Origin of the sequence: Sphingomonas sp. (assembly GCF_030145815.1) — a bacterium.
GTDB lineage: Bacteria > Pseudomonadota > Alphaproteobacteria > Sphingomonadales > Sphingomonadaceae > Sphingomonas.
Window position 1 is genome coordinate 1 of the sequence record NZ_JAIXHL010000001.1, and the last position, 112,523, is coordinate 112,523.

Below are 112,523 nucleotides of genomic sequence, written 5' to 3' on the forward strand. Positions count from 1 at the left end.
TGATGACCGCCGATCTGAAGCGGGTCCATCGCTTCCTCCAGAACACGATCGCCGACCCGCTGACCGCGCCCGAAGCGGCGCGCATGGCGGAGTCGATCCGCGCCGTCTTCAACACCAATGCGCAGGTTCTGCGCTTCCTTCCCGACACGGGCGAGCCGTTCTCGATCCGGGACTGGATCACCGGCGAGAAGCAGCCCGGGTCGATCCTCTTCATCACCTCCAACTACGTCGATCTGCCGATGAACCGGGCGCTGCTGACGCTTTGGATGGACCTCGCCATCAACCGCCTCATGACAATGCCGCGCACGCGCGAGTTGCGGACCTGGTTCATGTTCGACGAGCTCGGCGCGCTGCACAAGCTGCCGGCAATCGAGAACGGCCTCCAGACCGCGCGCGCGTTCGGCGGCGCCATGATCCTAGGCATCCACAGCTTCGAGAAACTGATCGAGGTTTATGGCGAGCAAGGCGCCCGCAATCTCGCCTCTCGATCGCAACGGGCTAGCGAGAGCTGCGGCGCAAACTCCACGTATTGCCGACAGCGTAGCGGTGACGGCGGTGCGTTCGGGCGGACGGCAGCAAACGGCGTGGTTCGGCGAGACTATAGTAGTATGAACGGCGAAATGTATTCGTTATGTTTGTCCAGCGTGGGGCGCCGGTTGATGGGAGCGAACCGAGCCCTGTTTGTCCTGGGCTCAAGATATGTCGGCTGTGCTCTTTGCATGCCGAAACCTGCTAGTCCGCAAACGGCCAGACTTGCTCGTCTAACGGCGTTGCGTGCCACAGATCGCGAACGTCGGGTTCGATCGGAAGCTGCCGTTTGGCCCCCGCTACCTGAATGACCGCAAGGTCCCAATGTCGGTCGCTCTTTAAATTACCGGTGGCGATAGCCTGAGGGGCAGCCACCCCCAGGCACGCTTCGCCGTTTGGGTTTGCTACACGCGCCTGGGGGCGGCTGCCCCTCAGGCGCGAAGCGCGTGGTGAGAGAGCTTGATTGTCCACATAACGGAGTTCACCGATCCGCAGCCGGGGCAAAAGCGCAAGACCAAGTGGCTGTTCACGCTGAACGACCATGAGTGGTTCTGCATCGCCGGCATTTGGCGCTCGCATCCCCAGGCTGGTGAAGCCTTCACCATGCTGACGATGGAGCCGGGCGAGGACGTGAAGCCCTATCACCATCGCCAGATCATTCCCCTGACGCGCGACCGATGGGCAGATTGGCTGGACCCGACGGTGCCGGCCGCGAATGTGTTGACCGCGCTGCCCAAAGGCAGCCTGACCGTCACCCGCGTCTTCCCGCCAGCCGAGCCGGCACTGCTCTGACGATGCCGGACGCGACCTCGCTCGACCGCTTCGTGGAAGCTCAGATGCTCACCTATCCTGGCGCGCTCGCCGAGATCCGTCGCGGCGGCAAGCGCACGCATTGGATGTGGTACGTTTTTCCGCAGATCGCCGGGCTCGGTCGCAGCGCGACCGCCCAGCATTTCGCGATCCGGTCGGCTGACGAGGCGCAAGCCTATCTCGATCATCCGGTGCTCGGACCGCGCTATCTCGAGTGCGTAGCTGCGCTGCAGGATTTGCCGATCAGCGACCCCGTTGCGGTGTTCGGCGAGACCGATGCCATGAAGCTGTGCTCCTCGCTGACGCTGTTCGAGGCGGTGCGCCCTTCGGCATTGCTCGGGGCGGCGCTCGATCGCTGGTTCGGCGGAAAGCGTGATATCGCGACGTTGCGGCTGCTCGGCACCGACTAGGCCGGGCTGTCCACCATTCGCACGACGACCTTGCCCTTGGCGTGGCCTGCCTCGAGATAAGCGAAGGCGTCAGCGATCTCGTCGAGGGAAAACACCCGGTCGATGACAGGCTCCAGCTTCCCGTCGTCGATGAGCTGCGCCAGCTCCGTGAGTTCGGCGCCGCTCGGGTGCATGAACAGGTAGCGATAGCTGACCCGATGCTTCCGGGCTTCCACCCGCGAGCCATAGCTCGCGAACCAGAACAGCGTCCTCAGAAACGCGCCGCGACCAAGGTCTTTGCGGGCAGTTTCCGGTTCGGGCAGGCCGGCGATCGACACGACCTTGCCGCCAGGCTTCATCACCCCGAACGACTTCTTGAGCGTGTCGCCGCCGAGCAGGTCGAACACGCCGTCCATGTCGCGGACCTCGTTCTCGAATGCCTGCGTCGTATAGTCGATCACGACATCGGCGCCGAGGCGCTCGACCAGCGCCTTGCCGCGCGGCGAGGCCGTGGTCGTTACCTCCGCACCGAGCCATTTGGCGATCTGGATGGCGAACGTGCCGACGCCGCCCGCGCCGCCCGGGATGAAGACGCGGCTTCCCGGCTTCAGGCCCAGCTCGTCGCGCAGCGCTTGCAGCGCCGTAAGCCCGGCGAGCGGGACGCCTGCCGCTGTCTCGAAATCGAGCGTGGCGGGCATGGTGGCGAGAAGACTTTCGGGGATGGTCGCATAATCGGCGAAGGCCCCGAGCGTGTCCTTCGCGACCCGCGCGAATACGCGATCCCCGACCGAGAAGCGCGTCACGCCATCGCCGATGGCTTCGACCACGCCGGCGAGCTCGTTGCCCATGACAGTGGGCAGCTTGTAGCGCTGGACGACCTTCAACATGCCCTGGCGCGTCTTGAAATCGACCGGATTGAGGCCGGCCGCATGCACGCGGACCAGACACGCGCGGTCTCCAGCCAGGTCAAACCGAAGCGTGACGACGCGGCACGAGGAGTCCGCGCAACTGGTCATGCGATTGCAGGACCCGATCGCGCACGTCTGATTGTCCAGCTGATCGAGGCGCCGCGCATCGTCGCCGCGACGCTCTTCCCAAGATGCGGCTCAAGCAACTCGCGCCATGGCACAAGCGTGAAATCCTGCGCCCGCTCGATGAGGGCATAGCGCCCGCTCACCAGGTCGAGCCGCCGCGTGTATACGCCGGAAGCGGCCGATGATCAGTCGTTCCTGACCGTGGTCGAGATGGCTTTGGATCTTGCTGAACGCAGTCCGCAGGCTGCAAATGCGAGGAGCTTGAAATGATCAAATGGGCAGGCCGTCTCATCGTGTTCTATGGCGCCGCGCATCTCCTGGGCGCGCTGACGTTCGAACGCGCCGCCAAGCATGCCCCAGCCTGGTTCAGCGGTGACCTGTGGTCGGACGACTTCTCCAGCATGAGCCATGCGAACAGCGCGCTATGGTTTAGTCTGGACAGCTTCAGCATCCCTCTCATCGTGGTGGGCATGCTCGTGCTTTGGTTGGATCGGCGCGGAATTACGCCGCCAGCGTTCGTCGCATGGATATTGGGGGCGTGGACGTTGATCGATGCGATCATCCTGCTGTTCACGCCCTGGATAATTTTGCTGACCGCGACAATCCTGTTGCTGACGGGCATCAATCGGGCGAAGCGCCTTAAAGCCGATAGCAGCGCCTAACACCCTTGGATCTCAAGGCGAATTGAGGCTCAACTCCTACAAGCCGGTGCAGCGGAGATTACGCCTCTTCGCGAATTCGCAGTTGCCGTAGCGCCGCCGCGCCCTTGATTGCGAGGTGCATCGTAAACCATCCGCATATCGAGCAGACCATCGCCATGATCGCGATCGATTTGAATAGCATCTGCTCATCTTCAAAGACGCGATCGGTCAGCAGCGCGATAAATAACGGACCGCCTCCCAATCCTACGACGTTCGCGACGAGCAGCATCAAGGCGGTCATCCGACCCCGGAATTGCGCCGGGACGAGCTCGGAGAGAATCGTATAAGTCGACGCCGCATTCAGGGCGATTGCTAGTAGGAATAATCCATATGCGATCATTGAGCCGACAAGGCCGGGAGTCACGATAATCACCGCGAATATGGCGAACTGAGCGAAGAACCAGAGTTGGAATAGTCTCAGGCGTCCATTCGCTGGATCGCGCTCGGCAAAACGGTCGCTCAGCGCGCCGCCCGCGATACCGCCGACCAAGCCGGTCACCAGCGTCATGCAGCCGACGATCAAACCGAGCTTCCCCGGCTCGATCCCGTATACCCGGCGAAAGGCGGTGGGCAACCACGCTGACCCACCATAGGCGGTCATGAACTTGAAGGCGAAACTCGCCAGTATTAGCGTGAACAAAAACCAGTAGGTTGCCAAATATCGTCCAAAACGGTCGTCAAAGACTGTATCGGTCGCACGACCCGCCCCGGCGTCGCGCCGTTGCGGCTCCCTCACGGTCGCCATCCACAGCGCCATCGGCAAGCCTGCCCCGCCGATGATGAGAAAGGTCAGCTGCCAACCACTGGTAGGCCCCAGGAGGGGGACAAGAACCATATCGTTGCCGACGAGCTGCAGGATGAAGCCGCTCACGAGTACCGACAACGCAGCACCAATATTTGCTCCCGCTAGCAACACACCCATCATTCGGCCGCGGCGTTCCGGCCCGAATATGTCCCCGACCAGCGAAACCGATCCGGGGGCGAGGCACGCCTCGCCAATTCCAACGCCCATGCGGGCGATCAGCAACCCTTCGAAGCTGGTGACAAGCCCGGACGCCAAAGTCATTAGGCTCCAAACGAAGATGCCGATGACGATGATTGTTCGACGGTTCTTGCTGTCCACCAGCCGACCCGCGAACAGTCCGGCGACACCGAAGAACACGGAAAATGACAGGCCTTGCAGTAAGCTGATCTGAATATCCGATAATACCAGATCGGCTTTGATCTCCGACGCCATAAGACCGAGGATCTGGCGATCCAAATAGGCAAATATCCACGCAACGAACAAAACGGAGAGGGCGTAGAGGGGTCGCCGGTACTCGTCATTTCCGACCTTGATCATTTACCCCTCCGATAAAGCAGAGCGACAACGACGGCGCTCCGTATCGTCGTGACCGATTCCGACACGTGGCTCCGCCTCATCGCGGGTCGCTAGCTGCGTCGTGATGAATAAAGCCGCATCGGACTTTGGTCCGTCTAGCCCGTCAAGGCGGGCTAGAACGCGTATTTTAGCCCCAGGCCGATCTCGCGCGGACGCTCGTAATAGGTGTAGCTCCCCGCCGTATTGTCTCGGATGGCGGAGTAAATCTCAGCATCCGTGATGTTGCGCGCGAAGAGCGTGACCGTGACCCGGTCGCCGGCCGATGCCCAACCTGCTTGCGCAGACGCGAGCATGTATGCCGGCTGATATTCGGTGTTCAAAAAGTCATAATAGACGCGGGCGCTCTGCTGGACGTTGCCGCCGAAGAAGATGGAGCCGTTTCCGATCGGCGTTCGATAATCGAATGCCGCGGTGACCGTATACCGGGGAGCCTTCACCATATCCTTTCCGGAAGCATCGGCAGCGATGATCGCATTGCCGCCCGACGGAAGCGGGGTAGCTGCTTGCGCTCCGAAGAACTCGGCATATTTGGCATCATTGTACGACGCCCCGATCGTCAGCGTCAGCTCGCTGGTCGGCTTGATGATCGCTTGTAGTTCAACGCCGCGAATTTTCGCTTTTGCCGCGTTTTGCAGGACATAGCTTCCATTGGCGGCGCGGGCGATGACCTGCAGATCATCGTACCAGTAATTGTAGCCGGCGAGATTCAGTCGGAGCCAGCTGAAAGGATCGGATTTGACGCCCACCTCGAGCGCTTTGATCTTCTCCGGATTCACAGGCGCACTTAGCGCCGCGACGGCATTGTAGACGCCGCTCTTGAAACCTGTGCTGTACGTCGCATAGATGTTCGCGCGGTCCGATACCTCGTAGCGAAGAGACGCATTGTACGAGAGGTTGTTGAACTTCTTTTGGACCCTACCGAACACGTCGACGCCATTGAGAATTTGTTGAAAGCGCCGGGTTTCGGTTGTGTAGCGCGCGCCCAGAGTGAGATGGACGTCTTTTCCGAACTGATATGTTCCCTGGCCGAAGGCGGCGTACGAATCCGTCGAAAGTCTCGGAGCATAGCTGGTCAGGCGAGTTGTACCGCCCGTCACACTTCCGGTCGTGAACGGCATGGTGCCGTCGAGATGGAAGGCGTAGATGCCTGCTGTCCAGTTGAACGGCTCGGCATTGTTGGAAACCAGCCGGAACTCCTGATTATAGACCGTCGTCCTGGCATTTCCGATCTCGCTGAAAGACAGAGAGATGTTGGTAGCGTCCGTGTCGACGCGCTGCGTTACGTGCGATCGCACATATGCTGAGTTGGACTCGAGCGTGACGCCGCCCAGGTCGAACTTGGCCTGAACCGCCGCTTCGAAGCGATCCATGTTCGAAACCGGTTGATAATCGAGAGCGCCCGTATTCGGTTTCGTCGCGAGGATCACACCCGGGGTGTTCCGCGCCAGCGCCCGGCCCATATAGGGCTGGCTCGGGATCGCGGCGTTGAGATCGGTATAAGCGAGGATCAGCTTGATTTCGGTGCCTTCGCCCACCTCGAAGAGAAATTTCGATCGAGCGGACGCGACCCGAACGCCGTCGAAGCTTCCGCCTTTCACCAGGTCGCGAACGTATCCTGTGTCCCCGCGAACGAGAAGCGAAAGGTTCGCGGCCACGCGCGAGGACAGCGGACCGGTGACATATCCACGGACGTCGAAGCCCGTGGCGTCATTTTTCATCCGACTTCCGCTCAACGAGATGTTCCCGCGCGGCGTGAAGCTCGGATCGGCGGTCAGTACGTTGATCAGTCCCCCCGTGGCATTGCGCCCGAACACGGTCCCTTGCGGCCCTTTCAGGACTTCCACGCGCTCGATCTCGACCAAGTCAACTTGTGTCGAATAGGCATCGGCGAGATAGATGCCGTCAATGTAGGTCGTGATATTGCTTTCATCGCCCACCGAATTTCCGAGCGAGCCGACCCCTCGTATTGTAGGCTGCATCACGCTCACCGCCCGGCCGCCATTATACCCCGGCACGAGCTGAGTCAGGCTTCGGATGTCGGCTACACCCGAGCGATCCAAGGCGCTCGAATCCACGGCGGTCACGGAAAGCGGGACATCTTGCAGGCGCTCGGCACGGCGGGTCGCGGTCACAACGATGTCCTCAACGCCGGTCGTGGTCGTGTCCAGCTGAGGTTCGGCGGCGTTCACACCGCTTGCAACTTCCGGAGAGGCCTCACCGGTTGACTGCGCCACGGGCTTTGGTTCTTGATCCTGAGCGTAAGCCGACGGGCAGAACGCTGAGAGCGGCAGCGCCGCTGCGATGACGACGTTCCGCCGCAAAACAAGGTTCGTCCGTTTCATTTTGTCATCCTCCCGATGGTCGGGTCTCAGCCCGATTTTGTTTTCAGTCGTATCCCGTCCGTTTCTTCGTGGTGTTGCGTTCCTGCTCACCGATCCAAGGGCATATGTCGGACATCCGGCGGTAATTGCCGTCCATCACCTGGACTGGCTGGCGAACGCCTCGCGCCGCAGCGTTCATCCGCATTCTCCGGGCTTCCTCCCGGTCGCTTTCGGGCAGCCAGCTGCGTTCATGGCCCCATAGGCTGGGACCATCCATGACCTCGAAAGACTGCCACGTAGCCGGATCGATCTCCCGGCCTCCCCACCCGCATTCGATGAATAGGGACGAGGGCGTGCGGGCATAGAAGGACGTCATGAAATCATTCGTGTGACGTCCCAGCGTGACGCTCACACAGTCGCCCGACTGCGCGAGATCAAGCGCCTGACCGACATCATCAAGCGAGTTCATCTCCAGCATTAGGTGATGAAATCCCGCCGAGGCCGCCTCGATCAGGGCGAAGCTGTGATGCCGACGATTGATGTGAAAAAACACGGCTTTGAACGGCGTTGAGACGAAGTCCGAAACGGAAAAGCCGAGAACATCGACATAGAAGGGCAACAGGCTCTCGATGTCCGGCGCCGTTACTACCGCATGCCCAAGTCCCAGTGCGCCAGTCCTGAAACCGGACATGGCGCGCCCAGGCTGAAACACCTCCGCTGACTTGTGCAAGCCCCAGCCAATCTCATGGCGGTTGCCGATCGGGTCCTTGAACGAGATCAGTTCAGCGACGAAGCGCGAATCCGCGACATGCGCCGGCTCGCGGTGAACTCGAACTTGAGCTTGCTCGAGCCTTGCCGCCATCCGCTGCAATTCGGCGGGTCCCGCCACTTCCCATCCGAGGATGGTTTCGCCCTCGGGCACCTCGCCATCGATGAAGATTCGCTGCTTCCGGTCGTCCATGCGGAAGCTGATTTTGGTGCTCGTCAGGTCGATGCACTGAAGGCCCACGACCGTGCAACCGAGTTGCCGCCAACCCGCCAAGTCCCGCGATCCGACACCGACATATGCGAGCGACTGCAAGGCCATTCATCCGTCTCCGTTGATATAGTGATATTCTCGTATTATGAGAATGTCAACGTACAGATCATCATCATGCAATGCTATGGACATTGAAATCTCATTATGTGAAAATCTATGCGTGCTTGCCGGACGGGTTCCTGCTGGAGATCCCCTCACGGGCAACGTGACTGCGACCCTCCAGCGAGGTCAGATTGCGAGGATCAAATGAGCGTGCCCGCTGGAGAGACGGTGATTGTCGGCGGAGGCCAGGCGGGCGCACGGCTCTTTGCGCTGCTGCGCACTGCTCAGCCATCGATGGCGCTGAAAATTCTGTGTGACGAAGCGACTGCGCCATACGAGCGCCCGCCACTTTCGAAAACAATCCTCGAAGAAGGGACGCTGACGCCTCAATGGGTCAACGACGTCTCGATCTATAGGCCGGAACAGTCGCTCTGCCTCGGACGAGCCGTGCGTCGCATCGACCGTCAAAATAGGCTCGTCGTGGATCGCAGCGGCAACGAGCATCGCTACGACACGCTGATCATTGCTACTGGAGCTGGAGCGCGCCGACTGCCGGAGCCGCCGGCGATCCCGCACCATTACCTACGCGACTATTCGGACGCGGCGGCGCTGCGCGAAACCCTCGGCTCGGCTCGATCGGTCCTAGTCCTCGGCGGAGGGGCGATCGGCACGGAGATCGCTGCGATTGCAGTGCGCCGCGGCTTGGCGGCGACCATCGTCGAAGCACAGGGGCAACTGCTTAGTCGAAGCCTCCACCCCGCGCTGAGCGAACGGATCCTCTCGACGCACGTGAAGAATGGCGTGCAGGTTTACCTCAATCGCACCATCGCCGAATATGTCCCGTCGGGCGTTGTGCTCAGCGACGGCACTCTGGTTGAGGCCGACGCGATGGTGGTCTCAATTGGTGTCCAGCCGAACGACGCTATCGCGCGCGAGGCGGGGCTCGAGACGCGCAATGGCATTCTCACCGGTCCAGGCTTCGTTACCAGTGATCCAGCGATCTACGCGATCGGCGATGTGGCGAATTATTTTGAGCCCTTTCTCGGCGACTGGCATCGGTCGGAATCTTGGGACGCTGCGAATCTGCAAGCGGAAGTGGCTGCGGCTGCAATCCTCAATCGGCCCTTGCCAGCGTGGAGGCCTCCGAAATTCTGGACCGAGCAGTTTGACGACCATTACCAATTTTGCGGCGACTTAAGCAGAGGCGCTGTCCTGTTCGAATCTGATAATTCGACAAGCTTCGTCGCGAAAATCGTACATGAGGACCGATTGGTCGGCATATGCACGCGTAACGCTCCGCGTGATTTTCGCCGGATGTGTGCTGACGTAGAGATGCCGAGGTCCCGGCAATCGACCGAGCATGGGGAGCAAGAGCGGTGAACATGGCCGTCGATCCGAAATATTCAGGCAGATGGGTCGTCATCTGCCGCGATGACGAACCCAATGACGAGTTGGGTACGAAGGTCGAGCTTGAGGGCGGGCCGACCGTGACCGCATTCAGGGTCGCCGGACGATACTATGTTATCGATGACCTCTGCACGCACGGCTCGGCCTCGCTTTCAGAAGGATATGTCGATGGCGTGGTCATCGAATGCCCGTTTCACGGCGGCAAGTTCAGCATGGAAACCGGGGAAGCCGTCGCGTTTCCCTGCACGGCGCCGCTCAAGGTATACGAGACGATGATCGAAGGCGGGAATCTGCTCGCTTATATCCCGGCTGACCTGCGGGCGGGGTAGGTGCGGCGGTGACCTGCCTGGCATTGCGGATCCGCCACGAGTGCGAGGCTAGATTTGCCGGAGCATGCTCCGAGATTGAGCGAGCGGGGTGAAGATGAGCACGGCCATCATTGGGTACGGACATACCGCCTTTTCGCGCGAACCCGGGCCGACGACGGTCGCGCTGGCCACCCAGGCGGTCGAGCGGGCGATTGAAGATGCGGGGCTCAGCGCCCGCGACATTGACGGCGTGATATTGGGCCAAAGCGAGACGCTCAGTCGCGCGGAGCTCACGCTGGCATTTCGGCACACGTTAGACTTGGGAAATCTAAGCCACTTCTCGCTGACAGAAGGGAAGGGCACCACGGTATTGCAAATGATCCAGCACGCCGCTCTCGCCGTCGGCGCGGGGCTCGCGAAGCGCATCGTTTGCGTGTTCGCAGATACACCGATCAAGGCTGGCGTAACCGGCGGCGCAGCCTTTGCACGCGCGTCCAACGTCATGAATATCGATGGTTGGGAAGCGGCGCATGGATGCTTCGGCGCGATTGGCCCCTATGCGCTTGCGGCTTCGGCATATCTGCATCGCCGCGGCGCGGATGAACGCGCGCTGGGCCATTACGCCATCGCCTGCAGAAGGTGGGCGGCCTCCAATCCGCTCGCGTTCTTTCGCCAAGGCCTCGATCTCGAGGGCTACCTCGATGCGAGATTGATCGTCGAGCCATTCCGGATCCTCGACTGCGCCCTCCCCGTCAATGGGGCCGCGGCGTTCATCGTCGCACAGTCCGCCGACGCAGCGACTGCGGTCTGCCACATCGTCGGCATGGGGCAGGGTCACGGCAGATACTCGATGGTAACGGGGGCCGCCCAGGGCGAGCCGACCGGAGCCCGGCATGCTGCCGATATGGCATTGCGAATGGCACGGGCAGAGCACCGCGATGTATCCTCCTGCCAGCTCTACGACGCGTTCTCCTTTTCTGGCCTGGCCGCGCTGGAAGAGTTCGGATTTTGCGCGCCGGGCTCCGCGCCTGAGTTTGTTGGTGGCGGAGAAACCGGTCCGGGCGGAGCTCTACCCGTCAATACCGGCGGCGGGCACCTGTCCGGCTTCTACCTGCAAGGCGTGACCCCATTGCTCGAGGCTTTGATCCAGATTCGCGGGGAGGGCGGAGCTCGCCAGGTCGCGAACGACCTTGTGTTCGTGTCGAACTCGGGCGGCTGCCTTGAATATCACGCCACCTTGGCGATCTCGCCGCACAGGAGACTTGGATGAGGGCTGCCCCTATTCCGTCGCAGCTTGGGACCGCGCCGAGCCGGTTTCGGGACCACGTCGAGGCAGGGCAACTGACGATCGCCGTCGACGCCTCGACGCGCGACGTGATCCCGTACTGGCGATTGGCCGCCTACGATGCCGATCAAGTTAGCTTTGTGAAGAGCAAAGGTCGCGCAACCCTATTGGCCGTCGCCGTCTACCACCGGCAATTCAGTCCCGACTTTCCGGTGCCCTATTCGGTCGGGCTCATCGAGCTGGACGAAGGGGTCCAAATCATCTCCCTGCTCGATAGCAGCGAGGCACCCTATCGACCCGGCGAGCGGCTTTCCGCCTCTTGTGTGGACGGACTCCTAGTTTGCAGAAGAGCCTCCGGCTGAAGCGGCTCAGCTCAGGGCAACCGGTCGCGCACAAGGTTGGGCGTCGGAGCGGAACCTACGTCCGGCTTAAGCTAGTTCGGCCGCTCGCCGGTCTTATCGGCAGCCGACGCGCGAGCACTGACACTCTTCAGCATCCCGCCCGCAGAAAAGTTGTCGGGCGTAACCTCGTTGATAAAGATCCGCACTTCGGCCTTGGGACTGCCAAGCGTGGCGTGGACCGCATCGGTGAGTGCGCTCGCGAGAAGCTGCTTTTGACCTTCGTCGCGCCCGGCCATGATAGTGATGTTCAATACCGGCATCTTGGTTCCTCGTATTTGGATATAACGAAACGGTCGTGGAGCGCGGCTCCCGCTGAGCGATAACCAGAGGGGTCCGAGCGGTTTACGCCACCGCGGTTTTCTCCAGATGCTTCTCGATGAGCTGGCTGATTTCCTGCGCTGCGTTTTGGCATATCCGGCCGACCACATCCTCGCTGGTCAGTTTGAACCGCTTTTCGCTGAAGATCAGACTGACGCTGCCGGGCAGGTTGGTGCGCGGATCGAAGGAAATAGGCGCGGCGACTGCTGCATTGCCTTGGTCGAGTTCGCCGATGGACGTGACGTATCCCGCTTTCTTGAATCCGCTCAGCGACGCGCGGAATTCCTTCCAGGAGCCGCCAAGACCGTATTCCCGGATCTCGGCGTCATAGCTTTCGTACAATCGCTTCTGGCGCGAAGCTGGAAGCGCAGCGAGAATGGCTTTCGAGGCGGCGCCTTTGAACAGAGGCATGCGTCTTCCCCGGCCGTAGCTCACGGCAAGATTCTCGTCGCGTCGCTGATGGTAGCGAACGACGATCCGGTCGTCGAAATAGTCCGCCAACAGCACATCGCATTCGCATTGTTCGCTCAATGCCCGCAGAACAGGCTGAACGACATGCATGTCGAGATCGCTCTGGCGGATGAAATAGTCGAGCTCGATGATGCGGGGGCCCAGGAACAGAAGGCCGTTCATTCGCACGAGAAAACCTGAGGCCGTCAGTTCGGCGACATAGCGATACGCTGTACCCCGGCTGGTGCCGAGGTGCTCCATGATCTCCTCGGTGCTGAGCGCCGGCCTTTCGATCGAAAACAAGTCGAAGACGGTCAGCATTCTGCGCAGGCTCGACATCGATCACGTCACTCCACGGTCTCTAGAGGATAGATGCGTCGCCTCGTCCACCGTCGCTATGCAACGTGCCACGGGAGGCAGGATCCGCATGAATGCGAGCCACGCCGGTTGTAGCAATGTGGCAAGGCAAAGGAAGGTCGATATTTTTCCACCTGCATAGGCCCCAGTCTCGCGCGTCTAGGCCTGTCGGCCCGCAACGCCTCGCGGTCAATCGCAGCACGTCACCATAGCGCAATGCCGCTGAATCTAGCGATATTGGATATAGTGCAAGAAACACGATTGACAACGACTATTTTTACGCTGATATCTCATATTATGCAAATCGCGCTGTATTCCTGATTATGCGCCGATCATGTGGTCGGCCCATCACCTCGGCGGCGTGACATTGCTCAACGATGATAAGTCCGCTGTAAGCAGCAGCAGGCCAAGGAGGGACAATGGCCCAGATCGAAAGCCTTATCCGCGAAGGTGGCGTTCACGCGAGGCTGTACACGAATGAGTCGATCTTCGATCACGAGATGGCTGCGATATTCGGCTCGACCTGGATCTATGTCGGTCACGAATCCGAGATACCTGCCCGTGGCGACTATCTCCGCCGGACGATGGGAAAAGAACCAGTAATTCTTACCCGTAGTGCTACCGGCGTGTCAGTCCTGTCCAATCGCTGCAGCCATCGCGGAAATTTGCTCTGTCAATTGGAGCGCGGCAAAAAGCGCGCGTTCGCCTGCCAATATCATGGCTGGGTCTTCTCGCCAGGCGGAGAGCTGCTCGAAGTCCCCTTCGCGATCGAGGGCGAGGTAGACCGTAGCAAACGAGGACTCCGCAAGGCGCGGGTGGCAACCTACCGCGGCTTCATCTTTGCGACGTTCAACGAAGAGGCAGGTACGCTCGAAGAGCATCTGGGCAATGCAGCCTACGCACTGGACCGCGCCTGCGACCTCTCGCCGCAGGGCGAGATCATGCTGCGGCCCACATGGGTGCGCCATCTATTCCAGGCCAACTGGAAGATGCTCTCGGAGAACGAGGCCGACGGATATCATGTGAACTTCGTGCACGACTCGTTCGCCAAGGGCGTCAGCACGAGAGGAAAGTACGGCAACATCCTCCAAGAGGACGATGAGAAGGTGGTGGCCGTGTCGCGGTACCTGGGCAACGGTCACACCGAAGCCGACTATGGGCCGACTTACAGTGCGCCGATGACGTGGCTGGGTGTGCAGCCGGACCGCTACCCGGAATACACAAGAGCGATGCATGAAGCGTACGGCGCAGCAGTCGCCGACGAACGAATGCGAGCCGGCCCGCCGCATACCTTCATCTTCCCCAATCTGTTTCTCGCCGAAACCAGCCTGGTGATGATCCAGCCTATATCGGTGAACGAAACCATAAACTGGCACACCCCGATGTATCTCAAGGGGGCGCCGGAGGAGTTGAACCGGCGCATCTTGCGGCAAGGGGAAGTCGCACTTGGTCCGTCTGCGTTTCTCACGGCCGATGACGCGATCATCGCCGAGCGGCAGTGGCTGGCGATCTCCGGCTCGCCGGCATGGCTCGACATCGGACGCGGCAAGACCCGCGAGCGTCGCGACGACCGCGGTGTCATCACGTCGCACTATACCGATGAATCGGCGAGCCGGGGATTCTGGGAACATTACAAGGGGCTTGTCGGCGACAAAGCCTACACTGAAGGAGCGTAGGACATGGCTGTGAACTCCCTCGTTCCGGAAGGCTTTTCGGAGGCAGAACGCCGCGAAATCGAAGCGTTCTTGTTTCTCGAAGCCCAGCTGGCAGACGAGTCTCGCTGGGAGGAATGGGAAGAGATCCTCGATGACGACATGCACTATTGGGTGCCGGCCGGCGATGGTGAAGGCGATCCGAACCTCGATGTCTCCATCATCAACGACAATTTTTCTCGACTGAAGACGCGGCTGCGGCAGCTTCGAACGGGAACGCGGCACAGCCAGGCGCCAAAGTCAGTCATGCGGCGCATGCTGTCGAACATCGTTCTGCAGCGTCTCAGCGAAACGACCGTGCAGGCCGAAGCAAATTTCGTACTCTACGAATATCAAAATCAGTCGACGATGAAGATGAACGTCTGGCCTGGCCGCACCTGCTATCGGATTCGACGTCACGGGGACCGGTACAAGCTTTATCACAAGAAGGTGAGCCTCGTCATGGCGAGCGGCAACGTGCCCACCATGTCGTTCATCATTTAAGATGACCACGCGGACAGCATCTCGGGGCGCGATTGGTCTGAAACAACCGGAAACGCCGCCTGCCCTCGACGATCATTGGACCCAATTGGAGCATCGGCATCATGACTGAAGCGAGCGGGTCTCTCGATGGCCTCAAGGTCATCGACATCAGCCGCGTCCTCGCGGGACCATATTGCAGCATGATGCTGGCCGATCATGGCGCGGACGTAATCAAGGTCGAACCCCCTGCCGGCGACGAGACGCGTCAGTGGGGTCCGCCATTCGACGATCATGAGGATGCGAGGGGCGACGCTAGCTATTTCATTGGCATCAATCGCAACAAGCGGAGCATCGCGCTCGACCTCTCCACAGAGGCGGGCCGGGACGTGCTGATGGGTCTGCTGGCAGACGCCGACGTCCTGATCGAGAACTTCAAGCCGGGCACCATGCAGAAATGGGGCATCGGCTATGAGCAGCTCAGCGAGCGGTTTCCAGGATTGATCTACTGCCGAATCTCCGGCTTTGGAGCGGAAGGCGCCTTTGGCGGGCTGCCAGGCTATGACGCCGTTCTGCAGGCTATGACCGGTCTCATGAGCATCAACGGCACGGCCAGCACCGGCGCGACGCGGCTGGCCACACCAATGGTCGACATCGCCACAGGTCTGTTCTCGGCGATCGCGATCCTGATGGCGCTGGTGGAGCGCTATCGGTCTGGAAGCGGACAGCTCATCGACATGGCGCTCTACGATTGCGGCATGGCCCTGCTTCACCCTCAGGGCGCGAACTATTTGCTCAACGGGATCCGCCCCAAACCTTTGGGCAACACGCATCCCAATCTCGCCCCTTGCGACAAGTTCAGGACCCGCACGAGCGAGGTGTTTATCGCGATCGGCAACGATCGGCAGTTCGCCAGACTATGCGATACGCTCGGCGTGCCGGAAATGGCGAAGGATCCACGGTTCAGCAGAAACGCTGATCGAATGAAGAATCGCGTCGCGATGACAGCCCAGCTCGAGTCCGCTTTCGCACCGACCGACGGCAAGGAACTCGCACGGAAGCTGCTCGAGGCGGGTGTTCCGGCTGGCCCGATCCTCCAGATCGATGAGGCATTGGCCGCGCCGCACACCCATGATCGGGGCATGCTGATCGATCGGCCCGGCTATCGCGGCATCGGCTCGCCCCTGAAACTTTCCAGGACCCCAAGCCGGGTTCGACGAAATCCGCCGCGCCTTGGCGAGCACGCCGCCGAGATCCTCTCGGAACATGGCCTCTCCGCGGCGGACCCCAAGATCACCTAGACTTGGAGCCCATGCAGGGCGGCGAACAGTGAAAGGACCAAGTGATGCACCACGTCGATTGGGCAAAGATGGAATGGAAGAATGTTCGCAAGGGAGTGGATCGTAAGGCGTTCACAGGCGAGCTAGCGACGATCGCGCTTCACCGCCTTCATCCCGGCGAGCATGAGCCGTTTCCGCACGCGCACGAGAATGAGCAGATCCTTTACATCATAGAGGGGACCGTTGATTGCATCATCGGCGACGAGTGCACGCGGCTTGGACCGGGTGGTATCGCGGTGGTTCCCCCGAACATCGTCCATTCGCTCAAGATCATCGGCAATGAGACGGTGCTCAACCTCGATATATTCGCTCCAGCACGTCCGGAATACGCCGAGTAAGAGGCGGTGACGGCCAGGAGGCGCGGCGATCATGCAAATCGAAATTTCCAGGAAACTGCGCGCGCAGCTGGCTGAGCCCGCTCCCTTGTATACCGGCTGGATGAGCATCAACGAGAGCTACATCGTCGAAATCCTGCTTGCCGAAGCGTTCGATGGCGCCATCGTCGATATGCAGCATGGCGCGGTCGATGCGACGGTCGCGATACGTGCGATCGGGTCGGCTGCCGGGTCGGGAAAGCCCGTCCTGGTTCGCATTCCGATCGGTGATTTCGCGTGCGCGGCCAAATTGCTCGATTGGGGTGCATCCGCGATTATCGCACCGATGATCAACTGCGCTGCTGACGCGCAGCTGCTTGTGTCATTCTGCAGATACCCCCCTGTCGGCGCCCGCAGTTGGGGCCCACAACGCGCGCTTGCTCACGGGGCGGCAAGCCCTGGAGACTATTTGCGGCAGGCCAATGACGGTCCGCTACTCATCGCCATGATCGAAACCTCGGAGGCTATGGATCATGCTGACGCGATTCTCGACGTCGATGGCATCGACGGCGTATTCATCGGTCCTGCCGACCTTTCGCTGTCGCTGACCAACGGCCGCGAAATCAACCCGGTCAGCAACCAGATTTTGGACAGTGTCGAGTCTTTGGCGACCAAGGCGCGGGCGCGCGGGAAACATCTCCTCGCCTTTTGCGGCGACGGCGCGACGGCAGCGGCGTTTGCTCACGCCGGGTGCGATCTGATCTCGATATCGACCGACGCGGCCATGATCCGCCTGGCTGCGCGCCAGGAGCTCGCCACCGCAAGACGCACGCCTAGTTGAGCCGGCGTACCGCGCCCGGCTGACGGAATTTGTACTGGAGCCACTAGAATGTCGAAGATCATCGTAACCTGTGCTGTCACGGGCGCCATTCACACGCCCACCATGTCCGACGCGCTCCCGTTCACGCCGGAAGACATTGCCAACCAGGCCGTGGCCGCAGCTGATGCCGGTGCGGCAATCCTGCATCTTCATGCGCGGAACCCTCGCGATGGCAGCGTGTCGATCAACCCCGACGATTTCGTCGCGACCCTGTCCGCCATCCGGCAGAGGACCGACGCAATTATCAATATCTCCACGGGCGGTTCGTTGCTGAACTCGATCGACGAACGGATCGCGCCGGCACTGCGCTTTTCACCAGAGATGTGTTCGCTCAATATGGGGTCGATCAACTTCTCGTTTCATCCGCTCGCCAAACGGTACAGCGAGTGGAAGTATGAGTGGGAACGCAGCTATGTCGAGAACTCCGACAGCTACATATTCAGGAACACCTTCAGGGATATCGTTTACGCCGCCACTCAGCTCGGCGATCACAACATCCGCTTCGAGCACGAATGCTATGATCTGGGACATCTGTACAATTTGAAGTTCCTGTACGACGCGGGGGTCTTCAAAGCGCCGCTATTCATCCAGTTCATCTTCGGGATCCTGGGCGGAATGGGAGCCGATATCGAAAACCTGCAGTTCATAAAGCATACGGCGGACAAGCTGTTCGGATCGGACTACCGTTGGTCGGTCCTTGGCGCCGGCGTATCGCAGATGGCTTTTGCGGCACAGGCAAGCCGAATGGGTGGTCATGTCCGGGTCGGCCTCGAGGACTCGCTGTTTATCGAAAAAGGCGTCCTCGCCCGTTCGAATGCCGAGCAGGTCGATAAGGTTCGATCCATTCTCAAAGGAAACGGCCATCAACTGGCCTCACCTGCCGAAGCCCGAGAAATTCTGGCGTTGAAGGGGGCCGAACAAACGAGCTTCTGAATACCGTGGCATCGAGCTTCGGCCTTTGTCTACAACCTGTCGATTCGAGTGGGCAAGCAGCCCAAGGGCGCAGCTGACCGAGGGCAATTTTATTCAAGCGGATTCTTGAATGAAATACCCCCGGCTGCTAGTTGCAGCCGGTGCAGCGGACCACATCTCCAGACTTGATCTATGCTGACCTTGCCGAGATCGCGAGAGCGCTTGGAAGCGGCCCGCGACTCCTCCTGCTGGAACATATTGCGCAGGGCGAACGGCCGGTCGAAAGACTAGCAGAGCTGACCGGACTTTCGCTCGCGAATGCCTCGCAGCATCTCCAAGTGCTGCGTCGTGCGGGGTTCGTCCAAACCCGGCGCGATGGAAAGAATGTACTCTACCGTGTCGGATCGGGTCCGGTCATCGAGCTCGTGTCCGCGCTGCGGCGATATCTGGAGCACAGCAGATCCGAAATGCGGCAATTGATCTCCGACGATCAGGCTGGCCAAGAAGGGTCATCACCGATGTCGCGCGATGAGTTGTTGCAACGCATGGAGGGGGGCAGCGTCCTACTTCTCGACGTTCGGCCTTCCGACGAGTTCCGGCTTGGCCATCTGCCCGGCGCAATGAACATGCCGCTGAGCGAGCTCGAACGTCAGCTTGCCGACCTTCCCAAGGACCACGAAATCGTGGCCTATTGCCGCGGCCCTTATTGCGTACTGTCACGCGATGCGCTCACCCTCCTGCACGCCAACGGTTATCGTGCGCGCGGACTGGAGGATGGCTTTCCGGAATGGCGAGCAGCCGGGCTGGAGGTGGAAGCGGGCTAATTCCGGGAGTGCCCACCACCCCTCATCGAGATGCGCCACTGCCCTTTGCAAGCGCTGTGACGCCAATCGCCGCGGCGACGTAAGCAATCGCGGCAGCGCCGAAGGCGAGAGCAAAGCCATCGACCTGGATCGCCTGAGTGCCGGCGATCGCCATGAGCAGGGTGAAGCCAACCGTGGGCCCCAACTCCATCGCCGTGTTCATCACGCCGCCAGCCAGCCCCATTCGTCCCAGGGGAACGTCCGCGGTGGCAAGCACCGCAGAACCCGAGAAGATCAGGGCCATGCCTATGGCGAGCAGCACCTGCGCAGGAAGTATGAGCAGCAGATAGTCCGTATGAGTGTTGAGCACGGCAAGGAGGCCCAGACCGACGGCGCCTACGACATAGCCCGCTGCCATCGCCCTTGCTGCGCCAAGCTTCGATACGATGGATGCAGCCGCCGTGTTCGTGGCGATCAGGGCGACGGCGAAGGGCGCAAAGGAGAGCGCAGTGTCGAAAGGCGTCCAGCCGCGATCCTGCTGAAGGTGAACGAGCAGCGCGAACTCGGTCAGCATCGATCCCGCCGCCGCAAGCAGCATTCCGATCCACCCGATCGCACGCGCCCGGCTCATCAGAAAATCGGGCGGCAGCAATGGGGTTCGTATACGGCGCTCCGCCGCGAGGAAACCCCCGACGAGCGCCAGTCCAAGGGCAACCGGCATATAGACCTGAGATGTGGTCCAGGGCGCTTCATGACTGGCGACCAGACCATAGCTCAACGATATGATCCCAAGCGCGGCGAGGGTCGCGCCGAGCGGATCGAGGCCCAGCGTGCGATCCGAGACAGCGACCTTGGGGAAGAGCTGAATGTTCGCCACGAACCCCAGGCTCGAGACCGCGATAGGTGCTGCGAACATCCATCGCCAGTCAACCACGCTCGCCACCATGCCAGACGAGATGAATCCAACCACCGCGCCGAGCACCGAGACCCCGCCCCAGGTTGCCATTGCGCGGCCGAACTGCGCTTCTGTCGAGTAGAGTGTCCGGACGACACTCAGCGAAGCTGGCGCGATCAACGCCCCGCTGAACCCTTGCGCAAAGCGCATCGCCAGCAGCAGATCATATCGGTCTGAAAGCGCTGCGGCGAGGGAAGCCAGACCGAAAGCGACAAGGCCGGCTCCGAGCACAGCCCGGCCGCCGATGCGATCCGTGAGGCGGCCGCCGAACAAGAGCAGTCCGCTGAACGGCAAACCATAAGCGATCTGCAGCAACAGAATTTGCGCGTCGGACAATTCGAACTCGGCTGCGATCTGGGGCAGCGGGATCATGATCAGCGCGATTGTGAAGATGAGCGTCGCCTGGATCGTCGCAAGGATCGTGAACGCCAGGCGCGTCTGCGGAGCGGTGTACGACTCTGCACTGGACGCATCGCTTGCTCGCCGGCTGGCCATCGCCATCACTCCCCAATCAAAGAATCACTCAATTATTCGCTTGATTGTTAGAATGACGATAGGGCATGTCAACCCGGCCACATCGAGCCCAGCAAAACGTCCATCAACCGGAGTTTTCGCAGCTTGACTTCAAGTCAGCTTGAAGTGGCAACGTGCACGGAAATCGCGCTGTGCCGCCTCGCGCATGGCGCTCGGAACGGAGGATCGAATGGCCGTTTGGGGATGGATTTTCGCTGTTGGGATCGGAGCCACGCTCGTCATGGATGCCTGGGCTATCCTACTGCGACGCGTCTACGGGATAGCCTCGCTGGATTACGCGCTGGTCGGCCGTTGGCTAGGTCACATGACGAGGCGGACTTTTGTGCACGAGCGGATTGTCGCCGCATCGCCCGTGGCAGGCGAAAGCCTCCTTGGCTGGATCGCCCATTATGCGATCGGGATCGCCTTTGCCGGCATCCTGCTTCTGGTCGCGGGACCGGAATGGGCGCGCCGACCAACGCCATGGCTCGCGCTCGCCGTCGGTATTGTGTCGATCGTCGCCCCATTTTTCATCATGCAGCCGAGCTTCGGCATGGGCATTGCGGCTTCCAACCTTCCCGATCCGAACGTCGCAAGATTGCGCGCTTTGGTCACACACACCGTTTTCGGCGCCGGACTATTTCTCTCCGCGTGGCTCGTCGCCCGGCTGAGCCAGGGGTGAGGTAACGACGAGGGCCCGTCAGCGAGATCTAGGTCACGTCGGCATGTCGCTCGGCCAACGATCTCGCTGTGCGTCACCAGTATGCAGGTCAGATACGCGCCAGCATCCAAGCCCTTACGACATTCACGTGCTTGAAGGACTTTTGCTTGAGATTCCGGGTCCGGGGTAATCCCAATGCAGCAAGTGCGTTGACTAAGCGTAGCGCCAAGCACCATGTGGAGCATAACGCAGCTTCGCCATCAGGTCGCCCTTATCGCTCCTCGCAAAGAAGTCCGAGGCGCGTAGTGTTCCGCGACATCTCTTAGAATACGCCCGCGCGTTGGACGGCAACATGTGGGCCGACGCACGAACCCGCTGCGCGGGATCGCGGAGTGTTCGGTAGAGGCGATGGCGTGATCGCCTGACCGGATTGAGTGACGCCAGCTGCAGGCAGACCATTGCGGCTCCTTCAACCAAGGAGTCGAACGATGAACGAGCTTGTTCCTGTTGCCGTCCCAGTCAGCCCCCTGCGCCAGCGTTTGATCGACGATATGTCGATGCGGCACTTCTCGCGCGAGACGCAGCGCAACTATATCCGCGATGTCGGGCGGTTCGCGACCTTCCTGGGACGTCCTCCCGATACAGCGACCGCTGACGATCTACGCAGCTTCCAGATCGATCAGCGTGATAATGGCGTGCCGGTGCCGACCATGAACAGCATCGTCGCGGCACTGCGCTTCTTCTTCAACCACACGCTCGACCGGCCGGACCTCGCGCGGCGGCTGGTGCGGATCAAGCAGATGCGCAAGCTGCCGGTAGTGCTGAGCCGCGACGAGATCGCCCGGCTGCTGGGCGCCACGACCTGCCTCAAGCACCAGGCCGCGCTGTCGGTCGCCTATGGTGCTGGCCTACGCGTTGCCGAGGTCTCGATGCTCAAGGTGCGCGACGTGGATAGTGAGCGGATGCTGCTGCGGGTCGAGCGGGGTAAAGGCGGCCAGTACCGTAATGCCATGCTCGCGGCCGATCTGCTCACCTTGCTGCGGCAGTGGGCCGTCTCGTCTTTGACGAGCATGTTGTTCAGCTCTTCACCAAGCTCGGCCTCGATCGCGCCGAGGACCTGCCCGCGAGCGACATCGCGAAATCGGCCTTCTCCGGCCGTAGCGTCGACCTCAGCCGCCCCTTCCCGATGACGATCAAGCGCGCGCTCGTGAACGGATCGCCGCGCATCGAGCTGGTGGGCGCGCCTGCCCAGCAGATCGCGTGGCTGAAGTCGATCGGCTGCTTCACCGAGGTGATCCAGTACCGCACGCGGGTGTTCCTGCCGGTGCCCGCCGCCGCGGAGGTGCTCGAGCGCATCCTGGCCGGCAGCGGCTGACGCACCGGACTCTGCCCGGGGCCGCCGGGACGTCTCGGGAAAGGGGAGGGGGAGCGGGGGTGGTGTCCGGGAGATGCCGGACGCCACCAGGAGTTCCCCCGATGATCCAGACCGTCAAACTGAACAAGCTGCGCCTGTCGCCGATCAACGTGCGCACCGCGCCCGACGAGCAGCTCCAGATCGAGCCCATGGCCGCGAGCATCGAAGCCAAGGGCGTTCTCCAGAACCTGCTCGTCACGCCGGCCAAGAAGCCCAGGGGCACCTATGAGGTATTCGACGGTGGACGTCGCTGGCGCGCGCTCCGCCTCCTCGCCGATCGCGGGTCGATCAGCGATGCCGACTTCGACGTGCCCGTCATGGTGCTGACCGGCGACGACGCCGAGCTTTCCGAGACCTCGACCGCAACGAACTTCCACCAGCTCAAGATGACGCCGGCGGAAGAATGCCGCGCATTCCAGCATTTCATCGGCACGACCGGCGACATCGACGCGGTCGCCAAGCGCTTCGGCGTCACCCGGCGCTTCGTCGAAGGCCGCCTGCGCCTTGCCTCGCTCGCGGAGCCGATCTTCGAAGCGCTGAGCAAGGGCGAGATCACGCTCGATATCGCAAAGGCCTACGCCTCCACCGAAAGCCAGGACAAGCAGCTCCTCGTCTGGAGCAGCTATCAGCATAGCCACGTCACGGCCGACACGATCCGGCGCGTGATCGCCAACGAAACGCTCAAGGCGAGCGATCCGATCGCCATGCTCGTAGGGGAGGCGCGCTACCGCCACGCCGGCGGCAAGATCGACGGCGACCTTTTCACCGATGGGAACGATCGCTGGATCAACCCTGAGCTCGCGCATCGGCTTGCCGGCGAGATCATGGAAGCCGAGGCGAAGCGCATCGGTGAAGAAACCGGACTTGCCTGGATCCGGCCGATCGCCAGCAACTACGCGCACAACGCCGCCCACGGCCTTTACCGCGCCATTCTCCAGCCACCTCCCCTCAGCGACGATCAGAAAGCGCGCCTCGTCGAGATCGAGGAGCGTCGCGGCGTCCTCGAGGTGGCGATGCAGGACGAGCAGCTCACCGAAGAGGCGTTCAAGCTGCTCGACCAGGAAGATGACCGGCTCATCGCCGAGGCGGAAGCGATCGAGAACCGCGCGCCGGTGCTTCCCGACGAGCTGCGGCCTCATGTCGGCGCCTTCCTGCTGCTGACGCCCCAGGGCGAGATGCGTCTCGACACGCAGTATTACAGCGAGCAGGAAATCCTCATCGAGCGGCCGGACGACAGCGGCGGCGATGTCGGGGAAGGGGATGAACCGGAGCAGCCGTCCGGCAGCTTCCGCGTCGGCGGCGGCGCTCCGGCCGAACCGACCTACCGGCGCGAGGCGGTCGCGCCCGGCGGCAAGCCGCTCAGCGCCCGCCTCTATGATGAGCTCGCGGTCCAGCGCCGCGACATTCTCGCCTCCTGCCTCCTGGCGCAGCCGGCGCTGGCGCTCGACTATGCTCTGTTCGTGATGGTCGACGCCCGGACCAATCCGTCGGGCGGTCTCGCCAGTAGCTCGACCAAGTACGGCACGACGATCCGTGCCATGGGTCCGCAGGATCCTGCGACCGGCGACATGCCGGCGTCTCGCGCGCGCGAATATCTCGCTGAAGCCCATGACGGTCTCGACGCGGGCTGGACCGAGTTCGACAGCGAGGTCAACCGGTTCGAGGCGTTCCGAGCGCTCGACGATGACAGCAAGGCGAACTGGCTTGCCTACATCGTCGCGATGTCGCTCGAAGCCAAGCCGGGCCTCTCGAACGAGCAGATCCCGCTGCACAATCGAATGGCCTCGATCCTCGACATCGATGTGGCGAGCTGGTGGCGCCCGACGTCGGCGAACTTCTTCGATCGAGTGAACAAGGGCAGCATCATGAGCCTCCTTCATGACGTCGGCGGTCCGGCGCTCTCCGCCCGCCACGCCTCGCTCAAGAAGACGGAGATCTCGGAAAGCTGCCAGAAGCTGTTCGCGGGCGAGTCGATCGTCGAACCCGAGGTCAAGGCGGCCGCGCTCGCCTGGGTGCCCAACGCGATGCGCTTCCTCGATGCCCACCCCGGTTCGGCATCCAGTCCCGCGACCGAAGATGCGTTCGACATCGGCGATGGCTTCGCTGACGGCGGCGAGCCGGGCGTGCCCGAAGGTTCAGCCGCCGGAGAGCTCGAAGGCGCTGACGCCTGACTCAGCCGGCCGCTGGGCGCCGGCGATAAACCGGCTTCAGCGTCGACCATCGCCTCCTCAGCAACCTGCCGCCGGCGCCTTGTGCGTCGGCGGTGCTTCCTTGCCACTTGGAGCCCACTGCCATGTCCGCAAAATCCAGGTCGAGCCGCGACGTCGCGGCGGAGATCACCGGTCTTATCATCCGCAAGCTCGAGGAAGGCGTCGCGCCGTGGAGCCGACCCTGGCGCGTCGGCGGCGCCGGCGGACGCCCGCTGCGCCATTGCGGCACGCCCTACACGGGCATCAACACCGTCTATCTGTGGGCCATCGCCGATGCGAACGGCTACCGGTCGCGCTACTGGATGACCTATCGTCAGGCAGAAGCGCTGGGGGGGCATGTTCGCCGGGGCGAGACCGGCTCGTTGTCGGTCTATTATTCGAGCTTCAAGAAGACAGAGGCCAATCCGGTCACGGGCGCCGAGAGCGAGCGCAACATTCGCTTCCTGCGTCACTACATCGTCTTCAACGCTGACCAGATCGATGGCCTGCCAGCCTATTTCTATCCTGCCGAAGACGACATCGCCCCCGTCGATCCGTCGGTTCGGCAGAGCGCTATCGACGGCTTCTTCGGTGCCATTCCGGCCGAGGTTCGCCACGGCGGCGACCGCGCCTTCTTCCATCCAACTTTCGACTACATCCAGATGCCGCACCAGCGCTCGTTCAGGACGATGGATCATTATGCCTCGGTCCGTGCGCACGAGACGACCCATTGGTCGGGCGGCACCAGCCGTCTCGCCAGGACCTTCGGCAAGCGTTTCGGGGATCAGGCCTATAGCTTCGAGGAACTCGTCGCGGAGATCGGCAGCGGCCTGGTGTGCGCACATCTCGGGCTCGCCCGCTGCTTAACACGAGCCTCGAGTCCGACCAGAGCGATTTCCAGGCGACCGGTTACCCTTGGCGGGCGGTGTTGCTTGGCGGTGGCGCTCGACCGTGGCGAAGAAGCGCAGCGTCTCGACGGCACCAATTTCGTCGTCGAGGAAACTCGCCGCCGGGCGCCAGTCGACGGCTGGATCGGCCAGAATGCGCGCGAGATACGGCAGTGCCTGGTCATGTGTGCAATGCGCGATCCAGCGCTGGCGGTTGCTGTCGGTCCGGACCACGTAGCCGGTGCCTTTGCGAAACATGCCGATGGAGAGAACAGCGTCCGCGCTCGAGGCACCGAGGCGACCGTCATCCAGTGCGCACCAAGTTTCCTCCAGCTTGTAGAAGGGGCGCCTGCCCGGCGGTGGCCGGTGAAGCGGCCGGAAAGGCGACCAGGCGAGCTCGTCGTCCATCAATCGTCGGACCGACGACGCTTCCGAGCCTGCTCCTCCACCCTCATGACTTCCCATGCCTGGTTTGCAGCGCCGTTGATAAGCGCGAAGCCCGCCCGGTCGATAGCGTGCGCAGTGGCGACGAGCTCCGGCGAGCGGATCCACTGGCCGGCCGCCGCGGTGACTAGCAGAACGGCCAGGCTGGGTCGCTGCCAGGCGCGCGCGAGTATGGCGAGATGGCTCATCGCACCGCCACGCAGACCAGCCGCTGCATGGCCTTGTCGTCAATCAGGCCGAACGTATGGAGCTTTTCCAAGTGATACAGCTGCAGCGGCACCGTGTGGTGGTTCGCCAGGCTCACAGCCTCAAGCACCTGACGGCCGTCGAACGTCCACATCTCGCCGCCCTCGTCGTCGCTGAGCAGCAGGATGCCTTCGAGGCGCCCGCCCGACAGCTCGACAATTCTCTTCACCACCAGCACTTTCCTTCTCCACTGCGATTGCAAGGAGATCACTTCACCTCACTGGCCATCGACGAAGCGGATGAGGCCGATGTGCGCGCGCGAGATGCAGCGCCCCGGCAGCTCGATCACGCGGCGCTTGGAGCCGTCTTCGCGGTCGCGAACAGCAGTGAAATACAGCTGCGCGCATAGTCGCTGCGGCGCGCGAGTTCGGACTGGCTAATGCTGTGCTCCGACATGCAGTGACGGATGCGGCGGAGCAGCTCGGCTGCTCCATGCCCTGCGGGCTGTCGGCATAGCTGTCGTCTCCTCCTGATCGTCACCTCGGCCGATGTCCGGCGCGATGCGAGCAGCCAGTCGGTCAGCGTCTGCGTCTCAATCAGCTGCGCTCAGGCGTATAGCCTAGGAAACAGCGTCTCCAGCGTATTGCTGGGAAAGCGCAGTGATACCGGCCCTTTGGGCGTGTCCGAACCGAGCAGGCCCTGATCGGTGAGGTGCTTGAGGACACGGCGCGCGGATCGTTCGGGCAATTGCGTGATCCGCTCGGCCTCACCGCGGTCGAATTCGCCGCGGATCAGCGCCTCCTGCAGCAGCCGCGTGCTTTCGCTCGGCAAGGTCTCGCTCAGAGCGACGTGCCGTTCTAGGCGCTTGGATAAGGCCTCGATCTCGAACAGCCCAGCCATATAGTCCAGCTGGTCGAGGCACACGCGCAGGAACCAGGTGGCGAATAGCTCGAGCCCTTTGAGGGATAGATGCCCGCGTCCGTCGCGGTCACCCTGTCGGACCTCATCAGCCCACGCCATGTGCTGCTTATATTCCTGACGCCCTTCCAGCCCCGGCTGCAAACCGCGTGCAAGGCCCCGCGAGATCGACCACAGGCCGTGCGCGCCGATGCCCGCCTTATGGGCCATCGCATGGCTCATCAGCCGACTCACCCGGCCATTGCCGTCCGGAAACGGGTGGATCCAGTTGAAGCGATGATGCGCGGTGGCCATCGCCAGGATGCGCTTCGCCTTGCCCGGCCCCACACCGTGCATCACGCGCCCGGGTGCCGGCTCGAAAGCGAAGCGGAGGTGAAAATAGTCCATGAAAGCATCCATCTGCGCGCTGGGCGGCGGCAGGTGATTGCCGATCTCGACATCCTCTTCCGCTCGTGAGCGCCACTGACCGGGCGTCATCTGAAACGACCGTCCCCTGTGCCGGATGGTCAACATTTCCTCGGACGCGCCATGGTAGAAATCGCGATGCAGCGCGCGCAGGAAGTCGGGATCTGCAGGATCGGGAAGCTCGCCCTCTGCGGCCTGACCGTCGATCCGTTCCTGGAGGCGGTAGTGCGCGACCGCTTCTTGCTGAAGGTCGCGCTGGCCCTCGTCCCGAGCGCCGGCAAGCGCGCGTTCGATATCTCGCGGTCGGGTGTTATGGCCCTCGATCAGATTGCTGTAATAGGTGTTCATCAGCCGGACCAAGTCGGCAAGATTGGCGGCGGTTCGCGGATGCAGCGAACGGCCCAGCGCCTGCGCGCTGGCAGACAGTTCGGCGACAAGATCGGGCAGATCGCCGCTCAGTGTATCGATTCGCGCTGGCTCCATGCGAGAGAGGGATTCAGGCGCACTTTCGATCTGCATTTGGCCGATCTTATCGACGCGCAAAGTTTGAGCAAGTCATAGGTGGTTTGCTCGCCTATATGAAGAGCGGAGGCATGCTCCTTGCCGATCATTTGGCCGATAATCTGGCCGATCTTCTGGCCGATCTTCTGGCCGCTTTTTCAAGATGAGGCTTGGTATCAGCGACGCGAAGTCTGAGAGGCGGTGAGGGGACGCGCCCCATCGGGGACCCCCGCCTAAAAGTGGTCAGCAAATGGTCAGCCGATTACGGTATGTTCGCCTTAAACTCGCGCTTCGTTCCGCTTTCAGATGACGGAAAACTGCCGTTTTTGAGGTTGTCCTCTCGTTTACACCGAGAGGGTCGGCGGTTCGAGCCCGTCAGCGCCCACCAGATCTTTCCGGAACCCATCTGAAGCGGCTCACGCCCGCCACCGCGCGATCGTGCGCCGATGGCGGGCATGTCGTCGCGCGGTCGTCAGTTCGCCGTGATGCTCGGCTTTCCGCCGGTCAGCTTCAGCGTGACATAGCTGTTGTCGCATACATTGGCGCTGCTGAACACCAACGTCGTGGCGTCGTCGAAGGTTGCGCGCAGGTCGAAGCGGCATTGGCTGGACGGGCGATCGAACCGCGCGGTCGTCTTTGCACCCGGCTTGATCACCGGCGAGCGACGCGCCGTCTCTTCCTCCAGTGCCGGTTTCCAGTCGGTCGATCCGGTCGGTGCGATTTCGACCATCTTGATGGACTTGCCGGTGCCATTGGTCAGGACGAAGTCCCAATCCTCGGCAAGCGCGGGCGACGCGACGAACAGGGCCAGCGTAAGGCCGGTCAAATAGCGCATGAGCATCCCTCCCCTAAAAGGACTGCGACCAGCATGCGCCGGTGCGGCGCGCTAGGCAAGATACGGGGAAATGCGCATGGCGGCACCGGTCGAGGCGGGCCGGTTTCGATTCAATCCCGCGCTAGAGCGATCGCACCAGCCGCGTGGCACAGGCGATCCAGGGCGGGTCGGCAACCACCTGTTGCCGCGCGCCCGGGCCAAGCGGCAAGATGTTGAGCCGTCCGCCTGCGCCCTCATGCGCGATCAGGCGGCCGAACAGGAAGCGACCGGCCGGGCGCGGGATAAGCACGTCGCGATTAAGTGCCTGACCGAAGGCGGCGGGAGCGAGCCGACGGCACCAGATTTCGTCGCCGGCCCGATAGTCTCCGATGCTGCCGGTGACCATGACCGCGACCAGGTCCGCCTCTGCCACCGGCGGCACCACGGTCGCGGGGCGCCGCAACGCCTGGGCCCCGGCCGAATCGAGATTGGCCGCGACCGGGATGTCGGGGCGGTCGGGCAGGCGAACCAGATCGGCGGCATCGACCCCGAGCGCCGCGGCGATGCGGTTGAGCCAGACGACCGATACGGTGCGGGTGCCGGTCTCGAGCCGCCCGATCGTCTGGGCAGTGGTCGGCGGCTCACAGCGCTGCGCCACTTCCTCCAGCGTGAGTCCCTTGGCGCGGCGCACTTCGCGGATCGCGGTGATCAATGGCGGCTCCTTGATAACCGATACGGTTAATCGTCTTTCCTACAAGCGTGACGCTATGGCAAGTCTGATTCGTCACAGAAGGAAGGGAAAGCGGATGCGAGAACTGGTCGAGCGCACGATCGAGGATGGCCATGTGGTGCGGCATGCCCCCGCGCGACGTGCCGGGCGGCGGGTCGCGGTCAATGACGCCGAATCGCCGCTCGCCTGGCTGCGGGCACGCAAGCTGGTCGATGCCCGGCAATTCGAGGCGGGCGAGCGGCTGCGCGACGATTACGAGATGGCGGCGCTGGGGCCGCGCGTGACGATGCGCTGGGACGCGGCGCCGATGGCGCGACGCGGCGGTACCCCGGGGGTGGGGCTCGACCCGACCGAGGCGCAAATTGCGGCAAAGCGGCGATTCGACGCGGCGATTACCGCGGCTGGACGCGGCCTTGCGGATATCCTGTGGCGGGTGATCTGCGCCGGGGAAAGCGTCCCGGCGGCGGAAAAGGCGCTGGCCTGGCCGGCGCGCGCGGGGCGGCTGGTTCTGACCCTCGCGCTCGACCGGCTCGCCGACCACTATCGCCTGCCGTGAAGCTTCAGTTCATCAGCAGCAGCACGTCGGTCGCATCGGCACCGCGATTGGCTACTCGGGCGATGAGCGGGCCGCCGCCGGCGGCGATGCGGCAAGTGAGCAATGCGCCGCCGCTGCTGTCGGTGCAGAGCGGTCGCCCCGCCGCGTCGAGAACGGTCAGCGCGATCGGGGCGGCGCCGATGCGGCGGACGGCGATCGTCGCTGCGGCATCGGCGCTGCGGGTGATGGGCAGCGACCAGGTTGCGCCAGCCGGGACCGTCTGCCGGATCGAGCTGGGCCCTGCGCCGAGCACACCGCGTGCGGCTTCAGCTTCGGCTGCGGCCACCTCGGCCAGCAGGCGGGGGTCGCCTGCTGCGAGCGTCCGGGCCTCGGCGCGCATCTCCGCACCGGTAACGGCGTGTGGGCGATCTTCACCACGAACCGGCAGCGCGATGAGGGTCAGCGCGAGGGCGAGCAGGCGGAGGGCAGCGCGCATCGGATCACGCCGCGCTGGCGGGCCGGGGGCCGGTCCACACCGGCGCGCCGACGCGGAAGCGGACTTGCGGTGCAGGCGTGGCGCTCAGACCGATGCCATTACCGCGATAGCCGACGACCCAGCTTTCGGCGGCGTAGCAGCTGCCGCGCGCGGGGCGGGCAAAGCCATATTGCACCGCGTCGATCTCGGCGAGCATCGCGGGGTCGCTGCGGGCGAGCAGACGCGCTTCGGCATAGAGCGCAGCGGCGGTGGTCGCGCCGGGGGTGAAGACGCTGTGGGGGAGGGCGGCGAGCAGCTTGGCCGCCTCGACCATCGCCAGCGGGTCCTGTGCGGCGCGGGCATAGCTGGCGAGCTCACCCGACAATGCGATGGCGCGCGCGGCGTCGATATCGATCTCGGCGGGGTCGACGATGTGAACGATCTTGGTCATCTGGGCCTCCTGTTGGTGTGGGGCCAGAATGCCGCCGGGGTCAGGCGTCCGCCACTGACGCTTTCGGTCGCGCGGCGAGGAAGCGGCGATAGACCCAGCCGATGCCGATCAGCGCGACCCCGAGGCCCAGGAAGGACAGGATCCGAAGCAACCCGTCGAGCGCGGCGGCATCGATGAGGAACACCTTGAGCGTGACGCAGGTGAGCAGCGCCAGGCCGGCGAGACGCAGGTCGCGGCTGCCCGAGCGGATGCCGAGGGTGAGGCCGGCCAGCGCGAGGAGGAGGAGGGCGATTGAGTATCCGTAGTTTTCGCCGGTGCCGATCGGGCCGGTGATGATCGCGCCATGCGCGGCCTGACGCACCGCGGCGAGGGTGGCGAGCAGGGCGACGGCGATGGCGGCGCGGGTCGCCAGTGGCTTGGGCAGGAAGCGGTAGAGCCAGACGCCGGCCAGCGCGAGGTGCAGGGCGGGCGGGAACAGGCTGACCTGCTGCGCGACGAAGACGGGGTTGAGCACGAGCAGGTCGAACCACAGCAGGCGGCCCAGCGCGAGCGCGAACAGCGGCAGCGCGATGGCGGGCAGGCGGGTGCGCAGCGCGAAAGCGGCCGCGAACAGCGCATGGGTGATCAGCGCACGTTCGATGAAGCCGAGGCCGTCGAAGCGCGGTTCCGTGACGATGGCGAGCGGGAGTTTGGCGAGATGGTAGAGCAACAGCAGCGCGATGGTGAGGCCGGTGCCGAGGACGGCTTTGCGCAACGAGCCGAACTGGCGGCGATCGGGGGTGAGCAAAGCGACGGTGGCGACGAGCGGAAGCAGCGCGCGCAAGCTGTCCGCGAGATCGGGCAGGAATGGCGCGGTGAGACGTTCGCCCGCGAGCGACTGCGCGATCAGCACGAGGTAATCGGCGAGCGGTTCGGCTGCGGCGATCAGGACCGCAGCGACGCCGAGCGACGGCAGGGTGAGCAGCACGCGATCGCCGGTGCGGCGCGCCCAAAGGCCGAGGCCGAGCGTGGCGAGCGCAAAGACGCTTCCAAGCCATGCGAGCGGAACCAGCTGCCCCAGTGCGGTGGCGACCAGGATTGCGGCGAGCATGGCTCCACCGATCAGGCCGGGATCCCCGCTGTCGGTTATCGCGCGGCGGCGCCAGCTGACGCTGAAGGCGAGCCCGGCGGCGAGCAGTTCGAGGCCCGCCCACTGCCAGTCGGTGAGGCGTGATGGCTCCAGCAGATTGGTGAGCAGCACTGGCCCCGCGATGCCGCCGAGCGCGAGGATCGCCCAGCTGCGCGCGCGGTCGAGCAGGATCAGGCCGGGAACGGCGAACAGCAGCGCGAGGAGCGGGGTGGCGATGAAGGTCGCGCCGGACACGGGCGCAACCAATGCGGCTGTCAGCAGCACAAGCGAGAGGGCGAGTGCGGCAAGCGCTCCGGGCAGATGACGCGCATCGCGCCAGGCGAGGAACAAAGCGGCGGCGGCGAGGACGAGGTAGAAGCTCCACGCAAAGCCGTCGAAGGTCAGTGCCGGGGCGAAGATCAGCAGCTGGACGAGGCCGGCGACCAGCGGCGCGGTGCGCAGCCAGGCGCTGGTAACGCCCGCGCGCGGAAGGGCGAGCGTGGCGGCGAGCGCGAGCGCGATGACGAAGGCGGCGGGGGCGGTGAGGCGGGTCGGCTCCAGCGCGACCAGCAGGAAATTGACCCACCCGAAGCCCACGACCGTTGCCGCGAGCGCGAGCCAGCCCCAGCCCCGGTGAATGGCCAGGCCGAACAGCGCGGCGGTAAACAGGCCGAGGTAAACCAGCAGCGGGCCGATGCCGGCGGCGTCATAGCCGGCGACGAGCGGGGCGATGAAGCCTCCGGCCAGCGCCAGGACGGCGGTGGGCGGGCCGTGGCGCAGCGCCAGGAACAGGCCCAGCGCGGTGACGCCGATCATCAGCACGAAGGCGGGAAGCGGGCCGATCAGGTGGTATAGCGCGGCGGCGATGTACAGTGTCGCATAGCTGCTGGCGATGCCAGCGCCCGCCAGCGCCTGACCGATGCGGGGGTCTTCGGCCAGCGCGGGGATGCGGCGGGCGGCCTCACTGGCGCCGACCAGGATCACCGCGAAGAGCGCGGCGAGGATGGTGCGGACTGCGGGCGTGAGGAGGCCGATTTCAACGGCATAGCGGACGAGGAAAAAGCCCGCGACGACCAAGGCGACGGCACCGATCCAGACGGGCAGGCGCGCGCCGATCAGCGATTCGAGGCTGGGGCGGTCGGGTTCGGGCTCAGGAGGGGGTGGCGGCGGTGTTTCGGCGCGCCGGGCTGGCGGGGTGATGGCGGCGGGGGCGGGGCGCGGCGGTGCCGCTTGCATTACGGGCGCGGGTTCGGGTGCGCGAACCGGCTGCGGCTCGGCTCGCGCGCCATGTTCGAGCCACTCGATCCGTCGCGTGAGCGCGCGCAGCCGCTGGCCCTGCACCATCGCGACAATGCCGAGCGCCAGCACGGCGAGGAACAGGATGCCGTCCATCGCGGACCTTGTGGCAGCTTGGTCGCAGTCGCGCCAGTGCGGGTTTGCGGTTGGCAAGACGAACTGCAGTTGCGCCGCGGTTGCGGGGGCGTAGATGTCGCCACATGGAACTGAGCTTCACGAAATGTCACGGGTCGGGGAACGACTTCTGTCTGATCGATTCCCGCGATCTCGATCTGGACGATGCGAGCTGGGGAAGGATCGCGCGGACCTTGTGCGATCGGGCCGGGCCGGTCGGCGCGGACGGGATCTTGTTGCTGACGCCCGGAGATGGCGCGTCGGATTTCGGCATGCGGGTCGTGAATGCCGATGGGTCCGAACCCGAGACCTGTCTGAATGGATTGCGGTGCGTGGCGCGCGCGGGTTTCGAGGCATTGGGCATCGACGCGGCGCGGGTGCGGTTGAAGACCAGCGGGGCTGAAGTCGCGCGCGAGGTGGAGCTGGCTCCCGGCGTTTACACGGTGCGCGAGACGGTGGGACCAGTGGCCACGGATCCGGCGGCGGTGGGCATTCGGGTGGCCCCACCGGTGATCGAGGCGGCGGTGCCGGGACTACCGAGCGACCGCGCCTTTACCGCGCTTGCGATGCCCAATCCGCATCTGATCGCGTTCGTCGAGAAGGTCGATGTCGCCGAGCTGGTCGCGCTGGGGCAATGGTGCGAGGCGGGGCCGGAGTTGCTGGTCGACCGAGCCAATGTGAGTTTTGTCGAAGTGCGCGGCAGCGACCCCGGATCAAGTCCGGGGCTGGCTCTGTTCGTGCAGACGTTCGAGCGCGGGGTCGGGCTGACCAATGCGTGCGGAACCGCGATGGCGGGGTCGGTGCATGCCGCGGGACTGACCGGGCGGCTGCCGTTCGGGGAGTGGCTAACGGTATTCAACCCTGGCGGCCGCGTGCGCGCGCGCGCCGAAGGACCGGCGGGGGGCGATAGGGTGACGATCGCGGGCAATGCGACGTTCGAATGGGAGGGGGTGGTCGAGGTTGACCCGGCGACCGGCGTGGCGGGCGCGGTGCGCGTGGTGCGGCGGCGGGGGGATGAGGTTGCGGCGTGGGAGGGCGCGGTTCGCAACTAAACACCCGTTCAAACGGCCTGCCGAAATGCTCGACCATGCGGCGAGCTACTTGACGGGAAATATCACCTGACTCACGACCGGCGTATCCTCGTTGAGCCGTTCAAGACGGGCTTCGTGAAATATGAGCGATAGCGCAAACCTGTCAGTCGCCAAAGAAGCCGCAAACATCGGTTGAGCGAGCCGACGCGCCCAATCGTCTGCTGACGGGCTATTGCTAATTGCCCTGAAGCCGGGGTAGGCGATCGACCAGTTTGTGCCGAACACATACCCGTCCGGTTCACCAGCCGCCTCCCACCGGGAATAGTCAGTGAAGTCCTCCGACCATGAGCGTTGCCAGATTTCTGGAGACACGGCCGTCCGGATGCTGAGGTCAACGACATGGGTGAAGGTCAGCCGATAGGTGCCGGGTTGGTGACTGAGGCTGACTTCGAGGATCAGGATATAGTCCCGGCCATGGTCAGCGAAGCCGTGGTGCATCACCCCGACGTCCATTGCCGGCAATCCGGCATCGAATAAGGCTGCGAGTGGGTGCATGAGCGAACCATGTCTGACGTCGCGGTGAAGGGCAATCCGGCGCGAGCCCCTTGCCTGCCTCTGACATTCGGCGCCGCGCGCCGATCTACCCCTCTCCCAACCTTCGCTAGGCGGCGGAGCCGCCAAGCTGCGGTATCCCTCTCCCCTATCAAGGGGAGAGGGCGATGGGGGGCGACCGGGCGCTTTCTGCTTCGTCATCCCGGCCTTGTGCCGGGATCCACGGTGCCGAACTTCCCGCGAAAGAGCCTCTTGTCTTGCGCTTGCCGCCCGGTGGATCCCGGCACAGGGCCGGGATGACGATGGTGGGCAAAGGGGGCGGAACGGTCAGCATCGGCTGTGGGACAGAGCCGCGTGGCTGCAGTCGTCCCCCCCTCCGTCATGCTTCGCATGCCACCTCCCTTTGGCGGGGGAGGATTGGGGATTAGCCCTTTGGCTTGGCCGGCTTTTTCGCGCGTTCCGGCGGTTTGCCGTCGATCCTGACCAGTGATGCGAGGCGGCATTCGCCTTCGCGGGGGACGATGATGCTGGCGAAGCGGTCGATTCCGCCGACGCCGCCTGAAGGCCGGAAGCCGATGCGCCAGGCCCAGGGGAGTTCGATGCACGGGGCGAAGAAGGTGCCGCGATACCATTGCCGCCCGGCGCGCAGGTAGATGGCGTCGCGGCCATCGGCGCGGAAGTCGCGGATCATCGAGGGGAAGGGGATGCGGGCCTCTTTGGCGGCGGGGGTGGCGGGGGCTGGGGCCTCCTGCGCCATGGCGGGAAGGGCGGCGGCGAGCAGGGCCAGCGGGGCGAGCAGGGCGGGGCGGTGAGTCATGCTGGCAGCATGGCACAGCTACGATGAACCGGCGATGAGTGAATTGCGAACCAAATGGGAACAAAATGCTTGACATCGTCACGCTGATCTGGCACATAAAGGGAACGCTGAAGAATTGCGAGTCGCGGCGATCGGGTCGCTGAAAACGCGGGTCTTCGGACTTTGAAATCAAATGGATCGGGCCGGGGCGGTGACGCGTGCCGGCCCGATCTGCGTTTGGGAGAATGACGATGGTAAGCGGACGCCGCACCAATCTTGACGGGCGGTCATCGCCGCTGGGCGCGGCGGAGCGCGTGCAGTGGAGCGCGGCGATGCGCGCCACGTTTCTCGACCACCTGGCAGCGACGTGCAATGTGAGCGCAGCGGCCGAAGCGGCGCGCGTGTGCAAGACGTCGGTCTATCAAATCCGGCGCCGCGACGCCGACTTTGCGGCGCAGTGGGAGGAGGCGCTCGCGCTGGGCTATCAGATGGTCGAAACGCGATTGATCGGCCATGTGCTCGCCGGGCTGACGCGGGTGGATCGGATGGACGAACGGGGCGACGCGCCGGCGATCGATTTCGAGGCCGCGCTGAAGCTGTTGTCGCAGCACCGCAACGCAACGGCGAAACCGCACAAGGGGCGCAAGCCGACCTTCGCCGCGCCGGACGATACCGATCGGGTGTTGCTCGAGCGATTGCGGGTGATCGAGGCGCGGCGTGCGCGCGCGCCGATGCAGCTGATCCATCAGGCCGCGACGGCCGAGGCGGTGTCCGATGGCGAGTGACCCGGAGATCGGCGCGGTCATCGACCGGCTGCTTGCGCTGCCCGAGTGCGAACGGGCGGAAGCCGTGCGCGCGATGACCCCGGCGATGCGGCGCGAGTTCCTCGCGCGGTGGAAGCTGTGGGCGCATGGCGGGCAGCTGGTGCCGCCGGGCGACTGGCGGGTGTGGCTGATCCGTGCCGGGCGCGGGTTTGGCAAGACGCGGGCGGGGAGCGAATGGGTCAACCAGCTGGCAGTGGATGAACCCGAGGGGCGGTTTGCGCTGGTCGGCGCGAGCCTGGACGAAGTGCGGCGGGTGATGATCGAGGGGCAGTCGGGGCTGATCGCGACGGCGCGGTCCGACCGGCAACCGGTGTGGAAGGCGAGCGCGCGCGAGCTGCACTGGCCGTCGGGCGCGGTGGCCTTTGCCTATTCGGCGGAGTCGCCCGAAGGGCTGCGCGGGCCGGAGCATCATGCCGCCTGGGCCGATGAGCTGGGCAAATGGGGCCGCCGGGGCGATGCGGCGTGGGACAATCTGGCGATGGGATTGCGGCTGGGCGAGCGGCCGCGCGTGCTGGTGACGACGACGCCGCGATCGACGCGGCTGATGCGGCGGGTGATGGCGCTGCCGAGCTGCGTCGAGACGCGCGGGCGCACGCGGGACAATCCGCATCTGCCCGCGAGCTTCGTCGAAGCGATGGAGGCCGAATATGGCGGCACGCGGCTGGGGCGGCAGGAGCTGGAGGGCGAGCTGCTGTGCGATGTGCCGGGCGCGCTGTGGACGCGGGCGATGATCGAGGCGGCTCGGGCGGTTGTGGTGGATGAGCCGGTCCGGGTGGTGGTCGGCGTCGATCCGCCAGCGAGTGCGGAGGGCGATGCGTGCGGGATCGTCGCGGTGGCGATCGATGACGCGGGGCGGCTGTGCGTGCTGGAGGATGCGAGCGTTGCCGGGCTGTCGCCCGAGGGCTGGGCGCTCGCTGTGGCGGCGTGTGCCGACCGGCATGGCGCGGATCGCGTGGTGGCGGAGAAGAACCAGGGCGGTGACATGGTCGAGAGCGTGCTGCGCGCGGCGGCGGTGGCGATGCCGGTGCGGCTGGTCCATGCCAGCCGGGGCAAGGCGGCGCGGGCCGAGCCGGTGGCGGCGCTGTACGAGCGGGGCCATGTGCGGCACGCGGCGGCGTTTGTGGCGCTGGAGGATGAACTGTGCGGGCTGGTGCGCGGGGGCGATTATGCCGGGCCGGGGCGCTCGCCGGATCGCGCCGATGCACTGGTATGGGCGGCGTGGGAGCTGGTGTTCGGGTGGAAGGGCGAGGTCGGGGTGCGCAAGCCGTGATATCGGCTCTAGGCGATGCGCTCGCCCCCCGCTAAGCCACGCCCCATGTGCGTGCTGGCGTTGGCGTGGGGAATGCATCCCAATTGGTTGTTGGTCGCCGCGGGGAACCGTGACGAGCGGCATGCGCGCGCGACCTTGCCGCTGTCGCGCTGGATGGCGAAGGGGCCGGTGATCGGCGGGCGCGATCTGGAGGCCGGGGGGACCTGGCTGGCGGTGAACGAGGCCGGGCGGCTGGCGGCGGTGACCAATGTGCGCGGCGAGGCGGCCGATCCGGGCAAGCTGTCGCGCGGGGCGCTGGTGACCGATATGCTCGCCGGGCATGAGCCAGAGGATCTGAACGCGTACAACCCGTTCAACCTGATCGCGGTGGATCGCGACGGGCCGCTGTATCTGTCGAACCGGCCCGATCCGGTGCGGCGGCCGCTGAGCCCGGGGATGCACGGGCTGTCGAACGGGTTGTTCGATACGCTGTGGCCCAAGACGATCCGGGTGCAGATGGCGCTGACCGCCTGGCTGCAGGAAGGCAGCGCGTCGATGGAGAAACTGTTCGCGGCGCTGGCGGACGAGCGGCCGGCAGGGGCGGCGGAGCGCTATGAGCCCGATCCGTTCGAGCCGGTGGACTCGCCGGTGTTCATCCGCAACCCGGTCTATGGCACGCGGTGCAGCACGGTGGTGACGGTGGACCATCTGGGCCGTGGGCGGATTGCGGAGCGGCGGTTCAGTTCGACGGGTCTGCTCGAGGGCGAAAGTGTCCTCAGCTTTACGTGGAGTTGAGATGACCCCGAGAGAGCTGATCGGCGTGGCCGAGGTGCCGGGCGGGGAGCCGTTGCGGCTGGTGCGGCATGGGCGTGACTTCATCATCATGCTCGAGCGTAACGAGCTGATGTCGAGCCGGATGAGCGGATCGGAAGAGGCGCTGGCGGAGATGACGCTGGACCGGCTGAACGACCCGGCGAATGCGCGGCTGCTGATCGGCGGATATGGCATGGGGTTTACGCTGCGCGCGGCGCTCAAGCGGCTGGGGCCGAAGGGGTGGGCGTGCGTGGTCGAGCTGGTGCCCGGCATCATCGAGTGGGCGCGCGGGCCGATGGCGGAGCTGGCCGACGGGTGCCTGGACGATCCGCGCACGCAGTTGGTGATGGGCGATGTCGGCGCGGAGATCGCGCGCAGCCGGGGCAGCTGGGAGGCGATCCTGTTGGATGTCGACAATGGTCCCGACGGGCTGACGCGCGATGCCAATAACGGGCTGTACACGATGCGCGGGCTGGAGCGGGCGCGGGCGGCGCTGGCGCCGGGCGGGGTGCTGGCAGTGTGGTCGGCGGGGCCGGACCCGGCCTTTACGCGGCGGATGCGCGATGCGGGGTTTGCGGTGGAAGAGGTTCAGGTGCGGGCGCGTTCGAATGGGAAAGGCCCGCGGCACGTGATCTGGTTCGGTAGGAAGCGGTAAGAGTCTTTTAGGCGCGCAGACGCGCGCGCCCTCCCCCAGCCCCTCCCGCTAGCGGGAGGGGAGTTTTAGCGGAGAATTTCTATGAAATGGTTCGGGCGGAAGTCCGGGCGCGAGGGTTCGCGTCCGGTGTTGGCGCGTGGGCAGGGCGCGGGCGCGGTGCTGGGCGAGTGGCCGCAGAGTTACGAGGCGCAGGTGCGCGCGGGCTATACGGCCAATCCGGTGGCGCAGCGGGCGGTGAAGATCATTGCCGAGGGGGTGGCCGCCGCGCCGGTTGCGGCGAGCGATGCGGCGTTGCTGAAGCTGGTCGCCGCGCGCAGCCAGGGGCAGGAATTGGGGGCGACGATCGCCGCGCAGTTGCTGTTGCACGGCAATGCCTATGTGCAGCTGCTGGGCGACGGCGCGGGGGGCGTGGCGGAGTTGTTCGCGCTGCGGCCCGAGCGGGTGAGCGTCGAAACCGATGCCGGGGGGTGGCCGGTCGGTTACCGTTATCGCGTCGGCGGGAGCGTCACCACGATCGCGGCGGAGGATGCGGCGGGACGGCCGCAGGTCGTGCATCTGAAGGCGTTCAACCCGGTCGACGATCATTATGGCCTGGGCTGCCTGGGCGCAGCGAGCGGCGCGATCGCGATCCACAATGCCGCGACGCGGTGGAACAAGGCGCTGCTGGACAATGCGGCGCGGCCTTCGGGGGCGCTGGTGTACGAGCCGGGCGACGGGAGCGCGCTGTCGCCGGCGCAGTTCGAGCGGCTCAAGAGCGAGATGGAGGCGGGCTTTGCCGGGGCCGCCAATGCCGGGCGGCCGATGCTGCTGGAGGGCGGGCTGAAGTGGCAGGCGATGAGCCTGACGCCTGCCGACATGGATTTCGTCGGGCTGAAGGCGGCGGCGGCGCGCGAGATCGCGCTGGCGTTTGGGGTGCCGCCGATGCTGATCGGGCTGCCCGGCGACAATAGCTACGCGAATTATCGCGAGGCGAACAAGGCGGTGTGGCGGATGACGATCCTGCCGCTGGCGGACAAGATCCTGACCGAATTGGCGCAGGGGCTGTCGCCCTGGTTCCCCGGCGCGCACCTGCGGGTTGCGGTCGACAAGGTCCCGGCGATGGCCGAGGACCGCGAGCGGCTGTGGCGCGGCGTGAGCGCGGCTGAATTCCTGACGCCCGAGGAGAAGCGCGCGCTGGTGGGGATCGTGCCGTGAGCGCGCCGGTGGACGGCAAGCTGCTAGCTCAGCTGATCGCGCAGGGAAGCGCCGAAGGGGCGGATATGGCGACGCTGTGCGCGGTGGCGGAGGAAGCGGGCGAGCTGGGCGCGACTCGGGCGTTGGCGCGGCTGGGGCTGGATGATCCGCACGCGGGCAAGGACATGGGCGAGCTGCGCGAGCTGCTGGAGGCGTGGCGCGATGCCAAGCGATCGGCGGTGAAGGCGGTGGCCGGGTGGGTCGTACGGATGCTGCTGGCGCTGGTGGTGGTGGGGCTGGCGGTGAAGCTGGGGTTTTGGGGGGTGGGGAAGTGACCTCCGACCAAGTTCGGGGCAGGGCCTTGTCCCCCTCCCGCTTACGGGAGGGGCCAGGGGAGGGCGTGTCGGGTCCGACTGGTGCCGGGTGTGCGGACAGGCCCTCCCCCGACCCCTCCCGCACGCGGGAGGGGAGTAATCGTGCGGGGACTGGCGTCCGGTTCGCGGGCTATGCGGCGGTGTTCGATGTGCCGGACCGGGGCGGGGACGTGATCCGGGCCGGGGCGTTCGGAGCGCGCGTGCGGCGGGTGCCGCTGCTGTGGCAGCATCGCGGGGCGCCGGTGGGCGTGATCGAGGCGATCGGCGAGGATGCGCGGGGCTTGCGGGTGACGGCGCGGGTCTATGTGCCCGAGCTGGCGGCGTTGGTGGCGCGGGGCGCGGTCAATGGCCTCAGCTTTGGGTATCGCACCGTCAAGGCGCGGCAGGGGCGGTGGCGCGAGATCGAGGCGCTCGAGCTGTGCGAGGTGAGTCTGGTGGCGCGGCCGATGCAGCCGCATGCGCGGGTGCATGCGGTGGTGGGCGCGGCTGTCGGTCTCTGCGAGGCGGTGACCGCCCCACCCCAACCCATTGCCGGGTCGGTCAGGCCCCCGGCCTGACCTGAACCACGCGGGGCGTGGTTCACCCGGCAATCCTGAAGGGGAGGGGCTTACTGGCTAGCGCAGGCGGCGCGCGTTGGCGCGGACTTTGCGTCGATAGTGGGCGAGCGCCTTGCGGGTGGTGGTGGCGGGGCTCACGCCCATGGCACCGGACATCATCGCCATCTGGAGCTCGAACGCGGCGGTCATTTTTTCGGAGACCATGCGTTCAGTTTCGCGCTGTGCTTCGGGGCCGCCCTGGGCGATTTTGGCTGCGCGCAGTCCGATCACGGCGGCGGATTCCCAGCCGAGCGACCAGGCGTCGAATCCGGCGTTCATCCAGCTTCTGTTCGATCGTTTGGACATTTGGAATTCCCGGAGTCACGGTGCGTCGCGGTCCTAACGATACAGGATCGCGGATGGGCCCGCCGAGGCGTCGATATAGCGGACAGCCACTTCATTTTTTGAAACGACGGGGTTCGCGTGGTGCGGGCCCCCTCCACCATGCCTTCGGGCATACGGCTCGCGACGCGAGCCGGTTTCGCTGCTGCAAGGTGCCCCGGCACCTCGCTGATCGCAGCTACACCCCCCTCCCCGTTCCTCCGGCCTTCGCCGGGGCAGGCGCGGAGGATTTTCTGTTGGAACGGGAGACACTTATGGAAACGAAGGCAGATGTCCTCGAACAGTCGTTCGAGGCGGTGGAAGCGGCTGGCGCGCCGGTGGCACGGCCGATGTTGAGCGGCGCGCGCAGTGTGACGGGCGCGGCGTTCGAGGGGTTTTTGCGTAGCGGCAGCGGCGCGCTGGAGATGAAGGCGCTGTCGGGGGCGAGCGGAGCCGAGGGCGGCTATGCCGTGCCCCGCGAGATCGACGCCCTGGTCGATGCGACGCTGGCGAGCATTTCGCCGATCCGCGCCATCGCCAATGTCGTGACGGTGGGCAGCGCGGGATATCGCAAGCTGGTCGCGTCGGGCGGGACCGAATCCGGCTGGGCGAGCGAGACGGCGGCGCGCGACGAAACCGATACGCCGGTGTTCAACGAGATCGCCCCGCCGATGGGCGACCTGTTCGCCAATCCGGCGGCGAGCCAGGCGATGCTGGACGATGCCGCCTTCGACGTCGAAGCATGGCTGGCAGACGAGATCGCGCGCGAATTTGCGCGGGCCGAGGGCGCGGCGTTCGTCAGCGGCAACGGGACCAACAAGCCCAAGGGGTTCCTGACCTATGCCACCGCGGCGACGGGCGATGACGTGCGGGCGTTCGGCACGCTGCAGCACATCGTGTCGGGTGCGGCGGGTGCGTTTGCGGCCAATCCCGAGGAAAAGCTGATCGACCTGGTCCAGGCGCTGCGCCCGCCATACCGCCAGGGTGCGGTGTTTGCCATGAATTCGGCGACGCTGGCGCGCATTCGCAAGTTCAAGACGAGCGACGGCGCATTGCTGTGGCAGCCGTCGCTGAGCGCGGGGCAGCCGGCGACGTTGCTGGGCTATCCGGTGGTCGAAGCCGAGGACATGCCGGACATCGCGGCCAATTCGCTGTCGATCGCGTTCGGCAATTTCAAGGCCGGTTATCTGATCGCCGAGCGCGGCGAGACGCAGATCCTGCGCGATCCGTACAGCAACAAGCCGTTCGTCCACTTCTACGCCACCAAGCGGGTCGGCGGCGCGGTGACCAACAGCGAGGCGATCAAGGTCATGAAGTTTTCCGCCTCGTGACACTTTGATCGGCAGGGTTAGCGGGGCGGAAGCCATCGCGATTCTGCCGATCGTTGCATGCCTGATACAGTCGGGCCGGGGCGATGCGGGCGCCCCGGCCAGTTCCGACTTTACCACCGCGGGAGCAGATACATGGCAGAGCTGATTTACGCAGATTTGGTCGAGGAAACCACGACCACGACAGGAACTGGCGCGATTACGCCAGCAGGTGCAGTGACCGGGTCGCGCAGCTTTGCATCGGTGCTGAGCGAGGGCGATCAATTCTATTATGCGATCGATGGCGCGCCGGCGGATGCAAGCATGTTCGAAGTCGGGATCGGGACCTTTACGAGCGGGACCATCGAGCGCGATCCGATCGTCTCCTCGGACGGCACCACCGCGATCGACTTGCCGGTCGGCACCAAGTCGGTTTCGCTGACGGTCGCGGCGCAATTCTATGAGACAGTACAGGCGCACGACGTGTTCGCGGCGTGGCAGGCGATCCCAGGAAATGAGAGCCTGACCGTCACCGATTTTCTCGACGAGATCACCGGGGTGAACGGGCTGTCGGCGCCGGTATATACTATCGAGGCCGAAACGCCGCCGGACATCGATCAGGGCTGGTCGCAGGAAGGGGTCATCTATGACTCGCCATCGCGCGACGAGGGCGGCATGCCCTCCACGATCCAGTTCGGGCTGAACTTCACCTACGGCCCCTATTCTGCGGATTCGCAATATCCCGGCCAGCCGGAATATACGAACAACGTCGTCGGACTGAGCTGGAACCTCAACACCAGCTTTACCCCGATCAATACCGCGATGGGCGGGCCGTCGATCCGCGTGGAGAGCCGGTTCAAGAAGCCGAGCCGCAATCCGGCAAAATCGGGCCAGTGGATCGACGGGTCCGAATTCCACCATGCGATGCACACGACGGGATCGAGTGGTTTGGAGTATCGCCCGATCAGCATCTATGCCCCGTTCGACAGCGATGATTGGGGCAATGATTCCGACATCAGCTTTCAGGGCGCATTCTATGCCTTTGCCGACGGGTATCGAAATTCGCATGTGACATTCGGTTGGAACGGTGCGGCGGGCGACACCAAGTCGATCAACCTGTCGGAGCAGGTGCGGGTCAACCGGCTGGGCAACAACCAGGCGTTCATGACCCAGACCAATGCGGCAGGCACTGCGCAGCTCAACCTGCCTTACGTCAATTCGGGCAATGGCTATACGTTCGAACGCGACATCTACTTGAGCGCGGGGAATGTCGGGACCAATCCGCTGGGCATCCAGTCGCTCTTGACCATGGTCGGAACATCCGGCTTCACCAATGGCGCGCGGATGATCTACCTCACGACCAATGCGGTGACGGGGTCGGTGACCGGGTTCGAGACCGAGATTTCCGCGTCGACGCGGTTCGAGGGGTTCAAGCTGCGCAACACCCATGCGAGCGGCGTCGCGGGCGGCCGGATCCAGGGCAATGGCAACCTGTATCTCGACTTCTTCAACGAGGCGAATTTCCACCGCTGGGGCCTGCGGCTCAAGACCAATGGCGATTTCACGATCGGCCAGACCGTGCAGGGCGCCGACATATCCGATGCATTGCGGATCAACTTCACGACGCTGCAGACGCAGTTCATGAAGGCGCCGAAGTTGCCGGGTGCGACCGTGGCGGGTGCCGGGTCGGCGGCGAGCGCGGGGGCCGGGGCGCTGCACTATGTGACCGATCTGAATGCCACCACCACCGGGAGCGTTGCGGCCGGTGGCGGGAGCAATGGCGGGGTCGTCGTCAGCGACGGCACCGACTGGCGGATCATGGCAGCATGGTAAGCGGGCAACGGGGCGCCACGATCGGTCGTACGCGCATCGCCGCTGGCGCAATCGGCAAGGCGCAGCAGGCCCGATCGCTTCTGGCGCGGCTGGTAAAACTGGCCGGGGCGGCGCGTGCGGGCAGCGATGGCAGCTACACGATCCGGGCGGAGGATGGCGCGCGGGTGCTGCACGCGGGCTGAAGCGCCGCGATACTGAAAATGGGTGAGGGGCGGTCCGTCGGGCCGCCCCTTTTTTCTTGGCGAACGGGGGTGAGCAATGGGCATCTTCCTGAAGGATCCGGCGGCGGCGCTGGACTATGCGATCGACTGGGCGGCGATTGCCGGCGCGGCGGGAGTGAGCGCGAGCAGCTGGACCGTCGAGCCGGCGCATGACGGCGGGCTGGCGGTGGTGGCCGAGGCGGTGAGCGGGCCGCGCTGTGCCGCGACGGTCGAAGGCGGGCGACCGGGGCTGGTCTATCGCCTGACCAACCAGGTGAGCTGGAGCGACGGGCGGCGCGATGCGCGCGCGATCGACGTGCGGGTGGAGCGGCGGTGATGGTCGAGACGATCGCGCCGCCCGAGGCGGCCCCCGTCGCACTGGCCGAGTTGCGCGCGTTTCTGCGGATCGATGGCGCGGCGAGCGATGCCGAGCTGGCGGCGCAGCTGCGCGTCGCGACCGAGCTGTGCGAACGCTATATCGGCATGGCGCTGCTCGAGCGGATGCTGCGTGAGACGCTGCCGGTGCGGGGCGCGTGGCAGGTGCTGAGCGTCGCGCCGGTGCGCGCGGTGACGGCGGTGCAGCAGGTGGCGACCGATGGCGGCGCGGTGGCGCTGGCGCCGGACCTTTATGCCATCGACATCGATGCGGCGGGGCAGGGCTGGGTGCGGTGTGCGTCCGGTGCCGGGCGCATCGCCGTAACCTATCGCGCGGGGAGCGCGGGCGACTGGAACGCGGTGCCCGAGCCGGTGCGGCACGGAATCCTGCGGCTGGCGGCGCATCTGCGGATGGATGGCGAGGGCGTGCCACCGGCGGCGGTGACGGCGTTGTGGCGACCGTGGCGGGCGATGCGGCTGGGCGCGGGAGCGGTGCGATGAGCGCGGCGGGGGTGCTGGCGGAGGCGATCCGGGCGGCGCTGAGCGCGCATGCGCCGCTCGCCGAGGGGCTGGCCGGGATATTCGGCGCGCCGCCGGTGCGCGCTGCCACGCCGCATGCGGTGATCGGCGAAGCGCAGCTGAGCGAGTGGGGAACCAAGGACATGGCCGGGCGCGAGGCGCGGGTCGTGGTGAGCGTGCACGATGCCGGGGAAAGCCCGGCGCGGCTGCGGCCACTGGCGGGCGAGGTCGAGGTGGCGATGGCGGGGCTGCCGCGTGCCATCGGCGGGGGCTGGGAGCTGGCGAGCCGGGTGCTGCTGCGCGCGCGGATCGAGCGGAAGGGCGAAGGACGCTGGATCGCCACGAGCGAGTGGCGGCTGCGGATGCTGAAATCTGATTGAAACGGCACCGGCCCGCTCCCCCACCCGGCCACCCATTTCAGAATATCCTGCCGATGGGTGGCCGGGTGGGGGAGCGGGCCGGTGCCGCAACCAAGGAGAAACCAACATGGCGGTGGAGAAGGGAAGCGCGTTCCTGTTGAAGGTGGGCGATGGCGGGGCGCCGGTCGCCTATGCGACGGTGGCGGGGCTGCGCACGACGCAGCTGAGCGTCAATGGCGAGGCGGTGGCGATCACGTCGAAGGATTCGGGTGCGTGGCGCGAATTGCTGTCGGGCGCGGGGGTGCGATCGGTGAGTGTGTCGGCGGCGGGGGTATTTACCGGGTCGGCAGCGGAGACGCGGATCCGCGGCAATGCGCTGAGCGGGGTGATCGACGATTACCGGCTGAGCTTCGAGAGCGGCGAGACGATGACCGGGCGGTTCCTGGTCACGCGGCTGGACTATGCCGGGGACTTCAACGGGGAGCGGAGTTACACGTTCAATCTTGAGAGCAGCGGCCCGGTGGTGTCGGCATGAGTGTCGGTCTCGGTGAGACTTCGCGGCCCCACCCCAACCCCTCCCCTGAAGGGGAGGGGCTTGCCCTTGCCAATCCGGCACGCGGTGAGGCTTCGGTGCGTGTAGCTGGGACCCTGCTGGTGCTGCGACCCTCGTTCACCGCGCTGGTGGCAGCGGAGCAGGAGTTAGGGCCGTTGTTCGCGCTGGTCGAGCGGGCGGCGGAGGGGCGGCTGGGGCTGGGCGAGATGGTGGCCCTGTTCTGGCACTGCCTGAAGGAGCGGCCCGAGGGGCTGACCCGTGAGGCGTTCGGCGAGGGGGTGACGGCGGGCGGACTTGCCGGCGCGACTCCGGCGTTGCGCGTGCTGATCGGGCAGATTTTGGCGGGGCGGTGAGCGGGTCGCGTGGGGAGGGCCCCCTCCACCGTGCTGCGCACGGTCCCCCTCCCCGTGCCGGGGAGGATTTCAGTCGCTCAGCGGCGCGGCTGGCCGGGCAGGCGGGGGTGGCGTTCGGGTGGACGCCGGAGCTGTTCTGGAATGCGACGCCGGCCGAGCTGGCGGTGCTGGTGCGGGCGGTGGCTGGCGAGGCGGTCGCGCCGCCTGATCGTGACATGATCACGCAGCTGATGGAGGCGTTTCCCGATGGATGACGAGATCGAACACATGATGGTGCGGGTGCGCGCCGACACGCAGGGCTTTGCCCGCGATGTCGCCGAGATGCGCGCGGCGATCGATGGCCCGTTGCAGGCGGGGGCGGACCGCGCCGGGCGCGCGGTCGAGACGGCGCTGTTGCGCGCGGTGCGAACCGGCAAGCTCGGGTTCGAGGACTTGAAGCGGGTAGCGTCGCAGGTCCTGGCCGAGATCGCGGCTGAAGCGGTGCGCGGGGGCATGGTGGCGATCTTTGGCAATGGCGGGATTGCCGGGGCGATCGGCGGGCTGTTCGGACTGCCCGGCCGCGCGACCGGCGGGCCGGTGGCGCCGGGGCGCGGCTATGTCGTGGGCGAGCGCGGGCCGGAGCTGTTCGTGCCGACCAGCAGCGGGCGGGTCGAGGTGCCGGTCCCGGGTGGCGGGCGCGACGTGCGGGTGGCGATCACGATCAATGCGCCGGGGGGCGGCGAGGCTGCCGGCGCCTTGCGGCAATCGAGTCGGCAGGTGGCACGGGCGGTCAAGGCCGCGCTGGCGGGGGTGGATTGAGCCGTTCCCCTCCCGCAAGCGGGAGGGGAGAAGAAGGGGGCAGGCGACAATGGCATATTGGCTGGCGTCCGCGCGGACGGTGCAGGCGGCGGGGGTGATGTCGCGCTTTGACCCGGCCTATTGGACGGTCAATTTTCCGCGACCGATGATGGCGAGCGTGGTGACGATTGCGCCGGACGCATTGCGCGTGGACGCGGTCTTCTATCGCCAGAATGATCTGGCGGGGCTGATCTGGGAGAGCGTGGATCGCCATGACCACCCGCTGCTCTCCTATGAGACCAGCCGGGATTATCGGGGGTGTCGGTTGCGCTTTCGCTGGCAATCCGGCGGTGTGATGCCGCTGGACGCGGTCAACGGCCCGGTGCTGACGATCGAGGGGCGCGATGCGGCGGGCGAGTCGCGTGCCTGGTATGTCCGGCTTTGGAACTATGCCGAGGGGACGCGGGAGGATTGCGTCGTCAGCCTCGACCTTGCGACCGTTGCGGGCGGGTTCGTGCTGCCGACTGAAGCCGATCCGGTGTGGGCGGGCGATGTCGACCGGATGTTCGTGAGCCTGGTGCCGCCGGGATACACCGGTGACGATGCGGCGCTGGCGGTGCCGGCCGAGGGCTGGGTCGAGCTGTCGGAGATCGCGGTCGAGGGGCCGGGGGCGGTGCTGGCGATCGGCGACGTGGTGGTGCCGGAACATGGGCTGTCGATCTGCTCGGGCTAAGACGACAGCTATCATGTCACGCCGGAACGACTGCTGCGCAATGCGCTGCAACTGGGGTATCGCGGGGACATCGTCCATTATGTCGGGATGGGCCATTATTTCCGGCTCGAGGCGGTGGCGGGCGGCTATTTTGCGAGCCTGAGCGGCGGGGCGCTGAATGCGCCGTGTGTCGCGTGGCATGCCGATTTCGCGGCGCGGGCGAGGGCGCTGGGGTTCGGGGTGATCTGGTCGCTGTCCTATGAGCTGTTCGACGCGCATTGCTGGGGCGACTGGAAGCAGCGGGCGTTCGATGGATCGCCTGCACTGACCGGATGGGAGCCGCCCTCGACCCTGCTGTCCCCGGCGCATGCGGGGGCGATGGGGTATCTGCAGGCGGTGGCGGCGGCGTTTGTCGGGATCGCGCAGGATGCCGGGCTGGCGGTCAAGTTTCAGGTCGGCGAGCCGTGGTGGTGGGTGATGGCCGATGGTGGGCTGTGCATCCATGACGATGCCGCAAAGGCGGCTTTGGGCGATCCGGCGGAGCAGAATGTGCGGGGCGATCCCGACACCGACGTGCTCGACTCGGCGGGGGCGCTGCTGGCGGCGTCGACGGCGGCGCTGGGCGCGGCGGTGCGTGGCGTGGCTCCGGCGGCGCAGCTGTTGCTGCTCGCCTATCTGCCCACGGTGCTCGATCGCGAAGCGCCGGAGGCGATGCGGGCGAACTTGCCGGTCGGCTGGGCCTATCCGGCGTTCGATGTGCTGCAGCTGGAGGATTATGACTGGGCAGCGGTGGGCAATGCCGTGGCGAGCGCGCGCGGCGTGGCGCTGGCGCAGGCGCGGCTGGGCTATCCGGTCGAGCGACAGCATTATTTCGCGGGGTTCGTGCTGAACCCCGAGGATGCGCCGCAGTGGCGCGGGATTGCCGCGGCGGCGGATGCAGCGCGGCGGCGCGGCGTGGCGGCGACGTTCATCTGGGCGCTGCCGCAGGTGATCCGCGACGGGTTCGTGACCTTCGATCAGGAGGAAGACATGCAGGCATTCGACGATGTGCTGTTCCCGATTGCGCTGGGGCGCGAGGCGGAGGTGGCGCCCGAGGTGTCGACCGCGATCCTGACCAGCGCGGGCGGGCATGAGGCGCGCAACGCCGCCTGGGCGCAGGCGCGGACCCGGTACGATGTCGGGCCGGGGGTGCGGAGCGAGGCGGATATCCGGGCGCTGCTGGGGTTTTACCGCGCGCGGATGGGGCCGGCGCGGGGGTTCCGGCTGCGCGATCCGTTCGACGATTGCTCGAACGATGAGGGCGCGCCGGGTCCGCTCGATCAGCTGTTGGGCGAGGGTGACGGCGAGCGGCAGGCGTTCGCGCTGGTCAAATCCTATGGCGATGTCGCGCGGCGGATCACCCGGCCGGTGGCGGGGAGCGTGCGCGTGGCAGTCGATGGCGTCGAGACGGCGGCGTTCGCAGTGGATGCGGGCGGAATGGTCGTGCTGGACGAACCGCCGGGGGATGGGACGGTGGTGACGGCGGGGTTCCGGTTCGATGTGCCGGTGCGGTTCGCGGAGGATTCGCTGAGCGTGAACCGGGCCACGTTCATGGCGGGGGCGGCGCCGAGCGTGCCGTTGGTGGAGGTCAGGGAAGATTAAGCGCGGTCATTCGGCCCCCAGCGGATCCAAGCCTGTGGGTCGCGGCACACCCGCGAGACGATCGATCTCGCGGTCGAACAGTGCGCCGAGCTTCGCGTCCCAGATCGCGGCGCCGTTCATCCCCGAATCCGCCACGAAGATCATCCCGCCGCCATCAAGCAGTACGCGGACGCGCTGACCCACACGGGTGAAGGCGATCGAGCAGGAGTCGAGATAGGCGACGGCGATACTCGAGCCTTCGACGATGCCCGGTCCGCCGGGTTTTAGAACCCGAAGAATCCTGAGGCGGGCAGCGGGCAGCAGGCCCGGCTTCCAATCGTCGCCCAGGTTCATGGGTTTCTCGACCTCGGCGTCCACGACAAGCGCGGCGAGGCCATAGGACTGGCGCGCATAGTCGAGCGCGCCGGTTTCCGACCGGATTGGCCCCATCGAGCATGCCATCGCGGGCGGCGCAATGAAGAGCGCAATCACGGAGATGGTGCGGAGCCGGCTGAGCATCGGTTCAGCGTGCCGTCCGCATTGCGTCCACGCAAGGTCAAGGAAGACGCTGATGAACTGGCTGAACGAGCCGCTCGCCACGATCGCCTATTGCTGGCGGATCGAGCGGCGGGATGGGGTGGCGATCGGGCTGACGGCGCATGATCGCGATCTGGAGGTGGATGGGTTCCACTATCGCGCGGCGCCGGGGATGACGCCCTCGGCGATCCGGCGCGGCGCGGGGCTGGATGCCGACAGCATGGACGTGACCGGGGCGCTGACCGGGGCGGCGATCAGCGAGGCGGATCTGCTCGCCGGGCGCTGGGATGGCGCGCGGATCAGCCTGTTTGCGGTCGACTGGACCGCGCCGGGTGAAGTCGTCGCACTGGGCAGCGGGACGATCGGGGCGGTCGAGACGCGCGATGGCGTGCTGACCGCCGAGCTGCGCGGGGCGGCGGCGGCGCTGGATGCGCCGGTGGTCGAGATGACCTCGCCCGAATGTCGCGCCGAGCTGGGCGACAAACGATGCCGGGTGGCGATGGCGGGGCGGCGGCGGTTCGCGCGGGTGATCGCTGTCGAGGGGGCGGTGCTCACGCTGGATTCGCATGAGCCGGTGGCGGGTGGATGGGCTGGCGGGCGGCTGCGCTGGTTCGGCGGGACGAAAAGCGGGCTGAGCGATCTGATTGCGGCTTCGGCGGGGGATGTCGTGACCCTGCGGCGTGCGCCGCGGTTCGAGGCGGTCGGTTCCTTGGTGGAGGTGAGCGAGGGATGCGACAAGAGCATCGCGACCTGCGCGGGGCGGTTCGGCAATGCGGCGAATTTCCGGGGCGAGCCGTATCTGCCGGGGGTGGACCTGCTGACGCGCTATCCGGGCGGATGACGCCGCTGCAGCGGGCGCGCGGCGCGATCGGCGCGCGCTTTCGGTTGCATGGGCGGTGCGTGGCGCACGGGCTGGACTGTGTCGGGCTGGCGGCGCTGGCTTACGGGATTGCGGTGCCGCGTGGCTATGCGCTGCGCGGGGGGCGTCTGGCGCAGGTGGCTGACGCAGCTGCGGCGGCGGGGCTGGTACGGGTGGCGAACCGCAGCCGGGCGATCTGGTGTTGTTCGATGCCGGGGCAGGGCAGCTGCACCTCGCCATCGCGAGCGATGAGGGCGTGATTCATGCCGATGCGGCGCTGCGCCGGGTGGTCGAGCGGCCGGGCGTGCCGCCCTGGGCCGAGCTGGCGCGCTGGCGACGCGGGGAGGATTGAGATGGCGACATTGGTGCTGATGACGGTCGGTGGCCTGTTCGGCGGGCCGATCGGGGCGATGCTGGGCAGCCTTGCCGGCCAGGCGGTCGATCGCGACTTGCTGTTCAAGCCGAAGGGGCGCGAGGGACCGCGGCTGACCGAGTTGGCGGTGCAGACGTCGAGCTATGGCACGCCGATCCCGCAGCTGTTCGGGACGTTGCGGGTCGCGGGAACGGTGATCTGGGCGACCGATCTGGTCGAGCATCGCCAGCGCGAGCGTGGCAAGGGGCGCCCGACGGTGACCAGCTATAGCTATACCGCGTCGTTCGCGGTGGCGCTGTCGGCGCGGCCGATCCTGTCGGTCGGGCGCATCTGGGCCGACGGCAAATTGCTGCGCGGCGCGGCGGGCGACTGGAAGGTGCGGACCGGGTTCCGGTTGCACTTTGGCGGAGAGGATCAGGCGGTCGATCCGCTGATCGCATCCGCCGAGGGAGCCGGATCGGCACCCGCGCATCGCGGCATCGCCTATGCCGTGTTCGAGAATCTGGAGCTGGAGGAATTCGGCAACCGCATCCCCGCGCTGAGTTTCGAAGTGGTGGCCGATTCCGGTGCGGTGACGGCGGGCACGATCGTGGCGGCGCTGTCGGGCGAAAGGGTCGGCGCGGGCGAGGCGGTGCTGCCAATCGAGGGCTATTCGGGCTATGGCGAATCGGTGCGCGCGGCGATTGCGCCGCTGATCGAGGCGAGCGGCGCCTGGCCGGTGGTGGCGGGCGACCGCTTTGTACTGGCCAGCGGAGAGGGCGGCGCCACGGTGATTGCCGACCCCGGGGCGAGCGGGCGCGGGGTGGAGCGGACGATCGCCGCACCCGATCAGGTGCCGCGCCGGGTGGCGATCAGCCATTACGACCCGGCGCGCGACTATCAGGCCGGGGTGCAGATTGCCACCGACCCGCAGGGGCAGGATCGCGAACGGCGGATCGAATTGCCCGCCGCGCTGTCCGCCGCCACTGCCAAGGGCATTGCACAGGCAGAATTGGTTCGAGCGGAGCTGGCACGGACGCAGCGGGTGGTGCGCCCGGGCTGGTCGGCAATCGATGTTGCGCCCGGGGCGCGCGTCACGCTGGCCGGTGAGACGGGCCAGTGGCGCGTGGTCGAGACGCGGGTCGAGGCGGGAGATGTCGCGCTGGTGCTGACTCCGATTGCCCCGCCCGGACGATCCGCGTCGGCCAGCCCCGGGCGGGTCAGCCCGGCACCCGACCGGGTCCATGGCGCGACCCGGTTGCACGGATTCGAGATCCCGCACGTCGGCGAGGGGCTGCTGAGCGGTCCCCGGCTGATGATCGCGGCGTGCGGAACGTCGCCCGGCTGGCGCAGGGCGGCATTGGCGCTGAGCAGCGATGATGGCGGGCGGTGGGAGGCGATCGGCGGGACTGCTGCGCCTGCTGTGATGGGGACCGTCGTGGCGACTGCCGGGCCAGCCAGCGCGTTCATCGAGGACAGGAAATCGGCGCTGGTAATCGACCTCTCACGGTCCGCGATGGAGCTGACCGACGCGTCGCCCGATGCGCTGGACGCCGGGGCCAATCTCGCGCTGGTCGGGGACGAGCTGATCCAGTTCGGGCGCGCCGAGCCCATGGGCGACGGGCGCTGGACGCTCACCCGGCTGTGGCGCGGGCGGCGCGGGACCGAAGATGCGATCGGTGCGATGGCGGCGGGCGATCGATTCGTGTTGCTCACGCCCGACACGCTCGCCCTGCAGGACGGACGCGGCGCCGTGGGCGGACGGCTGACGGTGATGGCAACGGGCGTCGGCGATGCCGAGCCGGTCACGGTTGCTGTACCCATGACGGGACGGTCGGCGACTCCGCCGGCTCCGGTCGCGCTGCACGCCAAAGCCGTTGCGGGCGGGCGGTTGCTGCGCTGGACGCGGCGCAGCCGGGTCGGGTGGCGCTGGAGCGACGGCACCGACTCGCCACTGGGCGAAAGCGCCGAACGCTATCAACTGCGGATCACCGTTCCCGGCCAGCCCGACAGCGTCGTGATGAGCGACGCGCCCGAATGGCTGCTGACCGGGGCGGACGCGGCGACGGTCGCGGTCCGCCAGGCGGGTGACCATGGCCTGTCACCGCCGGCCACCCTGATTCTCGATGCGATGGAGTGACGATCGATGACCACGACTCCCCGATTCGCGCTGCCCCTGCTGCATGCAGGACAGGCGCAAAAGGAACTGTTCCACAATGAGGCAGTGGCGGGAATCGACGCGCTGCTGCATCCGGAGGTGGAGGCGGTCGGCACCGATGTGCCGCCCGCGACCCCCGAGCCCGGCCAGGCATGGATCGTAGGCACGGCGCCCACCGGCGACTGGGCGGGACATGGCGATGAAATCGCGTGCTGGACCGACGGCGGCTGGCGCTTTGCCGTGCCACGGACCGGCATGACGGTTTGGGCCGAATCGCTGACCCAGCCGGTGCGATACCGTGCGGGGACCGGGTGGGAGATCGGCGTCATCGCCGCCCGCCGGATCGAGGTGGACGGGGTCCAGGTGATCGGCGCGCGGGGCGAGGCAGTTGCCACGCCCGCTGGCGGTGCTATCGTCGATGACCAAGCGCGCGCCGCCATCGCGGGGATCCTCGATGCGCTGCGGGCACACGGACTGATCGCTAGCGCCGAACTGTGACGTTGCGGCAACAGTCCCCGGATTTTGTTCGCTTGCGCGGAAACTTTCCAGCGGTTAGGAAGTTAGCGCTGTCCGAAGTGGCAACTAAGAAAGGGGATTAAGATGCGGAAGCTTGCCGTAACTCTGGCACTTGCTTCGACCGCGCTCACCACGCCCGCCCTCGCACGCGACGACGCGTGGTATGTGGGCGTCGAAGGCGGTGCGATGATCGTCGAAGACATTGATTACGACATCGGCGCCACGGCGTCCGCTGGCACCGTCGACCATGACTATGGCTTCGACGTTGGTGGCACGATCGGTTACGACTTCGGCGGTTTCCGCGCCGAGGCCGAAGTCAGCTACAAGCGTGCAACGGTCGACGGCTATCGCTCGTCGCTCACCACGCCGTACTACACGACCACCCTTGCGCTGGCGAACATCGCACCGGGCAACTACACCTATGCGGGCGGCACCTCGAGTGCGCTCAGCTTCATGATCAACGGCATGCTCGACTTCGGCGACGATGACGGCCTTCAGGGCTTCATCGGCGGCGGTGCGGGCGTGGCGCGCGTCAAGGCTGACTATGCGCTCAACACCCGCGGCGCGTTCCTGGATGACTCCGACACGGTCTTCGCCTGGCAGGCGATTGCGGGTCTGCGTCAGCCGGTGACCGACAACATCGACGTCTCGCTGAAGTATCGCTTCTTCAACGCGGACAATGTTCGCCTGGTCGACGTGACCGGTCGCGTGTTCGATGGCCGTTATCGTTCGCACAGCCTGCTCGGTGGTGTGACGTTCAACTTCGGTGAGCCGGCTGCTCCGCCGCCGCCTCCGCCGCCTCCGCCTCCGCCGCCGCCTCCGCCGCCGCCTCCCCCGCCGCCTCCGCCGCCTCCGCCGGCAGTGTGCACCCCGGGGCCGTACATTGTCTTCTTCGAGTGGGACAAGTCGGACATCACGCCGGAAGCAGCAGGCATCCTGGATAACGCCATCTCGGCCTACCAGAACTGCGGCAATGCGCAGGTCATGCTCGCCGGTCACGCTGACCGTTCGGGCGCAGCCAGCTACAACGTCGGCCTCTCGCAGCGTCGTGCGGACTCGGTCCGTTCGTACCTGTCGGGCCGCGGCATCCCCGACGGCGTGATCGCATCGGAAGCGTTCGGCGAAAGCCGTCCGCGTGTCGACACCGCCGACGGCGTGCGCGAACTGCAGAACCGCCGCGTGGAAATCACTTACGGTCCGGGTTCGGGCATGTAAGCCGCGCGGTCCACACTGTGGATCGACAAGATTTGGGGAGGTCGGGCAACCGGCCTCCCTTTTTCTTTGTGCTTGTGGCCTAGCGCCGGATGCGCTGGCGAGATTGTCTCGCCCCTAACCCTCGCGCGCTCCACGATCGCGACGTGGCGGAGCGTCCAATCTCCTCCTCGAGAGCAGCGGTGAACGCTACTGATGCGACCGCGACGCCGTGGACGCTCCGGCCCGAAGCGGGATTGGAGAGGCCAGATCGGCGGCTGTCTGCGCTTTTGCTGGAGGAACCCCCGAACCTAGTTCGCCTGCGCGGCTCACGGAAATCGACCGAAGCGTCGTGCTCTTGGCAGGTCTATCACCACGGCCTGCCGGTCGCTGCGCTTGGGCCCCGTGTTGGCTCGATCGAATGGGCGCGACGGGTCGCGAACGCCTGGTGTACGATCCGGCCTGATGATTCTCGGCATGTTTAGTGAACGTGGTGCGGCGCGGCTAGAAGGCGCTGCGGCCGGAGCGCTTGCTCGATTGAAGGCAGCGCTCGCCGTGCAGCCGATTGATCGGGCGGGTATCCGGCTGCGTGGATCCGCGCAACTGAACGCCCTCCTTGCCGCCGATGGTGCAATCGGCGCGGGCGTCGTACCTTTTGCTGGGTTCGGCGCTAAGCCCGTCCGTGCCATTCTATTCGACAAGACCGAACGCACCAATTGGGCCCTGACCTGGCATCAGGACCGGACGATCTGTGTGCGCGAGCGGAGGGACGTTGCGGGATTCGGGACGTGGACCGTGAAGGCAGGCCTCCTCCACGTTGCCCCGCCGTTCGAACTGCTCGAACGCATGATCACGATCCGGATCCATCTGGACGATGTGCCGGAGGGCAACGCGCCGCTTTTGATCGCGCCCGGATCGCATCGCATCGGGCTCGTCCGCGAGGATGCTATCGCGGCCGCCGTCGCTGCCTGTGGCATCTATGCCTGCCTGGCCGACGCGGGTGACATCTGGGTCTACTCGACCCCGATCCTCCATGCATCCGCAGCGGCGGTCACACCGCGCCGCAGGCGGGTGCTGCAGGTGGACTATGCCGCGTTCGACCTGCCCGGCAGCCTTGAATGGTCAGGCATCTGAGCGGACTGCAGCCGTCAGCCAATCTGGTACGATCGCATCGCCCAGAGCCTCGACGCGGCGATGTTCCACCATCAGGCCGAGGTCGGGGTAGGTGGCGCGCGTGCGATCGCCCGGCTCACCCAGCGGGGCGACGACCAGGCGGCGATTGACCTTGGCCCGCCAGTTCATCCGGGCGGTGTTTTCCTGCCCGACATAGCAACCCTTGGTGAAGCTGACGCCGTTCAGTTCCGCGGCGTTGCATTCGAGCCAGAGCGTCTTGTCCTGTCCGAGCTCTGCGGCACCCTCGGTCACGCCGAGGCGGAGGCGATGCTCGACCCAGCCTGATGCAGGCGATCCCGCTGCGTCGCCCAGCCAGCGCCAGCCCAGCGCCGCCAAGCGCGGATCGGGCACGCCATTCCCGGCGTTGCGCGACCAGTGGACGCCACCCTCCGTCGCCCCAATCGTGATCGGGCGACGCAGGCGATAGATCGCCAGGCGACGGATCAGCGCATCGCGCTGGGCTGCCTCGCAATCGATCAGGATATCGGCTTCGTCAGCCCACAGGATGAAGTCGAACAGCGCCTTGCCCTGGGGTGAGAGCAGCGCGGCCCAGAGCGGTGCATCGGGGCGCACCGCGTTTACATCCTGCGTCACCAGCCCCTGCAGGAAGCCACGCACATCCTCCCCGGAAACACGGATCAGGGCGCGGTCGGCCAGAAGCGTCGCATTGGGCAGGGTGGCATCAGTCATGGCGAACAGGTAGGAGGCGGGGCAGACAAGCGAAAGAGGCTGAGATGGCAACGTTCGATCTGAAGCTCACCGGTGGCACAGTGCATCTCCCCTCCGGCCCGGCGCAGGTCGATGTCGGTGTGTGCGACGGCAAGATCGTCGCAATCGGCGCGAGCGGCGACGCGGGCGAGGTGATCGACTGCACCGGCCTCGACGTCCTGCCCGGCGTGATCGACAGCCAGGTGCATTTCCGCGAGCCGGGGCTGGAGGCCAAGGAAGACCTTGAGTCCGGCAGCCGCGCGGCGGTGCTGGGCGGGGTGACTGCGGTGTTCGAAATGCCGAATACCAAGCCCAATACCGACAGCGCCGAGGCGGTGAACGACAAGCTCGCGCGCGCGAAGGATCGCATGTGGTGCGATCACGCCTTCTATGTCGGCGCAACCAACAGCAATGCCGAGCATCTGGCCGAGCTGGAGCGGATGCCGGGAACCGCGGGGGTCAAGATCTTCATGGGCGCGTCGACCGGCGATCTGCTGGTGTCGGACGACGCCAATCTCGCGCGGGTGCTGGCGAGCGGGCATCGCCGGGTTGCGATCCATGCGGAGGACGAGTTCCGCATGAACGACCGCGAAGGCGAGCGGGTGACGGGCGATCCGTCGTCGCATCCGGTGTGGCGTGATGACGAGAGCGCGATCTTGGCGACGCGGCGCATCCTGAAGCTGGCGCGCGAGGCGCGGCGGCGTATCCATGTGCTGCATGTGACGACGCCGGCGGAGCTGGAGTTGCTCGGACAGCACAAGGACATCGCGACGTGCGAAGTGACGCCGCAGCATCTGACGCTCGCAGGCGAGGACGCCTATCCGCGCCTCGGCACCTATGCCCAGATGAACCCGCCGATCCGTTCGGCCGCGCACCGTGAGGGGCTGTGGTACTGGCTCAACCAGGGTGTGCCGGATGTGCTCGGGTCGGACCATGCGCCGCATACGATCGAGGAGAAGGCGCGGCCCTATCCCGGATCGCCCAGCGGCATGCCGGGGGTGCAGACGCTGTTGCCGCTGCTGCTCGACCATGTCGCCAAGGGGCGCACGACGCTACAGCGGCTGATCGATCTCACCAGCGCGGGGCCGCAACGGGTGTTCGGGCTGGTCGGCAAGGGGCGGATCGCGGTGGGATACGACGCGGATTTTACCGTGGTCGACCTGAAGAAGCAGTGGACGGTCGAGGAAGACTGGCTGGCGTCGCGCTGCGGCTGGTCGCCGTTCACCGGGGATCAGCTCACCGGCAAGCCGATCGGGACCATCATCCGCGGGCGTCAGGTGATGTGGGACGGGCAGCTGGCGAACAGCGCGCACGGGCGGCCGGTGCGGTTTGAGGCGGTGGAGTTCGGGTGACCTTAAAGCCCCCCCCCCCTGAAGGTGAGGGGCTAATCGCCTACTCCGCCGCGTCCGCGACAGCCTCCCGCTCGGCCTGTTGCCGCATCCACATTTCGGCATAGGTGCCGCGCTGCTCCAGCAGTTCGGCGTGCGTGCCCTGTTCCGCGATCTCCCCGTTTTCCAGCACGACGATGCGGTCGGCGTGGACCACGGTCGACAGGCGGTGGGCGATGACGATGGTGGTGCGGCCGCGCTCAATGGCTTCGAGCGTGTCGAGGATTTCAGCTTCGGTGCGGGAATCGAGCGCGCTGGTGGCTTCGTCGAGGATCAGGATCGGCGGGTTCTTGAGCAGGGTCCGCGCGATGGCGACGCGCTGTTTCTCGCCGCCTGAGAGCTTGAGGCCGCGCTCGCCGACGCGGGTGTCGTAGCCGTCGGGCATCGATTCGATGAAGCCGGCAATCGCTGCGCCGCGTGCCGCCTGTGCGACCTCCTCCGGCCCGGCGCCTTCGCGGCCATAGGCGATATTGTAGCCGATCGTGTCGTTGAACAGCACGGTGTCCTGGGGAACGATGCCGATCGCGGCGCGCAAGCTGGCCTGCGTCACCTGGCTGATGTCCTGCCCGTCGATCGTCACGCGCCCGCCGGTGAGGTCGTAGAAGCGGTAGAGGATGCGCGCGAGGGTGGACTTGCCCGCGCCCGAGGGGCCGACGATCGCGACGGTCTGGCCGGGGCGGATGACGAGGTCGATGCCCTTGAGGATGTCGCGCTCGGGATCATAGCCGAAGCGGACACCTTCGAACCGCACTTCGCCGCGATCCACGTTCAGTGGCGGGGCATCAGGGACGTCCTTCACCTCGGCTTGGGTGTCGATCAGGTCGAACATTGCGCCCATGTCGATCACGCCCTGCCGGATCGTGCGATACACCCAGCCGAGCATGTCGAGCGGGCGGAACAGCTGGCTGAGCAGGGTCGAGACGAACACGACATCGCCCGCGGTGAACTCGCCGGTGGACCAGCCACAGGCGACCACCGCCATCCCCGCTCCGAGCATCACATTGGTGATCAGCGACTGGCCCATGTTGAGCCAGGCGAGCGAATTCTCCGACTTCACCGCCGCCTTGGCATAGGATTCGACCGCGCGCTCGTAGCGATCGGACTCGCGCTGCTCGGCGCCAAAGTATTTCACCGTCTCGAAATTCAGCAGCGAGTCGACCGCATGCGCGACTGCGCCGGTGTCGAGATCGTTCATCTGCTCGCGCAACTTGGCGCGCCAGTCGGTGACCCAGCGGGTGAAGGCGATGTAGATGACGACCATCGCCATCGTCGACGCGACCAGCCACCAGCCGAACTTGCTGCCGAAGATCTGGAGCACCAGTGCGAGTTCCAGGATCGTGGGGGCGATGTTGAACAGCAGGAAATAGAGCATCGAATCAATGCTCTTGGTCCCGCGCTCGACCACCTTGGTCACCGCGCCGGTGCGGCGTTCGAGATGGAAACGCAGCGAAAGCTGATGGAGGTGGCGGAAGGTGACGATGGCGAGCCGCCGGGTCGCATCCTGCCCGACCTTTTCGAACACCGTATTGCGCAGATTGTCGAACACGGTGGTGAACAGCCGCGCGGCGGCATAGCCGACCACCATCAGGATCACGAAGGTGATGACCCCGCGCTCGCCGATGGCCATCGTGTCGACCGCGGCCTTGAGCGCATAGGCCGCGCCATAGACCTGCACCACCTTCGACAGCACCACCAGCAGCAGCGCGGCGACGATGCGCGCTTTCAGCCCCGGCTGTCCGGCGGGCCAGAGATAGGGGAGGAAGCGCCGGAGGGTGGCGAACAACGGGCGTTCGCTACCGGCGCGCGCGGTATCGGGAGGCATCGGCGCTATCTGGGGCCGCAGCGACCGGGATGCAATGAAACAAAACGCGCCTGCCATCCGTTGAAATGGCGAGGAGCGAGATGATGGAACCGGTTTTCTACGTGATGGCCATCCTAGGCTGCGGCGACTTCCAGGATCAATGCCAGCAGGCGCGGATCGAGCCGGTCCGGTATCAGAGCGCGGCACAATGCCAGGCCGCGATGGCGCAAGTGCTGCCGCGCCACACCGACCTCTCCTACCCGACGATTGCGGCGACCTGTCAGCGGCAAGGCGAACAGATGGCGCGCAGCGAGGCCAAGCCGCGCCATTACTGACGGGCGGTTAGCGCGGTCGGGTCCATAAGTTTGGGGACCGCGGGCGTTGTGCATAGAGCGTTCGGCGCATCGCCGCCTGACCGAATGCCCGCGCGATCCGGCCGATCTTCTGCGCCTTGCTCGTCCCGGCACGATGGTCCCAGGCATGATCGCCACGTGCGACCACCTCGCGCGCGATGTCCCCATAGATCCCAGCGGCCGCCAGCACCGCCCAAGCCGATCTAAAACCAAGTGCGGGCGTGCCGAGCCGCGCGCTGTCCTCATGCGCCTGGGCCAACTCCCCCAGCCACCGTGCCATGACGGTTAGTCGCGAGCGGAAGGGCGGCTTCATATGCTGACCGGGCGGGATGTCCATTTCGACCAGCCAGTCCATCGGCAGGTAACAGCGGCCGATCGCGTCGTCCGCCTCGATATCGCGCGCTATATTGGTGAGTTGAAACGCCAGGCCGAGGTCGCAGGCGCGGTCGAGCGTCGCGTCGTCCTGCGGATCGACCCCCATCACCACCGCCATCATGCACCCGACCGCCCCCGCGACATGATAGCAATATTGCATCAGGTCATGCTCGGAGCGCGGAAACCAGCCCTTGGCGTCGAGCGCGAAGCCGTCGACCAGATCATGCGCAAAACGGTGCGGCATGCGCGTTTCGGCGGCGACGATGCGCAGCGCTTCGAACGCCATCTCCCCGGTCGGCTCGCCCGCCAGCGCCTTGTCGGTCAGCGTGCGGATGCGCGCGAGCGCGGCGGCCGGGTCCTCGACGACGCGGGCGTCATGGCCCAGCTCCTGTCCATCGGCGATGTCGTCGCACGCGCGGCACCAGGCATAGAGCAGCCAGGCGCGCTCGCGGGTTTGCGGATCGAACAGCTTGCTCGCCGCCGCGAAGCTCTTCGAGCCCTTGGCGATACTCTCCCGCGCGACCGCCACGACGGCGTCGCGGCCTGGCGCGGGCTGGGTCACAGGTCCTTGCTGCCGATCTGGCCGACGGTCTGCGTCGGCACATGCGCGGCCATTTTGGCGAGCAGCGCATCGAGGTCGCTGTCGATGATCAGGATCGACTGATGCTGCGGGCGCAGAAAGCCGACTTCGCCCATTTTTCCGACGAATTCGATCAGGCCGTCATAATAGCCCGCGACGTTGAGCAGCCCGACCGGATTGGCATGATAGCCGATCTGCGCCCAGCTCATCGCCTCCCACAATTCATCCATCGTGCCGGTGCCGCCGGGCAAAGTGATGAAACCGTCGGACAGGTCGGTGAACGCCTGCTTGCGCTCATGCATGGTGCGTACGACGTGCAACTCGGTACAGCCACGATGCGCGACTTCGGCATCGACCAGCGCCTGGGGGATCACCCCGATCACCTCGCCGCCCGCTTCCAACGCGCTGTCGGCGATCGCGCCCATCAGCCCGAGCCGTCCGCCGCCATAGACGACGCCGATCCCGCGTTCTGCCAGGGTGCGCCCGACGAACCGGGCATTCTCGATATAGACCGGGTCTGCCGGGGTGGCGGATCCGCAATAGATGGCAAGGCGCTTCACATTATGCTCTCATTGTCGATATATTCGGATTCAGGATAGCAAACCCTGTCAAATATCGCCCTGAAATTTGTTTCAGGTATTACGGGAGTGTAGCTAGGAAAGCTGGGGGAAATGTCCCTAAGCACAGTTCCATCCGCCTTGTACATTATCCAAACTGTAGTCTTTGCGAGTTCATCATCACACTTGAAGAATGCCAAAATTTTTGCTTCACGTGCCAACTGTGTTTTTACAGCAGAATAATCGGCTTTTATCCAAGCTTTCTTAACTGTTGTTGCCGGGAAACCCTCTTTAACATCCCTTATAGATGATCGGTCGACATACCAGATCGTGCCATCCTTAGAGAAAGAAGCCAGTTCCCAGTCGGCTGCCAAGGCCAGCGACGTGCCCGCAAATGCCAAGCATATCAACGCTGCCGGAGTCGAGAGCCTCTTCATCCTTTTACTCCAGCATCAGCGCGGCGGTCGCTTTGGCGCTGCCGACCACGCCCGGAATGCCCGCGCCCGGATGGGTGCCGGCGCCGACGAAATAGAGGTTCGGGATCGAATCGTCACGATTGTGCGCGCGGAAATAGGCGCTCTGCGTCAGCACCGGCTCCAGGCTGAACGCGCTGCCCAAATGTGCGGCGAGATCCTGCGTGAAATCGGGCGGAGCATAGCTGAACTTGGTGACGATCCGGTCATGGATGTCGGGGATCAGGCGGCGGCCGACCTCGTCGAGAATGCGCTTTTCGAGCAGCGGGCGGACCGTATCCCAATCGACCGGGGCCTTGCCCATGTGCGGCACGGGGGCAAGCGCGTAGAAGGTCGAATGCCCCTCCGGCGCCATCGACGGATCGGTGATGGTCGGATGGTGGAGGTAGAGCGAGAAATCCTCGCTCACCACGCCATGCTTGTAGATGTCGTCGAGCAGCCCCCTATAGCGCGGGCCGAACAGGATCATGTGGTGCGGGATGCCGGGCCACGTACCCTTGATCCCGAAATGCACGACGAACAGCGAGGGCGAGAAACGCTTGCGCTCAAGCTTCGCGGCGGTGCGTTGCGCGCTGCGCGAGCCCTTGAGCAGGTCGCGATAGCTGTGGACGATGTCGGCGTTGCTGGCGACCATATCCGCCTCGAACCGCGCGCCCGACTTGGTGCGCACCGCGGTGGCACGCTCGCCCAGCGTCTCGATCTCCTCGACACCATCGCCGAGCACGAGCTTGCCGCCCAGCCGCTCAAACTGGCGCACCATCCCCGCGACCAGCCGGTTGGTGCCGCCCATCGCGAACCACACGCCGCCGTCACGCTCCAGCTTGTGGATTAGCGCATAGATCGCGCTGGTGGTCATCGGGTTGCCACCGACCAGCAGCGTGTGGAACGAAAGCGCCTCGCGGAGCTTCTCATTCTTCACGAAGCTCGACACCATCGAATAGACGCTGCGCCATGCCTGATACTTCATCAGCGCCGGCGCTGCCTTCACCATCGAAGTGAAGTCGAGAAACGCGACATGGCCGAGCTTCTCATAGCCTTCGCGATACACGCCGGCCGAATAATCGAGGAAGCGTCGATAGCCGGCGATGTCGGCGGGATCGAGCTTGGCAATCTCCGCCGTCAGGATGCTGTCGTCGTTGGTGTAATCGAAATTGGTCCCGTCGGGCCAGTTGAGGCGATAGAAGGGCGAGACCGGCGTCAGCGTGACATCGTCCGCCATGCGGTGCCCGGACAGCGCCCACAATTCCTCCAGCGCTTCCGGCGCGGTAATGACGGTAGGACCGGCATCGAACACGAAGCCGTCCTGTTCCCAATAATAGCCGCGCCCGCCGGGCTTGTCGCGGGCTTCCACAATCACCGTGTCGACGCCCGCCGATTGCAGGCGGATGGCCAGCGCCAAGCCGCCAAATCCTGCTCCGATCACCACTGCACGCTTCATGTGTTCGACCCCCTGATCGCCGCGAGCGCGCGCTTGACCGGCACCGGCGGTTTGCCGGCGAGAACACGGGCGCGATCGAATAGGCTGGACTGGCCGCTATAGAAGCGGGCGACGAGCCCCGCGTCCAAGCGATAAAATCGTTCAAGCACGCGATAGCGCTCACCCGGCTCGGCGGCGCGGAACAGCATGGCGGACAGCATCCGGTAAAATCCGCGCTGTCGCCATGCCTTGCGCGCATGGCCATAGGTCAGGTCGTGCAGCGCCGCACCCGACAGGTCGCGCGCATTCCCGATCACCGCCGCCAGCCGCACCGCGTCGGGCAGCGAATAGCCGGTGATCGGCTGAAACAGCCCGGCGCGCATCCCGGCCTTGGCGACGCGATTGCCGCCGGACTTCCAATATTCCTCGAAATCCCCGCCGAGCGGAATGGGCAGCGACCCTGCTTCCTCCCGCATCACACCCTCGACCACGATGCCGCGGGCGCTGGCCCAGGCGTCGATCCGCTGGGAATAGGCGGCAACGTCGATATCGGGCGTGTCGCTGTAATAGGTGTCCTCCAGGAACAGCCGCGTCGCCGCAAAGGGCAGGGCGTACATGAAGCGATAGCCGTCGATCTGTGCCACGGTCGCGTCCATGATCACCGGGCGCTTCAGCGCATGCGGCTCGGCCAGCGCCAGTTCGCGCCCGACGAATTTCTGCCAGCCCAGCTCCAGCTTGGACAGGTCGGCCGGGCCGCGGCAATCGATCACCCCGCCCGCCTCGATCCGGTCGCCATCGGCGAGCACCACCGCACGCGCGCTGGCGCCCAGCACCTTGCGCCGGGTCATCACCGCACCCTCCGGCATCGCGGCGCGGACGACCTGATCGAACCGATCGGACTCGATCGAATAATAGGGTGCCTTCAGCGTGCGCGCATGCGCCGGGAAATGGACGTCGTAACTGGTCCAGCCATAAGAGATCAGCGGCGCGACCAGCCAGCGGTCGGCGGGTGCCACGTCGCTGGCGAAGAACGACCAGAGATGGTTGCCGCCGATGCTCCGCCCACCCTCGATCAGGCGGACGTCGAGCGTCGGGTGTTTGCGGCGCAGCGCGAGCGCGATCAGCCCGCCCGCAAGTCCCCCTCCGACAATGGCAACGTCGCAATGGATGATCGCTGGCATCGCCGCCGCCTAGCGGATCGCTGCGCATGGTAAAAGCCCCGCTTGCTGCGTGCGCGAACCTTTCCGTCGCGCCGGTGCGTTGCACTGCCGCAATCGAGGAGCGCGACGATGCGGACGGCAATGGTGACGGGCGGGGCGCAGGGGATCGGGCGCGGCGTGGTCGAGCGGCTGCTGGGCGAAGGCTGGGCGGTGATGGCGATTGACCGCGACCGGGTCGCGTTGCGCGAACTGGCCGAGGCGCACGCGCCGCGCCCGCTGCGGACGCATCTGGCTGATGTCGGCGATGAGGCGGCGGTGGCCGATCTGTTCGCGGCCTGTGCCGCGTGTCGTAAGGAGATCGGTGCCGAGGGGCTCGACCTGCTGGTCAGCAATGCCGGGATCGCCGATCCGGTCAGCGGGCCGATCGAGACATTGAGCCTGGCCGACTGGCGGCGCTGGCAGGACAGCCATGTCACGGGCGCTTTCCTGATGACGCGCGGGGCTGTGCCGCTGTTGCGGTCGCGGCGCGGTTCGATGGTCTTCATCGCCTCCACCCGAGCGTTTCAGTCCGAACCCGATACCGAAGCCTATGCCACGGCCAAGGGCGGGCTGGTGGCGCTGACCCATGCGCTGGCGGTCAGCCTTGGCCCCGACATCCGCGTCAACGCGATCTGCCCGGGCTGGATCGAGACCGGGCCGTGGCAGAAATCATCGGCGCGAGCGGAGCCGGAGCATCGCCCGATCGACCGCGAACAGCACCCGGTCGGTCGCGTCGGCACGCCCGACGATATCGCCGATGCCGTGCTCTACCTCACCGATCATGCCGGCTTCACCACCGGTCAGGCGCTGGTGATCGACGGCGGGATGAGCCGCAGGATGATCTATGCCGACTAATCGCCATTTCGCGCAAACCGGCCCTTGACCACGAGTCGCGCCCCGTGCTGTCATAGACATGTCACGGCTGGCGGCGAATAAGCCCCCGGTCGCGAGCGACGCGCGGCGAGAGAGGGGGACCATGTACCATCCCGATCTGATCCGACATCCGGAAGGGTGCCCGGCGCTCGTGCTCAATGCCGACTACACGCCTTTGTCTTATTATCCGCTGAGCGTGTGGCCGTGGCAGACCGCGATCAAGGCGGTGTTCCTCGACCGCGTCGATATCGTCAGCCATTATGAGCGCGAGGTGCGCAGCCCGACCGCGTCGATCAAGCTGCCGAGCGTGATCGCGCTCAAGCAATATGTGCGGCCGTCGCAATTCCCCGCCTTCACGCGCTTCAATCTGTTCCTGCGCGACAAGTTCGAATGCCAATATTGCGGCAGCCACCGCGACCTGACCTTCGACCATGTCATCCCGCGCGCGCAGGGCGGGCGCACGACATGGGAGAATGTCGCGACCGCCTGTGCGCCGTGCAATCTGAAGAAGGGCGGGCGCACGCCGAAACAGGCGGCGATGCCGCTGTTCATGCCGCCGATCCGCCCGACCAGCTGGCAGCTGCAGGAACATGGCCGCCGCTTCCCGCCCAATTACCTCCACGATACCTGGCGCGACTGGCTCTACTGGGACGTCGAGCTGGAGGCTTAGCCCTTCCCCACCATATCATCGTCACCCCGGACTTGTTCCGGGGTCCACTGCGCGGCAAGGTCGGTCTTCCAGGCTCTTGCGATGCGCGCGCGGCTGAGTGGACCCCGGCACAAGGCAGGGGTGACGAACAAGGGTGAAGCGGAATGACGGGACTGACGGTCGATCGGCGCACGGCGCTGGTACTTGGAGTTGGCGGTGCGGCAAGCCTTGCACTTCCCGCCTGGGCCCAGCAGGCCGCGCCCGCACCGCTCGATGCTGCGGTCGACCCGATCGTCGCGAACTTCATGCGCGCCTTTGAAACGCCGGGCATCGCCGTGGCGATCGTGCGCAAGGGACAGCCGGCATGGCTCAAGGGCTATGGCGTGCGCACCATGGGCATGGCGGCTCCGGTCGATGTCCACACCCGCTTCGGCATCGCGTCGAACAGCAAGGCGTTCACCGCCGCCGCGCTCGCGATGCTGGTCGAGGAGGGGAAGCTCGGCTGGGACGACCGGCTGACGCAGCATATGCCCGAATTCAAGATGGCCGACCCGACGGTCACCAGCCTGTTCAACGTCCGCGACCTGCTCGTCCACCGCTCGGGCCTCCCGCTCGGTGCGGGCGACCTGCTCTACTTCCCCAAGTCGAACCGGACGGTGCAGGACGCGGTGCGTGCGCTGCAATTCCTGCAACCGGTGCGCCCGTTCCGCGGCGGCTATGATTACGACAACATCCTCTACATCGTCGCGGGCGCGCTGATCGAGGCCAAGTCCGGGATGAGCTGGCGCGACTTTGTCCGCACGCGGATGCTCGAACCGCTCGGCATGGCCGATGCGGTGCCGTCGTTGGAGCTGCTCAAGACCAGCAATGCCGCGGGGCGCCATGCGCGGCTGGGGCCGCCGGTGCGCGGCGTCGGGCCGATGCAGGTCATCGAACCCGATGAATCCCCGGTGGTCGATGCCGGGGCCGGGATCAATGCGAGCATCGCCGACGTTGCCAAATGGCTGGAGGTTCAGCTGGCGCTGGGCGCGCTGCCCAACGGCAAGCGCCTGTGGAGCGCCGACAGCGCCGCCGCGATGTGGAGCCCGCAGGTGGTGGTCGCGTCGAGTGACGGGCCGACCGACCTTAACCCGGTGCGGTCGATCATGCAGGGCTATGCGCTCGGCTGGTTCGTCCAGGATTATCGTGGCCGCCGGCTGATCAGCCATTCGGGCGGGCTGTCGGGCCAAGTGACCCAGACCGCGCTGATCCCGTCGGCCGGCATCGGCGTCGCGGTGCTGAGCAATACCGAGGACAGCGTATCGGGCGGCATCCGCAACGCGCTGCTTGACCATCTGCTCGGCATGCCCGCCTATGACTGGGTCGCCAATTATGTCGCGCGTAACAAGCTGGCGACCGAAAATGCCGTCGCCGCGCTGGGCGATGGCGACGCCAAACGTCCCGAGGGCGGGCCGAGTCTGCCGCTCGCTGCCTATGCCGGGCGCTATCGTGATCCATGGTATGGCGACATCGTGGTCAAGGCGCGCGGCGACGCGCTGTCGATCGACTTCGTGCCGCATCCGCAATTCGCCAGCCGGCTCGATCCATGGGGCAAGGACGCGTTCCGCACGCGGATGACGCCGGGCAAGGGCGAGGACGCGGTGGTCACCTTTACGATCGCGGACGGCAAGGTCACCGGGGTGACGATGAAGGCGCTCTCCCCGCTCGCCGATTTCAGCTATGACTATCACCACCTGGCGTTCGTGCCGGTGGCGTGAGGCGCGTGACGCGATGACAGGCTGGCAACAGGCGATGCACGGCGGAGCGTTTGATGCGTGCGCCGCCCCGCGCCCCGTGCCCCTTGCTCAAACTGTTATACGAGCATAATACAGTGTCCGGCTCCATGCGATACGACACACTCTATCCCGAAATCCCCGACGCGCGCGGTCCTGTGGCTCAGCCCCAGCCGGCCGGAGCCAGCGGCGGCGCGGGGCCTCCGCTCGGCGACTATACGGTCAACCTGCCGGTCATCGTGCGGCGTCGGAAATGGCGGTGGGTGCCGCGCGTGCTGGCAGTGCTAATCCTGCTGTTTCTCGCGGCGGTGGCGTGGCTGGTGTGGACCGCGCCGCTGTCCAAGTCGCTCGAACCGCCGGTGCCCCCTTCGATCACCTTGCTCTCGGCAGAGGGAACGCCGATTGCGCGGACCGGTGCGGTGGTGGGCAAGCCGGTCGATGCGTCGCAGCTGCCCGAACATGTGGTCCAGGCATTCGTGGCGGTCGAGGACCGGCGCTTTCAGTCGCATTGGGGCGTGGATCCGCGCGGCATTTTGCGCGCCTTCGTCAACAACATGTTCACCGACAATGGTCGCCAGGGTGGCAGCACGATCACCCAACAGCTGGCCAAGAACGCCTTTCTCAGCTCCGATCGCACCTTCGGACGAAAGTTTCAGGAGGTGCTGATCGCCTTCTGGCTGGAAGCGTGGCTGACCAAGAATGAGATCCTGTCGCGCTATCTGTCCAACGTCTATTTCGGCGACAATCAGTACGGCCTCGACGCCGCCGCACGGCACTATTTCAGCCGCCCGGCGACGGATCTGACCACAGCCCAGGCGGCGATGCTGGCCGGGCTGGTCAAGGCACCCTCGCGCCTCGCCCCGTCGAGCAACCTGTCGGGCGCGCGCGAGCGCCAGGCGGTGGTGGTGCAGACCATGGTCGACGCCGGCTTCCTGACCGAGGCGGAGGCAAAGGCAATCCGCCCCGCCCGGCTGCGCCTGTCCAAGGTCGAGACGCTGCCCAGCGGCACCTATTTCGCCGATTGGGTGTTGCCGCAGGCACGCGACCGATCGGGCGAGATCGCGACCAACCAGACTGTGACCACCACGCTCGAAACGCGGATGCAACGCGCCGCCGAACGTGCCGTGCGCAACGCCGCGCTGCGCAAGGCACAGGTCGCGATCGTTGCAATGCGCCCCGATGGCCGCGTGATCGCGATGGTCGGCGGCAAGAATTACGCCGCTTCGCCCTTCAACCGCGCAACCCAGGCACAGCGCCAGCCGGGATCGACCTTCAAACTGTTCGTCTATCTCGCTGCCCTGCGCTCCGGCATGACCCCGGATTCGATCGTGCAGGACGAACCGGTCACGATCGGCGACTGGAGCCCGAAGAACAGCGACGGGCGCTATCGCGGGCCGATCACGCTGCGGGAGGCGTTCGCACGGTCGAGCAACGTCGCCGCCGCGCGACTGACTCAGCGGGTCGGCGTGCCAGCGGTGATCCAGGCTGCGCGCGATCTGGGTATCACCAGCCCGATCCCGAACGAGGCGTCGATCGCACTCGGTACGTCGAGCGTGTCGCTGCTTGAGCTGACCGCCGCCTATGCCGCGATCGCCAGCGGGACCACTCCGGTCCGCCCGCGCGGCCTGGCGGACTCGGACGAACCCGGCTGGGCGGCGCGACTGACCGGATCGGTGCGTTCGCTGTCACGGCGTGAGCTGGACGGGATGCGCGAGCTGCTGGCGGCAACCGTTTCGGGTGGCACGGGACGTTCCGCTGCCCTTGCTATTGACACGTTCGGCAAGACCGGAACGACCCAGGACAATCGCGACGCGCTGTTCCTTGGCTATGCCGACGGGATCATCACCGGCGTGTGGATGGGCAATGACGACAACAGCCCCAATGCCGGGCTGGCGGGCGGCGGCGCGCCGGCGCGGGTGTGGCGCGATTTCATGAGCCAGGCTCTGGGCGTCGCCGCGCTGCCGCGGCCCGAGCCGGTGGTGGAAAATGTCGGCGATGTGCTGGTCGAGGACCCGGAAAACTTCATCGACGATGGCGTCGAGTTCGAAGGCAGCTTCGGTGACCGCGACCTCGGCGTCCGCGTCAACCGCGACGGCAGCATCGAAGTTACCCGGACGCGCCGCGACGGACCGGCCGAGGATGAGTTCGTCGACGAACCGCGCGATCGCGCGCGCCGTGAGCCGGCCCCCGAAGACGAGTTCTAGGCGGGAATCTCGACCCCGTCCCACGCGAAGCACTTCCCGCTGTCGACTGGCTTCAGCCCCTCGATGACATCCAGCAGTTGCAACGCGGCGCGTTCGGGGTCGAACAGCTTGCCCGGTGCGACCGTGCCGCGAAATGGCTCCGACAGGCGCGTATCGACAGTCCCCGGGTGCAGCGCGACCACGATGGACCGGTCGTTGCGCCGCGCGGCGTCAATCGCGAAGTTGCGGATCAGCATGTTCAGCGCCGCCTTGGACGCGCGATAGCCGTGCCAACCGCCCAGCCGATTGTCGCTGATGCTCCCCACCCGCGCGGACAGCGCAGCGAACACAGGCGTGCCGGTGCGCGGCAGCAGCGGCAGGAAATGCTTGGCAACCAGCGCAGGGCCGATCGTGTTGATCGCGAACACGCGCGCCAGCCAGTCGGGGTCGAGGTCGCGCAGCGCTTTTTCCGGCCCGCGCTCGCCCTCGCCCAAGATGCCGGTGGCGACGAACACCAGCGACAGTGGCGGCCCGGATGCGACCCGCGCGGCGGCGGCGGCGATACTCGCCTCATCGGTCAGGTCGAGATGCGCGTCCCCGGCCAGTGACCGCCCGAAACGCCAGACCTTGGCATGGGTCCCTTCCTCATCCAGCGCATCCGCGAACGCGCCGCCGATCCCGCCGCTCGCGCCGATGACCACGGCGCACCCCGCGCTCACAGGTCGAGCTTTTCGTAATCCGCCGGTGGGTTGATCCCCTCCATCCGCTCGGCAAGCAGCGGGCGGAAGCTTGGGCGGCTCTTCATGCCGACATACCAGCGCTTGGCCTGCTCATGGCTCTTCCAGTCGATCCCGCCGAGATAGTCGGCGACACTGATCTGAGCGGCAGCCGCCAGATCGGCGAGACTCATCGTCGCGCCGCCCAGCCAGGTGCGGTGGTCGAGCAGGAAATCGATATAGTCGAGATGCGCGACCGCGGCCTTCATCGCTTCGCGCAGCGCTCCGCTGTCGGGCGTCGCACGCTGGACGATGCGCTTGATCATGCGCTCGTTGAGCAACGGGCCGGTAATGTCGCGGAAGAACTGGTTGTCGAACCAGCTGACGAGGCGCCGAATCTCTGCGCGGTCGGCGGCGCTACCGTTGAGCAGAGCAGCCTTGCTCACCGTTTCCTCGAAAAACTCGCAGATCGCGACCGAATCGATCAGCACGACGCCGCGATCGTCCGCCATCACCGGGGTCTGCCCGGCCGGGTTCATGTCGAGAAATTCGTCGCGCCGCTGCCACGGCGATTCGCGCACGGGCTCATAGCCGACGCCCTTCTCACCCAGGACGAGCCGCACCTTGCGCGAGAAAGGGCACAGGGGGAATTGATAAAGCTGCCACATGCCGACCGGCATAGGCGCGCGGGGCGGGGGGCGGCAAGCGGGCTCGGGTGCTGCCGCCGATTTTCTATGCGCTAGCCAAACCTGCTATGTTGGGCACGGCTCTCCAACGATGCTCCATCTCGTTCCGCCGGCTTTTCGCTGCACACCGACCAGCTTCACTCGGTCGCCCTCCTGCACCGGTGGCAGGCATCGCATCGGTCGGTCGATACCAACCTCGCCGCCGCTGTCACGGCGCATGACCAGCGACACGGACGCCTGCGCCCCGCTCTTGCCGGCCGGGAAATAGTGGCGGATGGAAATGACAGTCGCTTCAGTCCGGCTGATCGGGGAGTCCCGGTCGGGAAGTTTCGTCCAGGCAAACCAGCTGAAGCCTGCGACCAGCGCGACGCAGGCAACAGCCCCCGGGATGTCTCGCCGCGACAGAAACATCCAATCGCTCACTCCGCCGCGACCATCTCCATGCTGTCATCCAGCGGATGCGCCAGCCGCGTCAGCATTTCCTTCGGTACCACCTGCCAGAAATGCCCGCGCACCCGGTCCCAATCCTCGATCAGGCCGCGCGACCATTTGCTGTCGGTCGCCTCGGCATGGTCGGTGACCAGATTCTTGAGCACCGCTTCCCAATGCAGCGACGACAGCCGCTGCCACACGATGCTCTCGCCATTGGCGCGTGCGTCGAACGTGCCGCTTTCGTCATAGATGAACGCCATGCCGCCGGTCATGCCTGCGCCGAAGTTTGCGCCGACCTCACCCAACACCACCGCGACGCCGCCGGTCATATATTCGCAGCCATTGGCGCCACAGCCCTCGACCACCACCTGCGCGCCCGAATTGCGCACAGCGAAGCGCTCGCCCGCTTGGCCAGCCGCGAACAACCGGCCGGTGGTCGCGCCGTAGAGCACGGTGTTACCGATGATTGTATTGTCCTGGCTGGCGAGCGGCGAGCTGACCAGCGGGCGCACGACGATGGTGCCGCCTGACAGGCCCTTGCCGACATAATCGTTGGCGTCGCCGAACACTTCTAGCGTCACGCCCTTGCACAGGAATGCGCCGAGCGACTGGCCGGCCGATCCGCGCAGTCGGATCTGGACATGGCCGTCGTTGAGCTTCGACATGCCGAAGGTCTTGGTGATCTCGCTCGACAGCCGCGTGCCGACCGCGCGGTGGGTGTTGCGGACGTTGTAGGCGAGCTGCATCTTCTCGCCGCGCTCGAACACCGCCTTCGCGTCGGCGATGATCTGGGCGTCGAGACTGTCGGGCACCGCGTTGCGCCAGGTCGACAGGCTGAAGCGGCGCTCGCTCTCATCCACATCCACCTTGGCGAGGATGGGGTTCAAGTCGAGATCGTCGAGATGCTCGGCACCGCGGCTGACCTGCCGCAGCAGTTCGGTGCGCCCGATCACCTCGTCCAGGCTCTTGCAGCCGAGCTTGGCGAGGATTTCGCGCACCTCCTCGGCGATGAAGGTCATCAGGTTGATGACCTTTTCCGGCGATCCGGTGAACTTCTGGCGCAGCCGCTCGTCCTGCGTGCACACGCCGACCGGGCAGGTGTTGCTGTGGCACTGGCGCACCATGATGCAGCCCATCGCGACGAGGCTGAGCGTGCCGATGCCGAATTCCTCGGCACCCAGGATCGCGGCGATGACGATGTCGCGCCCGGTCTTGAGGCCGCCATCGGTGCGCAGCTTCACCCGGCCGCGCAGGCCGTTGAGGGTCAGCGTCTGGTTGACCTCCGACAGCCCCATTTCCCACGGCGTGCCGGCATATTTCACCGACGTCTGCGGCGACGCGCCGGTGCCGCCGACATGGCCGGCGACGAGGATGACGTCAGCATGCGCCTTGGCAACGCCCGCCGCGACCGTGCCGATGCCCGCGCTGCTGACCAGCTTGACGCAGACCCGCGCGCGCGGGTTGATCTGCTTGAGGTCGTAGATGAGCTGTGCCAGATCCTCGATCGAATAGATGTCGTGGTGCGGCGGGGGTGAGATCAGCGTCACCCCCGGCGTCGAATGGCGCAGCCGCGCGATGAACTCGGTCACCTTGAACCCGGGCAGCTGCCCGCCCTCACCGGGCTTGGCGCCCTGTGCGACCTTGATCTCCACTTCCTCGCACGCGCCGAGATATTCGGCGGTGACGCCAAAGCGACCGGACGCGATCTGCTTGATCGAGCTGTTGGCGTTATCGCCATTGGCGTAGGGCTTGTAGCGAACCGAATCCTCGCCCCCCTCGCCCGACACCGCTTTCGCACCGATGCGGTTCATTGCGATCGCCAGCGTCTCATGCGCCTCGGGCGACAGCGCGCCCAACGACATGCCCGGCGTCACGAAGCGCTTGCGGATTTCGGTGATCGCCTCGACCTGATCGATCGCGACGCCCTCGGTCGGGAAGTTGAATTCCAGCAGGTCGCGCAGGTAAACCGGCGGCAGATCGCGCACCCCGCGCGAAAATTGCAGATAGGTTGAATAGCTGTCGGTCGCGACCGCGGTCTGCAACGTGTGCATCAGCTGCGCACTGTACGCATGCGTCTCGCCGCCATGGCGCTGGCGATAGAATCCACCGATTGGCAGCGTCGCGACCGCGCTGTCATAGGCGGCGTCATGGCGCATCGTCGCGTTGAGGTGCAGCGAGGCATAGCCTTCGCCCGAAATCTTCGCGGGCATGCCGGGGAAGAAGTCATTGACCAGCGCGCGGCTGAGCCCGACCGCCTCGAAATTATAGCCGCCACGATAGCTGGAGATCACCGCGATCCCCATCTTCGACATGATCTTGAGCAGGCCTTCGTCGATCGCCTTGCGATGGTTCTTCAGGCACTGGTCGAACGACAGGTCGCCGAACAGGCCGCGCGCATGGCGATCGGCAATCGCCGCTTCGGCCAGATAGGCGTTCACCGTGGTCGCGCCGACGCCGATCAGCACCGCATAATAATGCGTATCTAGGCATTCGGCGGTGCGGATGTTGACGCTGGCGTAGGAACGCAGCCCCTTGCGGACGAGGTGCGTGTGCACCGCGGCCGCGGCCAGCACCCCGGCGATCGCAATGCGGTCGGGCCCGACATTCTCGTCGGTCAGGAAAATCTCGGTCTTGCCCGCGCGCACGGCCTGTTCGGCCTGCAGCCGGATGTCGGCGATGGCCGCGCGCAGCGTTTCCGGTCCGCCACCGGCGGGGAAACTGTAATCGATCTCCGCCGCCTGCGCGCCGAAATAGCCCTTCAATCGCGCCCAATCGCCATTGGTCAGCACCGGGCTTTCAAGCACCAGCACCTTGTTCGCGGTCTCCGCGGTGTCGAGGATGTTGGCGAGGTTACCGAAGCGCGTCTTGAGCGACATCACGTGCCGTTCGCGCAGACTGTCGATCGGCGGGTTGGTGACCTGGCTGAAATTCTGGCGGAAGAACTGGCTGATCAGCCGCGGCTTGTCGCTGATCACCGCCAGCGGCGTGTCGTCGCCCATCGACCCGACCGCCTCCTTGGCGTCGGTCACCATCGGCGACAGGATCAGCTCCATGTCCTCCAGCGTCTGCCCGGCCGCAACCTGGCGGCGGGTCAGTTCGGCGCGGGTCCAGGCCGGTGCCGCGTCCGCCGCTGCGGGCAGGTCGTCGATCCCCATGAACTCGCCGATCATCGACGCGTAATCATATTCCCCGGCGATGCGGTCCTTCACCTCGCCATCGGTGTAGAAGCGGCCTTCGTCCAGATCGACCGCGATCATCTGGCCCGGCCCCAACCGTCCCTTGGCGACCACGGTTGCTTCGGGGATCTGGACCATCCCGGTCTCCGAGCCGACGACCAGCAGCCCGTCCGACGTGCGGGTATAGCGCAGCGGGCGCAGCGCGTTGCGGTCGACGCCGGCCACGGCCCAGCGGCCATCGGTCATCGCGAGCGCCGCCGGGCCGTCCCACGGCTCCATCACGCTGGCGAGATATTTGTACATCGCCAGATGCTTGTCGGGCATCGCGTCGATCGCCTGCCACGCCTCGGGCACCAGCATCAGCTTGGCGGTCGGCGCGTCACGGCCGGAGCGACAGATCGCCTCGAACACCGCGTCGAGTGCTGCGGTGTCGGACGCGCCCGCCGGGATCACCGGCTTGATATCCTCCGAATGCTCGCCGAACGCGGTCGCCGCCATCTTGATCTCGTGGCTCAGCATCCAGTTCTTGTTGCCGCGGATCGTGTTGATCTCGCCATTATGGGCGAGGCAGCGGAACGGCTGGGCCAGCCACCATTGCGGGAAGGTGTTGGTCGAATAACGCTGGTGAAAGATCGCGACGCGGCTGACGAAGCGTTCGTCGCGCAGGTCGGGATAGAATTCCGACAGCGATTCCGCGAGGAACAGCCCCTTGTAGATGATCGAGCGGCACGACAGCGAGCAGATGTAAAAGCCGCTGATCTGCGCGGCGATGATCCGCTTTTCGATGCGCCGGCGGACGAGGTAGAGGTTCTTCTCGAACTCCGCCGCGCTCTGTTCGTCGGGCATAGGCCCGGCGATCATGATCTGCTCGATCTCGGGCCGGGTCGCCTGCGCTTTTTGCCCGATGACCGAAACATCGACCGGCACCTGCCGCCAGCCATAGATGGTGTAGCCCGCGTCGATCAGCACGCTTTCGACGATCGTGCGGCACGCCTCCTGCGCGCCCAGATCGACGCGCGGCATGAAGATCATTCCGACCGCCAGCCGGTTGGGCAACACGCGATGCCCGCTGGCGAGGACCGCATCGTCAAAGAAGCGCAGCGGCAGGTCGACATGCAGTCCGGCGCCGTCGCCGGTCTTGCCATCGGCATCGACCGCGCCACGATGCCAAACCGCCTTCAACGCATCGATCGCACCCTGCACCACGCGGCGCGACGGCTGTCCATCGATCGCCGCGACCATGCCGACGCCACAGGCATCGCCTTCGAATTCGGGGCGGTACATGCCTTCACGGGCAAGGCGTTCGCGTTGGGTTTCGGTGGTCATGTCTTACTCTCCAACCCGCTCGGAAAACGGCACTTCGCTGCCGCCTGCTTTGCGGATGAACTCATTACCTGCGCGCTTGGCGCTATTAAGAGCGGCTGCGGTAGCCGCTTGTGCGATCCGCGAATTGTCGGGGCTCATCTCTTGACCCAGCGCAAGAAACCGAGCCGCCAATGTCATGCCACCTAAGCGTGTTGGGATCTTCGCACCGCGCCGATCGACTTCCGAAGCCACCGATCTTTCTTCATCGCTTTGTGGAAAGGGTTTTCCCGCCATGATGCGAACGACGAGGTCGGCATCGGACTTTTGAAGCGCGGATGCCATCGGCGAAAACACATATGAAAGCGCCGCGATCTCTTCCTTCGAGAAATTCTTGCTGAGAGCCTCAAAAGAACGGCGTCGGAGCGCCGGTTCGTAATCGCGGAGACTGGCAACACTTGCTTCAATCCCGGTCCGAACCATTGCGTCGAAAAGGCCGGGATACTTACTGTTCAACGCGACAAGTTCCGCATCGTCGTGGAGCCGCTGTCGCCATTGCTGATTCATCCCGACCGCGATTGATTGCGCGAGCAGTCTTACGGGTGACATCAATGTCAGAAGCGGCTCATATTCGGGGCTGACCACAGTATCCGTGGTGGCAGCTTGTGGTGCTGCGAGGGCCATCGGCGCAGAGGAGACTAGCAGCGCCGCCATCAAGACGAGCAGGCGCATCACGCCGCCACCTTCCGTGCCTTCGCCTTCAGCCACGCATGCATCCGCTCGCTCACATCGCGGCCGTCGCGGATTGCCTGCACCACCAGGCTCGCGCCCTTGACGATGTCGCCGGCGGCGAAGACGCCGTCGAGGTTGCTCATCATCGTGCGCGCATCGGTGCGGACGGTGCCCCAGCGGGTGACGCCCAGTTCGGGCGCGTTGAAGAGTACAGGCAGGTCCTCGGGGTCGAAGCCGAGCGCCTTGATCACCAGATCGGCGGGGACGTCGAACTTCGCGTCGGGATCGGGTTCGGGCGCGCGGCGGCCGCTGGCGTCGGGGGCGCCTAGGCGCATCCCGACTGCCTTGACCGCCGTCACCTGATCGCCGCCCTCGAACGCTTCTGGGGCGGAGAGCCAGACGAACTCGACGCCTTCCTCCTCAGCATTGGCGGTCTCGCGCTGGCTGCCCGGCATGTTGGCGCGGTCGCGGCGATAGAGGCACTTCACCGATGCTGCCCCCTGACGGACCGCAGTGCGGACACAGTCCATCGCGGTGTCGCCGCCGCCGATCACCACGACATTCTTGCCCGCGGCGTTGAGGCTGCCATCCTCGAACGCCGGGACGCTGTCGCCGAAGCTCTTGCGGTTCGACGCGATCAGATAGTCGAGCGCATCGACCACGCCGTTCGCGCCGACGCCCGGCGCCTTGATCGCGCGCGGCTTGTACACGCCCGTCGCGATCAGGATCGCGTCATGCTTGTGGCGGAGCTGCTCCAGCGTCGCGTCCTTGCCGACATCGAAGCCAAGGTGGAACACGATTCCGCCCGCCGCCAGTCGGTCGGTGCGGCGCGTGACGACATGCTTTTCCAGCTTGAAGCCGGGGATGCCATAGGTCAGCAGCCCGCCAGCGCGGTCGTGGCGGTCATAGACATGGACGTCATAGCCCAGCACGCGCAGATATTCCGCCGCGGTCAGTCCTGCCGGACCCGCGCCGATCACGCCGACCGACTGGCCGCGTGCCGGGCCGGGCTGCAGCGGCTCCACCCAGCCTTCCTCCCAGGCGGTGTCGGTGATGAACTTTTCGACCGACCCGATCGTGACCGTGCCATGGCCCGAGGATTCGATGACGCAATTCCCCTCGCACAGCCGGTCCTGCGGACAGATGCGGCCGCAAATCTCGGGCATGGTCGAGGTGCTGTTGGACAGCTCATAGGCTTCGCGCAGCCGCCCCTCGGCGGTCAGGCGCAGCCAGTCGGGGATGTGGTTGTGCAACGGGCAATGCACCGTGCAGTAGGGCACACCGCATTGCGAGCAGCGCCCGGCCTGATCCTCCGCGCTCGGGGGCGCATAGCGCTCCGCGATCTCGCGAAAATCCTGCGCGCGCAGGTCCGGATCGCGCTTGGGCGGAAACGCCTGCGCACGATCGACGAATTGAAGCATCACATCCTTGCCCATGCGCCGCGGATGACAGAAGTTTGTTACCGAGTCACGCAAAAATGGCGATATAGGGCAGCGGTACTTACCTAATTGCTCGCCGGTCTTCGATCATTTCGCGAAATCGTGTAATTTCATTTCAATGATAGGTCCGTATCGGCCCTACCTCAGCGAAAGGAGCAGGATCGCGACCGCGCCAAGCGCGATTCGGTACCAGGCGAACGGCGCAAAGCCGAAGCGCCCGACGATCTTCACAAACGCCTTCACCACCAGCAATGCGACGATGAACGACACGCCAAGTCCTATCGCGATCCCGCCCAGGTCGTCGGCGTTCAGCAGATCGCGATCCTTGTAGAGCGAATAAGCCGTCGCCCCCGCCATGGTCGGTACGGCGAGGAAGAAGCTGAACTCGGCCGCCGTCTTGCGCTCCACGCCCATCAGCAGCGCGCCCATGATCGTCGCGCCCGAGCGGCTGACGCCCGGGATCATCGCGATGCACTGAACCAGCCCGATCGCAACCGCAGTGGGCAGCGGCATCGTCTCGACCCGCTCGACCTTCACCACCTTGACCATCCGCTCGATCACAAGAATCGCGATGCCCCCGACGATCAGCGCGACTGCGACGGTCATCGGCGACTGGATCAGCGCCCGGATCCCCTCATAGGCGACCGCACCGATCAGCATCGCGGGCAGAAATCCGATCAGGATGTTGCGCGTGAACCAGATCGCCTCGCGCTCGCCGCGCATCAGCCCCATGCCGATGCCCCAGAAGCGCCGCCAATAGGCGACCAGCACCGCCAGGATCGCGCCGAGCTGGATCGCGACCTTGAACGCCACCGATCCCTCGCCGGTAAAGCCGAGCAGCTCGCCCGCCAGGATCAGATGCCCGGTCGATGACACGGGCAGGAATTCGGTCAACCCCTCGATAATGCCGAGGATGATGTAGATCGCGATGTCGCCCACGGCGCGCTCCCCCTGCCGGGCGTGCCCGGCCGTTCATCTGTGCCGGAACTGGCGGTTAGGCGTGGCGCGCGTCGGCGAACCGGCCATGCTTGCGATACTGGACCAGCCAATGCGGCGCGACCGCGCCCAGCGGGGTCGGCGCGATGTCGAACGCGGCAAGGCCTTCGCCCGATGCGACATTGTCCTGCTGCAGCATCAGCCACTGGTCCCAGCTGATCGGGGCACCGGGCAGGAAACCGAGCGAGGCGAGCGCAGCACCGGCGAAGTCGGGCAACTCGACCACCGGCTTGTCGCGCCCGATCGCGCCGAGCAGCCAGTGGTGGAACTGGGTAAAGGTCATGACGTCCGGCCCGCCCAGCTCGATCGTCTGGCCGGCATAGCGCGCGGGCTCGGCAATCGCGCGGGTCACCGCCTGCGCGACATCGGCGACCCAGACCGGCTGGATCTTGGTCCCGCCCTTGAGCACCGGCACGACCGGGAGCGACGCCGCGAGCGCGGCGAAGCGGTTCACGAACTGATCCTCGCGCCCGAACATCAGGCTGGGGCGCAGGATCGTGGCGGACGGGAAGGCGGCGCGCACCGCCGCCTCGCCATCGCCCTTCGACCGGCCATAAGCCGAGGGCGAGTCGCTATCGGCGCCGATCGCGGACATCTGCACAAAATTGGTAGCGCCAGCTTCAGCCGCAGCCTTGGCAGCGTTGCCCGATCCGCGTGCGTTGACCGCGTCCATGCGGTTCCCGAACACGCCGACCAGATTGACCACCGCATCCGACCCGTCGACCGCGCGCGCCAGACTGTCGGGGCGGGTCACATCGGCGGCAACGAACTGCGTCTGGCCAAGGCCGCCCAGCGGCTTCAGGAACCACGCCGAGCGGGGATCGCGCTGCGCGATCCGCACCCGCGCCCCGGCCTTGAGCAGGCTTTGCGCGATATAGCGTCCGGCGAAACCGCCGCCGCCGATCAACGTCACCAGCTTGTCCTTCATCGCGTCCTCGAACAATTTGACCAAAAGCCTGCGCTCCCCATGCCGCGCGATCCGTCAAAGGGCAATGCCGGGATCGCCGTGCCCCCTCCCGCTTGCTGCGCCAAGGGTCTATGGCGGGAGCATGACCGACGATCCCTTTGCCCTGTTCGACGCCTGGTACCGCGAGGCGCGCACGACCGAGATCAACGATTCCAACGCGATGGCGCTAGCGACGGTGAGCGCCGACGGCCAGCCATCGGTGCGGATGGTGCTGCTCAAAGGGCACGGCCCCGAAGGCTTCACCTTCTATACCAACCGCGAAGGGCGCAAAGCGGCTGAACTGGAAGCCATGCCCCGCGCGGCATTGCTGTTCCACTGGAAATCGCTGCGCCGCCAGATCCGCATCGAGGGGCCTGTGACGCGCGTCACCGACGCCGAATCCGACGCCTATTTCGCGACGCGCAGCCGCGACTCGCAACTCGGCGCCTGGGCCAGCGACCAGTCGCGCCCGCTAGCCGACCGTGCGACCTTCGAAGCACGCTTTGCTGCGATGCAGGCGCGGTTCGACGGCGGAGACGTGCCGCGCCCGCCGCATTGGGGCGGCTATCGCGTCGCACCGGAGCGGATCGAATTCTGGCTCGACCGCGAACACCGGCTGCACGAGCGCCGCGTGTTCACCCGCAACGGCGACGGCTGGGACGAAGGCATGCTCTACCCATGAGCGCGACCCCGACCCGGGCGGCGATTGCCAGCGTCATCGCGGCGCTGCTGTTGGGCGGGCTCAAGGCGTATGCGGCATGGACCACCGGGTCGGTGGCGATGCTGGCGAGCCTCTCGGATTCGGTGCTCGATCTGATCGCATCGCTGGTGACGCTGGCCGGGGTGCGCATCGCCGCGCAGCCGGCCGATGCCAATCACCGCTTCGGTCATGGCAAGGCCGAGGCGCTGGCCGCGCTGTTCCAGGTCGTGCTGATCTCCGCCTCCGCCACCTTCATTGCGGTCCGCGCGATCGAGCGACTCGCGAGCGGTGAAGTTGCCGCCGACCCCGAAGCGGGGATCGTCGTATCGGTCATCGCGATCGGCGTCACCCTGTTGCTCACCGGCTATCAGGCGCGCGCCATCGCCGCGAGTGGATCAATCGCGATCCGCACCGACCGGCTGCATTACCAGTCTGACCTGCTGCTCAATTCCGGCGTGATTGCCGCGCTCGTGCTCGAGTCGATCCTCCATCTGCGCGGCGCGGACCCGGTATTCGGGATCGGCATTGCACTCTGGCTGCTGTGGGGCGCGTGGCACGCGGCGATCGATGCGATCGGGCAGCTGATGGACCGCGAATGGCCGGAGGAGAAACGCCGCGCCTTCATCGCCTGCGCCGCCGCGATCCCCGGCTTTGAAAGCCTCCACGACCTGCGCACCCGCACCAGCGGATCGCAGGATTTCGCGCAATTCCATATCCATGTCCCCGCCACGATGAGCGTTGCACAGGCGCATGACGTGGTCGAGGCGCTCGAGGCGCGGCTCGAAGCCGAATTTCCCGGCACCGAAATCCTGATCCACGTCGATCCGGAGGGCCAGGTCGATAACCCCGGCGATCCGCTGCGCGAAGCGAACGAGCTGAAGGGTTAGGCTGCGACCAGCTCCGCGCGTTCGGTCTCCGTGATCCAGCCGCCGCCGAGGACGCGCTCGCCCGCATAGAACACCGCCGCCTGCCCCGGCGCGACGCCATATTCGGGCGCGTCGAACACCACCCGGTCGCCATCGAGCCGCGCGGGCACCGGGCGCGCCATCGACCGGACCTTGGCAGTCAGCGGGCCTTTATGACTCCCGCCGATCCAGTTCAGCCCCTCGATCCGCGCGGCGCTGACCGCCAGTGCGGACTTGGGGCCGACCACCACGTCGCGCGTGGCGGGATCGAGTCGCAACACATAGAGTGGCTCAGGGCTCCCGCCGATCTCCAGCCCACGGCGCTGGCCGACGGTGAAGTGGATCAGGCCCCTATGCTCGCCGAGCTTGTTGCCCGCTTCATCGACAATCGCCCCGGCCGTATCGGCCTCGGGCCGCAGCTTCTTGACCAGCCCGGCATAGTCGCCATCGGGGACGAAGCAGATGTCCTGGCTATCGGGCTTGCCCGCCACGCCAAGGCCAATCTCGGCCGCAATCTCACGCACCCGCGCCTTGGGCAGACCGCCCAAGGGAAAGCGCAGGAAATCGAGCTGCGCGGCCGTCGTCGCGAACAGGAAATAGCTCTGATCGCGCGCCGGATCGGCCCCCTTGTGCAACTCCGGCCCCTCCGGCCCTTCGACCCGCTGCACATAATGGCCGGTCGCAAGGCAGTCGGCACCGAGATCGCGGGCGAGCGCGAACAGGTCGGTGAATTTCGGCCCCATATTGCATTTGACGCACGGGATCGGCGTGCGCCCGGCGAGATAGGTGTCGGCGAAATCGTCGATCACGGTCTCGCGAAAGCTGCTTTCATGATCGAACACATAATGCGCGATGCCGAGGCGATCGCACACCGCGCGCGCATCGCGGATGTCGCGCCCGGCGCAGCAGCTTCCCGCGCGACCGACTGCTTCGCCATGATCATAGAGTTGCAGGGTGACGCCGATCGTCTCCGCCCCGGTGCGCGCCGCGAGCGCGGCCACGACCGAACTGTCGACGCCGCCCGACATGGCGACGACGATCCGCCGCTGTGCGAGCGGCCCGGTCAGCTGAAAATCTCCGGCGAACATCGCCGCGCACATAGGGGTTTCACGGGGGCGATGCAAAATTGCTGTATTTACCGAGCTTTCAGCCTTCGCGGTTAAACGGAGTCGGATGAGTTCGACCGATGACAGCAGGCTCCAGTGGATCTGAGCTACCGATTCGACCGCGACGTCTCGGCGACGCCCATCGCCGCGCCCGTCGCCGTGCTGCTCGCGGCAGCGGCAGTGCGCCAGTCGGCGAGCCGGACCGCGCGCCTGCAGATTCGACTCGATCGGCTAACGCCCGCGCACGGATTGCTCGCGCCGCCGCATGGCGCGTTCAACCTTGCGGTCGAGCGCGCGCTAACCCGGTGGCAAGTTCGATGAAGGCGCCGTTTACCGTGCCGTTTAGGCGAAGCGAAATCCGCGGACGTTATGACGGGCTTCAGACGCAGTTGGGGACCCCCCGCCCTGATCGAGGTATGGAATGATTGAAAACCAGAAGATCCGCCCAGCGAAAGTGATCGGTCCGCTCGGTGAGCCACTGACACTCGATTCGCTGCCGCCGCCCGAAACGACCCGCTGGGTCGTGCGGCGCAAGGCGGAGGTCGTTGCGGCGGTCAATGGCGGCCTGCTCAGCATCGACGAAGTGTGCGAGCGCTATGGCCTGACGGTCGAGGAATTCGCCGGATGGCAGCGCGCGATCGACCGGTCGGGCATGCCCGGCCTGCGCGTGACGCGGATCCAGCACTACAAGTCTCTGTACGAGCGCCAGCAGAAATACTGAGCGTTTCCTGCAACATCGTCTCTCCCATCCGCCCGCGCCTCAAAACGCGGGCGGAACCATTTTCGGGCTCGGCGCGTCTTCGCTTCACATCGTCCGCACCACCGGCGGACACCACAGTGGAGGAAGACATGGATCTCGTTGGCCTTATCGTCTGGCTCGTCATTGGCGGCGTCGTTGGCTGGCTCGCCAGCTTGGTCATGCGCACCGACGCCCAGCAGGGCATTCTGCTCAACATCGTTGTCGGCATCGTCGGCGCATTCATCGGCGGCCTGCTGTTCGGCGGCTCGATCAACAGCGCGATCACCGTGATGACCTTTGTGTCGTCGCTGGTCGGCGCGATCATTCTGCTCGCGATCGTCAATCTGGTGCGTCGCGGCTCGGTGCGCTGAATTTAGCTACCCGCAAGTATCAAAAGGGGCCGTCCCGATGGGGCGGCCCCTTTTTCTTTACTTGAGCAGGAAACGGACGCGGACGTTGGCGCTGACCTGCTGTTCGCCCGGCGCAATCTGGGTCGAATCCTTGGCTTCAGCGCGGACCATATACCCCGGAACTGGGCCGGGCGCGCCGCCGTCGCTGCCTTCGCTGACCATCAGGATACGGTCGACCTTCATGCCGAGCGCACCGGCGTAGAGCGCGGCACGGGCGCGGGCGCGCTTGACCGCATCGACGCGGGCTTCATCCATCGCGGTATCGATCGCATCGATCGTCAGGCTCGGTCCGTCGATCTGGTTCGCGCCCTGCTTCACCAAGGTATCGAGGATCGTGCCGCTGCGTGCGATGTCGCGAAACTTCACCGAGACGCTGTTGCTTGCCTGATAGCCGGTGATGACCGGCGGTTGATTCTCGGCATAGCGATATTGCGGGCTGAGCGAGATGGTCGCGGTCTGGATGTCGCGATCGGCGATGCCCGCTGCCTTCAGTGCCGTGAGCACCGATGCCATCTGCCGCGCATTGGCCGACAGCGCTTCGGCCGCGGTCGCGCCCTGACTGACCACGCCGGCGCGGATCACCGCGATGTCGGGAACGCGATTGACCCGCCCCTCCGCCATCACGTCGAGCAAAGTGCCCTCGCTGATGGTTGCGGTCGGCGCGGTCTGCGCAGTGGCGGCGAGCGGCACGGTTGCGGCAAGGGCGGCGGCGCTCAGCAGTCGGATCATGTGGTTCGGCCTCTCAGCAAAAATTGTCCCGCCGCTGCATGGGGCAGGGCGGGACAACCGGGGCTGAACGCCCCTTGCAGCATGCGTTCAGCGCGTGCGGCGCGTCATGACCAGTCGGTAGAGCGCCAGCAGCACGACGGCACCGACGGTGGCGGCGATATAGCTGTTGAGTGTGCTGGTCAGGTCGACGCCGATCGACGGCGCCACGAATCCGGCGAGCAGCGCACCGGCAATGCCGATCAGAATGGTGACGATGATACCGCCCGGGTCCTTGCCGGGCATGATGAGCTTGCCAAGGACGCCGGCCACCAGGCCGATCAGGATCCAACCGAGAATTCCTTCGGGCATGCTTTCCTCCTGTAGTCGCCTCCGTCCCCCGATCAGGCTGGAGCAGACGGAGATTGCCCCATGTTCGGGGTGCTGAATACCCCCATTTGCGCGTCACTTGCGCTTGCGCAGATTTCTCAAAACGGGCATTTGCCGCGCACCTCTGCCCTTGAGGCAAGTGACTTATTCAGATAATACAGTGCGACGGGGAGGACCCGCGCCGGCCGTCGGTCGGGGGTAAAAGAGGTCGCGCATGAATTACGAGGCTCGGATGTTTGGTGGGGAAGAACGGCTCGCTCTGGCGGGTGAAGGCGAAAAGCGGTCGCGTCGCAAATGGTGGATCATCGCGGGCGTCATCGCGCTCGTCGTGATCGTGGCGGCGTATTTCGCCTTTGCGTCAGGCGGGGCGGCTGACAAAGCCGAACCGGCCAAGGCGGGCGCTGCGGGCGCGGCCAAGGGTGGGCAGGGCGGCGATCGCCAGCTGCCAACCGTCACCGTCGCCATTCCGGGCCGCAGTGATATTGCCAGCGTCATCAGTGGCACCGGCTCACTCGCCGCGCGCCGGGAGATGCCGGTCGGCGTCGCCGGTGAAGGCGGCATGGTCACGCGCGTGCTGGTCGAGCCGGGCGATTGGGTGAATGCGGGGCAGGTGCTCGCCACCGTCGACCGTTCGGTCCAGAGCCAGACCGCCCAGTCGCAGGCCGCCAGCATCCGCGTTGCGCAGGCCGATCTCAACATCGCCCAGGCCGAGCTCGATCGCGCGCAGCAGCTGCTCGCGCGCGGCTTCGTGTCGAAGGCGGATATCGACCGCAAGACCGCGACCCGCGACGCCGCCGCCGCGCGCGTGCGCGTCGCCCAGTCGCAGCTGTCGGAAACGCAGGCGCGTAACCGCCGCCTCGACATCCGTTCGCCCGCCGCCGGCCTGGTCCTCACCCGCGCGGTCGAGCCGGGTCAGATCATCAGCTCCGGCTCTGGCGCGCTGTTCCGCGTTGCCCAGGGTGGCCAGATGGAGCTGCGCACGCAGCTCGCCGAAGCCGATCTTCAGCGTATCCCCGTCGGCGCCCGCGCCGAAGTGACGCCGGTCGGCACGGATCGGGTGTTTGTGGGTGAAGTATGGCAGGTGTCGCCGGTCATCGACCCGCAAACGCGCCAGGGCATCGCGCGCGTTGCGCTCTCGTTCGATCGCGCGCTGCGTCCGGGCGGTTTTGCCTCCGCACGTATCACCGCCGGCGGTGCGGTCGCGCCGCTGTTGCCGCAGTCGGCGATCCAGAGCGACGCCAAGGGCAATTTCGTGTACATCCTCAATGCCAAGGATGAGGCCGAGCGCCGTGCCGTGACCACCGGGGACGTGTCGGATGCCGGGGTCGCGATCACCAGCGGACTGGACGGGACCGAACGGGTGGTGCTGACCGCCGGCGCGTTCCTCAACCCGGGGCAGAAGGTCAAGCCGAACCTCACCACGCTGAAGCGTTAAGGGACAACGGGACATGAGCTTTCGCAACATCTCGGCCTGGTCGATCCGGAACCCGGTTCCGCCGATCGTGCTGTTCATTGCGCTGACCATCGCCGGCTTTGTCAGCTTTGCGCGGATGGACGTGAACAACGATCCGGACATCGACTTCCCGATCGTCTGGGTGTCGATCAGCCAGCCCGGCGCCGCGCCGAGCGAGCTCGAAACCCAGGTCACGCAGCGCGTCGAGGCGGCGGTGCGCAGCCTGCAGGGCATCGACCAGATCGAATCGACGGTCAGCGAAGGCAATTCGCAGACGGTGATTCAGCTCGACATCGGCACGCCGATCGATCGTGCGGTCAGCGATGTGCGCGATGCGATCGCCCAGATTCGCGGCGACTTGCCCGACGGCATTCTCGAGCCGCTGGTCGGTCGCGCGAACACGTCCGATCAGGAAATCGCGACCTTCACCGCGACCGGCACCGACATGACGATCGAGCAGCTGTCCTGGTATGTCGACAATACGGTGGCCAACGAGCTGCTGTCGATCGACGGACTATCGGGGGTCGAGCGCATCGGCGGGGTCAATCGCGAAATCCGCGTGATCCTCAACCTGCCCAAAATCCAGTCGCTTGGCCTGACCGCGTCGCAGATCAATCAGCAGCTGCGCCAGGTCAATCTGAACGCGGCGGGCGGGCGCGCCGAAATCTCGGGCAATGAACAATCGGTCCGTGTCCTTGGCAACGCCGCGGATGCGCGCGCGCTTGCCGAAACGCGCATCTCGATTGGCGGCGACCGGACCGTTCGGCTTGGCGACATCGCCGACGTCAAGGACCTCTACGCCGAACAGCGCAGCCTGGCCGAGTTCAACGGCCGGCAGGTGCTGTCGTTCAACATCAAGCGCGCCAAGGGTGCGTCCGATGTGACCGTGTTCGACGAGGCGGAAAAGAAGCTGGAGGCGCTCAACAAGCGCAATCCGTCGGTCCAGTTCAACGTCCTGTTCAACAGCGTCAAATATACCGAAGCGCAATATCACTCGGCGATGGTCGCGATGATCGAGGGCGCAATCCTCGCCGTGGTCGTCGTGTTCCTGTTCCTGCGCGACTGGCGCGCGACATTGATCTCCGCACTGGCAATCCCGCTCTCCGCCATCCCGACCTTCTGGTTCATGGAGATGCTCGGCTTCACCCTCAACCAGATGACGCTGCTCGCACTCAGCCTGGTCGCGGGCGTCTTGGTCGACGATGCGATCGTTGAGATCGAAAATATCGTTCGACACATGCGCATGGGCAAATCCGCCTATCAGGCATCGATCGACGCGGCGGACGAGATCGGCGTCGCAGTGCTCGCCACTACCATGTCGATCGTCGCGGTGTTCCTACCCGTCGGCCTGATGCCGGGCATTTCGGGCCAGTTCTTCAAGAATTTCGGCCTGACCGTGGTTGCTGCGGTGCTGATGTCGCTGGCGATCGCGCGCCTGTTGACGCCGATGATCGCGGCCTATTTCCTCAAGGCCAAGGGGCATGCCAGCCATGGCGAGGGCGCGATGATGGACGGCTATGTCCGCATCCTGCGCTGGACCCTGACGCATCGCTGGGTCGCCGTCGTGGCGTTCCTCGTCGCCTTTGCGCTCGAAATCTTCCTCGCGGCGGGTGGGCCCTTGCCCTTCACCTTCCAGCCCAATCAGGATCAGGACGATATTACCGTCCAGATCGAAATGGTGCCCGGAACCAGTCTCGAGCAGACCAAGACCGTCGTCGACAAGGTCACCGCGATCGTCGCGGCACGCAGCGACGTCGTCGAGAACGTCTATTCGCGCACCTTTGTCGGTAACGGCCGCGTCGTCGCGATCCTGAAGGATGAGCGCCCGATCACCAGCGTCGAGCTTGAACAAGCGCTTCAGCCTGCGCTCGCCCAGATTCCCGATGCGCGTGTCAATGTGCGCTCGCAGGGTGGCTGGGGCGGTAGCGGCCGTGCGGTGTCGATCGTGCTGGGCGGCGAGGATCCCAAGCTGCTCAACGACACGGCGCTCAAGATCGTCGCCGAGATGGAGAAGATGCCCGAGCTGCGCGCACCGCGCATCACCGGCGATCTCCAGCGACCGGAAATCGTCATCCAGCCACGCACCGAGCTGGCGGCGGATCTGGGCGTGACGACCGCCGCCCTGTCGAATGCGATCCGCATCGCGACATTGGGCGATATCGATCAGAACAGCGCGAAATTCTCGCTGTCCGATCGCCAGGTACCGATTCGTGTCGCATTGGCCGAAAGCTCGCGCGCGGAGCTGGAGACGATCCGCAACCTGCCGGTTGCCACCTCGACCGGTGGATCGGTGCCGCTGGGCGTGGTCGCCGATATCAAGTTCGGTGTCGGCGCGACTCGCATCGATCGCCTGAACCAGAAGCGCCGCCTGGTCGTCGGTGCCGACCTTGCCAGCGACCCCAAGACGGGCAAGCCGTTCGTGCTGGGCGCGGTGATGCAGAAGGTCGATCAGCTGCCGACGATGCGCAACCTGCCGATGGGCGTGGGTAAACTGGAGGTGGGCCAAGCCAAGTGGCAGACCGAGATGCTGGTCAACTTCATCGTTGCACTGATCTCGGGTATCCTGCTCGTCTTCGCGGTGCTGGTGCTGCTCTATCGCGGCGTGATGGCAGCGATGGTCAACCTGTCGTCGCTGCTGATCGCGGCGTTGGGCGGATTGATCGCCTTGTGGATCACCGGGAATCCGATCTCGATGCCGGTGCTGATCGGTATCCTAATGCTGCTTGGCATCGTTGCGAAGAACTCGATCCTGCTGATCGATTTCGCGCTTGAGGAGATGGAGAAGGGTGTCGACAAGATCACCGCGATCGTCGACGCCGGGCACAAGCGCGCACAGCCGATCGTGATGACCACGGTCGCGATGGTCGCGGGCATGGTGCCGACCGCGCTGTCGCTGAACGGCGATGGGTCGTGGCGTGCGCCGATGGGCATCACCGTGATCGGTGGCCTGTTGCTCTCGACGCTGCTCACGCTGCTGATCGTCCCGGCATTGTTCAGCCTTGCGCTGGGCATGGAGCGGCGCGTCGGTCCGTGGCTGGGTCGCAGGCTGCTGACCTTCCGCCCGGGCGACGATGCCGAGGACAAGGCACGACTGGGCGGGACGGTCCCCGCTGGCCGCATCGGGCATAGCGGAAGCGAAGGCCCCGCGCCTGCCGAGTGAACCAAAAAGACGCACGCGGATTGTTCCGGCTATGAACCCGGCAATCCGCGTGCTTTCTGGTCCTGTGATTCGCTCATCCGACCCTGTCCCGCCTGGCCTCAGGCGCATGCGCATCCTCGCCACCGGCCTCTTGGTGCTGATGGCGGCGGTGTATTTCACGGCGCGCAGCTACGAACCCGACTACACCGTTGCGGGGTTTATTCGCGCATTCGCCGAGGCGGCGATGGTCGGCGGCCTCGCCGACTGGTTCGCGGTGACCGCGCTGTTCCGCCACCCGCTCAGCCTGCCGATCCCGCACACCGCGATCATCCCCCGCAACAAGGAGCGGATCGCCACCTCGCTCGCCAATTTCCTGCGTGACAATTTCCTCATTCCGCGCGTGGTCGCGCGGCGGATGCGGACGATCGATGTTGCGGGCGCAGCGGGCAAATGGCTGGCGCAGCCGCCCGAAAGCTCAGGTCGCCTGCGCCGCGGCGCATCGCGCATGGCCGCCAACCTGCTCGAATCCCTCGACAAGGATCAGTTGGGCGGCCTGATCAAGGGCGCGGTCGCCAACCGCCTGCGCCAGACCGACATCGCGCCTTTGCTCGGGCAAGCGCTGGGCGCGGCGATTGCCGAGGGGCGGCACCTCCCGCTCATGGATTCGATGCTCCGCTGGCTGGCGAAGATCATCGACCAGAATGAAGCACTGATCCGCAAGATGGTGCACGAGCGCGCCGGGGCGATCATGCGCTGGACCGGGCTGGATGAGACGCTCGCCAATGCGATCATCGACGGGCTCTACAAGCTGGTGTCGGACGTCGCCGAGGATCCCGGTCACCCGCTGCGCGCCAAGGTGGAGGAGGGGCTGGAAAAGCTCGCCTTCGACCTGCAGTTCGACATCCCAACCCGGCTCAAGGTCGAGGAATTCAAGGCCGACATGCTCGACAATCCCGCGCTCGCCCGCTGGATCGAGGGGATGTGGGAACAAGCGCGCGGCGCGCTGTTACGGGTGGCGCGCGACCCCGATGCCGCGCTGGCGGGCAAGTTCGGCGAGGCGCTGCGCCAGCTTGGCGGCACGCTGCAGAGCGACCCGCGTCTCGCGCACATGATCAACCGCTTCGTCCGTCGAGCTGCCGTCGGCACCGCCGCCGATTATGGCGACGGGATCGTCCGGCTGGTGTCCGATACGGTGCGCGGCTGGGACGCGCGCACGATCACCGGGCGGCTGGAGAACGCGGTGGGCAAGGATCTGCAGTATATCCGCATCAACGGGACACTGGTCGGCGGCCTGGTCGGGCTGACACTGCACACGTTGCACACGGTGTTGTAGCCCGACCGCCGTTTGCCCTGAGCTCGTCGAAGGGCGATCTCCCGACCTCGCCAAATGCTGGGCTGGTGCTTCGACAAGCTCAGCATAAGCGGCGGAGGTGCTCCCGCATGCGGGAGGGGCTAAGAAAAAGCTTCACCCCTCCCAATCCAGCACCGTCCACCCCTTAAGCGCCGCCAGCTTGCGCAGTGGGCCATGCGCATTCACTGCGAACGGCTCGTCGGCCCATTCGAGCACCGGCGCGTCGGAGACATGGTCGCTGTAGAAGCGCACGCGGACATCCGCCCGCGAAAGGCCCTCGCGCGCCATCCAATCTTCGATCAGCCGCAATTTGGCGGGGCCATAGCAATTCTCGCCTTCAAGGGCTGCCAGCACATTGCCGTGCGCATCGCGCCGCGCGGCGGTGGCGATCACCGTCCCGATGTCCAGCCGCGCCGCGATCGCCTGTGCATAATAGCCATGGCTCGCGGTCGCGAGCACCGGTTCCCACCCCGCCGCGCGATCCGCATCGACGCGCGCACGGGCGTCGGCGAAGAGGTTGGTCGCCGCCATATCGTCCGCGAACGTCTCGGCCACCACCGCCAGCTCTGCGGGCGGGATCGCCCGGCCGATCATCAGCCGATGGGTGATTTCCTTCAGCCGCGCCCGGTCGATCGCCTTGGCCAGATAGGCCAGGCTCGCCACCCCCGCGAGCGGCAGCAGCGCCAGCCGCCACGGCGCGCGCGCCTTCGCCGCATGGATCAGGAACGGCGTCCAGGTCGCGCGCCGCGTGATCGTCTTGTCCATGTCGTAAATGGCGAGTCGGCGCATCGGAACCTTTCTTGGCCGTCCGTAATTGGTTCGGTCGGTATCTTATCCTCTAGCTACAGGTGCTTGCCGTTCCAGTCCGAATCAACGATGGGTGGTCGCGATGAACGCGCCAGCCGACTTTCAGCATGACGCAGCCGCGGGGGCGCTGCGGTTCAGCGGCAATCTGTCGTTGCGCGATATCGGCGACCTGCCCGACCGGCTGAGCACGGTTGAGGGCGATGTGCGCGTGCTGGATATGCGCGGGATCGATCGCATCGACACGGTCGGCGCTTGGGTGATCCACCGCTTCGCGCGCGATCACGGCGCACAGGTGTCGGGACTCGATTCGAACCAGCAGCTGCTGTTCGACCATGTCGCCCAGGCCGACCACCCGATCGCTGGGCCGCGCAAGCCGATGGGTGCCTTTGCGCAGCTGCTCGCTGAGATCGGCGAAGCGGTGATTCAGGCGGCAAAGACGATGTGGGGCCTGCTCGGCTTCATGGGCGCGACCGCAGTCGCAGCCGGCCGGGTAATCGCGAACCCGCGCCGCTTCCGCTATCACGCCACGGTTCACCGGTTCGAGGTCGTTGGCGTCTCCGCGCTCGGCATCATCGGATTGATGAGCTTCCTGATCGGCATCGTCATCGCGCAGCAGGGCGCGGTGCAGCTGCGTCAATTTGGCGCCGAAGTGTTCACGATCAACCTCGTGGGCCGCATTACCTTGCGCGAACTCGGCATCCTGATGACCGCGATCATGGTCGCGGGCCGCTCGGGCTCGGCCTTTGCGGCGCAGCTTGGCACGATGAAGCTGACCGAAGAGATTGATGCCATGCGCACCATCGGGGTCAATCCGATGGAGGCTTTGGTGCTGCCACGTGTGATTGCCGCGGTGCTGATGCTGCCTTTGCTCGGTTTCTACGCCTCGCTCATCGCGATGATTGGCGGCGGGTTGCTGTGCTGGATCGCGCTCGACATTCCGCCGATCACCTTTGTCCAGCGCATTCGCGAAGTTGTGCCGATCACCGATCTCTATGTCGGGTTGGTCAAGGCGCCGGTATTCGGCGCGATCATCGCCATTGCCGGCTGCTATCAGGGCATGCAGGTCGAGAGCGACGCCGAACAGGTCGGCATGCGCACCACCACGGCGGTGGTTCAGGCGATCTTCCTCGTCATCGTGCTCGACGCGTTCTTCGCTGTGTTCTTCACCGAAGTGGGGTGGAACTGATGACCGCCCCGACATTCGATCACGAAGAGGCGGTCATCCGCGTCCGCGGTCTGCGCAACAGTTTCGGCGAGCAGACCGTGCACGAGAATCTAGACCTCGATGTGCGGCGCGGCGAGATTCTGGGCGTTGTCGGCGGGTCGGGCACCGGCAAGTCGGTGCTGATGCGATCGATCATCGGGCTGCAGCAGCCGGATGAGGGCAGCGTGCATGTGTTCGGCGAATCGGTGCTCGACGCCGATGAGCGTACCGCGATCGAGATTCGCCGCCGCTGGGGCGTGCTGTTTCAGGGCGGCGCGCTGTTCTCGACGCTGACCGTCGCCGAGAATGTCCAGGTGCCGCTGAAAGAATTCTACCCGCAACTCGACGAGCAGCTGCTCGCCGAGATCGCGGCGTACAAGGTGGTGATGACCGGCCTGCCGCCTGAGGCCGGGCCGAAATATCCCGCCGAGCTGTCGGGCGGCATGAAGAAGCGTGCGGGCCTCTCGCGCAGCCTGGCGCTGGACCCCGAATTGCTCTTCCTCGACGAGCCGACCGCCGGGCTCGATCCGATCGGTGCAGCCGCGTTCGATGAACTGACGCGGTCGCTGCAGCAGACGCTCGGGCTCACCGTGTTCCTCATTACCCACGACCTCGATACACTCTATGCAATCTGTGATCGGGTTGCGGTGCTGGCCGACAAGCGCGTTATCGCGGTGGGAACGATCGACGAGCTGCTGGCTTTGGACCATCCGTGGATCCAGGAATATTTCAAAGGCCCGCGCGGACGCGCGGCGGTGGCGAGCGCGGAACGCGCGGGCGCCATGGGGGCATGAGGGACTGATGGAAACACGCTCAAACCATGTGCTGGTCGGCGCGGTCGTGCTGATCCTGCTCGCCGTTTTGGCGCTGTTCACCGTGTGGCTAGCCCGCGTCAACACGACCAGCGAGAAGGAATATGACATCTTCTTCAAGCAGGCGGTCGACGGGCTCAACAAGGGCTCGCAGGTCGCCTTTTCCGGCGTCCCGGCGGGACAGGTCAAGGAAATCGGCCTGTTCAAGCCCGACCCCAGCCTGGTGCGCGTGCGCATCGCGGTGAACAGCGATGTGCCGGTGCTGCAGGGGACCACTGCAACGATCCAAGGCGTCGGCTTCACCGGGGTCAGCCAGATCCAGCTCGACGGCGCGGTCAAGGGCGCGCCGCCGATCGTGTGTCCCGACGCCAATCCGCGCAGCGTCTGCCCGCTCGGCGTGCCGGTGATTCCGACCAAACAGGGCGGTCTTGGCGCGCTGCTCAACTCTGCGCCGCGCTTGCTCGAACGCCTCTCAACGCTGACCGAACGGCTGACCGAATTGCTGTCCGACCGCAATCAGGCGTCGATCAGCGGCATCCTCGCCAATACCGAAAAGCTGACCGGTGAGTTGGCCAAGGGGGCGCCCGACATGCGCGCCACGCTGGCCGAGCTGCGGATCACGGTGCAGAAGGCCGGCGTCGCTGCCGAGCAGATCGGCAACCTCGCCGGCACCACCGATCGCGTGCTCGACAAGGAAATCGCGCCGACGATGAAGGATCTGCGGGGCGCGATCGCCTCGGCTGACAAGAGCATGAAGGCGCTCGAACGCACGCTGGGCAAGGCCGATGGCGGCATCGATGAGGTGACGACCAAGACTATTCCCGAGCTCAACCAGCTGATCCAGGACTTGCGCCAGATGACCGCCGCGCTCGCCTCGGTCGCGGAAAAGATCGATCGTGAGGGCGCCGGATCGCTGATCGGATCGTCCAAACTGCCCGACTACGACCCCAAGAAGAAGTGAGCCCGATGATGCGCAAGCTCTTCCTCGCCCCCGTCCTGCTTGCCGCGCTGCCGCTCGGTGGGTGCATCAAGTTCGGGTCTGAGCCGCCGCCCTCCTTGCTCAAGCTTGAGGCGGACACGACCATGCCGACCGGCCAGACGGTGAGTTCGGCGACGGCGCGGTCGATCACCATCGCGGTGCCGTCGGTGCCGCAGGAGCTTGCCGTGACCCGCGTGCCGGTGCGCAGCAGCGACACGGCGGTCGCCTATCTCAAGGACGCGCAATGGGTTGAGGCGCCAAACCGCATGTTCGCGCGGGTGCTGGGCGACACGATTTCGGTGCGCACCGGTCGCGTCGTGCTCGACATGCGTCAGTCGCTGTCGAACCCTGGCGCGCGGCTGGGCGGCGAGCTGCGCCAGTTCGGCGTCGATGCCGACAGCAATGCGGCGGTGGTCGTCTATGAAGCGACGCTGGTGCGCGACCGTCCCGCCGCTGCCGATGGCGTGCGCCCGGCGATGACGTTCGAGAAGCGCCGCTTTGAAGCGCGGGTGCCGCTGGCACAGCTGACCCCGACCGAGGCCGGTGCTGCGCTCAACCAGGCCGCGAACCGCGTGGCTGGTGAGGTCGCCGACTGGGTGGGCCGATAACGGCGGCTACAGGGCGCGACGGACCGGGGGCATGACATTGCAGATGTCGGCCCCACCGGCGGGCAGGTTGAAAAAGGGCGGCTGGCGGTTTTCGCGCGCCTTGATCCAGGCGGCGAAGCGCGGGTTGTCAGCGGCGCGGTATTGAAAACGCGGGCGCTCCGCTTCGGACAGGTCGCTGGCCAGCCGCCCGCGCACGAACGGCACATGCTGACTTGCCTCCTTGTAGAGGCCGAGTCCCCCTTCGGTCCCACGCGGTAGCGCCGACAGATGCTCGATCCCCTCCAGCACGCGCCCGACGATCGCGATGTTGCGGTCGAGATGGCGCGGACCATGGCCGATCACCGCATACAGGTCGCCGCCGCTGCCGGTGCTGGGGGCAAGATCGCGCGCGACCCCGACCATGGCGTAGCAATGCGGGATCCACGCGACCTTGCCATTGGTCGCCAGCGGCCAGCCATCGGCGCTATGCCCCGTGCGCCGGGAATAGGGATCGCGGCGCGTAAGCCGTGTCACGGCGTCATAGCGCGGCCAGTCATATTCGGCCGGCGGCTGCGCGACGACACCCTCGGGCAGCGGCTTCTTCTCGGTCGGGTCGCCCCATTGCACGACATAATTGTCATGCACGCGATAGACGCGCGCCGCATCCCACCAACCCGCCGCAGCCAGCTTGCGAATATTGGCGACATGCACCGGCGCGTAACGCGGCGCGAGGCGGATCACGACCTGCTTCCCCTCACCCAAGGTCATGACCAGCAGCTCGTCGGCGGGGATGTCGCGCCAGTCGCCGGGCAGCGGATCGGACGGCAGCGGGGCGGGGGCGGCGGCCTGAAGCGCCAGCGCTAGGGAGAAGGTCAGCATTGCCCCAGGCTGTCACGCCCTGTCACGCGATGCAACGTGCTTGCGAAGCGGTGACCAACTCTCTAGGCAGCGCCATCCAGCGATTGCGGAGCGGTGGCCGAGTGGTCGAAGGCGCTCGCCTGGAAAGTGAGTATACGCCAAAAGCGTATCGAGGGTTCGAATCCCTCCCGCTCCGCCACTTGCCCGCAAAGGTTCCCAGCGGCACCACGAGCGCCAGGTTTCGGAGCTGCGGCAGTTGGCAAGGTCTGGTCGGCTGCGCGACTCATCCCGTGATGCAACGCCCGATCGACGCAGCAACCTATTTCGCGAGCGGCCATGCTGCGACCAGCGGGTCGCGCGACGGCAAATTCATCGGCAGTTACCTGCACGGGAAGGGGAGCCACGCCGTGTCGAGGTGGTGTGTGCGGCCTGTTGATCTAGGACCGGCCATCGCCGCTCCAGGTAATGCGGGAGTTGATGCGGTTCCACAGCGCCTGAACGATGGACCGCGGCCGCGCATGGCTGTGCGAACGGCTTCGGCGGTCGCGGGGGCGGGCGAGCAGACATTGCGTACTGTGGCAAATTAGAGGTTGGCGACCCCGCCATTCCGATGTTCTTGTCGGAGTGGGCCCCTTACCACAGTCCCGCGGACCGATTCCCGTGACGCACGGAGACAATCCCGCCCGTCATCGGGGCACCGGGATACCTCTTAGCCCTCATACTGCAGATAAGCGAGCGCCATGGTCGAAAGCTCCGACTTGAGCGTGGCCCAGATCGCGTCGTCAGCCGATTCGGCGGTCGATCCCAGGCCGAATTGGCGGGCTGCCGTGGCGAACACGATGCGGAATACCGAATGGGCGGCGCGCTCGGGATCCTTGGACCGGATTTCATCGCGGAACGTCAGGATCGCCTTGGCCGAAAGATCGGCCGAGCGCTGCGCAGTTTCGCGACCGGGGGCCGACACGGCGGGGTCGATCGACGCACGCTGCATGATCGTGCGCAGCAGCTGCGAATGGGTCGACAGGAAGTTGCTGTATTCATTGACATAGCGCGGCAGAAATTGGGCAAGCGAGGTGGATTCGCTGAGGAGAGCGGCGATCATCTCGCCCTCCTTCTCGACGATCGACTGCAACTCCTCCGCAATCACGGCGTGGAGCAGCCGGTCCTTGCTCTCGAAGCGCAGATAGATCGAGCCGATCGATACCGCCCCGCGCTCGCTCACGTCCTGCAGCGTGAAGTCCTCGCTCCCCCGTTCGAGCATCAGCGCCTTGGTCGCATCGAGCATGCGGCGAAACGAAGCAAGGCTGCGGCCCTGGCGGGGCTTACGGCTCAGCGCGCTGGCAGCGAGGGCCTCGGTGGGCGACAGAGCGACACTTGACATGCCGGGCATAAGGGATATCAAAATAGGAACGTCAATTCTAATTTAGATAACAGCGAAAATTCTGATTCGCGGGGGAGAGGTCATGCGGTTCTCGGTTTTTCTCAATGCTCGTTCGATGCGTCCCGAGGACGACCGCGCGTTGATGCACGATCTGGAGCGGCACGCGACGCTGGCCCGCGATCTGAATTTCGACGCGGTGTTCATGCCCGACCACCATTTCAACGGATATATGCCGCTGGCGAGCGACAGCTTCATCTTCGCCGCCTATCTCGCGGCAAAGCTGCCCGAGATGCATTTCGGATTTTCGGTCGTGTCGGTGCCGCTGCACCATCCGGTCCGCTTCGTCGAGCGGATCAACCTGCTCGACCAGTTGACCGACGGCAAGCTGCTCGTCGGGGTCGGAAGTGGGACCACGCCGGAGGAAATGATCGGCTTTGGCGTCAACTACAAGGACGCCGGCGCAGTTTCCGAACGCAATCTGGAGCTGGCCGAGCAACTCTGGGCCAAGCGCATGGAGGACCCGGCGATCGAGATCGACAACGGTCCGCATCAGGGCAGGGTGCTGCAGCGGATCGCGCCGGCCGCCTACACGCCGGGCCATGCCCGCCTGATGCCCGTCGCCATGAAGGAAGCCAGTGCGCGCCGCGCTGCGACGCATGGCTGGCCCGCCTTCATCCCCGCGTTCACGCCGCCCAAGATCGGCGGAACCGAGCCATTCGTCCATGTGAAGAAGTATTTCGACATCTATCGCGCGATGCTGGACGAGGCGGGGCATGACGCGGCAACGATCGCATCGGCGCTCGACTGGACCACGCACACCTATCAGGCGGTGCATGTCGCGGAGACCGACGAGCAGGCGCGCGACGAGCTGATGGTGATCCTGCGCCACTATCAGGATGCGATCGAGCGCGAGGCGGAGTTCAACGCCCGTGCGGAGGCGGACGACGCCAACCGCAAGACCGATCGCACGCCCAACGCGCTGACTGATGACTGGATCGGTACGTGGTGCCTCTATGGTTCGCCCGAGACAGTGATCGAGCACCTCAAGCCTTATGAGCAGCTGGGGATCGGCAACATTCTGTGCGGGACGCTGACCGGTCCGTTGACCGAAGAGCGGCTGCGGCTCGGCAACCAGACGCTCGATCTGTTGTCGCGCAAGGTGATGCCGGCATTTGGCGGCGGTCGCTGCGCATGACGCATGTCGTGGGAATCGGCGGCACGCTGCGGGAGGGGTCGTCCAGCGAACGGCTGGTGCGGGCAACGCTCGACCGCTGCGTCGCGCGTGCGGCCTCTGTGCAGATGTTCGACGGGCCGTTCCTGGCGCAGCTGCCGCATTATGACCCTGCCGCTCCAGTCCGCTGCGCGGCGGAGCGGGAGCTCGTCGAAGCCGTGCGCGCCGCCGATGCCCTGGTGATCGCATCACCGGGTTATCACGGTGGTATTTCCGGGTTGGTGAAAAATGCGATCGATCTGCTTGAAGAGCTGGCGCGTGACGCGCGGCCCTATTTCGACGGACGTCCGGTCGGGCTGATCGTGTCGGCGGCGGGGTGGCAGGCGACTGGGGTGACGCTGACCGCGCTGCGCGGCGTGGTGCACGCGATGCGGGGCTGGCCGACGCCGCTCGGCGTCGCGGTCAACTCGGTCGAGCAGCGTCCGTTCGACGCATCGGGAGCGCTCGCCGACGCGGCTATCGCGACGCAGATCGACATGCTCGCCGACCAGCTTGTGACTCCGGTGGGAGCGCTTGCCCCCGCTTGACTCGGGGTTCAAATGAATTAGAATACCAGTTCTATTTAATTCCAGATGCGGGATAACCCGCGCTGATGTGAGGGAGGGGATATGATGCGTAAGCTCATGTTGAGGTCGTGCCTGTTTGCCGGAACCGCCTTAATCGCAGGGTCGCCTGCACTGGCGCAGACGACTCAGATTTCGGAAGATGAAATCGTCGTTACCGCGCAGAATCGCGTGGAGAATGTTCAGGACGTGCCGATCGCCATTCAGGTGGTCTCGGGCGATACGCTTGAGAAGGCGGGCATCTCCGACTTCAGTGGCATCCAGCAGGTCGCCCCTGCGGTTCAGATCGTTCAGGACACCAACCTGACGCGCGTGACCGTCCGTGGCGTCGGCACCAATGACAATGCCGAAACGCAGGATACGTCGATCGCCGTCAATATCGACGGTGAGTATATCAACCGGCCGACGGTCCTGAACGCCGGTTTGTTCGACTTGTCCCGGGTCGAGGTGCTGCGCGGACCGCAGGGGACGCTGTACGGTCGCAACGCCACCGGCGGGGCGATTAACTTCATCACGCGCAAGCCGGGCAAGGATCTGGGCTTCAACCTCACGGCATCCTACGGCAATTTCGACCACGTGCTGGTCCAGGGCGGGGTTGATGTCCCGTTCGGCGATATCGGCGGCATTCGCATTGCCGGCACCTATTCGAAGCGCGATGGGTATTTTTCGCATCCGAACATCACGATCCGCACGGGTGACGACTATACGCGCGGTGGCCGCCTCAGCCTGGTCCTCCGTCCGACCGATGCGCTCACGATCGATGCGGCAGTAGAGCATGTCGCGTCGGACCGTCTGTTGGCGGCGCAGGCTTACGCCAATTTCAATTCGGGCCCCGGCTTTAACGCAGCGTTTGCGCCGGGTGCGACGTGCAACCAGAATGGTTTCGTGCGTGTGGGCGCCGATACCCGCTTGGTCGTCTGCATTCCGCAGAACACCAACGCGCTCGCCTCGATCGATCGCGGCAACTACCTCGCTCCGGCGCGCAGCCCGAGCGTTCAGGAGCAGCGGACCACGGCTGTGCGCGGGCGCGTCTCCTATGATTTCGGCGGTGCTACCCTGACCTATACGGGCGGTTATCGCACGACGGACGAGAGCTTCGACGCTGCGCTCGCTCCGGCTTATACCTTCAAGAATTTCGCCAACGACGTGGACACGCAGAGCCATGAGCTGCGGATCAATGGCGGCAAGGCCGGCGGCATCCAGTGGCAGGCCGGCGCGTTCCACTTCAACGAGGAGCTGGATATCGAGCGCGGCCTGTTCAACGGCCCGCCGTATCTGCCGGCATTCCTGCTGGGCGCAAATGGCGGCTACATCAACTATTTCGACCGTCAGGTGAGCAGCTCGAGCTGGGCCGTGTTCGCCCAGACCGATATCCCACTGACCGAGACGCTCACTGCAGTGGTCGGCGCGCGGTACACCTGGGATGATCGCAGCGCGGTGTTCAACGTCTATGGCAGCGGCATCGCCAACCCCACCTCGCCGCTGAACAACACCGGCCCGGTTCGGATCACGGCGGCACCGCTGTCGGTGCAGCGGCCGAGCGCGAGCGCGCAGAAGTTCACATGGCTCGCCGGTCTCAACTATCAGCCCGATGCCGACACGTTGGTCTACGCCAAGGTTTCGACCGGCTTCAAGGCTGGCGGGTTTGACTCGGTTGGTGCGTACGCGCCGGAGAGCAACACTGCTTATGAGGCCGGGATTAAGCGCGGCTTTGGCGGGTCGAACTTCATCAACCTGTCGGGCTTCTATTACGACTATAAGGACCTGCAGGCATCGGTGCTGCTCGACAATTCGATCGGCGGCCAGGTGTTCAACGCCGGCAAGGCGCGGATCTGGGGCATCGAGCTCGACGCATCGTTCAAGGTGCTTGAGAATGGCCGCTTCACCGCCAGCGTGAACTATCTCGACTCGAAGTATCAGGATTTCCTAGCGTCGTACGCGGTGTTCTGCGCCTCCTCGACGTTGCCCAGCGGCTGCGTCACCGGCCTTGGCGACGTCGACAGCAATGCGACGGCGGCACCGATCGTGCAGCCCAATCTGGCTGGCAATCGGCCCCCGCAGTCGCCGCGCTGGGTGCTCGCTGCAGGCTATGAGCACCGCTTCGATCTGGGTGGCTCCGGGAGCATCACGCCGAGCGTCTCCTCGCGCTACAAGAGCTCGTACTTCGTCGACATCTTCAACTACAATGACTCGCGCCAGAAGGCGTTTTTCCAGACCGATGCGAGCATCGAGTGGCGCTCGGCGAACGACAAGTTCGGGGTGCAGGCATTTGTCCGCAATCTCGAAGACAATCAGCCACTGACCTATGCGGGCTTCACCGCTGCGGGCAACGACGACATCTATGTCTGGCAATTCGGTACGCCGCGTACCTACGGCGTCCGACTGAGCCTCGATTTCTGATGCAACCCCCTGGGGGCGACCGGAAACGGTCGCCCCCTTTTTCTGTCAAGGACCGGCAGTGACGCTTTCCGCTTGTGGCGAACGGATGTTTCCCGACTTGCATGACCCGACGGCGGCGTCCCTTGGCGCCTGAGGCACAGCACGGCGCTACGCGCCTCTCGCTCACCGAGCGGCTGAGCTATGGCGCGGGCGATTTCGGGTTCAGCCTTGCCTATAACATGGCAGGGGCGTTCCTGCTCTTCTACTATACCAATGTCGCGATGCTGCCCGCGGCGGCGGTCGGAACGATCTTCCTTGCCGCGCGGCTGCTCGATGCCGTCATCGACATCTTTGTCGGCATCGCCGTCGACAAGACGCGCACGCGCTGGGGGCGGACGCGGCCCTATTTTCTGTTCACCGCGATACCCTATGCACTGGTGTTCATCCTCGTCTTCACCGTCCCCGACTGGTCGCAGAATGCCAAGCTGATCTACGCGTTCCTGACCTTCAAGGCGCTGGGCATCCTGATGTCCTTGGGATCGATTCCATACACGGCGCTGATGCCGATGATGACGACCGATACCGGCGAGCGACTGAAACTTGGCGGGATGCGGTCGATCGGCACCTCGATCTCGGTCATCCTCGGCACTGCCGCGACGATGCCGCTGGTCGGGCTGTTCGGCGGCGGCGATATGCAGCGCGGCTTTCTCGCGACCGCGATCCTGTTCGCCGGGCTGTCGCTGATCGCGCTGTTCCTGCTCTTCCGCAACTGCAAGGAGCGGTACGAAGACCAAGCCTCGCCCAGCTTTGCGGTCCTGCCCGCAATCGGGGAGATGCTGCGCAACCGCGCCTGGCTGGTATGCTTTGGCTTCACCCTGCTTTATTTCGTGCGGTTCGGGACGATGATCTCGCTCACCGCCTTCTTCGCGATCGAGGTGCTGGGGCATCCCTGGATGATCTCGATCCTGCTACCCGCCATTTCGGGAACGCTGCTGATCGCCGCGTTCATCGCGCCGCCCATCCTGGCGCGGACGGGCATCCGCAAGGGTTGTTTCGCGGCCTGCCTGATCGCGATCGTGCTGTTCCTGGCGCTGCCACTGACCGAGGCCAGCCCGGCATCCTTCCTGGTCCTGTATATCGCCGCATCGGTCGTCACCTCGGTCACCATTACGGGCATCTTCACCATGGCGGCGGAGACGGTCGATTATCATGAGGCGCGCTTTGGCACGCGCAATGAGGGGCTGTTGTCGGCCGGGATCAGCCTGGCGACCAAGGTCGGCATGGCGGTCGGGTCGGCGGCGATCGCCTATTCGCTGGGCGCGGCCGGTTATGTCCCGACCGACGTGAGCGACGCCGCACGCGAGACGATCCGCTGGTCCTATTATGGCTGGCCGGTGCTGCTGCTCGCGCTGCAGGCGCTGGTCGTGCTGGCCTGGCCGGTGGAGCGCCGCGCCGCCGCCTGATCATCCAATCGGAGAACCCGCATGCGTTCCCTGGCCCTTCTCGTTGCCGCGCCTGCGCTGGCCCAAACCGTGCCGGTTGCCGATATTCCGGTGACGCTGGACAACTTCCCCTATGCCCCGCCTGAAACGGTGCAGCGCGTGGCGACGCCCGCCAATCCCAAGGATGCACGGCTCAAGGTGCTGATCATTAGCGGGCAGAACAGCTATGAGCATGACTGGACCGGGGTGAACAACCGGTTGCGCACCCAGCTGAAGGACACCGGCCGCTTCGACGTGCGCGTAACCGAGGATTTCGACGACGGCACGCTGGCGATGCTCAAGAAATATGACGTCGTCATTCTCAACTATTCCAGCCGCTGGAACTATGGCGACAAGGATCAGCACGTCTGGTCGGACGGCGCGTTCAAGGCACTCTACAGCTATGTTGCCGAGGGCGGCGGGCTGGTCGCCTATCATTCGTCGTTCACCTGGGGACGCGACATTCCCGAATATCGCCGACTGATCGGCGCGGTGATGGTGCCCGGGGTAAGCCGCCGCTCGCCGCCCGATGCGTTCACCATCGAGCTGGTCGATCGCGAGCATCCGATTACGCGGGGGCTGCGACGCTATCACTGGAACTTCATGGAGGACAAATACACCAACATGGTGTTCGATCCGGCGGCGAAGGTGCATGTCCTCGCGACCGCGATCGACGATCCGGCGGACTACGATCCCGAGCGCGCCGGGCCCAAATACGACGCCAAGGCCTACGCGCCGGAACAGCTCAAGAAGATGGACGGCATGGGCAAGCCCAACCCGCAAATCTGGGTGCAGGATTATGGCAAGGGTCGCGTCTTTTCGATCACGCTGGGCCACGGGCCGGACACGATCCAGTATGACGGCTTCAAGACCCTGTTCGCGCGCGGCACCGAATGGGCGGCGACCGGCAAGGTGACGATCAAGCCTTATGACAAGGCGGCGGGGTTCGCGCATCCCTAACGGGATGGCTGGAGCGCACACGCGCGCCGCCCGCAGCGTGCCAAGCTTTCCGGGAAACAGTGCATGGAACGACTCTCGCGACGCAATCTTTTCGGCGGTGCCGGGGCGGCGATGCTGGCCCCGGCAATCGCCACGTCTGAGTCACGCGCAGCGCGCCGTGATTGGGGCGTTGGATTTGAAGGGCAACGGTGCGCGGATCGCGGCAACGGTACCTTTCTGAACCCGATCCTGGCCGGCTCCTATCCCGATCCCTCGATCCTGCGCGACGGCGAAGATTATTATCTGACCTTTTCCTCGTTCGAGGCCGATCCGGGCCTGATGATCTGGCATTCGCGCGATCTGGTGAACTGGCGGCCCTTTTCCGTCGCGTTGCCCGCGCCGCTCGGCTCGGTCTTTGCAGTGGACATGATCAAGCATCGCGGCCGCTATTACATCTACATTCCCTTCATCCCGACGGCCTGGTCGACCAGCGTGCGCGACAGCGCGGCGATCTACGTCATCCATGCCGATCGGATCGAAGGGCCCTGGAGCGCACCGGTCGACGTCGGCATTCGCGGTTACATCGACCCGGGGCACGCCATCGGTGAAGACGGGCGCCGTTACTTGTTCCTGTCTGCGGGGCACCGGGTTGCACTGTCCGACGACGGGCTCAAGGCGGTCGGGCCGGTGGAGAAGGTCTATGACGGATGGCGCTATCCCGATGACTGGGTGGTCGAGGCCTATGCGCTCGAAGGGCCAAAGATTTTCCGGCGCGGCGACTATTTCTATCTGGTCAGCGCGGTCGGGGGGACGGCGGGTCCGCCGACCGGCCATATGGTCATTGCCGCACGCTCGCGGTCGATCCATGGCCCCTGGGAAAACTGTCCGCACAATCCGATCGTGCGCACCAAATCCGTCACCGAAGCGTGGTGGTCACGTGGCCATGCCAGCCTGGTGCGGGGGCCGACGAATGACTGGTGGATGGTGTATCACGGGTTTGAAAACGGCTTCCGCACGCTTGGGCGGCAGACCCTGCTCGATCGCGTCGAATGGACCCCGGATGGCTGGTTTCGCGCCGTGGGGGGCGATCTGTCACGACCAATGGCCAAGCCGCGCGGGGGCCGTGCCCAGCCGCACGGCCTGCCCCGCTCCGACGATTTCAGCGCCTCCTCGCTCGGCACCCGCTGGACCTTCGACGCGCCGCAGAAGGGCGAAGCCAAGCGCGCTGCCTTTGGTCCCGATGGACTGTTGCTCAAAGCGCGAGGAAGCGGTCCGCATGACGGATCGCCGCTGACGGGTGGCGCGGGCGATCGCAGCTATGAAGTGCAGGTCGATGTCGAACTGGAGGGTGCGGCGACGGGCGGGCTGTTGCTGTTCCTGTCGAACCGACTCTTTCTGGGCATCGCCATCGATGGCGATCGCATGATCACCTATGGCGGCGGAGGCCAGCATCATTGGCGGGAAAAGGCGCCGGCCGCCCGGCGCATGCATCTGCGGCTCGAAAACCGCGAGCATATCGTCACTTTTCACTACAGCCTCGATGGCAAGATCTGGGTCCGACACGGGCTGCGGATGGAAAGCTCGGGTTACAACGTCAACACATCGGTGCCCGGACAGGGCGAAAGCCTGCGCCCGGCGCTGTTCGCATCGGGCGACGGCGCGGTCCGGTTTCGCAATTACCGGTACCGCGCCATCTGACTGTCGGTGGGCCCGGCCGGATGCGCTTGGGCGGCTGGGACACATGCGCGGCGTTTAACACGGGAAGGGGTGTCACGAGCTGGGATCGACGGCCGCTTCAGACCCGTGGTCCCATTGCCTACTATGGCTTGGCGCGGCGCGTGCGCGCCGCGAGAATGATCAGCAGCGCCAGCCCCGCCAGCACGGCGTTTTGGGGCAGCGCGGCGCTTTCTCCGCGTGCGATATGGACCAGTGCGGCGCAGACCTGATTGCCGATCGCGTAGAGCGCGACACCAGCAGCGACCCGGCCCCGGTCGAGCAGGATCGCGCCGAAGATCAACAGCAGCGCTGCGGCGAGTAGCTCGCTCAGCCCAACTGCGCGTCCCAGCAGGTCGGGCAGGGCGGTGGTCCAGGCGTGGTGCTGCTCAAGCACGGCACGTGACGCAACGGTTTTGAAATAACCGAAGAACCCGAATGCGGCGGCCAGCAGCAGCGCGGCAATGCGTGCCAAAATTCGAAGCCCGAACGCCATCGCAATCAATCCCCCCACACTTTCGAACTTGACCCGTTCGGCACTTTATAGAATGAGGGTTCTAATTATGGCGCGCGGTGGCCGCAAGCGCCGCGCCGCAGATAAAGCGGCATGCCGCACGCAAAAAATGCGAGAGGGTCCATGGGTACGATCAAGCGGGGCGTGAGCCTCTACAGCTATCAGAACGAGACGTTTCAGGGCAAAATGACCCTGGAGGATTGTATCCGGACGAGCGCCGAGTTCGGCGCGAACGGGATCGAGATCATCGGCGAGCAGAGCTTTTGGGGCTGGCCCGAGGTCGGGGTCGAGGATGCCGCGATCGACAACTGGCACCAGCTGATTGCCAAGTACGACTGCGTGCCGGTCAGTCATGACTTCATGCTCGACTATAAGCGCTACAAGGGCCGCGAAATGCCGTTCGACGAGCAAGTCGCGAGCGTGCGCAAGGATATCGATTTCGGTGCGCGGCTGGACATGAAATATATCCGCGCGCTGGTGTCGATCGCCCCCGAGGTGCTGGTCGCCGCTGCGCCCCATGCCGAAGAAAAGGGCATCAAGATCCTGATCGAGGTGCACGCGCCGCTGCACTTCGACCATCCCTGGATCATCCGCCACGCCGAGGCCTTCGAAAAGAGCGGCTCCGACGCGCTCGGCTTCCTGCCCGACATGGGCATGTTCCTGTTCAAATTCCCGCCGGTGTGGAAGGAGAAGTTCCTCCGCATCGGCGTGCCGCAGCACATCGCCGATTATGTCGAAAAGGCCTATGAGGACCGCGTACTCAGTGAATATGTGATCCTGAATGTCCAGCAAATGGGCGGGGTCGGACCGGCGATCGCGATGGCCGAAACGCTGCGCCACAATGCCGCGTTCGAGCCGAAGCGGATGCTCGACTACATGCACCGCATCCACAATATCCACGGCAAATTCTATGAAATGACCGCGGATTATGTCGAACCCTCGATCCCCTATGACGAGATCGTCAAGGTGCTGAAGCAGGGCGGGTATGACGGCTATATCTGCTCGGAATATGAGGGGAATCGCTGGATCGAGGACGCGGAGGAGCCCGACAGCGTCGAGCAGGTCCGCCGCCAGCAGGTGATGCTTGCGCAGCTTATCGGTGAGCCGGTCCCGGCCGCTCTGGTCGCGGCATAAGGGAGGATCGGCACCATGATGGACAACAAGATGATCTGCACCGACGTGTTCGAGAATGTGTTCGAAGACGGCGCTGCAGTGGGCTTCGCCTTTCTCGGCCGGCTGCCCTATTATCGCGGCCTCGGCCTGTCGATGATCGAGGATATCCAGGTCAGCGTGGACGGCGAGCAGATCGCGCGTGAGGATGTGCGCTTCAGCGTGCGCGGCAAGACCTACACGCTGGACGAGATGGAAACCGTCTATGACGATCGCTGGAATTTCGGTGAGAAGGCGCGGATCATCGCGCTGAAGCCGGGCGGCCTTGCGCCGGGCAACCATAGGATCGAGTTCGCGGTGCGGATGCGGGTGTCGTACCTGCCGTTCGTCCCGACGACCAAGGACGCCAAGGAACTGGCACTTGCCGCCTGACCCCCAGCGGGCGGCGCGGGCACATCGCCCCGCCGCCTGCCTGCCGCGCGTTCGCGCACGGCGCAACGGATTGCATCCATGACAGATTTGACTCTCGACCAGGCCGCTTCGCTGACTGCAGGTGGCGCCATGTGGTCGTCGGTGGCGATCCCCCAAGCGGGGATTCCCAGCTTCACGATGAGCGACGGCCCGATGGGCATCGCCAGCGGCAAGGTGGACGAGCGCGACATTGCACGCCTGTCTCCCTGCGCCACCGCGCTGGGGGCGAGCTGGGACGTCGATCTGACGCGGCGCATCGGGACGCTGGTTGGGCAGGAAGCGGTCGGGCGCGGCGTCGATGCGGTGCTCGCCCCCAACATCAATCTCGCGCGCAGCCCGCTTGCCGGGCGCGCGTTCGAATATTTCTCCGAAGACCCGTTGCTGGCCGGCATTCTCGGCGCGAGCTGGATCGCGGGACTGCAATCGACCGGCACCGCATCGGTCGCCAAGCACCTCGTCTGCAACGACAGCGAGACCGACCGCGATACCGTCGATGTCCGCGTGGACGAGCGGACCTTGCGCGAAGTGTACCTGCTGCCGTTCGAATTCGCGGCGGAGGCCGGGTGCGCGGGGATGCTCGCCGCCTATAACCGCGTGAACGGGCTGCACTGCGCCGAGCAGCATCATGTGCTGACGACCGTGGTCAAGGGCGAGTGGGGCTATCGCGGCGCGATCATGAGCGACTGGTTCGGCACGCACTCGACCGAGCCGACGCTCAATGCCGGTCTCGACCTCGAAATGCCGGGCCCGGCGCGGTTCCTGGGGCAGAAAGCGGCGACGGCGGTCGCTTCGGGGAAGGTTAAGCGTGCGCGGATCGACGATGCGGCAGCGCGCGTCGTCGGCCTCGCGCGCCGCGCGACCGGCCAGAAGCAGGCGCTGCTGAGCGCCGACGATATCGATGTACTGCTGGTCGAAGCGGCGGCGGCAGGCTTTGTGCTGTTGCGGAATCAAGGCGATCTGCTCCCGCTCTCACCGGACGCGATCGGAACCCTCGCCGTGATCGGCCCCAATGCTGCGTCGCCCTGCTTCCAGGGTGGCACCTTCGCCAAGATTTCGGTCTCGCCCGATCTGGCCTCGCCCGTCGATGCCATCCGCAAGCGCTTTGACGGCGCGTGCGAGATCCTGTTCGAGCCGGGTGTCGATCCTGCCCCGCGCCTTCCCGGCATGCCGGTCCGCCCCGCGCCCGATCTGGGCGATGGCGCGACGCGCGGCATGACCGTCGAGTATTTCGAAAGCCGCGATTGCAGCGGCACGCCGCTGTCGCGCGAGACGCGCGATACCAATTCGCTGGTGTGGTTCGTCGGCGTGCATGAGCAGGCGCGCTTCGCTGTCGGCGGCTCGATCCGGGCGAGCGGCGTGTTCACGCCGACCCGCGAAGGCCTCCACCGCTTCCATCTCGGCGCCACCGGCGTGTCGCGGATGCGGGTCGATGGGGAGGAGATCGTCGCGACGACCGAGTGCCCGCCGGGTGACGTGATGGGCGTGCTCAAGGCCGGGGATTCCGCAGTTGTCGAACGCGCGCTGACCGCGGGCAAGCCGGTCGAGGTGGTCGTCGAGTTCAGCTTCGACCCCGCGCGCGTTCACGGCTTGTGGTATGGCATCCGCGCGCCCGGCAGCCGGGAGGAGCTGCTCGCCGCCGCCGAAGCCGCCGCGCGCCGCGCCGATGCGGTGGTGCTGATGGTCGGCGAAACGTCCGACTCCAGCGTCGAGAGCAAGGACCGGCCCGATACCAAGCTTGCCGCCGACCAGATCGAGCTGATCGAGCGGGTGACCGCGGCCAATCCGCGCACGGTGATCGTCGCCAATGTCGGCCATGCCTTTGACACTGCATGGGAAGAGCGCGCCGCCGCGCTGATCAGCGCCTGGTATCCGGGCGAAGGCTTTGCTGCGGCGATCGCGCAGGTGCTCGCCGGCGATCGCGAGCCGGGCGGGCGGATGCCGGTCGTGATCGCGCGCGATGAGGGCGACTATCCCGGCTATGGGCTGAAGCCCGACGCCGATGGGCAATTGCCCTATCGCGACGGGGTGCGTTTCGGTCATCGCGGGATCATCGCGGCCGGGCTGCGCGCACGGCACACGCTGGGTGCGGGCATGGGCTATGCCCGGTTCGATTGGAGCGATGCAGCGGTCGAGGATGGCGCGGTTGTCGTCACCGTGCGCAACATCGCCGAACGCGCCGGGAGCGATGTGGTCCAGCTCTATCGCGATACGCCCGAGGTTGCGCTGGTCGGCTTTGCCAAGGTCATGCTGCAACCGGGCGAAGTGCAGCGCGTGCGCA

At 65.6% G+C, this 112,523-nt stretch carries 111 protein-coding genes, 1 tRNA gene and 5 pseudogenes (1 of these 117 running past the window's edge); 74 read left to right on the forward strand and 43 right to left on the reverse strand.

The window, feature by feature from the left end:
• The 3 genes from KYX69_RS00005 to KYX69_RS00015 form a co-directional block, all read left to right on the forward strand.
• The coding region (locus KYX69_RS00005; protein ID WP_300492498.1) for a type IV secretion system DNA-binding domain-containing protein at nt 1-839 on the forward strand (839 nt) is incomplete at its 5' end.
• Between the two features lie 148 nt (nt 840-987).
• Nucleotides 988-1,320, forward strand: a complete 333-nt coding sequence (locus KYX69_RS00010; RefSeq protein ID WP_300492499.1) for an SOS response-associated peptidase family protein — start codon at nt 988-990, stop codon at nt 1,318-1,320.
• A 2-nt stretch (nt 1,321-1,322) separates the two neighbouring features.
• Nucleotides 1,323-1,748 carry a DUF1810 domain-containing protein gene (locus KYX69_RS00015; RefSeq protein ID WP_300492500.1) on the forward strand — a complete coding sequence of 142 codons (426 nt, stop codon included), beginning with the start codon at nt 1,323-1,325 and terminating at the stop codon, nt 1,746-1,748.
• Here the strand turns inward: KYX69_RS00015 and KYX69_RS00020 are convergent.
• A complete protein-coding gene (locus KYX69_RS00020; RefSeq protein ID WP_300492501.1) occupies nt 1,745-2,662 on the reverse strand; it encodes an NADP-dependent oxidoreductase in 918 nt (305 codons plus the stop codon). The two genes, KYX69_RS00015 and KYX69_RS00020, sit on opposite strands and share 4 nt — an antisense overlap.
• A gap of 77 nt (nt 2,663-2,739) precedes the next feature.
• Nucleotides 2,740-2,928, reverse strand: a pseudogene (locus KYX69_RS00025) (DUF3363 domain-containing protein); the annotation flags it as partial.
• 99 nt (nt 2,929-3,027) lie between these two features.
• On the opposite strand from KYX69_RS00025, the gene KYX69_RS00030 reads away from it, so the two are divergent.
• Nucleotides 3,028-3,423 (forward strand): DUF6463 family protein, encoded by a 396-nt coding sequence (locus KYX69_RS00030; protein ID WP_300492502.1) that lies wholly within the window; start codon nt 3,028-3,030, stop codon nt 3,421-3,423.
• Between the two features lie 58 nt (nt 3,424-3,481).
• On the opposite strand, the gene KYX69_RS00035 is transcribed toward KYX69_RS00030, so the two are convergent.
• From KYX69_RS00035 to KYX69_RS00045, 3 genes are all read right to left on the reverse strand, one after another.
• Complete coding sequence (locus KYX69_RS00035) at nt 3,482-4,804, reverse strand: MFS transporter (protein ID WP_300492503.1); 1,323 nt, start codon at nt 4,802-4,804, stop codon at nt 3,482-3,484.
• A 152-nt stretch (nt 4,805-4,956) separates the two neighbouring features.
• Complete coding sequence (locus tag KYX69_RS00040) at nt 4,957-7,185, reverse strand: TonB-dependent receptor (protein WP_300492504.1); 2,229 nt, start codon at nt 7,183-7,185, stop codon at nt 4,957-4,959.
• Nucleotides 7,186-7,228: 43 nt separating this feature from the next.
• On the reverse strand, nt 7,229-8,251 hold the full coding sequence (locus KYX69_RS00045; RefSeq protein WP_300492505.1) for a VOC family protein: 1,023 nt from the start codon (nt 8,249-8,251) through the stop codon (nt 7,229-7,231).
• Between the two features lie 198 nt (nt 8,252-8,449).
• Between KYX69_RS00045 and KYX69_RS00050 the strand changes: the two genes are divergently transcribed.
• The 4 genes from KYX69_RS00050 (at nt 8,450) to KYX69_RS00065 (ending at nt 11,607) form a co-directional block, all read left to right on the forward strand.
• Nucleotides 8,450-9,625, forward strand: coding sequence for an FAD-dependent oxidoreductase (locus tag KYX69_RS00050; RefSeq protein ID WP_300492506.1), 1,176 nt, complete (start codon nt 8,450-8,452; stop codon nt 9,623-9,625).
• A 2-nt stretch (nt 9,626-9,627) separates the two neighbouring features.
• Nucleotides 9,628-9,981 (forward strand): non-heme iron oxygenase ferredoxin subunit, encoded by a 354-nt coding sequence (locus KYX69_RS00055; protein WP_300492507.1) that lies wholly within the window; start codon nt 9,628-9,630, stop codon nt 9,979-9,981.
• Between the two features lie 94 nt (nt 9,982-10,075).
• Nucleotides 10,076-11,230 carry a thiolase family protein gene (locus tag KYX69_RS00060; RefSeq protein WP_300492508.1) on the forward strand — a complete coding sequence of 385 codons (1,155 nt, stop codon included), beginning with the start codon at nt 10,076-10,078 and terminating at the stop codon, nt 11,228-11,230.
• Nucleotides 11,227-11,607 (forward strand): OB-fold domain-containing protein, encoded by a 381-nt coding sequence (locus KYX69_RS00065; RefSeq protein WP_300492509.1) that lies wholly within the window; start codon nt 11,227-11,229, stop codon nt 11,605-11,607. Before KYX69_RS00060 ends, KYX69_RS00065 begins: the two co-directional genes overlap by 4 nt.
• 71 nt (nt 11,608-11,678) lie before the next feature.
• On the opposite strand, the gene KYX69_RS00070 is transcribed toward KYX69_RS00065, so the two are convergent.
• Nucleotides 11,679-11,906, reverse strand: a complete 228-nt coding sequence (locus KYX69_RS00070; RefSeq protein WP_300492510.1) for a tautomerase family protein — start codon at nt 11,904-11,906, stop codon at nt 11,679-11,681.
• An 82-nt stretch (nt 11,907-11,988) separates the two neighbouring features.
• Complete coding sequence (locus tag KYX69_RS00075) at nt 11,989-12,735, reverse strand: IclR family transcriptional regulator (RefSeq protein WP_300492511.1); 747 nt, start codon at nt 12,733-12,735, stop codon at nt 11,989-11,991.
• A 455-nt stretch (nt 12,736-13,190) separates the two neighbouring features.
• Between KYX69_RS00075 and KYX69_RS00080 the strand changes: the two genes are divergently transcribed.
• The 7 genes from KYX69_RS00080 (at nt 13,191) to KYX69_RS00110 (ending at nt 19,212) form a co-directional block, all read left to right on the forward strand.
• Nucleotides 13,191-14,447: an aromatic ring-hydroxylating dioxygenase subunit alpha gene (locus KYX69_RS00080; RefSeq protein WP_300492512.1), complete on the forward strand. Its 1,257-nt coding sequence runs from the start codon at nt 13,191-13,193 to the stop codon at nt 14,445-14,447.
• Nucleotides 14,448-14,450: 3 nt separating this feature from the next.
• A complete protein-coding gene (locus KYX69_RS00085; protein WP_300492513.1) occupies nt 14,451-14,966 on the forward strand; it encodes an aromatic-ring-hydroxylating dioxygenase subunit beta in 516 nt (171 codons plus the stop codon).
• 101 nt (nt 14,967-15,067) lie between these two features.
• Nucleotides 15,068-16,243 carry a CaiB/BaiF CoA-transferase family protein gene (locus KYX69_RS00090; RefSeq protein ID WP_300492514.1) on the forward strand — a complete coding sequence of 392 codons (1,176 nt, stop codon included), beginning with the start codon at nt 15,068-15,070 and terminating at the stop codon, nt 16,241-16,243.
• A 44-nt stretch (nt 16,244-16,287) separates the two neighbouring features.
• Nucleotides 16,288-16,620, forward strand: a complete 333-nt coding sequence (locus KYX69_RS00095; protein WP_300492515.1) for a cupin domain-containing protein — start codon at nt 16,288-16,290, stop codon at nt 16,618-16,620.
• A gap of 100 nt (nt 16,621-16,720) precedes the next feature.
• Entirely contained in the window at nt 16,721-17,437 is a 717-nt protein-coding gene (locus KYX69_RS00100; protein ID WP_300492837.1) for an aldolase/citrate lyase family protein, read from the forward strand.
• Between the two features lie 48 nt (nt 17,438-17,485).
• Nucleotides 17,486-18,409 carry a 3-keto-5-aminohexanoate cleavage protein gene (locus KYX69_RS00105; protein ID WP_300492516.1) on the forward strand — a complete coding sequence of 308 codons (924 nt, stop codon included), beginning with the start codon at nt 17,486-17,488 and terminating at the stop codon, nt 18,407-18,409.
• A 140-nt stretch (nt 18,410-18,549) separates the two neighbouring features.
• Nucleotides 18,550-19,212 (forward strand): metalloregulator ArsR/SmtB family transcription factor, encoded by a 663-nt coding sequence (locus tag KYX69_RS00110; protein ID WP_300492517.1) that lies wholly within the window; start codon nt 18,550-18,552, stop codon nt 19,210-19,212.
• Between the two features lie 22 nt (nt 19,213-19,234).
• Here KYX69_RS00110 and KYX69_RS00115 read toward each other — a convergent pair whose 3' ends face one another.
• Nucleotides 19,235-20,647, reverse strand: a complete 1,413-nt coding sequence (locus KYX69_RS00115; RefSeq protein ID WP_300492518.1) for an MFS transporter — start codon at nt 20,645-20,647, stop codon at nt 19,235-19,237.
• A 202-nt stretch (nt 20,648-20,849) separates the two neighbouring features.
• Here KYX69_RS00115 and KYX69_RS00120 point away from each other — a divergent pair, with 202 nt between their 5' ends.
• The 5 genes and pseudogenes from KYX69_RS00120 to KYX69_RS00140 all read left to right on the forward strand — a co-directional run.
• Nucleotides 20,850-21,341 carry a DUF2938 domain-containing protein gene (locus tag KYX69_RS00120; RefSeq protein ID WP_300492519.1) on the forward strand — a complete coding sequence of 164 codons (492 nt, stop codon included), beginning with the start codon at nt 20,850-20,852 and terminating at the stop codon, nt 21,339-21,341.
• Between the two features lie 467 nt (nt 21,342-21,808).
• Nucleotides 21,809-22,369, forward strand: a pseudogene (locus KYX69_RS00125) (tyrosine-type recombinase/integrase); the annotation flags it as partial.
• Between the two features lie 137 nt (nt 22,370-22,506).
• Nucleotides 22,507-22,695, forward strand: coding sequence for a hypothetical protein (locus KYX69_RS00130; RefSeq protein ID WP_300492520.1), 189 nt, complete (start codon nt 22,507-22,509; stop codon nt 22,693-22,695).
• A 101-nt stretch (nt 22,696-22,796) separates the two neighbouring features.
• Entirely contained in the window at nt 22,797-24,905 is a 2,109-nt protein-coding gene (locus KYX69_RS00135; protein ID WP_300492521.1) for a ParB/RepB/Spo0J family partition protein, read from the forward strand.
• A gap of 122 nt (nt 24,906-25,027) precedes the next feature.
• Nucleotides 25,028-25,777, forward strand: a pseudogene (locus KYX69_RS00140) (ArdC family protein); the annotation flags it as partial.
• Nucleotides 25,778-25,786: 9 nt separating this feature from the next.
• On the opposite strand, the gene KYX69_RS00145 reads toward KYX69_RS00140, so the two are convergent.
• From KYX69_RS00145 to KYX69_RS00170, 6 genes are all read right to left on the reverse strand, one after another.
• Nucleotides 25,787-26,218 (reverse strand): hypothetical protein, encoded by a 432-nt coding sequence (locus KYX69_RS00145; RefSeq protein WP_300492863.1) that lies wholly within the window; start codon nt 26,216-26,218, stop codon nt 25,787-25,789.
• Nucleotides 26,218-26,442 carry a hypothetical protein gene (locus KYX69_RS00150; RefSeq protein WP_300492866.1) on the reverse strand — a complete coding sequence of 75 codons (225 nt, stop codon included), beginning with the start codon at nt 26,440-26,442 and terminating at the stop codon, nt 26,218-26,220. Before KYX69_RS00150 ends, KYX69_RS00145 begins: the two co-directional genes overlap by 1 nt.
• Nucleotides 26,439-26,678, reverse strand: a complete 240-nt coding sequence (locus tag KYX69_RS00155) for a hypothetical protein (protein ID WP_300492867.1) — start codon at nt 26,676-26,678, stop codon at nt 26,439-26,441. Before KYX69_RS00155 ends, KYX69_RS00150 begins: the two co-directional genes overlap by 4 nt.
• Before the next feature lie 368 nt (nt 26,679-27,046).
• On the reverse strand, nt 27,047-28,246 hold the full coding sequence (locus KYX69_RS00160; RefSeq protein WP_300492522.1) for a Fic family protein: 1,200 nt from the start codon (nt 28,244-28,246) through the stop codon (nt 27,047-27,049).
• A gap of 490 nt (nt 28,247-28,736) precedes the next feature.
• Nucleotides 28,737-29,099 (reverse strand): hypothetical protein, encoded by a 363-nt coding sequence (locus KYX69_RS00165; RefSeq protein WP_231733709.1) that lies wholly within the window; start codon nt 29,097-29,099, stop codon nt 28,737-28,739.
• Between the two features lie 121 nt (nt 29,100-29,220).
• Nucleotides 29,221-29,790 (reverse strand): helix-turn-helix transcriptional regulator, encoded by a 570-nt coding sequence (locus tag KYX69_RS00170; RefSeq protein WP_300492523.1) that lies wholly within the window; start codon nt 29,788-29,790, stop codon nt 29,221-29,223.
• A gap of 94 nt (nt 29,791-29,884) precedes the next feature.
• Between KYX69_RS00170 and KYX69_RS00175 the strand changes: the two genes are divergently transcribed.
• Entirely contained in the window at nt 29,885-30,364 is a 480-nt protein-coding gene (locus KYX69_RS00175; RefSeq protein WP_066659171.1) for a DUF6456 domain-containing protein, read from the forward strand.
• A 4-nt stretch (nt 30,365-30,368) separates the two neighbouring features.
• On the opposite strand, the gene KYX69_RS00180 is transcribed toward KYX69_RS00175, so the two are convergent.
• The 3 genes from KYX69_RS00180 to KYX69_RS00190 are packed head-to-tail and all read right to left on the reverse strand — an operon-like array spanning nt 30,369 to nt 33,769.
• The gene (locus tag KYX69_RS00180) at nt 30,369-30,839 is read right to left on the reverse strand and encodes a hypothetical protein (RefSeq protein WP_066682398.1); all 471 of its coding nucleotides are present in this window, start codon (nt 30,837-30,839) and stop codon (nt 30,369-30,371) included.
• 4 nt (nt 30,840-30,843) lie between these two features.
• Nucleotides 30,844-31,269 (reverse strand): hypothetical protein, encoded by a 426-nt coding sequence (locus KYX69_RS00185; RefSeq protein WP_300492524.1) that lies wholly within the window; start codon nt 31,267-31,269, stop codon nt 30,844-30,846.
• A 40-nt stretch (nt 31,270-31,309) separates the two neighbouring features.
• Nucleotides 31,310-33,769, reverse strand: coding sequence for a DUF2339 domain-containing protein (locus tag KYX69_RS00190; RefSeq protein WP_300492525.1), 2,460 nt, complete (start codon nt 33,767-33,769; stop codon nt 31,310-31,312).
• Nucleotides 33,770-33,873: 104 nt separating this feature from the next.
• Between KYX69_RS00190 and dapF the strand changes: the two genes are divergently transcribed.
• On the forward strand, nt 33,874-34,839 hold the full coding sequence (dapF, locus tag KYX69_RS00195) for a diaminopimelate epimerase (RefSeq protein ID WP_300492526.1): 966 nt from the start codon (nt 33,874-33,876) through the stop codon (nt 34,837-34,839).
• 45 nt (nt 34,840-34,884) lie between these two features.
• Here dapF and KYX69_RS00200 read toward each other — a convergent pair whose 3' ends face one another.
• Complete coding sequence (locus tag KYX69_RS00200; RefSeq protein ID WP_300492527.1) at nt 34,885-35,373, reverse strand: hypothetical protein; 489 nt, start codon at nt 35,371-35,373, stop codon at nt 34,885-34,887.
• Between the two features lie 421 nt (nt 35,374-35,794).
• Nucleotides 35,795-36,187, reverse strand: coding sequence for a hypothetical protein (locus KYX69_RS00205; RefSeq protein ID WP_300492528.1), 393 nt, complete (start codon nt 36,185-36,187; stop codon nt 35,795-35,797).
• Between the two features lie 230 nt (nt 36,188-36,417).
• On the opposite strand from KYX69_RS00205, the gene KYX69_RS00210 reads away from it, so the two are divergent.
• The 7 genes from KYX69_RS00210 to KYX69_RS00240 all read left to right on the forward strand — a co-directional run bounded on the left by KYX69_RS00210 (nt 36,418) and on the right by KYX69_RS00240 (nt 41,811).
• Nucleotides 36,418-36,951: a hypothetical protein gene (locus KYX69_RS00210; protein ID WP_300492529.1), complete on the forward strand. Its 534-nt coding sequence runs from the start codon at nt 36,418-36,420 to the stop codon at nt 36,949-36,951.
• On the forward strand, nt 36,941-38,260 hold the full coding sequence (locus KYX69_RS00215) for a terminase family protein (protein ID WP_300492530.1): 1,320 nt from the start codon (nt 36,941-36,943) through the stop codon (nt 38,258-38,260). Before KYX69_RS00210 ends, KYX69_RS00215 begins: the two co-directional genes overlap by 11 nt.
• Nucleotides 38,261-38,305: 45 nt before the next feature.
• Nucleotides 38,306-39,034 carry an NRDE family protein gene (locus tag KYX69_RS00220; RefSeq protein ID WP_066658776.1) on the forward strand — a complete coding sequence of 243 codons (729 nt, stop codon included), beginning with the start codon at nt 38,306-38,308 and terminating at the stop codon, nt 39,032-39,034.
• A gap of 1 nt (nt 39,035) precedes the next feature.
• A complete protein-coding gene (locus KYX69_RS00225; protein ID WP_300492531.1) occupies nt 39,036-39,707 on the forward strand; it encodes a spermidine synthase in 672 nt (223 codons plus the stop codon).
• A gap of 81 nt (nt 39,708-39,788) precedes the next feature.
• Nucleotides 39,789-40,901, forward strand: a complete 1,113-nt coding sequence (locus KYX69_RS00230) for a phage portal protein (protein WP_300492532.1) — start codon at nt 39,789-39,791, stop codon at nt 40,899-40,901.
• A gap of 65 nt (nt 40,902-40,966) precedes the next feature.
• The gene (locus KYX69_RS00235; RefSeq protein WP_300492840.1) at nt 40,967-41,215 is read left to right on the forward strand and encodes a DUF6127 family protein; all 249 of its coding nucleotides are present in this window, start codon (nt 40,967-40,969) and stop codon (nt 41,213-41,215) included.
• A gap of 65 nt (nt 41,216-41,280) precedes the next feature.
• A complete protein-coding gene (locus KYX69_RS00240) occupies nt 41,281-41,811 on the forward strand; it encodes an HK97 family phage prohead protease (RefSeq protein WP_300492533.1) in 531 nt (176 codons plus the stop codon).
• Between the two features lie 57 nt (nt 41,812-41,868).
• On the opposite strand, the gene KYX69_RS00245 is transcribed toward KYX69_RS00240, so the two are convergent.
• On the reverse strand, nt 41,869-42,129 hold the full coding sequence (locus KYX69_RS00245; protein WP_300492534.1) for a hypothetical protein: 261 nt from the start codon (nt 42,127-42,129) through the stop codon (nt 41,869-41,871).
• A gap of 392 nt (nt 42,130-42,521) precedes the next feature.
• Here KYX69_RS00245 and KYX69_RS00250 point away from each other — a divergent pair, with 392 nt between their 5' ends.
• From KYX69_RS00250 to KYX69_RS00300, 11 genes and pseudogenes are all read left to right on the forward strand, one after another.
• Entirely contained in the window at nt 42,522-43,502 is a 981-nt protein-coding gene (locus tag KYX69_RS00250) for a phage major capsid protein (RefSeq protein ID WP_300492842.1), read from the forward strand.
• Nucleotides 43,503-43,634: 132 nt separating this feature from the next.
• Nucleotides 43,635-45,311, forward strand: a complete 1,677-nt coding sequence (locus KYX69_RS00255) for a hypothetical protein (protein ID WP_066681889.1) — start codon at nt 43,635-43,637, stop codon at nt 45,309-45,311.
• Nucleotides 45,305-45,493 carry a hypothetical protein gene (locus KYX69_RS00260; RefSeq protein ID WP_300492535.1) on the forward strand — a complete coding sequence of 63 codons (189 nt, stop codon included), beginning with the start codon at nt 45,305-45,307 and terminating at the stop codon, nt 45,491-45,493. The genes KYX69_RS00255 and KYX69_RS00260 overlap by 7 nt, the downstream gene beginning before the upstream one ends.
• Nucleotides 45,494-45,569: 76 nt before the next feature.
• Entirely contained in the window at nt 45,570-45,848 is a 279-nt protein-coding gene (locus KYX69_RS00265) for a hypothetical protein (RefSeq protein WP_066659547.1), read from the forward strand.
• Complete coding sequence (locus tag KYX69_RS00270) at nt 45,848-46,387, forward strand: hypothetical protein (protein ID WP_300492536.1); 540 nt, start codon at nt 45,848-45,850, stop codon at nt 46,385-46,387. Before KYX69_RS00265 ends, KYX69_RS00270 begins: the two co-directional genes overlap by 1 nt.
• A complete protein-coding gene (locus KYX69_RS00275; protein WP_066681572.1) occupies nt 46,384-46,785 on the forward strand; it encodes a DUF3168 domain-containing protein in 402 nt (133 codons plus the stop codon). Before KYX69_RS00270 ends, KYX69_RS00275 begins: the two co-directional genes overlap by 4 nt.
• A gap of 106 nt (nt 46,786-46,891) precedes the next feature.
• Complete coding sequence (locus KYX69_RS00280) at nt 46,892-47,299, forward strand: phage major tail protein, TP901-1 family (protein WP_300492537.1); 408 nt, start codon at nt 46,892-46,894, stop codon at nt 47,297-47,299.
• Nucleotides 47,296-47,670 carry a gene transfer agent family protein gene (locus KYX69_RS00285; RefSeq protein ID WP_300492538.1) on the forward strand — a complete coding sequence of 125 codons (375 nt, stop codon included), beginning with the start codon at nt 47,296-47,298 and terminating at the stop codon, nt 47,668-47,670. Before KYX69_RS00280 ends, KYX69_RS00285 begins: the two co-directional genes overlap by 4 nt.
• Nucleotides 47,667-47,924: a phage tail assembly chaperone gene (locus tag KYX69_RS23155; protein ID WP_367280169.1), complete on the forward strand. Its 258-nt coding sequence runs from the start codon at nt 47,667-47,669 to the stop codon at nt 47,922-47,924. Before KYX69_RS00285 ends, KYX69_RS23155 begins: the two co-directional genes overlap by 4 nt.
• Entirely contained in the window at nt 47,917-48,468 is a 552-nt protein-coding gene (locus KYX69_RS00295; protein ID WP_300492539.1) for a tail tape measure protein, read from the forward strand. Before KYX69_RS23155 ends, KYX69_RS00295 begins: the two co-directional genes overlap by 8 nt.
• 49 nt (nt 48,469-48,517) lie before the next feature.
• Nucleotides 48,518-50,800 (forward strand): annotated as a pseudogene (locus KYX69_RS00300) (DUF2460 domain-containing protein).
• Nucleotides 50,801-50,806: 6 nt separating this feature from the next.
• On the opposite strand, the gene KYX69_RS00305 reads toward KYX69_RS00300, so the two are convergent.
• Nucleotides 50,807-51,298, reverse strand: coding sequence for a hypothetical protein (locus KYX69_RS00305; RefSeq protein WP_300492540.1), 492 nt, complete (start codon nt 51,296-51,298; stop codon nt 50,807-50,809).
• A 52-nt stretch (nt 51,299-51,350) separates the two neighbouring features.
• On the opposite strand from KYX69_RS00305, the gene KYX69_RS00310 reads away from it, so the two are divergent.
• The 6 genes and pseudogenes from KYX69_RS00310 (at nt 51,351) to KYX69_RS00335 (ending at nt 57,526) form a co-directional block, all read left to right on the forward strand.
• Entirely contained in the window at nt 51,351-52,157 is an 807-nt protein-coding gene (locus KYX69_RS00310; protein WP_300492541.1) for a DUF2163 domain-containing protein, read from the forward strand.
• Nucleotides 52,154-52,527: pseudogene (locus KYX69_RS00315) on the forward strand (peptidoglycan endopeptidase). Before KYX69_RS00310 ends, KYX69_RS00315 begins: the two are co-directional and overlap by 4 nt.
• A gap of 1 nt (nt 52,528) precedes the next feature.
• Entirely contained in the window at nt 52,529-54,667 is a 2,139-nt protein-coding gene (locus KYX69_RS00320) for a phage tail protein (RefSeq protein ID WP_300492542.1), read from the forward strand.
• A 6-nt stretch (nt 54,668-54,673) separates the two neighbouring features.
• Nucleotides 54,674-55,183 carry a DUF2793 domain-containing protein gene (locus tag KYX69_RS00325; RefSeq protein ID WP_300492543.1) on the forward strand — a complete coding sequence of 170 codons (510 nt, stop codon included), beginning with the start codon at nt 54,674-54,676 and terminating at the stop codon, nt 55,181-55,183.
• 102 nt (nt 55,184-55,285) lie between these two features.
• Complete coding sequence (locus KYX69_RS00330) at nt 55,286-56,416, forward strand: OmpA family protein (RefSeq protein WP_300492544.1); 1,131 nt, start codon at nt 55,286-55,288, stop codon at nt 56,414-56,416.
• A gap of 453 nt (nt 56,417-56,869) precedes the next feature.
• Nucleotides 56,870-57,526 (forward strand): phytanoyl-CoA dioxygenase family protein, encoded by a 657-nt coding sequence (locus KYX69_RS00335; protein WP_300492545.1) that lies wholly within the window; start codon nt 56,870-56,872, stop codon nt 57,524-57,526.
• Here KYX69_RS00335 and KYX69_RS00340 read toward each other — a convergent pair.
• Nucleotides 57,515-58,255 carry a folate-binding protein gene (locus tag KYX69_RS00340; RefSeq protein ID WP_300492546.1) on the reverse strand — a complete coding sequence of 247 codons (741 nt, stop codon included), beginning with the start codon at nt 58,253-58,255 and terminating at the stop codon, nt 57,515-57,517. The two genes, KYX69_RS00335 and KYX69_RS00340, sit on opposite strands and share 12 nt — an antisense overlap.
• 44 nt (nt 58,256-58,299) lie before the next feature.
• Between KYX69_RS00340 and KYX69_RS00345 the strand changes: the two genes are divergently transcribed.
• The gene (locus KYX69_RS00345; protein WP_300492547.1) at nt 58,300-59,625 is read left to right on the forward strand and encodes a dihydroorotase; all 1,326 of its coding nucleotides are present in this window, start codon (nt 58,300-58,302) and stop codon (nt 59,623-59,625) included.
• A gap of 40 nt (nt 59,626-59,665) precedes the next feature.
• On the opposite strand, the gene KYX69_RS00350 is transcribed toward KYX69_RS00345, so the two are convergent.
• Complete coding sequence (locus tag KYX69_RS00350; RefSeq protein ID WP_300492548.1) at nt 59,666-61,483, reverse strand: ABC transporter ATP-binding protein/permease; 1,818 nt, start codon at nt 61,481-61,483, stop codon at nt 59,666-59,668.
• Between the two features lie 83 nt (nt 61,484-61,566).
• Between KYX69_RS00350 and KYX69_RS00355 the strand changes: the two genes are divergently transcribed.
• Nucleotides 61,567-61,797, forward strand: a complete 231-nt coding sequence (locus KYX69_RS00355; protein ID WP_066662177.1) for a hypothetical protein — start codon at nt 61,567-61,569, stop codon at nt 61,795-61,797.
• A 7-nt stretch (nt 61,798-61,804) separates the two neighbouring features.
• On the opposite strand, the gene KYX69_RS00360 is transcribed toward KYX69_RS00355, so the two are convergent.
• From KYX69_RS00360 to crtY, 5 genes are read right to left on the reverse strand one after another with little or no spacing between them, the layout of a single operon-like run.
• The gene (locus KYX69_RS00360; RefSeq protein ID WP_300492549.1) at nt 61,805-62,752 is read right to left on the reverse strand and encodes a phytoene/squalene synthase family protein; all 948 of its coding nucleotides are present in this window, start codon (nt 62,750-62,752) and stop codon (nt 61,805-61,807) included.
• Nucleotides 62,749-63,330: a TIGR00730 family Rossman fold protein gene (locus tag KYX69_RS00365; protein ID WP_300492550.1), complete on the reverse strand. Its 582-nt coding sequence runs from the start codon at nt 63,328-63,330 to the stop codon at nt 62,749-62,751. Before KYX69_RS00365 ends, KYX69_RS00360 begins: the two co-directional genes overlap by 4 nt.
• On the reverse strand, nt 63,327-63,764 hold the full coding sequence (locus KYX69_RS00370) for a surface-adhesin E family protein (RefSeq protein ID WP_300492551.1): 438 nt from the start codon (nt 63,762-63,764) through the stop codon (nt 63,327-63,329). The genes KYX69_RS00365 and KYX69_RS00370 overlap by 4 nt, the downstream gene beginning before the upstream one ends.
• Before the next feature lie 4 nt (nt 63,765-63,768).
• Nucleotides 63,769-65,238 carry a phytoene desaturase gene (locus KYX69_RS00375; RefSeq protein ID WP_300492552.1) on the reverse strand — a complete coding sequence of 490 codons (1,470 nt, stop codon included), beginning with the start codon at nt 65,236-65,238 and terminating at the stop codon, nt 63,769-63,771.
• On the reverse strand, nt 65,235-66,398 hold the full coding sequence (gene crtY, locus KYX69_RS00380) for a lycopene beta-cyclase CrtY (protein WP_300492553.1): 1,164 nt from the start codon (nt 66,396-66,398) through the stop codon (nt 65,235-65,237). Before crtY ends, KYX69_RS00375 begins: the two co-directional genes overlap by 4 nt.
• Before the next feature lie 108 nt (nt 66,399-66,506).
• Here crtY and KYX69_RS00385 point away from each other — a divergent pair, with 108 nt between their 5' ends.
• The 4 genes from KYX69_RS00385 (at nt 66,507) to KYX69_RS00400 (ending at nt 71,914) form a co-directional block, all read left to right on the forward strand.
• Nucleotides 66,507-67,271: an SDR family oxidoreductase gene (locus tag KYX69_RS00385; protein ID WP_300492554.1), complete on the forward strand. Its 765-nt coding sequence runs from the start codon at nt 66,507-66,509 to the stop codon at nt 67,269-67,271.
• A 121-nt stretch (nt 67,272-67,392) separates the two neighbouring features.
• Entirely contained in the window at nt 67,393-67,959 is a 567-nt protein-coding gene (locus tag KYX69_RS00390) for an HNH endonuclease (RefSeq protein ID WP_066662179.1), read from the forward strand.
• 143 nt (nt 67,960-68,102) lie between these two features.
• Complete coding sequence (locus KYX69_RS00395) at nt 68,103-69,695, forward strand: serine hydrolase (protein WP_300492555.1); 1,593 nt, start codon at nt 68,103-68,105, stop codon at nt 69,693-69,695.
• Nucleotides 69,696-69,808: 113 nt separating this feature from the next.
• The gene (locus tag KYX69_RS00400; RefSeq protein ID WP_300492556.1) at nt 69,809-71,914 is read left to right on the forward strand and encodes a transglycosylase domain-containing protein; all 2,106 of its coding nucleotides are present in this window, start codon (nt 69,809-69,811) and stop codon (nt 71,912-71,914) included.
• Here the strand turns inward: KYX69_RS00400 and KYX69_RS00405 are convergent.
• From KYX69_RS00405 to KYX69_RS00440, 8 genes are all read right to left on the reverse strand, one after another.
• The gene (locus KYX69_RS00405) at nt 71,911-72,612 is read right to left on the reverse strand and encodes an SDR family NAD(P)-dependent oxidoreductase (protein WP_300492557.1); all 702 of its coding nucleotides are present in this window, start codon (nt 72,610-72,612) and stop codon (nt 71,911-71,913) included. The genes KYX69_RS00400 and KYX69_RS00405 overlap by 4 nt on opposite strands.
• Entirely contained in the window at nt 72,609-73,277 is a 669-nt protein-coding gene (locus KYX69_RS00410) for a glutathione S-transferase family protein (RefSeq protein ID WP_300492558.1), read from the reverse strand. The genes KYX69_RS00405 and KYX69_RS00410 overlap by 4 nt, the downstream gene beginning before the upstream one ends.
• 84 nt (nt 73,278-73,361) lie before the next feature.
• Complete coding sequence (locus KYX69_RS00415; protein ID WP_300492559.1) at nt 73,362-73,718, reverse strand: hypothetical protein; 357 nt, start codon at nt 73,716-73,718, stop codon at nt 73,362-73,364.
• The gene (gene gltB / locus KYX69_RS00420) at nt 73,715-78,229 is read right to left on the reverse strand and encodes a glutamate synthase large subunit (protein WP_300492560.1); all 4,515 of its coding nucleotides are present in this window, start codon (nt 78,227-78,229) and stop codon (nt 73,715-73,717) included. The genes KYX69_RS00415 and gltB overlap by 4 nt, the downstream gene beginning before the upstream one ends.
• A 3-nt stretch (nt 78,230-78,232) precedes the next feature.
• Complete coding sequence (locus KYX69_RS00425) at nt 78,233-78,973, reverse strand: hypothetical protein (RefSeq protein ID WP_300492561.1); 741 nt, start codon at nt 78,971-78,973, stop codon at nt 78,233-78,235.
• Nucleotides 78,937-80,373 (reverse strand): NAD(P)-dependent oxidoreductase, encoded by a 1,437-nt coding sequence (locus tag KYX69_RS00430; protein ID WP_300492562.1) that lies wholly within the window; start codon nt 80,371-80,373, stop codon nt 78,937-78,939. The genes KYX69_RS00425 and KYX69_RS00430 overlap by 37 nt, the downstream gene beginning before the upstream one ends.
• Before the next feature lie 141 nt (nt 80,374-80,514).
• Complete coding sequence (locus KYX69_RS00435) at nt 80,515-81,315, reverse strand: undecaprenyl-diphosphate phosphatase (protein ID WP_300492563.1); 801 nt, start codon at nt 81,313-81,315, stop codon at nt 80,515-80,517.
• 55 nt (nt 81,316-81,370) lie between these two features.
• Complete coding sequence (locus tag KYX69_RS00440) at nt 81,371-82,300, reverse strand: complex I NDUFA9 subunit family protein (protein WP_300492847.1); 930 nt, start codon at nt 82,298-82,300, stop codon at nt 81,371-81,373.
• Nucleotides 82,301-82,421: 121 nt separating this feature from the next.
• Here KYX69_RS00440 and pdxH point away from each other — a divergent pair, with 121 nt between their 5' ends.
• Together pdxH and KYX69_RS00450 are read left to right on the forward strand one after the other, a co-directional pair.
• Nucleotides 82,422-83,000 (forward strand): pyridoxamine 5'-phosphate oxidase, encoded by a 579-nt coding sequence (pdxH, locus tag KYX69_RS00445; RefSeq protein WP_300492564.1) that lies wholly within the window; start codon nt 82,422-82,424, stop codon nt 82,998-83,000.
• On the forward strand, nt 82,997-83,905 hold the full coding sequence (locus KYX69_RS00450; RefSeq protein WP_300492565.1) for a cation diffusion facilitator family transporter: 909 nt from the start codon (nt 82,997-82,999) through the stop codon (nt 83,903-83,905). The genes pdxH and KYX69_RS00450 overlap by 4 nt, the downstream gene beginning before the upstream one ends.
• Here KYX69_RS00450 and mnmA read toward each other — a convergent pair.
• The gene (mnmA, locus tag KYX69_RS00455) at nt 83,902-85,011 is read right to left on the reverse strand and encodes a tRNA 2-thiouridine(34) synthase MnmA (RefSeq protein ID WP_300492566.1); all 1,110 of its coding nucleotides are present in this window, start codon (nt 85,009-85,011) and stop codon (nt 83,902-83,904) included. The genes KYX69_RS00450 and mnmA overlap by 4 nt on opposite strands.
• Nucleotides 85,012-85,125: 114 nt before the next feature.
• Here mnmA and KYX69_RS00460 point away from each other — a divergent pair, with 114 nt between their 5' ends.
• From KYX69_RS00460 to KYX69_RS00470, 3 genes are all read left to right on the forward strand, one after another.
• Nucleotides 85,126-85,350 carry a hypothetical protein gene (locus KYX69_RS00460; protein WP_300492567.1) on the forward strand — a complete coding sequence of 75 codons (225 nt, stop codon included), beginning with the start codon at nt 85,126-85,128 and terminating at the stop codon, nt 85,348-85,350.
• 100 nt (nt 85,351-85,450) lie between these two features.
• Nucleotides 85,451-85,750: a DUF1153 domain-containing protein gene (locus tag KYX69_RS00465; RefSeq protein ID WP_066658893.1), complete on the forward strand. Its 300-nt coding sequence runs from the start codon at nt 85,451-85,453 to the stop codon at nt 85,748-85,750.
• 128 nt (nt 85,751-85,878) lie between these two features.
• A complete protein-coding gene (locus KYX69_RS00470; RefSeq protein WP_066658922.1) occupies nt 85,879-86,139 on the forward strand; it encodes a GlsB/YeaQ/YmgE family stress response membrane protein in 261 nt (86 codons plus the stop codon).
• Between the two features lie 57 nt (nt 86,140-86,196).
• Here KYX69_RS00470 and KYX69_RS00475 read toward each other — a convergent pair whose 3' ends face one another.
• A complete protein-coding gene (locus tag KYX69_RS00475; protein ID WP_300492568.1) occupies nt 86,197-86,907 on the reverse strand; it encodes an SIMPL domain-containing protein in 711 nt (236 codons plus the stop codon).
• 87 nt (nt 86,908-86,994) lie between these two features.
• Nucleotides 86,995-87,255, reverse strand: coding sequence for a GlsB/YeaQ/YmgE family stress response membrane protein (locus KYX69_RS00480; protein WP_294018209.1), 261 nt, complete (start codon nt 87,253-87,255; stop codon nt 86,995-86,997).
• A gap of 232 nt (nt 87,256-87,487) precedes the next feature.
• Between KYX69_RS00480 and KYX69_RS00485 the strand changes: the two genes are divergently transcribed.
• The 3 genes from KYX69_RS00485 (at nt 87,488) to KYX69_RS00495 (ending at nt 93,198) form a co-directional block, all read left to right on the forward strand.
• The gene (locus tag KYX69_RS00485) at nt 87,488-88,708 is read left to right on the forward strand and encodes an efflux RND transporter periplasmic adaptor subunit (RefSeq protein WP_300492569.1); all 1,221 of its coding nucleotides are present in this window, start codon (nt 87,488-87,490) and stop codon (nt 88,706-88,708) included.
• A gap of 13 nt (nt 88,709-88,721) precedes the next feature.
• A complete protein-coding gene (locus KYX69_RS00490) occupies nt 88,722-91,886 on the forward strand; it encodes an efflux RND transporter permease subunit (protein WP_300492570.1) in 3,165 nt (1,054 codons plus the stop codon).
• A 106-nt stretch (nt 91,887-91,992) separates the two neighbouring features.
• Nucleotides 91,993-93,198, forward strand: coding sequence for a DUF445 domain-containing protein (locus KYX69_RS00495; protein WP_300492571.1), 1,206 nt, complete (start codon nt 91,993-91,995; stop codon nt 93,196-93,198).
• Nucleotides 93,199-93,330: 132 nt separating this feature from the next.
• Here the strand turns inward: KYX69_RS00495 and KYX69_RS00500 are convergent, their stop codons facing one another.
• Nucleotides 93,331-94,005, reverse strand: coding sequence for an HAD family phosphatase (locus KYX69_RS00500; RefSeq protein ID WP_300492572.1), 675 nt, complete (start codon nt 94,003-94,005; stop codon nt 93,331-93,333).
• A 100-nt stretch (nt 94,006-94,105) separates the two neighbouring features.
• Here KYX69_RS00500 and KYX69_RS00505 point away from each other — a divergent pair, with 100 nt between their 5' ends.
• Genes KYX69_RS00505 through KYX69_RS00520 form a run of 4 tightly spaced genes read left to right on the forward strand, consistent with a single transcriptional unit; the run spans nt 94,106 to nt 97,626 of the window.
• On the forward strand, nt 94,106-95,209 hold the full coding sequence (locus KYX69_RS00505; RefSeq protein WP_300492573.1) for an ABC transporter permease: 1,104 nt from the start codon (nt 94,106-94,108) through the stop codon (nt 95,207-95,209).
• A complete protein-coding gene (locus tag KYX69_RS00510) occupies nt 95,209-96,021 on the forward strand; it encodes an ABC transporter ATP-binding protein (RefSeq protein WP_300492574.1) in 813 nt (270 codons plus the stop codon). Before KYX69_RS00505 ends, KYX69_RS00510 begins: the two co-directional genes overlap by 1 nt.
• Before the next feature lie 7 nt (nt 96,022-96,028).
• The gene (locus tag KYX69_RS00515; protein ID WP_300492575.1) at nt 96,029-97,000 is read left to right on the forward strand and encodes an MlaD family protein; all 972 of its coding nucleotides are present in this window, start codon (nt 96,029-96,031) and stop codon (nt 96,998-97,000) included.
• A gap of 8 nt (nt 97,001-97,008) precedes the next feature.
• Nucleotides 97,009-97,626, forward strand: a complete 618-nt coding sequence (locus KYX69_RS00520; RefSeq protein WP_367280170.1) for an ABC-type transport auxiliary lipoprotein family protein — start codon at nt 97,009-97,011, stop codon at nt 97,624-97,626.
• Nucleotides 97,627-97,632: 6 nt separating this feature from the next.
• On the opposite strand, the gene KYX69_RS00525 is transcribed toward KYX69_RS00520, so the two are convergent.
• Nucleotides 97,633-98,484 (reverse strand): peptidylprolyl isomerase, encoded by an 852-nt coding sequence (locus KYX69_RS00525; protein ID WP_300492577.1) that lies wholly within the window; start codon nt 98,482-98,484, stop codon nt 97,633-97,635.
• An 87-nt stretch (nt 98,485-98,571) separates the two neighbouring features.
• Here KYX69_RS00525 and KYX69_RS00530 point away from each other — a divergent pair.
• Nucleotides 98,572-98,662, forward strand: a tRNA-Ser gene (locus tag KYX69_RS00530).
• 510 nt (nt 98,663-99,172) lie between these two features.
• On the opposite strand, the gene KYX69_RS00535 is transcribed toward KYX69_RS00530, so the two are convergent.
• The gene (locus KYX69_RS00535; protein ID WP_300492578.1) at nt 99,173-99,844 is read right to left on the reverse strand and encodes a TetR/AcrR family transcriptional regulator; all 672 of its coding nucleotides are present in this window, start codon (nt 99,842-99,844) and stop codon (nt 99,173-99,175) included.
• Between the two features lie 82 nt (nt 99,845-99,926).
• Between KYX69_RS00535 and KYX69_RS00540 the strand changes: the two genes are divergently transcribed.
• The 6 genes from KYX69_RS00540 (at nt 99,927) to KYX69_RS00565 (ending at nt 108,135) form a co-directional block, all read left to right on the forward strand.
• On the forward strand, nt 99,927-101,039 hold the full coding sequence (locus KYX69_RS00540; RefSeq protein WP_300492579.1) for an LLM class flavin-dependent oxidoreductase: 1,113 nt from the start codon (nt 99,927-99,929) through the stop codon (nt 101,037-101,039).
• Entirely contained in the window at nt 101,036-101,602 is a 567-nt protein-coding gene (locus KYX69_RS00545) for an NADPH-dependent FMN reductase (RefSeq protein WP_300492580.1), read from the forward strand. The genes KYX69_RS00540 and KYX69_RS00545 overlap by 4 nt, the downstream gene beginning before the upstream one ends.
• An 84-nt stretch (nt 101,603-101,686) precedes the next feature.
• Nucleotides 101,687-104,038: a TonB-dependent receptor gene (locus KYX69_RS00550; RefSeq protein WP_300492581.1), complete on the forward strand. Its 2,352-nt coding sequence runs from the start codon at nt 101,687-101,689 to the stop codon at nt 104,036-104,038.
• A gap of 101 nt (nt 104,039-104,139) precedes the next feature.
• Nucleotides 104,140-105,480 carry an MFS transporter gene (locus tag KYX69_RS00555; protein ID WP_300492582.1) on the forward strand — a complete coding sequence of 447 codons (1,341 nt, stop codon included), beginning with the start codon at nt 104,140-104,142 and terminating at the stop codon, nt 105,478-105,480.
• Between the two features lie 21 nt (nt 105,481-105,501).
• Entirely contained in the window at nt 105,502-106,458 is a 957-nt protein-coding gene (locus KYX69_RS00560; RefSeq protein WP_300492583.1) for a ThuA domain-containing protein, read from the forward strand.
• 63 nt (nt 106,459-106,521) lie between these two features.
• Entirely contained in the window at nt 106,522-108,135 is a 1,614-nt protein-coding gene (locus KYX69_RS00565; protein WP_300492584.1) for a family 43 glycosylhydrolase, read from the forward strand.
• Between the two features lie 121 nt (nt 108,136-108,256).
• On the opposite strand, the gene KYX69_RS00570 is transcribed toward KYX69_RS00565, so the two are convergent.
• A complete protein-coding gene (locus tag KYX69_RS00570) occupies nt 108,257-108,625 on the reverse strand; it encodes a DoxX family protein (RefSeq protein WP_300492585.1) in 369 nt (122 codons plus the stop codon).
• Between the two features lie 162 nt (nt 108,626-108,787).
• Between KYX69_RS00570 and KYX69_RS00575 the strand changes: the two genes are divergently transcribed.
• From KYX69_RS00575 to KYX69_RS00585, 3 genes are all read left to right on the forward strand, one after another.
• Nucleotides 108,788-109,798: a TIM barrel protein gene (locus KYX69_RS00575; RefSeq protein WP_300492586.1), complete on the forward strand. Its 1,011-nt coding sequence runs from the start codon at nt 108,788-108,790 to the stop codon at nt 109,796-109,798.
• A gap of 15 nt (nt 109,799-109,813) precedes the next feature.
• Nucleotides 109,814-110,206 carry a DUF6379 domain-containing protein gene (locus tag KYX69_RS00580; protein ID WP_300492587.1) on the forward strand — a complete coding sequence of 131 codons (393 nt, stop codon included), beginning with the start codon at nt 109,814-109,816 and terminating at the stop codon, nt 110,204-110,206.
• A gap of 78 nt (nt 110,207-110,284) precedes the next feature.
• A protein-coding gene (locus tag KYX69_RS00585) for a glycoside hydrolase family 3 protein (protein ID WP_300492588.1) crosses the window boundary here: on the forward strand, nt 110,285-112,523 show its 5' portion. Its footprint extends 152 nt past the window's final position; 2,239 of the gene's 2,391 nt are visible here — the first part of the coding sequence; it begins with the start codon at nt 110,285-110,287; its stop codon lies beyond the right edge, outside the window.

Coding starts and splice junctions, on each gene's coding strand:
- KYX69_RS00145 (WP_300492863.1), bottom strand. CDS start 26,218: ATGGACGACGAGCTCGCCTGGTCGCCTTTCCGGCCGCTTCACCGGCCA.
- KYX69_RS00450 (WP_300492565.1), top strand. CDS start 82,997: ATGAGCGCGACCCCGACCCGGGCGGCGATTGCCAGCGTCATCGCGGCG.
- KYX69_RS00040 (WP_300492504.1), bottom strand. CDS start 7,185: ATGAAACGGACGAACCTTGTTTTGCGGCGGAACGTCGTCATCGCAGCG.
- KYX69_RS00495 (WP_300492571.1), top strand. CDS start 91,993: ATGCGCATCCTCGCCACCGGCCTCTTGGTGCTGATGGCGGCGGTGTAT.
- KYX69_RS00105 (WP_300492516.1), top strand. CDS start 17,486: ATGTCGAAGATCATCGTAACCTGTGCTGTCACGGGCGCCATTCACACG.
- KYX69_RS00130 (WP_300492520.1), top strand. CDS start 22,507: ATGACGATCAAGCGCGCGCTCGTGAACGGATCGCCGCGCATCGAGCTG.
- KYX69_RS00260 (WP_300492535.1), top strand. CDS start 45,305: ATGGTAAGCGGGCAACGGGGCGCCACGATCGGTCGTACGCGCATCGCC.
- KYX69_RS00175 (WP_066659171.1), top strand. CDS start 29,885: ATGCGAGAACTGGTCGAGCGCACGATCGAGGATGGCCATGTGGTGCGG.
- KYX69_RS00045 (WP_300492505.1), bottom strand. CDS start 8,251: ATGGCCTTGCAGTCGCTCGCATATGTCGGTGTCGGATCGCGGGACTTG.
- KYX69_RS00115 (WP_300492518.1), bottom strand. CDS start 20,647: ATGGCGATGGCCAGCCGGCGAGCAAGCGATGCGTCCAGTGCAGAGTCG.
- KYX69_RS00540 (WP_300492579.1), top strand. CDS start 99,927: ATGCGGTTCTCGGTTTTTCTCAATGCTCGTTCGATGCGTCCCGAGGAC.
- KYX69_RS00190 (WP_300492525.1), bottom strand. CDS start 33,769: ATGGACGGCATCCTGTTCCTCGCCGTGCTGGCGCTCGGCATTGTCGCG.
- KYX69_RS00015 (WP_300492500.1), top strand. CDS start 1,323: ATGCCGGACGCGACCTCGCTCGACCGCTTCGTGGAAGCTCAGATGCTC.
- KYX69_RS00465 (WP_066658893.1), top strand. CDS start 85,451: ATGATTGAAAACCAGAAGATCCGCCCAGCGAAAGTGATCGGTCCGCTC.
- KYX69_RS00305 (WP_300492540.1), bottom strand. CDS start 51,298: ATGCTCAGCCGGCTCCGCACCATCTCCGTGATTGCGCTCTTCATTGCG.
- KYX69_RS00340 (WP_300492546.1), bottom strand. CDS start 58,255: ATGACTGATGCCACCCTGCCCAATGCGACGCTTCTGGCCGACCGCGCC.
- KYX69_RS00280 (WP_300492537.1), top strand. CDS start 46,892: ATGGCGGTGGAGAAGGGAAGCGCGTTCCTGTTGAAGGTGGGCGATGGC.
- KYX69_RS00345 (WP_300492547.1), top strand. CDS start 58,300: ATGGCAACGTTCGATCTGAAGCTCACCGGTGGCACAGTGCATCTCCCC.
- KYX69_RS00085 (WP_300492513.1), top strand. CDS start 14,451: ATGGCTGTGAACTCCCTCGTTCCGGAAGGCTTTTCGGAGGCAGAACGC.
- KYX69_RS00350 (WP_300492548.1), bottom strand. CDS start 61,483: ATGCCTCCCGATACCGCGCGCGCCGGTAGCGAACGCCCGTTGTTCGCC.
- KYX69_RS00150 (WP_300492866.1), bottom strand. CDS start 26,442: ATGAGCCATCTCGCCATACTCGCGCGCGCCTGGCAGCGACCCAGCCTG.
- KYX69_RS00180 (WP_066682398.1), bottom strand. CDS start 30,839: ATGCGCGCTGCCCTCCGCCTGCTCGCCCTCGCGCTGACCCTCATCGCG.
- KYX69_RS00075 (WP_300492511.1), bottom strand. CDS start 12,735: ATGCTGACCGTCTTCGACTTGTTTTCGATCGAAAGGCCGGCGCTCAGC.
- KYX69_RS00275 (WP_066681572.1), top strand. CDS start 46,384: ATGAGCGCGGCGGGGGTGCTGGCGGAGGCGATCCGGGCGGCGCTGAGC.
- KYX69_RS00490 (WP_300492570.1), top strand. CDS start 88,722: ATGAGCTTTCGCAACATCTCGGCCTGGTCGATCCGGAACCCGGTTCCG.
- KYX69_RS00520 (WP_367280170.1), top strand. CDS start 97,009: ATGCGCAAGCTCTTCCTCGCCCCCGTCCTGCTTGCCGCGCTGCCGCTC.
- KYX69_RS00225 (WP_300492531.1), top strand. CDS start 39,036: ATGACCCCGAGAGAGCTGATCGGCGTGGCCGAGGTGCCGGGCGGGGAG.
- KYX69_RS00560 (WP_300492583.1), top strand. CDS start 105,502: ATGCGTTCCCTGGCCCTTCTCGTTGCCGCGCCTGCGCTGGCCCAAACC.
- KYX69_RS00440 (WP_300492847.1), bottom strand. CDS start 82,300: ATGAAGGACAAGCTGGTGACGTTGATCGGCGGCGGCGGTTTCGCCGGA.
- KYX69_RS00135 (WP_300492521.1), top strand. CDS start 22,797: ATGATCCAGACCGTCAAACTGAACAAGCTGCGCCTGTCGCCGATCAAC.
- KYX69_RS00255 (WP_066681889.1), top strand. CDS start 43,635: ATGGCAGAGCTGATTTACGCAGATTTGGTCGAGGAAACCACGACCACG.
- KYX69_RS00330 (WP_300492544.1), top strand. CDS start 55,286: ATGCGGAAGCTTGCCGTAACTCTGGCACTTGCTTCGACCGCGCTCACC.
- KYX69_RS00310 (WP_300492541.1), top strand. CDS start 51,351: ATGAACTGGCTGAACGAGCCGCTCGCCACGATCGCCTATTGCTGGCGG.
- KYX69_RS00355 (WP_066662177.1), top strand. CDS start 61,567: ATGGAACCGGTTTTCTACGTGATGGCCATCCTAGGCTGCGGCGACTTC.
- KYX69_RS00285 (WP_300492538.1), top strand. CDS start 47,296: ATGAGTGTCGGTCTCGGTGAGACTTCGCGGCCCCACCCCAACCCCTCC.
- KYX69_RS00500 (WP_300492572.1), bottom strand. CDS start 94,005: ATGCGCCGACTCGCCATTTACGACATGGACAAGACGATCACGCGGCGC.
- KYX69_RS00050 (WP_300492506.1), top strand. CDS start 8,450: ATGAGCGTGCCCGCTGGAGAGACGGTGATTGTCGGCGGAGGCCAGGCG.
- KYX69_RS00575 (WP_300492586.1), top strand. CDS start 108,788: ATGGGTACGATCAAGCGGGGCGTGAGCCTCTACAGCTATCAGAACGAG.
- KYX69_RS00385 (WP_300492554.1), top strand. CDS start 66,507: ATGCGGACGGCAATGGTGACGGGCGGGGCGCAGGGGATCGGGCGCGGC.
- KYX69_RS00325 (WP_300492543.1), top strand. CDS start 54,674: ATGACCACGACTCCCCGATTCGCGCTGCCCCTGCTGCATGCAGGACAG.
- KYX69_RS00035 (WP_300492503.1), bottom strand. CDS start 4,804: ATGATCAAGGTCGGAAATGACGAGTACCGGCGACCCCTCTACGCCCTC.
- KYX69_RS00565 (WP_300492584.1), top strand. CDS start 106,522: ATGGAACGACTCTCGCGACGCAATCTTTTCGGCGGTGCCGGGGCGGCG.
- KYX69_RS00505 (WP_300492573.1), top strand. CDS start 94,106: ATGAACGCGCCAGCCGACTTTCAGCATGACGCAGCCGCGGGGGCGCTG.
- KYX69_RS00070 (WP_300492510.1), bottom strand. CDS start 11,906: ATGCCGGTATTGAACATCACTATCATGGCCGGGCGCGACGAAGGTCAA.
- KYX69_RS00510 (WP_300492574.1), top strand. CDS start 95,209: ATGACCGCCCCGACATTCGATCACGAAGAGGCGGTCATCCGCGTCCGC.
- KYX69_RS00235 (WP_300492840.1), top strand. CDS start 40,967: ATGGCGACGCTGTGCGCGGTGGCGGAGGAAGCGGGCGAGCTGGGCGCG.
- KYX69_RS00550 (WP_300492581.1), top strand. CDS start 101,687: ATGCGTAAGCTCATGTTGAGGTCGTGCCTGTTTGCCGGAACCGCCTTA.
- KYX69_RS00210 (WP_300492529.1), top strand. CDS start 36,418: ATGGTAAGCGGACGCCGCACCAATCTTGACGGGCGGTCATCGCCGCTG.
- KYX69_RS00185 (WP_300492524.1), bottom strand. CDS start 31,269: ATGACCAAGATCGTTCACATCGTCGACCCCGCCGAGATCGATATCGAC.
- dapF (WP_300492526.1), top strand. CDS start 33,874: ATGGAACTGAGCTTCACGAAATGTCACGGGTCGGGGAACGACTTCTGT.
- KYX69_RS00580 (WP_300492587.1), top strand. CDS start 109,814: ATGATGGACAACAAGATGATCTGCACCGACGTGTTCGAGAATGTGTTC.
- KYX69_RS00390 (WP_066662179.1), top strand. CDS start 67,393: ATGTACCATCCCGATCTGATCCGACATCCGGAAGGGTGCCCGGCGCTC.
- KYX69_RS00160 (WP_300492522.1), bottom strand. CDS start 28,246: ATGGAGCCAGCGCGAATCGATACACTGAGCGGCGATCTGCCCGATCTT.
- KYX69_RS00250 (WP_300492842.1), top strand. CDS start 42,522: ATGTTGAGCGGCGCGCGCAGTGTGACGGGCGCGGCGTTCGAGGGGTTT.
- pdxH (WP_300492564.1), top strand. CDS start 82,422: ATGACCGACGATCCCTTTGCCCTGTTCGACGCCTGGTACCGCGAGGCG.
- KYX69_RS00230 (WP_300492532.1), top strand. CDS start 39,789: ATGAAATGGTTCGGGCGGAAGTCCGGGCGCGAGGGTTCGCGTCCGGTG.
- KYX69_RS00215 (WP_300492530.1), top strand. CDS start 36,941: ATGGCGAGTGACCCGGAGATCGGCGCGGTCATCGACCGGCTGCTTGCG.
- mnmA (WP_300492566.1), bottom strand. CDS start 85,011: ATGTTCGCCGGAGATTTTCAGCTGACCGGGCCGCTCGCACAGCGGCGG.
- KYX69_RS00200 (WP_300492527.1), bottom strand. CDS start 35,373: ATGCACCCACTCGCAGCCTTATTCGATGCCGGATTGCCGGCAATGGAC.
- KYX69_RS00100 (WP_300492837.1), top strand. CDS start 16,721: ATGAGCATCAACGAGAGCTACATCGTCGAAATCCTGCTTGCCGAAGCG.
- KYX69_RS00410 (WP_300492558.1), bottom strand. CDS start 73,277: ATGTGGCAGCTTTATCAATTCCCCCTGTGCCCTTTCTCGCGCAAGGTG.
- crtY (WP_300492553.1), bottom strand. CDS start 66,398: ATGCCAGCGATCATCCATTGCGACGTTGCCATTGTCGGAGGGGGACTT.
- KYX69_RS00480 (WP_294018209.1), bottom strand. CDS start 87,255: ATGCCCGAAGGAATTCTCGGTTGGATCCTGATCGGCCTGGTGGCCGGC.
- KYX69_RS00535 (WP_300492578.1), bottom strand. CDS start 99,844: ATGTCAAGTGTCGCTCTGTCGCCCACCGAGGCCCTCGCTGCCAGCGCG.
- KYX69_RS00220 (WP_066658776.1), top strand. CDS start 38,306: ATGTGCGTGCTGGCGTTGGCGTGGGGAATGCATCCCAATTGGTTGTTG.
- KYX69_RS00370 (WP_300492551.1), bottom strand. CDS start 63,764: ATGAAGAGGCTCTCGACTCCGGCAGCGTTGATATGCTTGGCATTTGCG.
- KYX69_RS00270 (WP_300492536.1), top strand. CDS start 45,848: ATGGTCGAGACGATCGCGCCGCCCGAGGCGGCCCCCGTCGCACTGGCC.
- KYX69_RS00470 (WP_066658922.1), top strand. CDS start 85,879: ATGGATCTCGTTGGCCTTATCGTCTGGCTCGTCATTGGCGGCGTCGTT.
- KYX69_RS00095 (WP_300492515.1), top strand. CDS start 16,288: ATGCACCACGTCGATTGGGCAAAGATGGAATGGAAGAATGTTCGCAAG.
- KYX69_RS00065 (WP_300492509.1), top strand. CDS start 11,227: ATGAGGGCTGCCCCTATTCCGTCGCAGCTTGGGACCGCGCCGAGCCGG.
- KYX69_RS00165 (WP_231733709.1), bottom strand. CDS start 29,099: ATGCGCTATTTGACCGGCCTTACGCTGGCCCTGTTCGTCGCGTCGCCC.
- KYX69_RS00430 (WP_300492562.1), bottom strand. CDS start 80,373: ATGGGCAAGGATGTGATGCTTCAATTCGTCGATCGTGCGCAGGCGTTT.
- KYX69_RS00475 (WP_300492568.1), bottom strand. CDS start 86,907: ATGATCCGACTGCTGAGCGCCGCCGCCCTTGCCGCAACCGTGCCGCTC.
- KYX69_RS00295 (WP_300492539.1), top strand. CDS start 47,917: ATGGATGACGAGATCGAACACATGATGGTGCGGGTGCGCGCCGACACG.
- KYX69_RS00375 (WP_300492552.1), bottom strand. CDS start 65,238: ATGAAGCGTGCAGTGGTGATCGGAGCAGGATTTGGCGGCTTGGCGCTG.
- KYX69_RS00120 (WP_300492519.1), top strand. CDS start 20,850: ATGGCCGTTTGGGGATGGATTTTCGCTGTTGGGATCGGAGCCACGCTC.
- KYX69_RS00060 (WP_300492508.1), top strand. CDS start 10,076: ATGAGCACGGCCATCATTGGGTACGGACATACCGCCTTTTCGCGCGAA.
- KYX69_RS00030 (WP_300492502.1), top strand. CDS start 3,028: ATGATCAAATGGGCAGGCCGTCTCATCGTGTTCTATGGCGCCGCGCAT.
- KYX69_RS00090 (WP_300492514.1), top strand. CDS start 15,068: ATGACTGAAGCGAGCGGGTCTCTCGATGGCCTCAAGGTCATCGACATC.
- KYX69_RS00265 (WP_066659547.1), top strand. CDS start 45,570: ATGGGCATCTTCCTGAAGGATCCGGCGGCGGCGCTGGACTATGCGATC.
- KYX69_RS00245 (WP_300492534.1), bottom strand. CDS start 42,129: ATGAACGCCGGATTCGACGCCTGGTCGCTCGGCTGGGAATCCGCCGCC.
- gltB (WP_300492560.1), bottom strand. CDS start 78,229: ATGACCACCGAAACCCAACGCGAACGCCTTGCCCGTGAAGGCATGTAC.
- KYX69_RS00320 (WP_300492542.1), top strand. CDS start 52,529: ATGGCGACATTGGTGCTGATGACGGTCGGTGGCCTGTTCGGCGGGCCG.
- KYX69_RS00080 (WP_300492512.1), top strand. CDS start 13,191: ATGGCCCAGATCGAAAGCCTTATCCGCGAAGGTGGCGTTCACGCGAGG.
- KYX69_RS00545 (WP_300492580.1), top strand. CDS start 101,036: ATGACGCATGTCGTGGGAATCGGCGGCACGCTGCGGGAGGGGTCGTCC.
- KYX69_RS00055 (WP_300492507.1), top strand. CDS start 9,628: ATGGCCGTCGATCCGAAATATTCAGGCAGATGGGTCGTCATCTGCCGC.
- KYX69_RS00485 (WP_300492569.1), top strand. CDS start 87,488: ATGAATTACGAGGCTCGGATGTTTGGTGGGGAAGAACGGCTCGCTCTG.
- KYX69_RS00515 (WP_300492575.1), top strand. CDS start 96,029: ATGGAAACACGCTCAAACCATGTGCTGGTCGGCGCGGTCGTGCTGATC.
- KYX69_RS00525 (WP_300492577.1), bottom strand. CDS start 98,484: ATGCTGACCTTCTCCCTAGCGCTGGCGCTTCAGGCCGCCGCCCCCGCC.
- KYX69_RS00555 (WP_300492582.1), top strand. CDS start 104,140: ATGACCCGACGGCGGCGTCCCTTGGCGCCTGAGGCACAGCACGGCGCT.
- KYX69_RS00395 (WP_300492555.1), top strand. CDS start 68,103: ATGACGGGACTGACGGTCGATCGGCGCACGGCGCTGGTACTTGGAGTT.
- KYX69_RS00335 (WP_300492545.1), top strand. CDS start 56,870: ATGTTTAGTGAACGTGGTGCGGCGCGGCTAGAAGGCGCTGCGGCCGGA.
- KYX69_RS00205 (WP_300492528.1), bottom strand. CDS start 36,187: ATGACTCACCGCCCCGCCCTGCTCGCCCCGCTGGCCCTGCTCGCCGCC.